Raw genomic sequence first — 91578 nt, forward strand, 5'->3', positions numbered from 1 at the left:
AGCCTCGATCCACCGATGGGGAGGCTTGCTGAGTTGGCGTCGTAACGCAGAAATGCCCCTCTGACCAGGAAGAATAGAGCTTGTCTAAGATCCTATTTCCCGAGTCTGAGAGGCATCTCGTAGGTGCAATTCAAGCATGCTCCCGCTGCGGTGTCAGCGAAGTTCGATGATCCGAATCTTGTGTCGGCCGCAGGGCTGGTCCCGATGCTCCGTCTTGCCCGTTCTGCGGGGCTCGATCAGCTCGCGCAGGTCCGGTTGACGGTCCCGTCGGATAAGGGTGCGAACGCGGGCGGCAAGGTGATGGCGCTGGTGGCGGGGATGCTCGCCGGGGCGGACTCGATCGACGACATGAATCTGCTGCGTCATGGCGGGATGGGCCGGTTGTTCGATCGGACGTATGCGCCGTCGACGCTGGGCTCGTTCCTGCGGGAGTTCCGGTTCGGGCACGTCCGCCAGCTCGACGCCGTCGCCTCACGGACCCTGGTGAACGTCGCGCAATCCGCGCCGCTGCTGCGGGCGTCGAACGACGAGCGGGTGATGGTGGATCTGGACGACACGATCATCGAGGTCCACGGATACCAGAAGCAGGGCGCGTCGTTCGGGTACTCCGGCGTCCGCGGCCTGAACGCCCTGTTCGCCACGGCGTCGACATCGCAGTCGGCGCCGGTGATCGTGGGGCAGCGGCTGCGGCAGGGGAAGACCGGTTCCCCGAAAGGCGCGGCCAGGATCGTCGCCGACACCCTCGCCACGCTTCGCCGCATGGACCTGGGCAGCAGTGTTCGGCCGTTGCTGCGGGCGGACTCCGCTTTCTACGGACACGCCACCATCGGCACGGCGATCAAGGCCGGCGCGGACGTGTCCGTCACCGTTCGGATGGACCCCGCGGTGAAGACGGCGATCGCGACGATCCCCGAGGACGGGTGGGAGACGATCGAGTACCCGAACGCGATCCGTGACGAGGTCACGGGCCGGTGGATCTCGAAGGCAGAGGTCGCCGAGGTGCCCTTCACAGCGTTCCGTTCCCGGAAGATCGCCGAACGGGTTGAAGGGCGACTGGTGGTGCGGCGGATCCCGGACCTGAACCCCAAGCAGGTCGAGCAGCCGACGCTGTTCGACATCTACCGGCACCACGCGTTCTTCACCACCACCGACAAGCAGACGATGGGAACCGTCGCGGCGGACAAGACCCACCGCGGGCACGCGATCATCGAGCAAGTTCACGCGGACCTGAAGGCGGGCCCGCTCGCTCACCTGCCCTCGGGAGTGTTCACCGCGAACAGCGCATGGCTCGTCCTCGCCGTGATCGCATTCAACCTCACCCGCACCGCTGGACTCATCGCCGACCGAGGCGGGCGGCTCGCCCGGGCAACGACCGCGACGATTCGCCGCACCCTCGTCTCAGTGCCGGCACGACTGGCGCGGACGGCGCGCCGCATCATCCTGCACCTGCCGGACGTCTGGCCCTGGCAGACCGCGTTCGACCGACTCTTCACCGCGACGCACGCACCACCACCGGCCGCGGCCAGCTGACCACCGCCGCCACCAGCGGCACGACCGACAACGAAGTGGACAACCGGGATGAGACGCCCGGAACTCACCCCTGCCCGCAGCCGATCACGCCGCGCCCATCACACCGACGCCACCCACCGAAGGCTCATCGGTGGATCGAGGCTAAGAGCGAATCGCTGAGCTATTCGCTGGGCGTTGACCCCGTCACCCGCATGAACGACTTCTTCGAGGCCTTCAACATCGGCAGCTCCGAGGCGGATTTCCCCGGCTTCACCGATGAGACGGGCGACTACGCCGCTAACACCTGGCCGGACACCCCCGGCTTCGAGGAGCGCGTCTCCACGTACTTCGCCGAGGCGCGGCGGGTGGCGTACACGCTGCAGGATGCCTTCGCGGACGCGCTCGGCGTTGACCGGGACGTGTTCGGCGCCGTGTCGGACCATCCGATCAACGTCCTCCGCATGAACAACTACGCGCTCCCCCCGGGCAGCATCGAGCTCGGCGCCGACCTGACCGGAATGGGCGAACACACCGACTACGGCATGGTCACGGTGCTGTGGGCCGACCGGGTCGAGGGACTGCAGGTGCTGGGCCGCGATGGCCGCTGGCACGACGTCATGCCCGCCGAAGGCGCATTGCTCGTGAACCTCGGCGACATCGCCGCGCGCGTCACGAACGACGAATGGATGTCGACCCTGCACCGCGTCAAGCCGCCGATCGTCGACGGCACGATCAAGCGTCGTCGTTCGGCAGCCTTCTTCCACGACTGGAATGCGGATGCCGTCATCCGGACTCTTCCGGCGATGCTCGAGCACTCGGAGCCGGTCTACGAGCCGGTGACTGTCGCCGAGCACGTTCAGGCGAAGCTGCGCGGATCGCGCGCGGGCGTGAAGAACACCGCCGCGGCCCGCGAGCAGGCACGGGTCGAGGCGGCGCAGGTCGAGGCAGCACAGGTCGAGGCAGCACTGTGACGCATCCCGCCTCCTCGCCGCTGGTCCCGAAGGCCGAGTTGCACATGCATCTCGAGGGCGCTCTGGAGTCCGAACTTCTCGTGACGCTCGCGCGCCGCAACGGCGTTCCGCTGCCGACGTACGATCCTGACGTGCTCGATGCCCGCTATCGCTTCGGGCAACTGCAGGACTTCCTCGACGTCTACTTCGACAACCTGGCCGTGATGCGCACCGCCGAAGACTTCCACGACCTCGCTGCGCTCTACCTGCGCCGTGCACGTGAGAACGGCGTGACCCGCGCCGAGTCGTTCTTCAACCCCATGACGCACGTCGGGGCGGGCGTTCCGCTCGCCGCGGTCATGGAGGGCTACGGAGCCGCGTTCGCCGATGCCCGACGCGAGGGCCTCTCGTGCGACATGATCCTCGATTTCACCCGCGACCTCGGAGCCGAGGCAGCCGATCAGATGCTGACCGACTTCGCGCCGTTCCGCGACATGATCATCGGGGTCGGGCTCGATTCGACCGAGGTCGGCTATCCGCCCGTGCTGTTTCGGGATGTCTTCGCGCGCGCCGCTGCGGATGGCCTCCACCGCACGTGTCACGCGGGCGAAGAGGGCGACCCCGAGTACGTTCGTCAGGCGCTCGACGATCTGCGGGTCGAGCGGATCGACCACGGACTGCGTGCGGTCGAAGACCCGGAGCTGCTGAAGCGGATCGCCGCCGAGCAGATCCCGGTGAACGTCTGCCCGCTATCGAACGTCGCGCTGCGCGCCGTGGACCGGATGGATCGGCACCCGCTGTTCGCGATGCTCGACGCGGGCGTTCCGGTCACCATCTCCAGCGACGACCCGGCCTACTTCGGCGGCCAGATCGGCGCGAACTTCGCCGCGCTCGAGGACATCGGAACGTCTCAGGAAGTCTTGATCGGATGCATCGAGACCTCGTTCGAGGCTGCGTTCATCGACGCGGGTGAGCGTGAGCGACACCTGGCTGCGCTGCGCTCGGCCGTGTGACCCATTCCCGGCCGAAACACCCTTTGTGCGTCGAAACACCTCCCGACGCGGGGTGTTTGGGCGCGGGCGGGGCGTCTGGGCGCAGGCGGGGTGTTTCGGCGACGCAATGCCCCGCGGCCACTGAGCCTGTCGAGGTGACCGGTCGCTGAGCCTGTCGAAGCATGCCGGTCACTGAGCCCGTCGAAGTGACCAGCGGTGCCATCCGCCCGCGTTTTGACGGGGCGACTCGAGATGTGAGAACTCTCATCTTTTGGCCGTCATTTCGGCATGATTTGGGCACTTTTCGGGCTCTGGATGTCGGTGGTCATCCGTAGAGTTTCGAACATGCATTCGATAACTCGTGGTGTTGATGCCAAACATCGGGACTTCGCGGACCGGTGCGCTGAGGCGGTGCGCGTAGCCGAACAAGGGCAAGCCGCGCTGGCCCGCATCTTTGCTGAGGCGGCCGCGGAAGGGATGCAGCGGGTCGCGGAACTCGCCTCCCCCTCCTCCCGCGAGGCGGAGTTGCCGTTCCGTTCTTTGGCGGCAGAAATGGCTGCTGCGGCCAATCTGTCCGACCGGACCGTGCAGCGTCGCATGAATGACGCCGCGGTGTTGGAGGAGTCGTTCCCGGCCACGTTCGCGGCGTGGGATGAGGGTCGGATCGGAGGCGGGCATGTTGCGGTGATCATGGAACACGGCACGCCCCTCACCGACCCGGAAGCGCGAGCGGCGTTCGAGGCCGAAGCACTGATTCGGGCCGAGGGGACCACGCCCGGGCGGCTCGGGGCCTCGTTGGCGCGGCTCGCGCAGTCGTTGCAGCCACGCCCACTCGCGGAACGCCACAAGGAGGCGCGCGCATCGCGGGGTGCGTGTGTGCGGGATATGGGCGATGGGATGGCGGAGTTCATCTCGACGCAACCCGCGGTGTTGGCTCATGCGATGCACGACCGCATCACCCAGCAGGCCCAGGCGATCAAGAAGGCCGACCCGACGGACACCCGCACCCTGGATCAGATCCGTGCCGACCTGGTCGCGGACATGCTCCTCACGACAACTCCCACCGTCGAAACCGGCGCTGGCATGTCGGACGGCTTTGGAGGTCTCGGGGCGATCAAGGCGATCGTGAACGTCACTGTGCCTGCGTTGGCGTTGGCTGGAGTGACGGACGAGCCCGCAGAGCTCGTGGGCCGCTGCCCGATCGATCCCGCGACCGCCCGCCAGCTCGCGGGACTCGCGACCGGGTGGGATCGGGTCTTGGCGGACCCGATCACCGGGTGTGTGCTTGCGGTGGATCGGTACACGCCGTCGGCGGATATGAAGCGGTTCCTGCGGGCGCGGGATCAGCACTGCCGGTTCCCCGGGTGTCGGCAACCGGCGCACCGGTGCGATCGCGACCACACCCTCGACTACGCCCTCGGCGGCGAAACCGCCGTCTGCAACCTCGCCTGCCTCTGCAAACGCCATCACGTCCTGAAAGGCGAGACGGCATGGACAGTCCGCCAACTCGGCGGCGGAATCCTCGAATGGACCTCACCCGGCGGCCACGTCTATATCGACAAACCACCCGCGGCCATTCACTTCACCCCGAACACGGATCCACCACCCTTCTAGGGGATTCGGTCACTGAGCTTGTCGAAGTGACCTGCAGCACCCTGCCCGCGGTCACTGAGCCTGTCGAGGTGACCGGCTCAGGGCGCGTCGACCTCCGCGGCCGCGCCGTGGGTGTGCATGCGGACGCCCGCCTCGTTGAAGATGCTGATGATCTGCGCGGGACGGTTACCCGCCGCGCCCATCGCATGCGGGATGCGGGTATCGAACTCCGCCGCCTCGCCCCGCGCCAGCACAAGATCCTGCTCACCAAGTCGCAGCCGCAACCGCCCCGCGATCACGTACAGCCATTCGTAGCCATCGTGCACGCGCAACTCAGAGCATCCGTTCGGATCCGGTGAGTACGTGATCTTGTAGGTATTCACGGCCGACCCCTCGGGCGCAAGCGGAGCGATGACCATGCCGTCCCGGCGAATGACCGACCGCTGCACGCGAGGGTCGACCGTCGGCGCGGCCACCAGATCGTCGATCCGCACCCCGAGCTGACGGGTCAGCGGCACCAACAACTCCAAGCTCGCCTGACGCTTGCCGGATTCGAGCCGAGACAGCGTGCTCACCGACATCTGCGCACGCGCGGCGAGTTCTTCGAGCGTCCACCCGTGCGCATGACGGGCCGCACGCAACCGCGCGCCGACCTGGTCCAATCCATCCGCCATATCGCCCACGTTCTTCCTGCTTGCCAATACTGCAAAACTGTTTGCCATTCTCACATGCGCAGCTGCACTCTGGGGTCATGCACACATCCGTCACCGACTCTTCGAGCGAACCCTGGGACACGACCATCATCGGCGGGGGCGTCGCTGGCCTCAGCGCCGCCCTCATGCTCGGCCGCGCACGCCGCCGCGTCCTCGTCATCGACGCGGGCCAACCCCGTAACCGCTTCGCCGCACACATGCACGCCGTTCTGGGCCACGAGGGCATCGACCCCGCCGAACTTCTGCGCACCGGCCGGTCCGATGCATCCGCATTCGGAGTCGAGTTCGCGGATGCCTCGGTGACACGGGTCGAGGACGTTTCGGGCCAACAGGGATCGGGCCAACTGAGCGTCACCACCGAGGACGGGACCTCGCACAGCACCCGCAGCCTGATTCTCACCACCGGCATCACCGATCGCCTGCCCGATATCTCCGGGCTGTCCGAACACTGGGGAACGAACGTCCTGCACTGCCCGTACTGCCATGGCTGGGAGGTGCGCGACCGACGCCTGGGCGTGCTCGCGACCTCACCGATGGCGCTCCACCAGGTGCAGCTGTTGCGCCAGTGGAGCGACGACGTGGTGTTCTTCGCCGGACTCTCCGGCCCCCTCGACGAGCAGACGCGGACGCGGCTCGGTGCGCGAGGCATCCGGATCGTCGATCAGGCGGTCATCGAGGTGCTCGGCAACGGCGACACGCTCCGCGGCGTGCGACTCGAAGATGGCTCGATCGTCGAAATCGACGCGATATTCACCGGAGGAGCTCCCGAACCGCATGACCGGATGCTCGAGCCCCTGAACCTCGACCGGGTCGACGGGCCCATGGGCAACGTGATCGCGGTCGACGCGGTGGGCCTCACGAGCAACCCGAGCGTGTGGGCCGCGGGAAACGTGGTCAGTCCGGCCGCGAACGTGCCGGTCGCGATGGGCGCGGGCTCGTTCGCCGGCGCCGCGGTCAACGCCGCACTCGTCACCCGGGACTTCGATACCGCTGTCGAACAGGCCGCTCGCGAGCTGTCGCCCACCCCGGATTCTGAGGTCCCGGCATGACGAACCCAGCGCCGATCGATTTCTGGGAGCAGCGCTACAGCGGCACCGACCGGGTGTGGTCGGGTCGTGTCAACGCGACGCTCGCCGCGATCGCCGGGGAGCTCGCGCCCGGTCGCGCGCTGGATCTCGGCTGCGGCGAGGGCGCAGACGCGATCTGGCTCGCCGAGAACGGATGGCACGCCACCGGCGTGGACCTCTCGCCCACCGCGATCGACCGGGCGCGAACGGCAGCCGCCGAGCGCGAGCTGCACGATCGCACGACGTTCGTGGCGGCCGACCTGTCGACGTACACCGACAGCGGCGACTACAACCTGGTCACCGCATCCTTTCTGCAATCCCCCGTGGAGTTGCCGCGCGAGCGGATCCTGCATGCCGCGACCGGATTCGTCGCGCCGGGCGGGCGGCTGCTCATCGTCGGGCACGCCGCTGCGCCGGAGTGGGCGCCGCCCGAGTTCGTGCAGCACGCGATCTTCCCGACGCCCGAGGGTGACCTCGCGGCGCTCCACCTCGACGCGACGCAGTGGCGCACCCTGCTGTGCGAGGTGCGGGAGCGCGAGACCACGGCACCGGATGGCTCAGATGCCGTGCTGCTCGACAGTGTTGTGCTCGTGCAGCGGGTCAGCGGCGCCACACGTGATGATCCCCCGCCCGAGCCGTAGCCTGGGGTCATGACTTGCCCCGCGAAGAGCGCAACCCAGAACGCCCACCGCACCCCACCCGCCGTCCGAGGCCTCCGCCGCGCGGCGATCGTTGTCGTCATCGTGTCTCTACTGCTCGCCGGAGTGCTGGGAATCGTCGCGCTGCTGTCCGGCGATTTCGGCGAGACGCAGGGCCGCATCCTCCTCACGACCCTCGTCGTGGCGGCGTTCGGGCTCACCGCGCTTTGTCATCTGGCGATCGCGTCTCACCGGTTCCGCCTCGTCGGGTACATCGGCATCGCCGCGAGCGTTGCGGCACTCATCCCCGCGCTGGTTCTCATCTGGTCGTGGTTCGACCTCAGCGAATCGACGAGCGACTGGTTCCGCGCGCTCGGCGTCCTGACGATCCTGGCCGTCACCCTGGCGCAGGCGAACCTCTTGCTCCGCTCCGCGTCGTCCACGCGCCGGATCGTTCACATCGGTCTTACGATCACGCTCGTCGCCGCCGCGATCGTCGCGATCATGCTGTGGCTGCCGATCCTGACGGAGGGCGATATCCCCGGCAGCAACACCGACTACTGGCGGTTCTTCGGGGTGATCGCGATCATCGACGTGATCGGTACCATCGCCGTGCCGATCATCGGGCTCGTCGTGCGCGGCCGTCCCGACGACGGGTCACGCCTGGCACTCGACGTTCCCGGGGACCTCCTCGCTCGGATCGACGCGGCCGCAGCGGTTTCGGGCATGGACCGCGAACGTGCAGCCGTGGCGGCATTGCGACGCGGACTCGACGATCAGCCCACCGCGAGGGAAGCTTCCATACCCGAACCCACGGCCTAGCTCGAGATCAGGGCGATCCCTTCAGATGCGCCGCCGTCGCACCGAGGACCGCCGGGTCGTCGAACAACGGATCCTCGTGCGTCGCCCCGCGGACGAGGAGCATCGACACCGGAGCATCCGCACTCAGCAGAGCGTCACGGAGAGCCTCGGAATGGGATGCAGGAATCAGCGCGTCCTCGTCACCGTGGATCAGCAAGACGGGGCCGACAGCCGACGCCGCGTGAGCGATCGGACTGGCATCACGCAGGAGCGACGCGGATGTGTCGTCGTTCGCATCTCCCAGCCCGAGCAGCATGCGCTCGAACGGTGGCACCGCCACGCCGGGTGGCAGGAACGCGGGCATCCGGGCGCCTGGTGACGCCGGGGCGTCCGTCATCAACGTCAGATCGGTCGGCGGAAACCACGCGACGGTTGCATCGGGGCACGCATCGGGGGTGGCATCGGGGCCTCCGGTGGACTGCTCGGCGGCGACCAGGGCGGCCATCAAGGCGAGGTGACCACCGGCGGAGCATCCCCACAACGTCACGCGACCCGAGAGTGCGACCCCTCGTTCGCGAAAGAGGGCGGGTACGGCGTCCAACGCAGCTCGAACGTCGTGCAGTTGTGCCGGCCACTGCGCTTCGTCCGACAGCCGGTACTCGATCGAGGCGATCGCGATGCCCGCAGCTGCGACCGCGACGAGCCGCTCCTCGGCCCGGTCTGCGCGTGACCCGCGGGCCCAGCCCCCACCGTGCAGATAAATCGCAATGGGCACAGGCAACACAGCACCCGATCCGGACACCGGCCAGTGCAGATCGCATCGGAGCGCGCGACCGGATGCCTCGCTGTAGACGACGTCGGTCTCCGCATGCACGGGGTTCATCCGGCGATTCCTCTCGAGCCCATGTGGTCGCGAATGCCCGGCATCAGACCGGCGAACGCTCGCAGATTTGCGAGGCTCTCTTCCAGTCCCATATCTCCCTGATACAACTGCGCCTCGATCATGTTTGCGTCCATCTGATCAAGCTGGGCGATGAGCTGGTCGCGCACACTACCGGCACTCCCCACGATGGCCGTGCCGCGCTCAAGCATGACGGTCCCGTCGAAAGCGCCGTCGAACCCCGTGATCCCGCGATCGTGCCACAACTTCAATACCCGGGTCGCGAAGAACTCCTGGGCGGCCAGAAAGCGGTCCTCGGCCTCGGCATCGTTCGAACCGATCAGCACGGACATCGTCGGGCCGACGCGAGGCATCCTGACGTGAGCGTTCAGACGTGTCGCGTCATCCTGAGAATCACGCCAGGCGGCCCAGTACGTCTCGACCGTTTCTACGAACTCGCCGGCGTTCCACCGTCCGAGGAAGTTGATGGCATTGCGGCCGGCCCACTCGGCCGTACGTGGATTGCTCGACGCGTACCAGAGGGGCGGGTACGGGCGCTGCACCGGCAACACCGACAGTGTGGCTGGTTCACGCTCGGGATCTTCCGGATGCTTCAGCACCCCGGTCGTCCACGCCTCGAGCAGCGCGACGAGGCTTCTGTCGTAGATGCCTCGAGCGTCGTCACCCGCAACGCCGAAGTATCCCAGCTCGATCGGGCTGATCCCGCTGCCGATACCCAGGTCGATTCGTCCGGCGCTCAGGTTATCGACGACCGCCACCTCTTCGGCGAGTCGAAGGGGTTCGTAAGCGGGGAGAACGTAGACCATCGCGCCGATCCGCATTCGGTCGGTCCGCTGGCTGAGGGCGGCCAGGAAGAGGTTCGGCGACGGGATGACCGAGAGGTCCGTGCCGTGATGTTCGGTCGCGTGGTAGTGGGCGAAACCGAGACGCTCGGCCTCGACCGCGAGTGTCAGGCGCGCGTCGATCACCTCGCCGGGTGTGCCGGTACCCAGGTCGAACGAGTCGAAGATGCCGAACGCGAATGTCATGGTGCTCCTTTGCTCCCCGGCGCCTGTGTTCCACGCCGTCGCGTCCTCCTGGGTCGCGGCCTTCTGCGACGATAGCCCGAGAAGGACGTGAGGAGACGCATGAATGGGAACGACGAGGATCTTCCCCTCGACCCCGACCTCGATGCGGCGGAGACACCGAGCGGGGCATCTCGCCCGATCCATCTGCGCCCCGGCGCGCTGCTGCTCGTTTTCGCCGGCGGAACGCTCGGCACCGCCGCCCGTGAAGCGCTCAGCCTGGCTTTTCCTCCCCTCGACGGCATCCCGTATGCCATTTTCGGCATCAACATCACCGGAGCTCTGCTTCTGGGTGTGCTGCTCGAGTCGCTCGTTCGTCGCGGCCCCGATCGCGGCGGACGCCAACGCCTGCGGTTGCTGCTCGGTACCGGCGTCATGGGCGGGTTCACGACGTACAGCGCCCTCGCACTCGATTCGGCACGCCTGCTCGGGTCCGGTTCGATCGGCGCTGGAGCTGCCTATGGCATCGGGACGGTTATCGTCGGAGCCGCCGCGACATGGGCCGGGATCGCTCTCGCCGCCGCCGCGCATCGCCGAACGCCACACATGCCGAACGGGGGCGCCCGATGACTCCGCTCGTATTCGTCGCCGTCGCCGTCGCCGGCGGACTGGGCGCGGCATCTCGACTACTGCTCGACGGGATCATCCGAACCCGCGTTTCGGGACGGATCCCGTTGGCCACGATCATCATCAATGTGACCGGATCGCTCGCACTGGGGTTCGTCGCCGGATTCGCCGCCGGCCATCTGGTTTCGGATGGTTGGTACGCCGTTGTCGGAGCCGGATTCCTCGGCGGCTATACGACCTTCTCGACGGCCAGCTTCGAAACCGTGCGCCTGCTGCAAGAGCGCAAGTGGCTCGCGGGCGCCCTCAATGGGCTCGGCGTGCTCGTCGTCACCACCCTGATGGCCGGGTTCGGCCTGTGGATCGGCGGCTCCGTCGTATGACCTCCTCGGTCACCTAGGCGCCGGACTGCTCCGGCACGACGTCTTCGGCGATGATCTCGACAGCACCCGTGACGGGGTTCTGGACGGTCTCTTCGCTCATCGGCGCGTTGAACTGGGCGTTGTAGAGGCGCCAATAGGCGCCCTTCGCGGCGAGCAGTTCCGCGTGGTTGCCCTGCTCGACGATCGAGCCGTGCTCCATGACGACGATCACGTCGGCGTCGCGAATCGTCGACAACCGGTGCGCGATCACGAAAGCTGTGCGGTTCTCGCGGAGCTTCGACATGGCGCGCTGAATCAGCACCTCGGTGCGTGTGTCGACCGACGACGTCGCCTCGTCGAGGATCAGCAGGCGCGGGTCGGCGAGAAAGGCGCGCGCGATCGTGACGAGCTGCCGCTCCCCCACGCTGAGGTTGGTGGCCTCGTCGTCGAGCTGGGTGTCGTAGCCATCCGGCAGCGCGTGCACGAAGCGGTCGACATAGGCGGCGGATGCTGCGGCCACCATCTCTTCTTCGGTAGCCTCCGGCCGGCCGTACAGGATGTTGTCGCGAATCGTCCCGGCGAACAGCCACGTGTCCTGCAGCACCATGCCCGTCCGTGAACGCAGGTCGTCGCGCGACATCCGTCGGGTGTCCACGGCGTCAGCCGGCGAGGTCCCCAGGGCGATCGAGCCCTCGTCCACGTCATAGAAGCGCATGATCAGGTTGACGAGCGTCGTCTTGCCTGCGCCCGTCGGCCCGACGATCGCGACCGTGCTGCCGGGGCGAGCCGTGAGGTTCAGCCCCTCGATCAGCGCGGTGTCGGGGACGTACCGGAACGAGACATCCTGGAACTCCAGCAGACCGGCGTCTTCGGGTACCGACTCGGCCGCCTCGGGATCGGGCTCCTCCTCGTCCTCGTCGAGGAGTTCGAAGACCCGCTCCGCGCTCGCCACTCCGGACTGCAGCAGGTTCGCCATCGACCCCAGCTGGCTGAGCGGCTGGCTGAACTGGCGCGAGTACTGGATGAATGCCTGCACATCACCGATCGAGATGATGCCCGCGGCTACCTGCAGTCCACCGACCACGGCGATCGCGACGTACACGAGGTTTCCGACGAAGGTCATCGCCGGCATGATGATGCCCGAGATGAACTGGGCACCGAAGCTCGCGCGGTAGACGCGCGTGTTCTCGTCCGCGAACGCGGCCTCGACCTCGCGCTGGTGACCGTAGACCTTCACGAGCGCGTGACCCGAGTACGTCTCTTCGACGCGCGCGTTCAGGATGCCTGTCTGTTTCCACTGCTCGACGAACAGTTTCTGCGAGCGCCGCGCGACGAGCACGGTGATGACGATCGTCAGCGGGATCGTGACGAGCGCGATCAGGGCCAGAACCGGCGAGATCAGGAACATCATGAGCAGGACGCCGATGACGGTGAGCAGTGACGTGATGACCTGCGACAGCGTCTGCTGCAGGGACTGACCGATGTTGTCGACGTCGTTCGTGACACGGCTCAGCAGGTCACCCCGCTGAACCCGGTCGAAGTAGCTGAGCGGCAACCGGTGGATCTTGTCCTCGACCTGCATCCGCAGACGGTGCATCGCGCGCTGGACGACGCCGTTCAGGATGCGCGCCTGGAACAGCGCGAAGACGCTGGCGAAGACATAGACCGCGAGGACGAGCAGGAGGACCTGGCTCAGCTGGACGAAGTCGACTCCCGCGCCCGGAACGAAGGTCATCGACCGCAGCATGTCGGCTTGTTCGGTCTGCCCCGCGGCGACGAGCTGGTCGATCACCTGTTGCTGCGTCGTGCCCGAGGGGAACTGCAGCGACGTGAATCCCGCGAAGACGATGTTCGTGGCCTCGCCGAGCAGCTTCGGACCCGTCACGCTCAGTCCGACGCTCAATACACCGAGCACGATCACGAAGACGAGCAGCGCCCGGTCCTGCCGGAGCGAGCCGAGGAGACGCTTTGCCGAGGCCCCGAAGTTCTGCGGCTTCGCGACCGGCATACCCATCCCGCCCATGGGCCCGCGGCCGCCCATCGGGCCGCGGGGCGCGGGCGGCGGGGTCGCGGCCGACGCGTTGCGATCGCTCATGCCGAGGCCTCCACGCTCTCCTGAGATTCGACGATCTCGCGATACGTCTCGCTCGTCTCGAGAAGTTCCGTGTGCGTGCCGAGCCCGACGATCTGGCCGTGGTCGATCACGACGATCTGGTCGGCGTCCCGCACCGTGCTGACCCGCTGGGCGACGACAAGGCGTGTCGCGTCTGGCACGTGTTTTGTGAGAGCGGCACGGAGCGTGGCATCCGTTGCGACATCCAGCGCCGAGAACGAGTCGTCGAAGATGTAGATGTCGGGCCGTTTGACGAGCGCCCGCGCGATCGCCAGGCGCTGGCGCTGCCCACCCGAGACGTTCGTCCCGCCCTGCGCGATCGGCTCCTCGAGCCCGAGTGGCATCTCGGCGACGAACTCCCGCCCCTGGGCGATCTCGAGGGCATGCCAGAGATCGTCGTCCGTAGCATCCGCGTTGCCGTATCGCAGGTTCGACGCGACCGTGCCCGAGAACAGGAATGCGCGCTGGGGCATCAACCCGATCCGCGCCCACAGTTCGTCCGGATCCCACTCGCGCACATCGACGCCGCCCACCCGAACCGTGCCCGCCGTGGCGTCGAAGAGCCTCGGTACGAGCCCGATCAGCGTGGACTTGCCCGCTCCGGTCGATCCGATGATCGCGGTCGTGGTGCCCGCGGCGACGCGGAAGGTGATGTTCTTCAGCACCGGCTCGTCGGCTCCCGGGTACGAGAACTCGACGCCGTCGAAGTCGATGTCTGCACGGAACGCGTGCGGCCGCACCGGCGAAGCGGCCGTGACGACCGACGAGTCCGTCGCCAGCACCTCGCCGATCCGGTTCGCACTCACCGCCGCGCGCGGGATCATCACGAACATGAATGTGGCCATCATGACGCCCATGAGAATCTGCATCAGGTATTGCAAGAAGGCGAAGAGGGTTCCGATCTCGGCATCCCCGGCCTGGATCTGGAAGGCCCCGAACCAGATGACCGCGACGCCCGAGACATTCATGACGAGCATGATCGCCGGAAACATCAGGGCCATCAGGTTGCCGGCACGCAGCCCGGTCTCGGCAACACCCTCGCTGCCGCTTCGGAAGCGGGCCCGCTCCTCGTCCTCACGCACGAACGCACGGATCACTCGGATGCCGGTCAGTTGTTCGCGCATGACCTGATTGATGCGATCGATCCGCGTCTGCATGAGCTGGAAGTAGGGCACCATCCGCACGATGATGAGGCTCACGACGATCAGCAGGACGGGGATGCTGACCGCCATCAACCACGACAGCCCGACATCCTGGCGCACCGCCAAGACGACCCCGCCGATCGCGAGGATGGGCGCCGCGACCATCAGGGTCGCCGTGACCTGCACGAGCATCTGCACCTGCTGGACGTCGTTCGTGTTGCGGGTGATCAACGACGGCGTGCCGAACTGTCCGACCTCGCGCTGCGAAAAGCTCACAACCCGCTCGAACAGGGCGGCGCGGATGTCGCGCCCCATTCCCATCGCGAGCTTCGATCCGAAGTACACGGCGATGATCGCGCACACGACCTGCACGACGGTGATGCCGAGCATCAGCGCCCCCACGGACCAGATGTACGGGATGTCGCCGGTCACGACGCCGTTGTCGATGATGTCGGCGCTCAGCGTGGGCAACAGCAGGGACGCGATCGACTGCCCCAACTGGAAGACGATCACACCGATCAGCAGCGGCCACGCCGGCTTGAGATAACGGACCAGCAGGCTCCAGAGCACGGTCAGGCCTTTCTGCGGGTCGCGCCCGCGCGCATCTTCGTCGTACTCAGAACTCGAGCGCCTCGTCGAACTCCTGCTCGAGCACCCCAGGACCCATTCTGCAACGCACGATCGGGCCGTGCGGTCACCGCGTCGCGCGAAGAGCCCACAGGATCACGATCACGTCGATGCCCTCTTGCAACCAGGCGCCCACGATCGCGGGGATCAGACCGAAGGCGGCGAGCAGCATCAGGATGACGCTGAGCGACAGGCCGATCCAGATGCTCTGCAGAGCGATGCCGACGGTTTCACGACCGATGGCGATCGTCGTGGCAACGCGACCGACGTCGTCCCGCAGGATCACCACGTCGGCGGCCTCACTCGCCGCGGTCGCACCCCGGGCACCCATCGCCATGCCGACGTCAGCCACAGCAAGAACCGGGGCGTCGTTGATCCCGTCACCGACCATGACGACCGGCCGCGGAATCGCTGCTGCCACGACGGAGACCTTCTCGGCCGGCAGGCAATTCGCGTGCACTTCGCTGATCCCGAGCGACGCCGCCACGTGTTCGGCGGTCTGACGGTCATCGCCTGTGAGCATCATCGTGTTGCGCACGCCGAGCGCACGCAGTGCGCGCAACATCGCCGCGGCCTCGGGTCGAACCTCGTCACGGAACACGAGTGCTCCCCCGTAGTGACCCCCGATCGCGACGTAGATCGCCATCTCTCCCGGGGCGAGATCCGTGCGCGAGACTTCCGCCGAGATGTGATCGGCGATGAATGTTCGCTTGCCGACGGCGACGACGTTGCCTTCGACGGTGGCCGTGACGCCGTGGGCCGTCACCTCGCGGGCGTCCTCGGATGCGGGTGCGCGGACTCCCGCTGCGTGCGCCCCCGCGAGCGTGGCCGCGGCGAGGGTATGCGTGGAGTTCGCCTCCACCGCCGCTGCCAGCCGCAGCAGATCCGTGGAATCCTCGCCGCTCGCCGGACGGGTGTCGACGAGGGTCGGTTCCCCGCGTGTGAGGGTTCCGGTTTTGTCGAACGCGACGTTTCGTGTGCGAAACAGCTTCTCGAGCGTCGCGCTCGTGCGGATGATGATGCCCTCGCGGGCCGCGCGACTCATCCCCGCCATGAATGCGACAGGGGCGGCGATGATGAGCGGGCAGGGGGTCGCGACGACGAGCACCTCGGCGAAGCGCACCGGATCCCCGGACAGCGCCCAGGCGAGTCCGGCGATCGAATACGCGACGAGTGCGAACGGCAGGGCGAATCGGTCGGCAAGTCGCACCATCGGTGCCTTGCTGCTCGCGGCACCCTCGACGAGTGCGATGATCTGCTGGTACTGGCTGTCCATCGCCACCCGCTCGACCTCGAGGACGACGGCCGAGGAGCCATTGACCGCCCCGCTCATCACGGTCTCGCCCACGGTCCTGTCAACGGGCAGACTCTCGCCGGTCAGCGAGGACTCATCGAACGATCCCGCGGCTTCGGCCAAGATCCCATCGACGGGCACGACCTCGCCGGTTCGCACGAGGATCCGCTCGCCCGCCGCGATGTCATCGACGGGAACATCCTCGATCTCTCCGTCGGCACGAACGCGATGGGCGATCTGTGGACGCCGCGACAGCAACGCCGTGAGATCTCGCTGCGCGCGGTTCGCGGCGTACGCTTCGAGTGCATCCCCGGTCGTCAGCATCAGCACGACGACGAGAGCGGCCCAGAATTCGCCGACCAGCACCGCCGCAACGATCGCGGTCACGGCGATGATGTCGACACCGAATGCACCGTGCCGGATCTTCACGAGCATGGACCACGCCGACCGGGCGGCCATGACCAGAACGAACGCCGCGATCAGGCCGGTCGCCGCTGCCGTCCAGGGCGTGAGCTGCAGAACGCCCGCGACCGCCGCGACGGCCAATGTCGCAACCACCCACGGGAACCCACGCGCGAGCGACAGCACGGTCCGTGACCGTCTCTCGTCGCCCGTCGAGCCGACGCTGGGTTCGACGGACTCGGCCTCGCCTGTTCCACGCGCAGACTTCACAACGGCCGTCCGCCGCCCTCATCAGCCTGGTGTTTGCGTTCTGCCTCGTACACAGCGGCCTGCGTGCGTCGCTCCATCCCGAGTTTCGCGAGCAGTCCGCTGACGTAGTTCTTGACGGTCTTCTCCGCGATCCCCAAGCGATCGCCGATCTCACGGTTGGTCATCCCCTCGGCGATGAGGCCGAGAATCTGACTCTCGCGCAGCGACAGAGCGGGATCGATCGATCCCCGCCTCGGATTCGTCTCGGGGTGCAAGGTGCGCGCCGCCCGCATCATCACTTCCGGGGCTTGGATCGTGTTGCCGGAGGCGGCCCGCCGGATCGCGTCGACGATCGAGCCACCGCGCACGTTCTTGATGACATACCCGCTCGCGCCCGCCAGCACCGCGGCCCGCAACGCTTCGTCGTCGTCGTAGGCGGTCAGGATCAGACAGTTCACGCTCGGGTGCGCCGACCGGATGTCGCGACACAGGTCGATCCCGCTGCCGTCGGGCAGCCGAACATCCAGGACCGCGACGTCGGGTTGCGTGGCCGCGATCCGCCGCGACGCCTCGTGCACGCTGGCCGCCTCGCCGACGACCTCGAGGTCGGGCTCCGCATCGATCAGCTGGGCAACCCCGCGGCGCACGATCTCGTGGTCGTCGACGACAAAAACGCGGGTCATCGGAGGGGTCCTGTCGAGGGTTCGATCGGCACCCGCCAGCGGACGGATGTTCCGGCTTCCGCGGATGAGACCACATCGCACGATCCCGCGCGGAGCCGCGCACGCTCGGCGATGTTGGCCAGACCGCTTCGCGTGACCCCGTGGGGTATCCCGACACCGTCATCGCTGACGGTCAGCTCCACCCGGTCGTCGGCCAGTTGGATGACGACGCCGACCCGTTCCGCTTCCGCATGCTTTGCCACGTTGGTCAACAGTTCGCGCAACACCGCCACGAGGTCATCGTCCAGTCCGTCCTCGATCACGTTGTCGAGCGGGCCCTCGAAGGCGACCCGCACGGGCGTCATCCAGGAGTCACTGACCTCGGCCACGACATCCAGAACCCGATCGCGGAGGCGCTTCGTCCCCCGTCTCTCACCGCTGCCGAGCGCAAAGATGGCGGTGCGAATGTCTTTGATCGCGGCATCGATCACGTCGATCTGGCTCTCGATCGCCTCTGAAGCCACGCGATCGACCGTTGCCGAGACGGCCTGCAGCGCCAGCCCGGTGCCGAACAGACGCTGGATCACGTGGTCGTGCAGGTCGCGAGCGATGCGGGCCCGATCTCGCGTGGTCTCGGCGCGCTTGCGATCCTCGCGCGCTCGCACGACCTCGAGCGCGATGCTCGCCTGTGTGGCGAAGGCGAACGCCATCTCGAGATCTGCTGCGGTGAACGCGCGCCCGTCCGGTCGCCGCGACACCATCAGAACGCCGAGCGCTTCGTCCGCGGCGTACAACGGAATCGCCACCGTGGGACCGAGTGCCGGCTGCCCGTCGAAAATCGTGTCCGCGGGCTCATTCTGGACGCTGAGGGCCTCGCGTGTGCGCAGGGCGCGCCCCGTCAGGGTGCCCCCCACCGGGTATGCGTGGCCCTGCAGCTCCGCCGCAGAGATGCCGTAGACCGTCGACAGGATGAGCTGATGCGCACCCAGGGGCAGTGCGACGGCGACAAGATCCGCATCGATCAGCGCGGCGACGCGGGCGGCGATGACGTCGAGCACGTTCGCACCGTCGACATCCAGCATCGCCGACATCACATCGGCGATCGTCGCGTTCCAGATCTCGCGGGTACGGGCCGAGTCGTACATGCGCGCGTTCTCGATCGCGATGCCGGCCGTAGCGGCCAGGGCGACGACGAGTTCTTGGTCGGCGGCGGTGAACGACCCGCGCTCGGCATTGGTGAGATAGAGGTTTCCGTAGATGTGACTGCCGACTCGCACCGGGACACCTAGGAAGGAGTCCATGACCGGGTGGTGCGCGGGGAATCCGACCGACCGCGGGTCGGATCCGAGGTGCGCGGCGCGGATCGGCTCGCGGTCGGTGATCACCGCACCGAGAACTCCGAGGCCGACAGGAAGGTGCCCGATGTGTTTGGCCGATTCCTCGTCGATCCCGACGTGGATGAACCGCTCGAGACCGCCGTCGGGGCTGATGACGCCCAGGGCACCGTACCGGGCGCCGACGAGTGTCATCCCGGCCTCGACGATCCTCCGCAGCACCACCTCGAGGTCGAGACGCTCGACGACGGACGTGCTGGCGATCAGCAGATCCGACAGGCGCTCGTCGGAGTGGGCGTCGACCGGAGTCGCCGCGGGGACTTCTTTCGGTTCCACCGTGCTGTCGGTCATGACGTCTCCCGTCTCCGCGAGCCTACCCACGACACGGGACTGGGTCGACGCCCGTGCGGGTGAGGCCGCTCACCCTTAAGCCTTCTCGGGGCGGGGAACGACGCATACCGGGATGCGCGACTGCGCAACGGTGTCCTGGCCGGTCGAACCGAGAAGAGCACCTTCGAGCGGTCCGCGATGATGCGTGCCGATAACCAGGAGGGCGGAGCGCCGGGCCTCTGTCAGCAGTGCCGCCGGCGGGTTGTCGTGCACGAGCATCCGCTCGACCGCGACATCCGGGTACTCAGCCAGCACGGCGTCGCCCGCGGCATCGAGGATGCGTCGATGAGCCGCCTTCTGCTCGATCGGGGACGCGAGCACCGCCACGGCGCCGTCCATCGTCGGAACGGGCATCTGCCAGGCGTGCACGAGTGTCAGCCCGACACCGGCGGCCCGCGCTTCCCGCGCGGCGAAGTGGATGGCGGCCGACGAGCTGTCGTCGTCGTCGACTCCGACCAGAACGCGGCCATCCGTGGCCGCCCAGTCATCGGGCACGACCACAACGGGCACACGAGAGCGCGCGATCGTGCGGAGCGGTCGCCATCCTGTGAGAGCGGCACGCAGCGGCCGACGCCGGTGCGCGCCGATCACCAGAAGGTCAGCCGTCTCGGCGGCGCGCAGCAGCGCACCCGGCATCCGTCCGCTGACGCGCCGCGACTGCACGTGAGCATCTTTCGCGACATCCCGGAACCTGCGTTCGGCGTCCTGAAGCACATCGGTGATGATCGTCTCGTCGAACAGGTCGGACGCGTTCACCGACACGATGTCCACGCTGCTCGAACGCTCGGCAGCCCGGGCTGCGGCCCAGTCCAGTGCGACCGACGATGGTTGCGATCCGTCGTAGCCCACCACGATGCTGTCCATGGCATTCCTTCCCGCCGGTGCCCACTTGGCTGGCCGCTGCGTAACTTCGACGCTACGTCCGCGGAAACGCCCCCATCGGGGCCGAAGGTCCCGTGAGGACAGTGGCCGAAGGTCCCGCGAGGAGGCGGGGCCGCGGTGTGTGGGGCGGGAGGCACGACTCACGGGACCTTCGACCCTATGAACGCATGAGGCAATGCGATCGAATGGGAACACGCAACAGCACTCGTTCGATCCGGGTCGCTTCGGGGGGCGTGCAGAACCGAAGCGATCCGAATCGACCGAGCTGAGCGGCGGTATCGATGTCGTGCCGCACGATGTTGATGTCGTGCCGCACGAGCACGACCGTCATCACTCCGTGAGAGCAACCAACTGGTCTCGCACCGTTCGGCGCAGAACCTTGCCGACCTGCGAGCGGGGCAGCTCGTCGACCTGCACGACCTTCTTGGGGATCTTGTACGCCGTCAGGTGCTGCCGGCAGAAGTCGCGCAGCGCGGTCGCGTCGAACGCGGCGCCCGCCTTCATGACGACAGCTGCCGCGACATCCTCGCCGCCCGACGGGCGACGGAGGCCGACGACGGCTGCGCTCTCGACGTCCGGATGCTGCGTCAACGTCTGTTCGACCTCGGTCGGGCTGACGTTGAAGCCACCCGTGATGATCAGTTCCTTGAGGCGATCGATGATCGTGACGAACCCGTCCTCCGACATGGTCACGATGTCGCCCGTGCGCAGCCAGCCACCGGGAAGAAGCGCCACCGCCGTGTCGTCCGGGGCGCCCCAGTAGCCGCCGAACACCTGCGGCCCGCGGATCAGCAGCTCGCCCGATTCTCCGACGGGGCGATCCTGCGTCGGATCGTCCGGATCAACGACCCGGACTTCGGTACTCGGGAACGGCACGCCGACCGTGCCAGGGCGGCGGGTATGGCCCGCGGGATTGCCGAGCGCGACAGGGGATGTCTCGGTCATCCCGTAACCCTCGACCAGCAGCCCGCCGGTCGCCTCTTCCCAGCGCGTGACGGTCGCGACCGGAAGGCTCATGGCCCCCGAGATCGCGAAGCGCACGCCGCTCAGATCGATCCGCTTCTGATTGCTCGCGCGCGCCAGGGCGTCGTAGATCGGCGGGACGGCGGGTAGGAACGTCGGCGGCGAGGTGCGGGTCGCGGCGATGACGAGGTCGAGGTCGTACTTCGGGAAGAGCACGAGCTTCGCCCCGATCGACATCGCGAAGGTCAGGCACAGCGTCAGGCCGTAGGCGTGGAAGAGCGGCAGAACCGCGTAGACGACCTCTTCACCGTCATGCAGTCCGGGAAGCCACGCCCGGCCCTGGGCGGCATTGGCCCGCAGATTGCGATGCGACAGGATCGCGGCCTTGGGCGTCCCCGTCGTGCCGCTGGTGAGCAGCAACAGGGCCGTGTCATCGAGCGACGGTCGCGGCACCCGCGCCGAGATGCGACGCGCGTCGGCCAGGCGCGACCACGCGATGACGCCCTTCGCCGTGGGCTTGGCCGTGATCGCATCGCGGGCCTTCCGGGCCTTCGGAATGGGCAGCCGGAGCGCCAGACGCTTACTGAGCGGCATGGCCTCCGGCAGGCTCACCGAGACCACGGCACCCGGCCGCGCATCCTCGGGAAGGGCTGCCACGACATCCGCGATCTTGTCCCACACGATCGCGACGACCGGCGCCGTCACCTCGAACTGGTGCCGGATTTCGCGCGGGGTGTAGAGCGGATTGTGCTCGACGACGATCGCGCCGAGCCGCATGACCGCGTAGAACGCGACCACGTGCTGCGGGCAGTTGGGCAGGGCGAGCGCGACCCGGTCGCCGGGCTCGACCCCCAGCTTGCGCAGAGCACCGGCAGCACGCCCGATCTGTTCGCCGAGCTCGGCGTAGGTCGTCGTCGCGCCGAAGAACTCGAGCGCCGTCTGCTTGCCGTGTTTCTTCACCGAGGCGTCGAGCATGTCGACGAGGGTCTCGGTGACGGGTGCGATGTCGGCCGGCACACCCTCCGCATAGGACGCGACCCAGGGGCGACCCTCGGCGGCTTCGCGAGCTTCGGCGTGCTGCATGGTGAGGTTCCTCTCGGGCGGAAAGCGCATGGGTTCGAGGCTCATGCTGTCTGGTCAATCTTCCAGCATTCCGATCGGGGCGGATGCTGGTTCCCTAGGACTCGTCGGGGAACACCACGCCCGGGCCCTCGATGCGAATCATCACGTCGCCGTCCCGTGCGGGGATGTCCCCAGCCGGGACACGCACCAGTAACGTCTGACCTTCCGCCGTGCGCGCCTCGACGATCGCATCGTGTCCGCCGTAGCGGATACGCGAGACGCGCGCCGGAACTCCGTCCGCGCCAAGTCGGAGCTGTTCGGGCCGGAGCATCAGCGAAACCGCACCGGAGGCATCAGCGGGCACCGTCACCTCGCCGAGGATCGTCGTCGCGCGCCCCCGCTCCGCCACGCCCGCGAGAAAGTTCGCCTCGCCCAAGAACGCGGCGACCCAGGCGGATGCCGGGGCCCGATAGACCTCGACGGCCGAACCTTGCTGCGCGACCGTACCGTCGCGCATGACGATGACCGAGTCGGCCATGAGCAGCGCTTCACCCTGGTCGTGCGTGACGAGAACGGCGGTCACCCCGAGGCGCCGGAGCATCGCCGCCAACTCGTCCCGCAGCTCCGCACGAAGCTGCGGATCGAGCGCCGCGAAGGGTTCGTCGAGCAGCAGCAGATCCGGTTGCGCGGCGAGCGCCCGCGCGAGAGATACCCGCTGCGCCTGCCCTCCGGAGAGCTCATCGGGGTAGCGCCCCGCGAGCTCGCTCAGCCCGGTGAGTTCGAGCAGTTCGGCCGGGACGGCGGCGCGCGCCGAGCGGCCGGTGGGCCCCAGGCCGAAGGCGATGTTCTGCACGACCGTCAGATGGGGAAAGAGAGAGGCAGACTGCGGTACCCATCCGACGCGGCGTCGCTCCGGCGCGACGAATGTGGAGGCATCGCTGAGTGTCGCACCATCGAGGTGAATGAGACCGGCGACCGGACGGGCGAGTCCCGCGACGGCACGCAGAAGCGTGGACTTGCCGCATCCACTCGGACCAACGATCACTGCCAGGGCACCCTCGTCGACGGTGATCGAGACGTCCCGAAGAACGCGCTGTCCCCCAAGATCGACCGCGAGGTCAGCGACCGTCAACCTGCTCATCGTTCCCTTCCCGTCGAGAGCCGCTCGCTCCGAGGAGAGAGCATCACCGCGGGCACAGCCGCCAGCAGCACGAGAGCGAGCGCGTACGGAACCGCGGCACCGTACGCCGCGACATCCGTCTTGCTCCAGAGTTCCATCGCGAGCGTGTTCGTGCCCGTTGGCCGCAGCATGAGTGTCGCCGGAAGCTCCTTCATCGCGGTCACGGTGATGAACAGCGTCGCAACGACGATACCGGGCCGCGCGAGGCGCGCCGTGACGTGCCACCACTGGCGGAACGCGGCATATCCGAGCGAGCTCGCGACCTCTTCCAACTCGCGCGGCACGCGCTCGATAGAGGACCGGATCGTGCCGATCGCCTTGGGAAGAAAGAGCACGCCGTAGGCGAATGCCAGCATCGCCGCGCTCTGGTAAAGCGCGGGAACGGCGAGCAGGGAGAAGAACACCAGGCCGAGTCCCACCACGATGCCCGGGATCGCGAGGGGAAGCGACCCCGCCGCTTCGAGGATGCGCGAGGTCCGACCCGCGAAGCGAGCCGCGATCGTGGCGATCGGCAACGCCAGAAGCACGGCGATCACGGCACCAACGGCCGACAACGCGATCGTGGTCGCCGACGCCTGCACAAGTCCGGCAAGGTCGAGTTCGCGTACGGTCTGCGCGTTGACCAGGCGGGCGATGAGACTCGCGAGAGGAACACCGACGGCGAGCACGGCCGGGGCGGCAACGATCGCCATCGCCAGCGGGGCGAGGCCCCCCCAATTCACCCGCGCCCTCGCCGCCGAGCGCGAGACCGGAATCTCTCGCGAGGGACGCGCACGACGATCGATGAGGAAGATGACCAAGGCGATTGTGACGAGCACGGCGGCGAGGACGGCGGCATAGTTGCGGTCGAACGAGGCTCCGTACGCCTGGTGGATGGCGGTCGTCAACACCGGGAATCGGAACAGCGCGACGCCGCCGAAATCGGCCAGCACGTACAGGCACACCAACAGCGCGCCGGCCACTGCCGAACTGCGGATACCGGGCCATCCGACCGCGAGGAACGTGCGAACAGGACCGTAGCCCAGCGTCCGCGCGACCTCCGAGAGCGTCGCTGAAGTCCCGCGCAACGCCGCCGCGACGGGCAAGAGAACATACGGCGTTGTCACGACGGTGAGCACGAGCCACGACGGCCAGAAGCCGCTCGCCCCGGGGATGGCAGCCAGCCACCCGAACGCCGCGAGGTACGACGGCACAGCCAAAGGCAGCACCGCCAGCACAGCGAGGGTGCGCGAGAAGGGCAGGCGCACCCGGCTGAGGACGAGGGCGCCCGCGATGCCCAAGAGGGTCGATGCGACAGTGACGGATGCCGCGAGCAGCAACGTGTTCGCGAGCAGCAGGCCGAGCCGGGGGCGCGCGAACACCGCGAGTACACCGTCTATCCCGGCATCCGCGATCCGCACTCCCAGATAGATGAGCGGGATCGCCGCCAGCAACGCCGAGAACCCCGCCACCGCGATCAGCGGCAGCGGGGCCCTCGTGCGAGAGGAGACGGGCATCAGATCAGGCCGTGCACCGCCAGCAGTTCCTGCGTCTCGGTGAGTGAGTCGAGGTCGCTCAGGTCGAGCTCCGGGTTGACGAGGCTCTCGAGCGACGGCAGTCCCTCGGGTGCATCAATGCCCGGGACGAGGGGGTACTCGTATGTCTCTTCGACGAAGTACTTCTGTCCGGCGTCCGAGATGAGGTACTCGACGAACGCGAGGGCGTCGGGGTCACCCTCGGCGCCCGCAAGGATCGCGGCACCGGTCACGTTGACGATCCCGCCCGGGTCTCCGGGCAGGAACTTCAGCTGCGCGCGCATGTTCTCGGCACCGACCTCGGACGCCGCCTCGAACCAGTAGTAGTGGTTGATCAGGCCGAGTTGGGCCGTGCCCGAGTTGACGAGCTCGAGCGAGTCGCCGTTGCTCTCGGTCAGAACAGGGCTGTTTGCGGCGATGCCCGCGACCCACTCATCGGCGGCCTCTTCGCCTTCGAGCACGCGGAGCCCGGTGACGAACGACTGGAAGCTCGCGTTGCCCGGGGCGAACGCGACCCGGCCGCTCCACTCCGGGGCGGTGAGGTCGTCCGTCGAGTCCGGCACATCCGCCTCGCCCAGCTGCTCTCCGTCGTATGCGATGACGCGAGCGCGGCCGGTGACGCCGACCCAGCTGTCGTCGGTGCTGGTGAATCCTGCGGGAACCACGTCGGCGATCTGGTCGGGAAGCGTGGACGACAGGCCCGCCTCGGTGATCGCCCCGAGCGCTCCGGCGTCCTGCGAGAGGAACACCTGGGCGGGTGACTGGTCGCCCTCTTCGAGCAGCAGTGCGCTCATCTCGCCCGTCGAGCCGTAGCGCACCTCGACCTCGATGCCGGTGTCAGCGGTGAACTGCTCGATGAGCGGTGCGATGAGGTCTTCGCCGCGACCCGAGTAGAGCACGAGCGAGCCATCGGACTCAACCATGGTCTCGGTCGATTCCGTCGCTTCAGGTTCAGAGGCCGCGCAGCCGGACGCGATGAGGCCGACAGCGGCGAGGGCGGAGACGGTGACAAGGAGTCTTCGGGTAGGCATGTGCAGGTGCTCCAACTTCGGGTGGTTAGGACAGCCTCACCTTATTACAGGCCCGAGGCGAGGGGCAAAACGGTCGCCCCGCCGCGGGGCGCTACGGTGGGCTCGTGATCGTCGATTTCGAGGGAACCGTCTACCGGTGGCAGGCACGGACTGATGCGTCCTGGTTCTTCGTCGATCTGCCCGGCGACGTGAGCGAGATGATTCGCGAGATGCAGGATCCCGCGCTCGCCCGCGGCTTCGGTTCCGTCCGGGTACGGGTGAGCATCGGCGGCAGCACCTGGACGACGTCGATCTTCCCGTCGAGCGGGACCGGCTCATATGTCCTCCCCCTCAAACGCGCGGTGCGCGATGCCGAGGGATTGGACGAAGGGGGCATCGCGCGCACCCGTGTCGAACTCGTCGACCTGTGACGCACAGACCTACCAGAGCGGGTGGATGTCGGCCCGCAACAGACGGTCGTAGACATCCCGCACCACGACATCGAAGGCCTCGACGTCGAAGTCCGCACCCGGCTCGAGCAGCGCGGCCGCCTCGGCGTTCGACACGGCCTGACGCGTGTTGCGTGCGCCGGGAATGACCGAGGTCACTCCCGCCCGCGACATGATCCACGCCAGGGACGCCTGCGGAAGCGAAACACCCTCGGGCAGCGCTGCCGCGAGCTCGTTCGCCGCCTGGATGCCGACCTCGAAGTCGACCCCCGAGAACGTCTCGCCCCGATCGAACGCCTCACCGTTGCGGTTGTACGAGCGGTGGTCGTTCTGCGCGAACGTCGTGTCGGTCGTGTACTTGCCCGAGAGCAGACCGGATGCGAGCGGCACGCGGGCGAGGATGCCCACGCCGGCAGCCGCGGCTGCGGGCAACACCTCGTCGAGGGGCTTCAGTCGCAGCGGGTTGAAGATGATCTGAATGCTCGCCACCCCGGGACGAGAGATGGCCGACAGAGCCTGGTCGACGGTCTCGACCGAGACGCCGTAGGCCGCGATCGAGCCATCCGAAACCAGATCGTCGAGGGCGTCGTACGTCGCATCCGCGTCGATGACCGCGCTCGGAGGGCAGTGCAACTGAACCAGGTCGAGCGTCTCCACGCCCAAGTTCCGGCGCGAGCGTTCGGTCCACGCGCGGAAGTTCTCGGGCGAGTAGTTCTCGAGCTCCTGGGGCTGGCGACGCCCCATCTTGGTCGCGACGAAGACGTCATCACGCCCGCGCAGGAACTGGCCGATCAGCGACTCGGAGCGTCCGTCGCCGTAGACATCAGCGGTGTCGAAGAGGGTCACACCCTGATCAGCGGCTGCGGCGAGAACACCGAGCGCGTCGTCCTCGCTGACGTCACCCCAGTCGGCGCCGAGCTGCCACGTTCCGAGCCCGACGATCGAAACCTCGCGGCCGGTACGGCCCAGAATTCGCTGCTGCATGGTGATCCCTTTCACTTCGTTCCAGGCTATCCCGGGCTGCTCGGCCTGTGCCGTTCACAATTCCGTCCATCCGCGCGAAGCCCGCACCGGGCAGCCCCGAATTCCGCGGCTCACACGTCGTCCGCTTCACGGACTGACTGAATTGCGAACGCGAAAGCGCGAGCACGGAGCGCCCGCCGGGTGCCGCTATCTGTCCGAGCCCAGAGCCGCCCGGTGCAGTTCACCGTAGGCACGACCGACGGCTTCGGCGAGCGCTTCGACGCGCGGCACCGCCGTGGGGTCGGTGCAGAACCCGATGCCGATCTCGTTGGCGTGCGAGATCGCCGCAATACGGAGGGCGTGGTGTGAGCCGGGTTCGGACGACGAGAAGAGTCGGTCTACTCGACGCCCGGCCACCGCGACCGGAATCCGTGGCCCCGGCACGTTGGAGATGGCGAGACTGAACTCGCGAGGACTGTCGGCGACGCGGTGCGCCACGGCATCCATGCCTGGGATCGCACCGAGGGCATGGAACAGGTCGTAGAGCAGCGACGCATCACCCGCCTGCTTCTCGGCACGCGTGCGAGCGCTGATGCGATCGAGCCGCAGCAGCGGATCGGATGTCCCGAGCTCAAGATCGACGTTGATGAACGAGTCATGATTGCCCGCCGCCGACGCATCCTCGTCCCGATGGTGCAGACTCACCGGCACCTGTGCCCTCAGATCGAGATGGGCGGCATGGGCACCGAGCCAGGCATCCAGTCCTCCCGCGACCGCGGCGAGCAGGACGTCGTTGATCGTGGCATGTTGCGGTCGGGATGCTCCGATCACCTTCAACCCGTCGAGGGGCGCAACGGCGAAGGCGACATCCCGCGCCGCCGTGATCGGGCGGTCGAAGGGTGACTTGGAGCCCGGCTGGCCCAGCTCACGCGCGATGACTTCGGGCAGCCGGATCCACTCGTTCGTACCCGACGTCGATGGGTACACAGGGGCGGGTGCTGCATCGCGCGGTGACGCATCGTGCCGTGACGCATCGTGCACATCGAGCAGGATCGCCTCGAGAAATCGCATCCCGGCGATGCCATCCACCATCGCGTGATGCATCCGTGCGGCGATCGCCTCGCTCCCGTCCGCGAGCGGACCGATTAGGTCGAGCGTCCACAGCGGCCGCGCGCGGTCGAGGTGCTCCGACATGAGTTCGCTCACCTCGCGGCGCAGGTCTTCGGGGGTCGCGCATTCCCCGCCCGCGCGACGGCGCACATGGTGGGCGATGTCGAAGCCTTCGGCCGCGACCCAGCGCGGCGCGCCTGCCCCGAGCTCCACACGCTGAGTTGCGCGCGGCTCCGCACCCAGCCGCTGGGCGACCGACGCACGCAGCGCCTCGAGATCGAGCGGCTCGCCGGGCGCGAGGATCATCAGCTTGAGCGTGTGCCCCGTGAGTACCGACGATTCGAGCGCCAAGATGCGGGCGTCGTCCGCAGACAGGAACTCACCGTCATCCGTCACGTCGGTCAGCCTATCGACGCCGCGCCGGGGGCCACGCGACGAAACATCGCCGACACACGGCACGCGAATACTGAGCGAGCGAACCGAAGGCAGGAAGAAACACCATGACAGAACGCCTTCACCTCGGTGGGCTCGATGCCACAGCGATGATCGAACTGATGAACCGCGGTGACGTGTCTGCGGCGGCCGTGATCGACGAGCATCTCGCGCTCGCGAGTGGCAGAGGCGCCGAGCTCTGCGCCATCGTCGCGCAGGATCCTGAGGCAGCACGCTCGGTGGCACGGGCAGTGGACGAGGCACGCCGAAAAGGCGAGCCGCACGGCACCCTCGCGGGCGTGCCGATGACCGTGAAGGACTCGTTCGACGTGCGCGGCCTGCGCACGACCCACGGACGTCTCTCCGATTCGCACGTCGCGACCGAGGATGCACCGGCGGTCGCCCGTGCTCGCGCCGCGGGCGCGGTGATCTACGGCAAGACGAACGTGCCCGTCCTGCTTGATGACTACCAGAGCAGCAACCCCGACTTCGGGCGCACGCTGAATCCTTGGGATCCGGAACGCACTCCGGGCGGCTCGTCGGGGGGCTCGGCCGCCGCGATCGCCGCGGGGCTCTCGGCTCTGGAACTCGGCAGCGACCTGTCGGGCTCCATCCGAATGCCGGCCGCGTGGTGCGGGATCTTCGGACACCGGCCGAGCAACGGCGTGCTATCGAAGATGGGACACCTGCCCTGGGCTGTCGACGGACTGATCGAGCCGCCCGTCTCCGTCGCGGGGCCGATGGCGCGGTCGGCGCGCGACCTGAGCCTGGCGTTCGAGGTGCTCGCCGGGCCTGCCCGCCTCGACGCGGTGGGCTGGCGTCTACAGCTCCCCCCGTCGCGCGTCGACAGGCTGCGCGGCACGCGCGTGGGGCTCTGGGTCTACGAGCCGGCGGCGCCTATCGATGACGAGATGCGGATGGCTCTGCTCGACCTTGCCGACACGCTCCGCGCCGCGGGCTGCACGGTGGACGAGCTGACCAAACCCCCGGGCGCGGGTGCCGCGGGCCTCGAGCTCTTCGATCGCCTGCAGGGTGCCGAGATCGCGCACAGCTTGACCGACGACGATTGGAACACGCTCGTCGCGGCGGCCGCGGATACAGACGCTCCCGACAATAAGGCCGCACGCGCACTCACCCAGTCCGCACGCACCGCCTGGCAGGACGCCGAGGCGCAGCGCGCGATCACCGCCGCATGGGGTTCGGTGTTCGACCGGTTCGACGTCGTGCTCGCGCCGGCGGTTCCGGGGGCCGCGCCCCGGCACGACGAGCGGCCCGGCGCCGAGCGGAGGTTGAATGTCGGCGGAACGGAGAATCCGGCTGCGGATGTCGTCAGCGCGTGGAGCCGCATGGTGAACCTCGCGATGCTTCCCTCGACCGTGATACCCCTGGGGCCCGGCGCCGATACCGGAATGCCCCTGGGCGCGCAGCTGATCGGCCCGTACCTGGAAGATCGCACACCGCTGCGGTTCGCCGCCCTGATGGAAGCCGAGGGCATCATCGGCTTCACCCCACCGAACGGATGGTGAACGTCGTGTCCCCCGCCTCCTCCGATATCCCCGAGCCCATGGCCGCCGAGCACCTGCCCCGCATCGCGGTGTTCAGCGGCGCGAACGCGACGGTGCAGAACAGCGAGCCACTCATCACGAGCGACGCAGCCCGTCGCAAATATGGGCTGCCCCCACGCCGCAACCCCGACGGCACACCGCCCCGGCACGACATCGTGCGCCCGCAGCGCCTCGCCGCGCCCGTCACCGTGTACATCGAGGCGTACTCGGCGCATCCGCTCGAGCGCGACGCATCCGACCTCTACGCGCCACCCGACGGTTATGTGACTCCCGCAGGCGACTTCGTGGCAGGGCGGATGTCTGAGGCCGACGTCCCGGTGTACGCGGTCACGATCGGTCCCGATGACGGGCTGTTCGCCCTGCCCTATATGGCACGCACGCGTGACGGCGGGGCCTGGGAGCAGGAGGGTATCGAGCCCCTCAGTCCCGCCGCGGAGAGCCGCCAGACCTTCTACCCCGACGCCTCCCGCATCTTCGAAGAGATCGACCGGTTCGGTCTCGACGAGAAGGGCGGCAACAACATGCTCGGCTCGAAGGGGCGCTACGACTTCGTGCGCGCGGCCCCGTCGGGCGGCTACGTGAACGGACTGGCCGCGTCGCAGCGCACCGACCGCGGCCTGACCGACGGCGACATCGCGCCGGAGGTGCGGGGCGAGGACTTCTTCGGGTATCGCCCGTACCACCTGGCGCACGCGCCGGCGATGGCGACGCTCGCCCGGCTGACCAACATCGTGCAGTCGACGCTCGATCGCGGTGCCTATGAGGGCGCGATGTGGCTCGAAGACAGCGCGAGTGTGGAAGACACCGCCTACTGGCTGAATCTGCTCATCGACACGACCATCCCGTTCAGCTGCAACGCCTCGCAGCGGCCGCACGGGGCGCTTGCCAACGACGGCGATCGCAACCTCGTCGACAGCGTCGCCTACATCCGTTCGCGCATCTGGGCGGACACGCAGGGCGCCGATGCGATCGGTGTCGTGCTCGTGCAGGACGAGCAGATCTTCGCCGCGCGCGATGCGCAGAAGGCGGATGCTCGACCCGGCGGGTTCGTCGCGACCGGCGGGCACGGCGGCATCATCGGCACGATCGGCGCTCCGGGCGATCCCATGCTCACCTACCGCCCGGCCAAGGCGCACACGTCGCGCTCCGCCGTCAACCTGCGCCGCATTCCCAACGTCGTCCTCGGCGTGACGGCCGGACAGACCGGGGTGAACACGGTCGAGGTCCCCCTCAAGGATCCCGCGGGAATGCTGCTCGAGAGCGCCATCCCGAAGGTCACGATCGCCAAGTATGCGCGCTACGGCATGGACGATTTCTCCGACTCCGCAGCCATGCAGGTCGAGATCCTGGCACGTATCGAGAAGAACCTCCAGAACTTCCCCCTCGCGGGTTTCGTGCTCGAGGGAATGGCTCCCTTCGGCATCGGCAACGAATCCGAGACGGCTGCGCTCGAACAGGCGGTGCTCCGCGGAATGCCCGTGGTGTGCGTCAACCGCGGCAACGCGGAGGGCATGGTCGGGGGCGGTCCGGGGCCCGCGTTCATCTCGGGCAGCAACCTCACCGCGACGAAGGCCCGGCTGCTGTTGATGGCCTGCCTCATGCGGTTCGGGGCACTGCCACCGGCTGCCGATCCGTCTGCTCCGACGGGTGAGGAGTGGCAGCGGATTCACGCGCGCGTGCGTGACTACCAGCAGGTTTTCGACACGCACTGAACCGGCCGCAAGCGAACGGGAGGGGACGCGCCGCCCCCGGTGTCGGACGACCGCGCGATGATGGGGGCATGCCCTTCGCAGACGAGCTCCTCGGCGCCGGGGTGGCACGCACGCTGACCCGGTCCATCCAGGACGCCATGCCCGGGCGGCAGCTCCGCGAGCTGCCCCACGCTTCGGAATCGCTCGATGGGCTGTCGCTCCGGGAACGCGCGGACCTGCTGCGCGACGCCCTGCTGGCGGATGTCCCGGGCGATTACGCGACGCTCGCCCGAATCATCCGCTCTGCCGCCGCCCGCGACGCCGCCTTCACGGGTTGGTTGATCTGGCCCATCACCGGCGCCGTCGCCGCCCGCGCCGTCGACGAGGGGACGGATGCTTCGTTCGACGACGCAATGGCACTGCTCTCCGAATTGACGGGTCGGCTGACCGCGGAGTTCGCGATTCGCACGCTGCTCCGTCACGACCTCGATCGTGCCCTCGAGATCATCGCGGACTGGACCGCCTCACCGGACGAGCATGTGCGGCGGCTCGCGAGCGAGGGCACGCGCGCCTATCTGCCGTGGGCCGTTCGGGTGCCGGGGCTGCTTGCCCGGCCGGGGGTCACCGTCAGTATCCTGGACGCCCTGTATCGCGACGACAGCGAGTACGTGCGCCGATCTGTTGCGAACCACCTCAACGATCTCAGCCGCGACTCCCCCGAACTCGTCGTCGTGACGGCGCGGCGCTGGCTCGACACGCCCGCACCCACGACACAGGCCCTGGTGCGCCATGCGCTCCGGACCCTGGTCAAGCGCGGCGATCCGCAGGCTCTCGCCCTGCTCGGGTTCGCGCCGGCCACCGTTCAGATCGACGGGCCGTTCGTCTCCGACACCCGATTGCCGTGGGGAGACGAGGTCCGCTTCACCGCCGTCATCCGGAACACGGGAGCGGATGACGCTCGCCTGGTGGTCGACTACGTCGTGCACCATCGGCGCGCCAACGGCACGCTCAGCACGAAGGTCTTCAAGCTCGCGACCGCCGCTCTCGCCCCTGGCGAAGAGCTGGCGATCGACCGCCGGCACTCCTTCCGCGCGATCACCACGCGCCGCTACTACGCCGGCGAGCACGCCGTCGCGTTGCAGGTGAACGGGGTCGCGACGCCGTCCGCGACGTTCGAGTTACTGGCCCTCGCGGGCGAGCCAGCCTGAGGGCGATAATGACGCGATGAGCGAGATCAAGACGCGGGCGACGGATGCCGATGTCACCGCCTTCCTCGAGGCCGCGTCACCTCAGCGTCGTCGCGATGACGGGATGGCTCTCGCGCAGATCTTCCGTGAGGTGACGGGCGTCGATCCGGTTATGTGGGGTCCGTCGATCGTCGGATACGGCCGCTATCGCTACGCATCGCCCGTCAACCCACGCACCCACGGCGAGATGCCGAAAACGGGGTTCTCACCCCGCAAGTCGCAGCTCTCGCTCTACGGGCTCAAGGATCTGCCCGAGAGTGCCGCCCTACTCCCACAGCTCGGCACGTACACCGAGGGCGCCGGATGCCTATACGTGAAGAAGCTCGACGACATCGATCTCGATGTGCTCCGGCGATTGATCGCCATTGCGTGGCAGCGCGGCGTCGACCCGACTCCCTGAGCCGGGCCGACGCCGCCGGAATGTCGCGCGGCCTAGGGTCGTCCGCCGCCGCCACCACCGCCGGCGCCGGCGCCGGCGCCACCCATCATCTGGCTCGACAGTTCCGTAACCTGCTCGCCGTTGACGATCAGGGTTCCACCCGAGAGCGTCCCCGTCCCGTCGAAGTCGGTTGCCGACTGCGCCGTGATGTCGATCGTGCCGCCCGTGATCGCGAGGTCACCGTTGCTGTCGATCGCGTCGGTGTCTCCCGAGCCCATCACGATCGTGATGTCTCCGCCGTTGATCGTGACGCTGAGGCCGCTCGTGACGATGGCCGAGGCTGCGGCGTTGATGCCGTCGTCGCTCGCGTTGACCGAGATCTCGCCGGCATCGATCACGATGACGGGCGCCTCGATACCTTCGACGGATTCGAGGATGTCGATGGTGCCGCCCGTGATCGTCAGCTGCTGCTCGGCCTTGACTGCGTCATCGCCCGTGGTGATCGTGATGCCACCACCAGAGACGACGAGTTGCCCCGCGCCAGCGTCGGTATCGTTGCTCGACTTCATCCCGTCGCCGGCTGCATCGATCGCTATGGTACCGCCGCTGATCGTCAGCGAGTCGGTGCCGCGGATGCCGTCGTCGACACTTTCGACGGTGATGGTTCCGGACTCGATCCACAGGTCGTCCTTGCCGACGATGCCGTCGGCGAAAGTCGCGGTGACATCGAGCGAACCGGTGCCGGTGATGATCAGGTCATCGGCGGAGTAGATGGCACCGTCGATCTCTTCGTCGGTGCGTGTGGATGCGTCGGACACGGTGTTGGTCGTACCATCCGCTAGTTCGATGACTGTCGTTTCAGCGCTGTCGACCTGGATGGCGGCACCCGCGCTACTCGCGATCGTGACGCCGTTCAGGATGATTCGCACGTTCCCGTCCGTGTTGACCACAACCTGTCCCGTGGTGGATCCGCTGAGGACGTAGGTGCCCGTCTCGGTGATGCTGAGGCCGTCGTCCGTGAGCGCCACCTCTGTGGTCGGCAGAGCGCTCCAGTCGATGTCGCCGCTGGCGTTGCTCGTGTCCACCGCGATGGTCGAGCTGGACTCGATGGTCGATGCGGAGCTGGACGAGGTGCCCGTACTCGATGGGGTGGCGGTCACAGCACATCCGGACACCAGGAGTGCGGAGGTCAAGAGGGCCGTTGCGGTCAGGGCGAGTCGTCTCATGGTCGATCCTTGGGTCGTGTTTCCTTCGTGGCGGATCACCACTCCACCGCGCGCCCCTATGCGGCTCCTTTGTGCCGTCTATGCCCCTGCGCTGGTTTGCAAAAGGGCCGGAGCGCTCCGCGGCTGCACCGCGGCTGCACCGCGACGACGCCGCGACGACGGGCTGGCTCTCGCCGAGATGTTCCGAGAGGTGACCGGCGTCGATCCCGTTCTGTGGGGTCCATCGGTCGTCGGCTACGGCCGCTACCATCACGCCTCGCCCGTCAACCCGCGCACCCACGGCGAGATGCCAAAGACGGGGATCTCGCCTCGCAAGGCTCAGCTGTCGCCGTACGGCCTGAAAGTTCTGCCCGAGGGCGCGGAGCTTCTCCCGCAGCTGGGCACATATACCGAGGGCGCCGGATGCATCTACGTCTAGAAGCTCGACGACATCGACCTCGGGGTGCTCAGACGCCTGATCGCCATAACGTGGCAGCGCAGCGACGACCCAGCACCGTAGCGTGGCGATCGTGACCACGCACGGTTCGCCCGATCTGGCCCGCCTACCCGAGTTCCTGACGCGCCTGATGGTCGGGGACAGCGACTCCCATGACGTCGCGCGCCTTCTTCTGGACGACGGGTGGGAGGTCGCGTCCTTCTGGGGTCCCGTACAGATGGACGTGTGGCTGCTCATCCTGCGGCGCGCGAAGCTCTGCGTTCGGTTCGGCATCGAACGGGGCTATTCCGACGGGGTCGGGGTGGGCAGCGTCGGGGTGGATGATGCCACCGCGGAGGGGCTTCCCGCATGGAATGATCTGCGGCCGTTCGGAGTCGTCGTGTTCGCGTGGGCGCGGGCGACGGGGCGGAATCTGTCGTTCACGGATCCGGAGGATCTGGCGCGCGGGCATGGCGCCTACGCCGCCGTCTGCCTCGCCTGGCTGAGCGAGGGGAACGACGAGACCGTAGACCGGGTCTACGAGGAGTGGCGCACTTTTCACCTGGCGCGCGGGATCCTTCGATCGAATTCGCGCGGCCGACCAGATGCGCAACACATCGAGGCACTCCACGCTGACGCGCTCATCGCGATGACAGCGGCGGCGCGTTCGCGCTGAGGGGCCGCCTGGGCGCTGTCGATCGGATCGTCCCAGGTTGGCGGGGCTGCACGCCCGCAAACACCCGTTTACGGGATGCGGAGCCACCGGACGGCCGCGAAAGATGGGTGGAGACAAGCTCACGGGCACCGTCCACTTGTGTCCGCCAGGCCACAGCCCTGCCCCGGGAGCGAAGGAGTGCGACCATGCTGACCAAGGCCCTTCTCGTGCGCCTCGAGGCACTGCCGGGCAAAGAGGAGCAACTCGCGGACTTCCTCATCGGTGCGCGGTCGGTGGTCATGGAGGAGCCGGGCACCATCGCGTGGTTCGCCATACGGTTCGGCCCCACGACGTTCGGTGTCTTCGACGTGTTCCCCGACGACGAAGCTCGAGACGCCCACCTCGCCGGCGAAGTCGGTCAGGCGCTCGGCGCCAACACCGGCGTCCTTTTCAGCCAGGCTCAGATCGAACGGATCGACGTCCTCGCCGACAAGCTCCCGGCATAGCCGTCCATCACGAAGCACCCGTTCACGGAATGCCCATCACCCGGAAAGCAGGAGGAACATATGACCACCTATAAGGTCGGCTATTTCGTCGGAAGCCTGTCATCAACGTCGATCAACCGCATCCTGTCCAAAGCTCTCATCCGGGTGGCCCCGACCGAGCTGGAGTTCAGCGAGATCCCGATCGGTGACCTGCCGCTCTACAGCGCGGACTTCGACACCGACTATCCGCCCGAAGCGCGAAAGCTGAAGGCTTCGATCGATGCCGTCGATGCGGTGCTATTCGTCTCCCCCGAGTACAACCGTTCCATCCCCGGTGCGTTGAAGAACGCGATCGACTGGGCGTCCCGACCCTGGGGTCAGAACTCCTTCGATCACATCCCGGCCGCGGTGATCGGAGCCTCGATCGGTCAGATCGGCACCGCGATCGGACAGCAGAGCCTGCGCGCCGTGCTCAGCTTCTGCAACGCACGCCAGATGACCTCTCCTGAGGCCTACATCCACTACACCCCCGAGGTCTTCCGGAACGACGGCGAGGTCACCAACGCCTCCACCGAAGAGTTCCTCCGCATCTATATGAGCGAGTTCCACTCCTACATCAGGATGGTCTTGACCGTCCTGCCCCGCCCATCCGCCACGTGATGCAGCGGCGGCGTCGCCTTGACGCACTACCCGAACGCGATATCGGCGCGGACCGGGGCGACCCGAGCGTCGAGTCATGACGCAACGGAACACGAATCGACGTTCCGCGTAAACCCTCGAGCACTAACGACGGGGCCCAGGCGAGAAACAATCTCACCTGGGCTTTTTGTCGGGATGACAGGATTTGAACCTGCGACCCCCTGACCCCCAGTCAGGTGCGCTACCAAGCTGCGCCACATCCCGTTGTTCACTTTTCAGCCCCCGCCTGAGCGCGGACAACTCCACCATCTTACCCGAGCGCCCCGGCGCCCGTGAACGCCATCGACCGTGTCGGCGCTGGCCACTAGCGTGACCGCCATGACGATCACGATCGCACCCGCCACCGCCGAACGCTTCGACGATGTCGAGCACACCTTCTCGGGCGGCGGGGACGGCCCGAGCTGCCAATGCCAGTGGTGGACGCTCACGAACGCGCAGTTCCAAGCATCCGATCGTGACGAACGCGAAGGGATGCTTCGCGAACAGGTCGCGGCAGAACCCTCCCCCGCCCTCATCGCCTACGTCGACGGCGAAGCCGCCGGATGGGTGCGGGTCGGCCCCCGCACGACCCAGCCGCGACTCGCCCGCACCCGAAACTTCGCGGCCACGACCGAGCCGTGGGACGACCCGAGCGTGTGGGCCGTGACGTGCTTCATCGTGCGCAAAGAGCATCGCGGCCAGGGCCTCAACCAGAGGCTGCTCGATGCGGCGATCGACCACGCCCGCACGAACGGGGCTCGCGTTCTCGAGGCGTATCCGACCGACACCAGCGCCGCCAAGCACTCCGCCAACGATCTCTACATCGGCATTCTGAGCGTCTTCGAGAACGCTGGCTTCCGTGAGGTCGCACGTCCGAAGCCCGAGCGGGTGATCGTTCAGCTCGACCTGAACGCCTGACCGGTTCGAGCCTCCGCGATCGAGCGCGCTGACCCTCCACCTCGAGCACCACCACAAGCGCGACCAGCATGCGACGATTATGAGGCCCGGCCGCCGCCCACGGCGGAGCCCATCCGCCCACTCGATGAGGAGCAGCATGACCGCAGAGTCTTCGCGCTCGCTCTCCGCACGGGTCGCCGGGCTGCCCGCCTGGATCGGGTTCGTGCCCTACGTCGTGGTCTCGATCGTGCACGTCGTCGCGCTGGGCGTCGGCGCCGACGCCGTCGCGGGCCCCACCAAGCTTGCACTCATGCCGCTCCTGGCCGTCGCGGCGCTGTGGGCCGGCCGCGGTTCGACCTGGGGCACACCCGCAACCCTGCTCTTTCTCGCGCTCGCGTTCTCGTGGCTCGGCGATGGCGCCGGCACCTTCTTTCCCTACGCACCCGAGCTGCCCGTCATGCTGCTCTGCTTCGGACTGGCCCACATCGCCTACATCGTGCTGTTCTGGCGCTTCGTCCGCATCAAGCGCTGGCCCGCGTGGGCGCTGGTGTATGCCGCGTGGTGGCTTCTGCTCGTCGTCGTGCTCTGGCCGCGACTCGGAGCACTGTCGTTCGCCGTCGCGATCTACGGCCTCGTTCTCGGCGGCACGGCGGCGACCGCGACCCGCTGCGCGCCGATCATCGCCGTGGGCGCGGCGTTCTTCCTCGCATCCGACACGATCCTCGCCTTCCGACTCTTCACACCCGAAGCGATGCCCGACTGGACGAGCCCCCTCGTCATGCTGACCTACACCCTCGGCCAGGGACTCATCGTCGCGGGCGTCGCGAGGGGCTTGCCACGCCTCGCCGCGCGCACAGGGACGGCGAACACGTGAGCGCCGAGACAACCCGTGTGCGGACGGATGCCTGGCTCTGGGCCGTCCGCGTCTACAAGACCCGCTCGGCGGCGACCACGGCCTGCCGGGCCGGACACGTGCGGGTCAACGGCGACAGGGCCAAGGCCGCGCAGCCGATCGGACCCGGCGACGAGGTCCGCATCCGCATCGCGGGCTTCGACCGCACGCTGATTGTCCGACAGACCCTCGTCAAGCGCGTCGGCGCTCCGGCTGCCGCGCTGGCTTACGAAGACCTCACGCCTCCCCCACCGCCGCGCGAGTCGATCGCGTTCGTGCCCGTCCGCGATCGCGGAGCGGGCCGGCCGACCAAGCGCGAGCGCCGCGACATCGACAAGCTGCGCGGCTTCAGCCCGGAGTGAACCGGCGGGTCAGCGCCCGCCGTCTCCGTTCAGTGCGGACGAGCGCGCCGCGGCATACTCCGGCTCGGAGATGGCGCCTGCCGCGCGCAGCCGGTCCAACTCTTCGAGCCGGTCGGTCAGGCCCTCGTTGGAGCCGCCGACACCGCTCTTGATGAACCGTGCGGCGACATCGGTCTGCGTGGTCATCGGGTTAAGTCCGTGCTTGCGAGCCCGACGCACATTCGCGACCAAGATGACCACGATCAACACGACGACAGCCCCGAAGAGCCAGGGAAAGATCGTCCACATCGTGTCGAAGAACGTACTGCCGGACATGGCACCTACCGTGTCGAAGCTGAACATCAGGCATCCTCCTTCGGCCGTGCGTCTCCTCCACGCTTTCACGGACAAGTGCCGGAGCGGAGCCATTCGCACGACTTACCCAGGGTCGCCGCGCGGTTTACGAGCGACGGCGGCCGCGATCGGTCTCGCCTCGCGCCGCTAGCAATTTGCACAGCGCTCGGCGAGCGAGATCCAAGGATCTTCCGATGTGAAAACTCTCATCTTTCGGCCGTGATTTCGGCAGTTTTTGGGTGTTTTTCGGGGTTCGGATGTCGGTGGTCATCCGTAGAGTTTCGAACATGCATTCGAACATTGTTGACGTCGAAACGACTGGCGTGGACGCGATCGCGCGCGAGCTCGCTGGGGAGGGCATCGAAGTCTGGCGTGCGAACGCGCGTGCCGAAGCTGCGCTCGCGCGGTTGTTCGCGAGGGCCGCGCGCGTCGGTGCGCGCCGCGTTGCCGAACTCGCCTCCCCTTCCTCCCGGGAAGCAGAGCTGCCGTTTCGTGCTTTGGCGGCGGAACTCGGTGCCGCGATGAACATGTCCGACCGGACCGTGCAACGCCGCATGAACGATGCCGCGGTTCTGGACGAGTCGTTCCCGGCCACGTTCGCGGCGTGGGAAGAGGGACGGATCGCTGGGGGCCATGTCGCGGTGATCATGGAGCACGGCACGCCCCTCGCCGACCCAGAAGCACGGGCGGCGTTCGAGCGCGAGGCATTGGCTCGGGCGGAAGGAACGACACCCGGAAGGCTGGCATCGTCGTTGGCGCGGCTTGCGGAGTCTCTGCAGCCCCGCAAGCTGGCGGAACGCCACCAACAGGCTCGGGCATCACGCGGCGCGTGTGTACGGGACATCGGCGACGGCATGGCCGAGTTCATCTCCACCCAACCCGCCGTTCTCGCGCATGCAATGCACGACCGCCTCACCCAGCAAGCCCACGCGATCAAGAACGCCGACCTGACCGACACGCGAACCCTGGATCAGATTCGGGCGGACCTCGTCGCGGACATGCTGCTCACCACGACGCCTTCCGCCGACACGGGAGCCGGGATGTCGGACGGGTTCGGTGGGCTCGGGGCGATTCGCGGGATCGTGAACGTCACCGTGCCCGCTCTCTCGCTGGCCGGCGTGACCGATGAACCAGCCGAGCTCGTGGGACGGTGCCCGATCGACCCCGCCACCGCCCGCCAGCTTGCGGGCCACGCGACGGGATGGGACCGAGTACTCGCCGACCCGATCACCGGGTGCGTGCTCGCCGTCGACCGATACACGCCATCGGCGGATATGAAAAGGTTCCTGCGGGCGAGGGATCAGCACTGCCGGTTCCCCGGGTGCCGGCAACCCGCGCACCGGTGCGATCGGGACCACACCCTCGACTACGCGTTGGGTGGCGAAACCAGCGTCTGCAACTTGGCTTGTCTCTGCAAACGACACCACACCCTCAAAGGCGAAACAGCCTGGACGGTCCGCCAACTCGGCGGCGGAATCCTCGAATGGACCTCACCCGGCGGCCACGTCTACATCGACAAACCACCCCCGGCGATCCACTTCACCCCGAACACGGATCCCCCGCCCTTCTAGGGACCTCGCCGCACCCGCCGCTCGGACGTTTCGTCTCGCTGCGCTCGCTCAACGACCGGGCTCACGGTCACTGAGCCCGCGGTCACTGAGCCTGTCGAAGTGACCCGCCGTGCCGCGGCCTCGCCCGAGCCCACCCCCACCGGGGTGGTGCCTACGCGCGGTCGTGAAGCGTGATCTGATAGCCGTCCGGGTCGGCGAAGGTGAAGGTGCGACCGAACGGGCCGTCGATCGGCGCCGAGACGATGGTCTGACCGTCGGCGACGAGCGCGTCGTGGATGTCCTGAACGTCGGTGGCGTGGAGCCAGATCGCAGCGCCGACGCCCGGTTGAGGCACGGATGCGAGGTCCGTGCCGGGAACGATGTCGCGAAGAGCGAACGCGACCGGCGTCGTTTCGAACACCACAGCGTGGGGCGGACCGGCGGGAGAGCGGACCAGCCCGAGGTAGCGCTCGTAGAACGCCTGCGAGGCCGCGAGGTCTGCCGCCTGAAGTGAAATGAAGTCGGGACCGGTAACAGGCATAACGTTGCTCCTCAGATTTATGTCAGTTTTCTGACATCTCCCAAGCTATGTCAGAATACTGACATGAGTCAAGCCGGTATCGATCTGCAGACCTCGCTGGGCTATCTGCTGAAAGAGGCGTCGAGCGCCCTCCGGTCCGCCATGGAGGAGGTCCTGCGGCCCCTCGGCATGACCGTGACGCACTACTCCTGTCTCGAGCTGCTCTCGCAGCGACCAGGCCTGTCGAATTCCGAGCTCGCCCGCGGCGCTTTCGTTACGCGGCAGTCCATGAACGTGCTGCTGCAGAACCTCGAACGCGACGGATTCGTGACCCGGGCGACCGAAGCCCGCGTCGGCAAGGTTCTTCCCACCGAGCTGACGCCGCGCGGCCGCGAGAGACTGCAGAAGGCGTCGGCCGCCGTGCGGTCCGTCGAGATCCGGATGCTGTCGGGCATGACCGAAGACGAGCAGGCTGGAGCACTGCGGATCTTGCGGAGCATGATCCGCTCGCTGCGAGACAGCAGCGCCTAACGCAAGACGCTTAGTGCAGAACGCCTAACCTAGAAGGTCGAGCAGCCAGCGCGCCCCGTGCACCGTGGCGCCAGCGCGCTCCGCGCGACGCGCGAGTCCCGCGTCGCTCGTGACGACCGTCACCGCGGCTCCGTCAAGGCTCTCCACCGCGTCAACGATCGCGTCGTCCCCGGATGCCTCGGCCCGCACGAGCTCGACAAGGCCCTCGCGATCTCCGGCACCGCGCGCGGCTCCCTCGACGACGGCGACGATGCGCGGGAACCAGCGGTCGCCGGGCAGCTCGAGAGCGGATGCCTCGAGCCCGACCGCGGCGAGATCCTCCAGCCGATCGAGCAGACGGTCCGTCGCGCCCGCGCGATCCTTCCACCAGCCATCCGGCACCGACCCGACGACGTTCGCGGCGTCCACGACGACCACGGGACGCAGGTGCAGGGCGGCGCGGAGGTGACCCCAAGCATCCTCGAACGACGGATGCAGCGGGTGATCGACGACCGCGTCGACCCGCACCCACTCGAGCGCGTGGCTCTCGGGGTCGCTGATGACCGGTGCGAAGGGCACGACCACATCGCCGATCACGGTCGTGTACGACCAGATGTCGAGGTCGAGCACGCTCGTGGCGCGCGGACGGATCGCCGAGCCGGGAACGCCGGCCTCTTCGAGCGCCTCACGCAAGGCGGCATCCATCGCCGACTCGCCCTCGTGGCGCGCACCGCCCGGCAGCGCCCACGTACCGCCGAAGTGACTCCACGAGACGCGATGCTGTAGCAGCACGCTGTCGAGCGCGGCGTCGTACGCGAGCAGTCCCGCGGCTCCGAACCGACCCCAGTAGCGTTCGCCGCTATCGGCCACGACCCAGGCATCACCCGAGTCGCGCGGCCCGAACGGCCGCCGCGGCTCACCGGGGACGGGGGGCTCGATGCTCACCCGTCCAGATTCTCACACCCGGACGGCAGTTCGGCGCCCCGAGGGCGACTCAGCGCGTGCGCTTCTCGCGCACCCGCATGTTGATCTGGATCGGGGTGCCCTCGAAGCCGAAGATCTCGCGCAGGCGACGCGCGATGAAGCGACGGTAGCCCGGGTCGAGGAATCCGGTCGTGAACAGCACGAATGTCGGCGGGCGGGACGCTGCCTGCGTCCCGAACAGGATGCGCGGCTGCTTGCCACCCCGAAGCGGGTGCGGGTGCTCGGCCACGAGTTCCGACAGGAAAGCGTTGAACTTTCCGGTCGGAATCCGCTGATCCCATGACTCGAGCGACGTCTCGAGCGCCGGCACGAGCTTGTCGAGGTGACGCCCGGTCTTCGCCGAGATGTTGACGCGGGGCGCCCACGCGACGTGCGCAAGGTCCTGTTCGATCTCGCGCTCGAGGTAGCGGCGACGATCGTCGTCGACGAGCTTGTCGGTCGACAGTAGGTCCCACTTGTTGAACGCGAGCACGAGCGAGCGGCCGGACTCCAGCACCATGTCGATGATGCGGACGTCCTGCTCGCTGAGCGACTCGCTCACATCGAGCACGACGACGGCGACCTCGGCCTTTTCCAGCGCGGTCGCGGTACGCAGCGACGCGTAGAAGTCGGCACCCTGCTGCAGATGGACACGACGACGGATGCCGGCGGTGTCGACCAGGCGCCACAGCTTGCCGCCGAGCTCGACGATCTCGTCGACCGGGTCGCGGGTCGTGCCGGCGAGTTCGTTCACGACGACGCGCTCTTCGCCCGCCGCCTTGTTGAGCAGGGAGGACTTGCCGACGTTCGGGCGACCGAGGATCGCGACGCGACGCGGCCCACCGATCTCGTGCGAGGCGACGGCCGAGATCTCGGGCAGCTTCTCCATGAGCTGGTCGAGCAGGTCGGCCACGCCGCGACCGTGGATGGCCGAGACGGGGTGCGGCTCGCCGAGACCCAGGCTCCAGAGTGCGGCGGCCTCGGGTTCGTGGCGGGCGTCGTCGATCTTGTTCGCGACGAGGAAGACGGGCTTGCCGCTCTTGCGAAGCAGCTTCACGACCTGCTCGTCGGTCGCGGTCGGGCCGACCATGGCGTCCACGACGAACAGAACGACATCCGACAGGTCGATCGCGACCTCGGCCTGGGCGGCAACGGATGCATCGATACCCCGAGCATCCGGTTCCCAGCCACCGGTGTCGACCAGCGAGAAGCGCCGATCCATCCACTCGGCCTTGTACGTGACCCGGTCGCGCGTGACACCGGGGGTGTCCTCGACAACCGCCTCACGGCGGCCCAAGATGCGGTTCACGAGCGCGGACTTGCCGACGTTCGGGCGTCCGACGATCGCGACGACGGGCAGCGCCGGCAGGTACTCGATGCCGTCGAGACCGCGCTCGACTCCGGCGAGCAGGTGCGCGTCGTCTTCGTCGAGATCGTAGTCGGCCAGGGATGCGCGAAGAGTCGCCGCTCTCTGTTCAACCAACTCGGGTTCGAGCTCCGACAATTTCTCGGCGATCTGGTCGGGGCGGCCTTCGTACTCGTCGTCAGCGCTCATGGGGTCAATCCTCGTGTTCTGTCGACGATGTCGAGGACGGCGTCGACGGTCTGTTCGAGATCGAGGTCGGTCGAATCGACCACCTCGACCCCCGGGGCGGCGGTCAGAAAGTCGACCACCCCACTGTCGGAGGCGTCGCGGCGGTGCAGGGCGTCGGCGACGACCGCTGCTTCCACGCCGGTCAGCTCGGCGCTGCGCCGGGCGGCGCGCACCTCGGGGGCTGCTGTGAGCAGCAGCCGTACGGCCGCGTCGGGCGCGACGATGGTCGTGATGTCCCGGCCTTCGACGACGATGCCCGCGGGGGCATCGGCGATGATCGAGCGGAAGAGGTTGGTGACGGCCTGACGAATCGCCGGCACGCGCGCGACGCCGCTGACGGCGTCCGATACGCGCGGTTCACGGATCGCAGCGGCGACATCCACCGAGCCGACGCGCACCCAGGTGTCGTCGGGGTTCGTCGAAATGGCGAAGTCGAAGTCGCCGGTGGCGTCGAGCACGGCGCTCGCGTCGCTCGTGTCGGCACCGCGTTCGAGCACATGCCAGGCGAGGGCACGGTATGCGGCGCCCGTGTCGAGGTATCCGTAGCCGAGGCGCGACGCGACGCGCTTCGCCACGCTCGACTTGCCGCTACCCGCGGGCCCGTCGATCGCGATCACGTTGTCGGCGGTTGCCAGCGGCACCACCGGGGTCGGTTCACTCATTGCCCGTGCCCGCCATCCGCCAGCCTCGCTCTTCCAACCCTGCCGTCGCCTGCGCGACGATCGCGGGCTCCACACTGATCTCGGCCAGGCCGAATGGGGCTCCGGGCGAGTGTTCGAGCCGCAGGTCTTCGACGTTCACGCCGAGTGCACCGAGATCGCTGAACAGGCGCGCCAACTGGCCCGGGGTGTCGTCGACCATGACGACGAGGTGCTCGAAGCGCCGGTTCTGCCCATGCTTGCCCGGCAGACGCTCGACACCCTCGTTGCCGCGCCGGATAGTGTCGGCGATCGTGCGTCGAGAGCCGGCGGCATCTGGATCCCGCAGCGCATCCGCGACGCGACCGAGGTCGGCGGCGAGCTGGTCGAGCACCTCGACGACCGGTTCGGAGTTTGCGCCGAGGATCTGGGTCCACAGCTCGGGAGCGGATGCGGCGATGCGCGTCGTGTCGCGAACGCCCTGGCCCGCGAGCCCGAGCGAATGCTCCGGCGCCTCGCGCAGCCGTGCAGCAAGAAGGCTCGAGACGAGCTGGGGCACGTGCGAGACGACTGCGACGGAGCGGTCATGCTCTTCGGGGGTCATCTCGATCGGCATCGCGCCGAGGTCGAGGGCGAGGCCTTCGACGATCGCCAAGTCGGCCGGCAGCGTCTCTTCGTCGCGGCAGACCACCCACGGGCGACCGATGAACAGGTCGGAGCGGGCCGAGATCGCTCCGCCGCGCTCGCGACCGGCGAGCGGGTGCGACCCGATATAACGCGTAAGGTCCACGCCGCGCTCGCGCAGCTCGTGCAGCGGGGCGAGCTTGACGCTCGCGACATCCGTCACGACAGCGTCCGGAAAGCGCGCCAATTCGGATGCGACGACATCGGCCGTCACATCCGGCGGCACGGCAACGACAACCAGGCGCGGCTCGTCGTCGGGGCGACTCAGGCGTCCGGCGCCGTAATCCACGGCCAGGCGCACCTGCGCGCGCGAGGTGTCATCAAGCACAACGTCGACGCCGAGTGCCGTCAGGGCGTGCCCCACGCTCGCGCCGAGCAGTCCCGCGCCGACCACGCGGACGGTGCCGCTGGTGCGCGCGGCAACACGTGGCGTGGTCGTGTCGGTCACTGAAATCTCCTACGGTGTGTCGCCCTGCGGCTCGTCGTCGCTCGCGAGGGCGGCATCGCGGCGCGCGAGGGTGAGCAGCGCGCCGCGTTCCACCTTAGTCAACTCCCGTGCCTGCCCCGCCGGGAGAGTTCCCAGGTGCAGCGGACCGAACTGTCGGCGGACGAGTTCACGGACCGGATGCCCCACCTCGGCCGTCATCCGGCGGACGATCCGATTGCGCCCCGAGTGCAGGGTCAGTTCGACCAGGCTCGTGCCGCCCGAGGCGTCCAAGAGCCGTGCCTTGTCGGCCGCGATGGGTCCGTCCTCGAGCTCGATGCCGCGGGTCAGCTGCGAGATCGTCTGGGCGCTGACCCGGCCCGACACCTTCGCGATGTAGACCTTCGTCACGCCGTAGGAGGGGTGCGCGAGCACATGGGCGAGCTGCCCGTCGTTGGTGAGGATGAGCAAGCCGCTCGTTTCGGCGTCGAGGCGACCGACGTTGTAGAGGCGCTCGGGCCATTCCTCGGTGTACTGGGTCAGGTCGGGGCGGCCGCGCTCATCCCGCATCGTGCTGAAAACGCCTGTCGGCTTGTTGAGCATGACGTAGCGCATGCCCGACTCGACCTGAACGGCGACGCCGTCGACATCGACCAGGTCCGACTCCGGATGAATCCGCGCACCCATCTCGGTCACCACGACGCCGTTCACCCGCACGCGCCCGTCGGCGATCAGCTCTTCGCTGACGCGGCGCGAGGCGACCCCCGCCTGGGCGAGGACCTTCTGCAGCCGCACACCGTCGGCCGAGGCATCCGTCGTCGGGAGATCTTTTTCGCTCATGCTGCTTACCGTCCCAGTGCTTCGTCGAGGCTGTCGTCGTCCGAGACATCGGGCAACAGCGGCGAGATCGGCGGTAGCTCGTCGAGCGAGTTGATGCCGAGGTTCACCAGTAGCGCGTCGGTCGTCCCGTAGTGGATCGCCCCGGTCTCGGGATCCGCGAATTCTTCCGTGATGAGGCCACGACCCAGCAGTGTTCGCACGACCGAGTCGACGTTGACGGCGCGAATCGCCGCGACCTGGCCGCGCGTGACCGGCTGCTTGTACGCGATCACGGCGAGGGTCTCGAGCGCCGCCTGCGACAACCGCGACGGCGCCTGCGTGTTGACGAACTCACTCACCAGGTCGTCGTGCTCTGCACGAACGTACAGGCGCCACCCCCCGCCGACCTCGCGCAGCTCGAACCCGCGACGCGGCCCGCCGGCCAGTCCGTCGTAGTCCGCGACCAGCGCCTCGATCGCCTGACGAACGGCGGCGACGGGTGCCGACACGGCTGTCGCGAGGGCGACGAGACTCTGCGGCTCTTCGACGACGAGCAGGATCGCCTCGAGACGGCGGGCGACGTCGGCGGTTGCTGAGCCTGTCGAAGCATCAGTGGTCATAATCGGCCCCCAGGCTCGCAAGTTGTTCGTCGGACCAGTTCTCGGCCGACCATCGGAGGGTGAGTTCGCCGAGCGGTTCGACCTGTTCGAACGACAGCGCCGCGTGGCGGTACAGCTCGAGGATCGACAGGAATCGCGCCACCACGATGCCGGGTTGCGTGACCCCGGCGACCAGCTCGCGGAAGCTCACCGACTCGGCCCGACGCAGCAACGACACGACAACCGCCGCCTGTTCGCGGATGCTGACAAGTGGCGCGTGCAGGTGCTCGAGTCCGACGTGCGGTATCTCGCGCGGGCTGAAGGCCAGCAGCGCGAGGGCGGCGAAGTCCTCGACCGATATCGTCCAGACCAGCTCCGGCACGGCCGCGCGGTGCTTCTCGTCGAGTCGCACGGCACGAGCGTGCCGCGTGTCTTCGCTCTGCAGTCGGGTGCCGAACCATCCGGACACCTCTCTGAATGCGCGGTACTGCAGCAGGCGCGCGAACAGCAGGTCTCTCGCCTCGAGCAGCGCAACGGATTCGGAATCGACGAGCTCACCCTGCGGCAGGAGCCCGGCGACCTTCATGTCGAGCAGGGTCGCTGCCACGACAAGGAACTCGCTCGCGCGCTCGAGTTCTTCGTCCGGGTCGAGCGCGCGCAGATACGAGATGAACTCGTCCGTCACCTTGCTGAGCGCGATCTCGGTGATGTCGAGTTCGTGCTTCGAGATCAGAGAGAGCAGTAGATCGAACGGGCCGTCGAAGCCCGTGACCGAGACGCGGAACCGGCCGTCGCCGTCCCCGTCTTCGACCGCCTGTGCGGCCTCAGGCGACGTCGCCACGCGCGACCAGTTCCCGCGCCAGGCGCAGGTAGGCCTGGGCGGCGGCGTGTTCGGGGGCGAATTCGATGATCGGCAGTCCCGAGACGGATGCATCCGGGAACTTCACCGTGCGGCCGATGACGGTCTCGAGCACATCGTCACCGAAGGCCTCGACAACGCGCTCGAGCACCTCACGGGCGTGGAGCGTGCGCGCGTCGTACATGGTCGCGAGAACCCCGTCGAGTTCGATCGCGGGGTTGAGGCGATCGCGCACCTTCTCGATCGTCTCGATCAGCAGGGCGACGCCGCGCATCGCGAAGAATTCGCACTCCATGGGGATCAGCACCCCGTGGCTGGCCGTCAGGGCGTTGACCGTGAGCAGCCCCAGCGAGGGCTGGCAGTCGATCAGGATGACGTCGTACTCGCGCGAGATGTGGCGCAGCACGCGCGCCAGGATCGTCTCGCGCGCGACCTCGTTGACCAGGTGCACCTCGGCGGCGGACAGGTCGATGTTGGCCGGCAGCACGTCGAGGCCCTCGGTGCGCGAGGGGACGATGATCTCGCGCGGATCGCGCTTCGTGTCGAGCAGCAGGTCGTAAACGGTCGGCACGTCGTGAGTCGCGATGCCGAGGCCGGCCGACAGCGCACCCTGCGGGTCGAAGTCGACGACGAGCACGCGGCGGCCGTAGTGCGCGAGCGATGCGGCCAGGTTGATGGTCGTGGTCGTCTTGCCGACCCCGCCCTTCTGGTTGCAGAGCGAGATGATGCGCGCCGGACCGTGCGAATCGAGCTTCGGAGGTGTGGGAAAGCCGTGGTACGGACGACCGGTGGGGCCGAGGGGTGCCTCGTCCGTCGAGGAGGCCTTCTTCGTGCCCCGCGCGCTGCCCGCCACCGATACTCCCTGCGTCACCTTGTCAACGGCACCTGAACGCCATCTCGTGGACCGATTCTAGTCACCCGCGCACCCTCGACCCCGGCGGCGCGCGCGGGCGCCGGCGTGTGTCCGACGCGTTAGCGTGCCCGCGGGTGCGATGTCGCGTACACATCGCGCAGGGCATCAACGGTCACGTGCGTGTAGATCTGCGTTGTCGCAACCGACGCATGCCCGAGAAGCTCCTGTACGACACGCACGTCGGCGCCGCCCTGCAGCAGGTGCGTAGCGAACGAGTGGCGGAGCGTATGCGGCGAGACATGGGCCGAGATCCCCGCTTTTTCGGCGGCGGCACGGATGACGAGCCAGGCGCTCTGCCGAGACAGCGGCGCCCCGCGGGCACCGAGGAACAGCCGAGGCGTCGGGCGACCCCGAAGCGACAGCTCGGGGCGCACCCGGGTCAGATAGGCATCGACCGCCTTACGGGCGAACGACCCGACCGGCACGATGCGTTCCTTGTCACCCTTGCCGCGCAGACGCACGATGTCGCCGGCGCCTTCTCCGCCCACACCGCCCCCGCCCACGAGGTCGTCCACGTCGAGCGTGACCACCTCCGACACGCGGGCGCCCGTGGCGTACATCAGCTCGAGCAGAGCCCGATCGCGGAGGCCAATGGGGTCCTCCCCCGACGGGGCCGCGAGCAACTGCTCGACCTGGTCGATCGTCAACGCCTGGGGCAGGCGCCGGGCGGCCTTCGGCGGGCGAAGCCGGGCCGACACATCCTCGTCCTCGATCCCCTCGCGGGCGAGATGCCGATGCAGCCCCCGCACCGAGGACTGCAGGCGCGCCAGGCTCGACGCGGCGGGAGGCGGGTATGCCGCGGCTCGATCGGCGACGTAGCGCCCCACGACATCCGGGGCGACGTCCGTCGTGTCGAGAAAGCCCTGGTCTGTCAGCCAGGCGACATAGTCGCCGAGGTCGCGTCGATACGCCGCGACCGTGTGCTCAGACAACCCGCGCTCGATCGAGACGTGGCGCAGGTACGCCGTCACGGCTCGATCAATGCGCACCGGGGTTCGGCTCCGTCCCGGACCCGGCTCAGCCCGCCGCGCGGCGGCGGTTCTCGGTCGCCGCTCGGCGGCGGTGTTCGGCGGCCGCGAGCACCGCGACGATCAGGATCGCGTTCTGCATCCGGCCCTCGAGCACGGCCGTCACGACATCGTCGAGCGGGACCCATTCGAGGCGGATGTCGGCCTCTTCGGCCTCGCGTGCGTACGTCTCGGGCGCGGGAGAGATGCCCTCGGCCAAAAAGATATGCACGACCTCGTCGCTGCCCCCGGGCGAGGTCTTGATGCTGACGAGTTCGCTCCACCGACTCGCCGTCAGGTCGGCCTCTTCGGCGAGCTCACGCCGTGCGGTGTCTGCGGGCGGCTCCCCCGCGATGTCGAGGAGCCCTGCCGGAATCTCCCAGTCGCGCGAGCGGATCGGATGGCGATATTGCTGCAGCAGCAGGATGCGTCCGTCGTCATCGATCGCGGCGATCGCGACAGCTCCCGTGTGGTCGACGTAGTCGCGCGACGTGGACTCGCCGTTGTAGTCGAAGGTGTCGCTGCGTACATCCCAGACGCGGCCGGGATAGACGACCTCGCTACGCGTGATGTGGATTTCGGCCGGCTCGTCGCGCAGCGCGCTGAAATCAGTCATTTTCCACCGGATCCACGTCGAAGAGTTCGCTCGCGCGGTGACGCTCGAGCGCGGCGCCGACGAGTCCGCGGAAGAGCGGATGCGGTGCGGTCGGGCGCGACCGCAGTTCGGGGTGCGCCTGCGTGGCGATGTAGAACGGGTGCACGTCGCGCGGAAGCTCTACGTACTCGACCAGTGCCCGGTCGGGTGACAGGCCCGAGAACACCAGGCCCGCCTCCGTCAGCCGATCACGGTAGGCGTTGTTGACCTCGTAACGGTGGCGATGACGCTCCGAAATCTGCTTCGCGCCATACAGCTCGGCGGCAAGCGAGCCGTCGCGCAGGTCCGCGGCGTATAGGCCGAGGCGCATCGTGCCACCGAGGTCTCCCCCGGCGATGATCTCGACCTGCTCCGCCATCGTCGCGATGACCGGGTATTCGGTGTCGGGGTCGAACTCGCTCGACGAGGCACCCTCGAGCCCGGCGAGGTTTCGCGCGTACTCGATGACCATGCACTGCAGCCCGAGGCACAGCCCGAGCGTGGGGATGCCCTGCTCGCGCGCGAACTTCAGCGCGCCGAGCTTTCCTTCGATGCCGCGGATGCCGAAGCCACCGGGCACGCAAATGCCATCGACATCCGCCAAAGCGCGAGCCGCGCCATCCCGCGTCTCGCACAGATCCGACGGGATCCAGCGGATGTTGACGTGCGTCTCTTGCGCAAAACCACCGGCCTTGAGTGCCTCCGTGACCGAGAGGTAGGCGTCGGGTAGGTCGATGTACTTGCCGACCAGGCCGATCGTGACCTCGTGCTTGGGGTTGTGTACGGCGGCGAGCACCCGCTCCCACCGCGACCAGTCGACATCCTTCGCGTCATCGAGCCCGAGTGCGTTGACGATGTAGGCATCGAGGCCCTGGTCGTGCAGCATCGTCGGGATGTCGTAGATGCTCGGCACGTCGACGGCATTGACCACGGCGTCCTCGTCGACGTCGCACATCAGCGCGATCTTGCGCTTGTTCGACTCGGTGACGGGACGATCGCTGCGCAGCACGAGCGCGTCAGGCTGGATACCGATCGAGCGGAGGGCCGCGACCGAGTGCTGCGTGGGCTTGGTCTTCTGCTCGCCCGAGGCACCCATGAAGGGCACGAGCGAGACGTGCACGAAGAACACGTTCCGGCGCCCGAGCTCGTGGCGAATCTGACGCGCCGACTCGATGAACGGCTGCGACTCGATGTCGCCGACCGTTCCACCGACCTCGGTGATGATGACGTCCGGCTGGGGATCCTGCGTGGCCTGCAGACGCATCCGGCGCTTGATCTCGTCGGTGATATGCGGGATGACCTGCACGGTGTCGCCGAGGTACTCGCCGCGACGCTCGCGCGCGATGACCTGCGAATAGATCTGGCCGGTCGTGACGTTGGCGGCCTGGCTCAGCTCAACGTCCAGGAAGCGCTCGTAGTGACCGATGTCGAGGTCGGTCTCGGCGCCATCATCGGTGACGAAAACCTCGCCGTGCTGGAACGGGTTCATCGTTCCCGGATCCACGTTCAGATAGGGATCCAGCTTCTGCATCACGACCCGCAGACCCCGCGCCGTCAGCAGATTGCCGAGGCTCGCGGCGGTGAGGCCCTTACCCAATGAAGAAACGACACCACCGGTCACGAAGATGTGCCTCGTGATGTGTTTGGTGATGTCGTTCGATGTTCCCGATGCAGTTTCCGCCACGGGCTTTAATCCTATCAGTCGCGGGAGCCCGCGAGCCCGAGCAGCTCGCGCGCGTGCTCGAGCGCCGCGGCCGAGTCGGGAAGCCCCGACAACAGCCGCGCCATCTCGGCGGCGCGCTCGGGCCCTTCGAGCCTGCGGACACTCGAGGCGGTCACCGATCCGTCGTTCTCTTTCACGACGGTCAGGTGGTTGGTGGCGAACGCGGCCACCTGCGCGAGGTGCGTGACGACGATGACCTGGGATGCCTCGGCCAGGCGTGCCAGGCGACGCCCGACCTCGATCGCGGCGGCTCCGCCGATGCCCGCGTCGATCTCGTCGAAGACGAAGGTCGGGACGGGATCGGTCTCGGAGATGACGACTTCGATCGCCAGCATGACGCGGCTCAGTTCGCCGCCCGAGGCGCCCTTGGCGACCGCGCGGGGTTCGGCTCCGGGATGCGGGGCGAGCAGCAGGGCAACCTCGTCGCGGCCGTCCGCACTCGGGGTTCCCGCCGACACCGTGACCTGCAGGCGCGCGTCGGGCATCGCGAGCGCGCTGAGTTCGGCGGTGACGGAATCGCCGAGGGTCACGGCGGCTTCGGTTCGACGCTCGGTGAGGGTCGCTGCGGCGTCATCGAGTTCTCGTGCCGCGGTGTCCTTCTCGGCGGCGAGTTCTTCGATGCGGGCGTCGTCGCCCTCGAGCTCTGCCAGACGTGCGGCACCGGTTTCGGCAAGCGCCAGAACCTCGTCCAGCGTCGTCCCGTGGTGGCGAACGAGGGCGCCGAGCGCCGCGCGTCGCGTCTCGACGGCGTCGAGTTCGAGGGGCCCGGATTCATCGAGGTCCGCGAGGTAACCCGAGAGGTCCGTCGCGATCTCGGCGGCACGGAATCCGAGCTCGGCGACCTGCTGCGAGAACGTCTCGAGCGCGGGATCCTGGGCGCTGGCGCGTTCGAGCAGGCGGCGCGCCTCGCCGAGCAGGGTCGAAACGTCCACGGCGTCCGCCTCGGAAGACAGCGCCTCGCGGGCGCCCGCCGCCGCCGCGCGCAGCTCTTCGACGTTGGCGAGGCGTTCCGCGCGCTGAGCGAGCTCGACATCCTCACCCGGCTGCGGTGCGACATCCTCGATCTCGGCGAGGGCCGCCCGCAGCGTCTCGGCCTCGGCCGTGCGCGCGTCGCGCTGGGTCGTCAGGGACGTGTGTTCGGCGTCGAGTTCTCGCCAGCGATTCCACGCCGTGCGGTAGGCGGCGAGCGCGTCACGAACGCCCGCTCCCCCGAATCGGTCAAGGGCATCGCGCTGCGCTGCCGCCGAACGCAGGCGCAGCTGGTCGGATTGCCCGTGGACGACAACGAGATCATCGGCGAGGTCGGCGAGTACCCCGGCCGGCGCCGCGCGTCCGCCGACGCTCGCGCGGCTACGCCCCTCGGCCGTGACCGTGCGGCTCACGTACAGTTCGGCGCGGTCGGCCCCGAGCGGCTCGAGGTCTCCCCCGGCTTCGCGCACGCGGTCGGCGACGGATCCCTCGGCCGGAACGTTCCAGATTCCGGCGACCTCGGCTTGGCCGCCCGAACGGACGACCCCCGAGTCGGCGCGCTGGCCGAGCAGCAGGCCGAGGCCCGTGACGACCATCGTCTTACCGGCACCCGTCTCACCGGTGATGGCCGTGAAGCCCGGGCCGAGCGGCAGGGTCGCTTCGGCGATCACCCCGAGTCCGGCCAGGCGTACTTCCTCGATCACGCGCCCGCCCCGGGGTGGGTCGCAGGGTCGGCGTCGGATTCGGTCGGTTCGTGCATCGCCCAGGTCTCGGGCTCGGCCGATATGGGCCCGCGCCATCCTTCGACCGGCAAACGGAACTTGCGGACGAGCCGGTCGGTGAACGCCGCGGGATGCAGGCGCGCGAGACGGACGGGCTCGGGCGAGCGGCGCACCATGACGCGGGCACCGGGCGGCAGGTCGTGCGAGCGGCGGCCGTCGCACCACAGGATGCCCGTGCCATTGGTGCGCTCGAGCACCTCGATCGCGATCGTGGCCTCGGGGCCCACGACGAGCGGCTTGGCGAACAGGGCATGTGCGGACAGCGGCACGACCGCCATCGCCTCGACGGTCGGCCAGATCACGGGTCCGCCGGCCGAGAAGTTATAGGCGGTGGAACCGGTGGGGGTCGAGACGACCATGCCGTCGCAACCGAAGCTCGAGAGCGGCCGACCGTCCACCTCGAGTACGACCTCGAGCATCCGTTCGCGGCTGGCCTTCTCGACCGTCGCCTCGTTGAGGGCCCACGTTTCGTAGATCAGCGAGTCATCGGAATCCTGCACGCGCACCGCGAGCGCCAGGCGCTCCTCGACCCGGTAGTCGCCGAGGATGGCGCGGTGCACAGCCTCGTCCAGTTCATCGCGCTCGATCTCGGCGAGAAACCCGACGTGCCCCATGTTGATGCCGAGCACCGGGGCCGTGCCGCCGCGCACGAGTTCTGCGGCGCGCAGGATCGTGCCGTCGCCACCGAGCACGATCGCGAGCTCGATCTCGTCGACGGGAACGTCGATGCCGAGCGTGCCGGTGTTGTCGAACTCTTCGATCGCGGCACCCAACTGGGCTCGATCATCCGCGGAGAATACGGCGCGAGCGCCCGCTGCGACCAGGGCGGCGGTCACGCGGCGCGCAGCGGCGACCGTATCGTCACGCAGCGCATGCGCGACGACCAGGATGTTTCGCGTGCTCGTCATGCCGCTCCCGCCGGTTGGTTCGCCTCACCCATTCTGTCGGATGGCTCCCGTTCGCCGGGCCGCCCGCGCGCTGGGGAGGAGATCTCGGCTTCGGAGGACGGATGTCGAGGCATGCATCCTCCGAAGCCGAGATCTCCTCCGGCTGCGAGACTGGAGAGATGAAGGCTGCGCTGGTGCTCGCGACGCAGGTGCTCGAAGACCACCCCGCCTACTCGGACCCCGAGATCGACCTCATTCTCTTCGTCGAGAACGCGCGGAGCTTCGAGCGTCGCCCGTACCACGCGCACAAGATCGTGCTGCTGCTGGCTTCCCTGCGCCATGCGGCCGCTCGCCTCGAAGAGCGCGGCATCGCCGTCGCGTACCGCCGGATGGACGCGGACGAAACGGGCGCGAACCAGCCCAGGGAGTCGTTCGGTGACGCGGTGGGGGCGCTCGTCCGCGAGCACAACATCACCCACCTCGCCTGGATGGCGCACACCGACCCGCGCGTTCAGGGCTCGATCGAGAAGATCGCTGCCGGACACAGGCCGCAGACGCGCACCTACCCCGACGAGCTCTTCCTCACCCCCGAGGCGCTGGTCGACGAGTGGTTCGCGACACACCCGACGGCCCGGATGGAGGACTTCTACCGCTGGCAACGTCGGCGCACGGGCATCCTGATGGAGGGCGGCGCACCCGAGGGACGCCGGTGGAACTTCGACGCCGAGAACAGGCATCCGCTCCCCCGCGACAAGAAAACGAAGGCCCACACCCTCGACATCCCGACGGTGCCGATACCCGAGCCCGATGAGATCACCCGCTCGGCCATCGCGGACACGCAGCGGTTCTTCGGCGATCATCCGGGCGACCCGCGGACCTTCTGGCTCCCCGTCACCCCCGCGGGGGCACGCGCATGGGTCGATGACTTCGTCACCCGTCGCCTGTCCGATTTCGGACGCTACGAAGACGCGATGGACGCCGACGAGCCGTTCCTTTTCCACTCCGTGCTCAGCCCCCTGATCAACATCGGGCTGCTCACGCCTCAGGAAGCCGTTGACCGGGTTGAGCGGTCCGATGCCCCCCTCGAATCGCGCGAGGGTTTCATCCGCCAGGTGATCGGATGGCGGGAGTACATGCGCGGCGCTTTCCGCGCGCAGCCCGCGCTCGAGAACGCCGATTACTTCCACTTCACGCGCACCCTCGAGGCATGGTGGTACACCGCGGAAGGGATCCCCGACGACATCCCCACGCCGGTCCGCACCGTCCTCGAACGCGTCCATCGCTACGGCTACGCGCACCACATCGAGCGCCTGATGGTGCTCGGCAACTGGTTCCTGCTGCAGGGCTACCACCCACGCGAGGCCTACGAGTGGTTCTCGGCGATGTTCGTGGACGCGTACGACTGGGTCATGGTGCCGAACGTGCAGGGCATGAGTCAGTTCGCAGACGGTGGCCGTGTGGCGACCAAGCCCTATATTGCGGGCGGGGCCTACCTGCAACGCATGGGGTCGTGGTGGCCGAGCGCGAAAGCCGCGCAGGCGGATGCCTTCACCGACGCCTACTGGCAGTTTCTCGACCGCAACGAGCCCCAGCTCTCGGACAACCACAGGCTCGCCATCCCCCTGGCGCAGATGCGCAAGCGCCGCGAGAACTAACCGTCAGCGCTGGGTGAGCTCGTTCACCAGGGCGAGCCACGCGGTCGGGTTCGCAGCATCCGCGTCCGCGCCCTCATCGGCAACGTCGCGCACCCGGAACCACGCCACGAACTCGTGGTTGCCGTGCGTCCCGGGCAGCGGCGAGGCAATCACGCCATGTGTACCGAGGCCCGCGTCCCACGCCGCCCACAGCACGCCCGCAACAGCATCCGCACGCGAAGCCGGATCTGTCACCAACCCACCGCGGACGGATGTGCGGCCCACCTCGAACTGCGGCTTGATCAGCAACACGGCATCGCCAGCGGCGTCCATCGTTGCGCGGACGGCCGGAAGGACCAGCCCCAGCGAGATGAAGGACAGGTCGCCGGTCACAAGCGAGGGCGCGAGCTCTGTACCGCTCGCGGCGGCGAGGGACTCGGGCGTCATGTCGCGAACGTTGAAGCCCTCGACCGAGATGACCCCCGCGTCATCCTTGATTCGGTCCGACATCTGGCCATGCCCGACATCAACGGCGATCACCGGGTCGGCGCCGCGCTCGCGCAGCACTTGCGTAAAGCCGCCGGTCGAAGCGCCCATGTCGAGCGCCACCCGCCCCGCGACCTCGACCGGGAACGCGTCGAGCGCCGCCACGAGCTTGTGCGCGGCGCGGCTGACGTAGTGGTCGAACGCGGCGACCTCGATCAGCGACGACTCCTCGACCTTCGCCGAGGACTTCACGACGGGGCGGCCATCGACCGTCACGAGGCCCTCGGCGATCAGCCCCGCTGCGTGCGTGCGGGAACGCGCGAGTCCGCGGGCGGCCAGGGCCGCGTCCAGACGCTCACTCATCGGTCGCCGGATGCCGAAGCGCGCGGATCGGCAAGACCGCCCACGCCCTCGAGCTCACGCGAGAGTTCGTCGTACAACGCGTCGAACGCGGCGGCACGGGTCGCGAGGGGCTGCTCCTCGACCACTCGCAGGCGCGACACGAGGCTGTCGTCGAAAGATGCCTCGGGCGTGTTGCTCATCGTCCCAGGATACGACGGGGCTGACGGATGCCTCGGCGCCCCGCCTCACACGAGCCGCGGATCAACGCCCAGCGCGAAACGGGTCGTCGTAGAGCCGCTCGGGCACGCGCAGTCCGTAGATCGCACGACCCGAGTCCCAGATCGCACGGGCAGCGGCGCGAAGCAGGTCGATCTGTCGCGACCCCTCGGCCACGATCTCGACGTCGTTGCCGGCGACACGCACGGTGGCGTCACCGATCGTGACCGCGCCATCCTTCGCGCGTGCTTTAGCCGCCGGATACGGCTGCGACAGCTCACGCAGGTCGCCGAGGATGAAGTCCGGACGCGAACCGGCGGGCGCGGCAAGAACGTGCTTCGGCCGGTCGATGCCCGTCAGCACCAGGGCCGACGCGATACCGGCACGCTGGGCACCGAGGATGTCGGTGTCGAGTCGGTCGCCGATGAAGAGCGGATGCTTCGACCCGAACCGCGCGATCGCCTCGACGAAGATCGGTGTCTCGGGTTTGCCCGCGACCGTCGCGAGACGCCCGACCGCGGTGTGCACGGCGGACACGAGCGTGCCGTTCCCCGGCGCGATGCCACGAGCCTGGGGGATCGTCCAGTCCGTGTTGGTGGCGATCCACGGGATACCGCCCTCGTCCTCGGGCAGAGCCAGCGCGTACGCCGCCTCGGCCAGATCCCGCCACGCCACATCGGGCGCGAAACCTTGAACGACGGCGGCGGGCGCGTCCTCGGCGCTGCGGGTGACGACGTATCCGGCCTTCTCGACCTCGACGGTCAGGCCCTCTCCGCCGACGACCAGCACACACGAACCCGCGGGAAGCATGTCCCGCAAGAGACGCATTGCGGCCTGTGGGCTCGTGATGACGTCTTCGGGTTGAACGGCCAGCCCGAGTTCTCGCAGCTGCCCCGCAACCGTGGCGTCCGTACGCGAGGCGTTGTTGGTGATGTAGCCCAGGCGGCGCGTCTGACCCGCAGCGTTCAGCGCCTCGACAGCGTGCGGAATCGCCTGATGCCCGGCGTATACAACGCCGTCGAGATCGGCCAGGACCGCGTCGACCCCGTCGAGCGGTGTCGGGCTCGTCCTTCCGAGGAAAGCCATCAGTCGGATGCCTCGGTCTTGTCGCTCTTCACGCCCTCATCGGGCTCGGGGGTCGATTCGCCGTTGTCTTCGACATCCGCAACGTCTTCGAGATCAGCGTCTTCATCGAGATCGGCGTTTTCATCGACATCAGCGTCATCATCGAGATCGATGTCGAGCTCTTCGACCTCGTCGATCTCGAGCACGTCGTCCGAACCGTCACCATCGAGCGCCGCCTCGGCGACTTCGGCAAGCTGGGCCCATCGAGCGGCCTCGTCCAGACGTCCGAGCTCTTCGAGCACCGTGGCGCGCGCAGCGAACAGGCCGGGACTCCAGGGGAAGGCCTTGTCGGGATCCAGCTCGGGAATATCGAGCTCGCGCAGGGCGCGCTCGGGGTCGCCAAGATCCAGACGGGCGCCAGACATAGCAACCGCTAGTTCAACCCGCGTCTCGATCGGAAGCGAATCACGCTCGACCGCTCGTCCGACCTCGAGCGCGCGGTCGGGTCGCCCGACGCCACGCTCGCTGTCGACCATCATCGCGATCTGGTCGTCGCTACCCGAAATACGCCGATACGTGCGCAATTCGCGAAGCGCCAGCGCAAAGTCGCCCACGGAGTACGCCGTGATCGCGAGCGATTCCCGGACGACCGCGACGCGGCCCGCCTTGCGGGAAGCCGCGAGGGCGTGCTCGTGCGCAAGTGCCGGGTCTTCGTCAATCAGACGGACGGCCATCGCCAGGTGGCGACCGACCGTATCGGCGTTCTCCTTGCTCAGGGTGCGCAGTTCGTTTCGCGCACTCGGGTGCAGATCACGGGCTGTGACATCGTCGGGCAGGAACGGATCAGGAATGCGCGGCTCGAAGTCACGATCGCGGTCCCGGGGCGGGGCGTCGCTGCGGTTATAAGTGGGACGACCAGAGTTGCCGTCGCGGCGTTCGTAGGGTGGGCGCGAACCTCCGCCATCACGGTTCTCGTACGGTCGACGAGGCCCGTCGCCGTCACGCTTGACGTAGGGCGGACGCGAGGAGTTCCCGTCACGCTTCTCGTATGGACGACGCGGCGCGTCGCCATCACGCTTCACGTACGGCGGACGTGAGCCACCGCTGTCACGGTTTTTGTATGGGCGCCGCGGAGCGTCACCATCACGCTTGACGTAGGGCGGACGCGAGGAGTTGCCATCACGCTTGACGTAGGGCGGACGCGAGGAGTTGCCATCACGCTTCTCGTACGGCGGACGCGAAGAGTTGCCATCACGCTTCTCGTACGGCGGACGCGATGAATTGCCATCACGCTTCTCGTACGGCGGACGCGATGAATTGCCATCACGCTTCTCGTAAGGCTTGCGCGGAGCATCACCGTCGCGCTTCACGTACGGCGGACGCGAACCACCGCTATCCCGGTTCTCATACGGGCGACGGGGCGCATCACCATCACGCTTCACGTAGGGCGGACGCGAGGAATTCCCGTCACGCCTCTCGTACGGCTTGCGCGAAGCGTCACCATCGCGCTTCACATATGGCTTGCGTTGAGCATCGCCCCCACGAGGCGTGCTCGGACGGCGATCAGCGCCACCACCGGTGCGGGGCGAACGTCCGGAGGCGCCGCGCGCTCGATCGGGCCCACCGCGACGCTCATCGTCCTTGCGGTCGTCGTCTGCCATGTTTCCGATCCTTTCGCGAACCGCCCGTCGGCGGAATCGCACTGTTGCAAAACAACTGTGTTAACGAAGAAAGGGCCACCCAGCATTGGGTGGCCCTTTCTTGAAAGAAGTCCGGCGGTGTCCTACTCTCCCACAGGGTCTCCCCTGCAGTACCATCGGCGCTGAGAGGCTTAGCTTCCGGGTTCGGAATGTAACCGGGCGTTTCCCTCTCGCTATGGCCGCCGAAACACTATTGATGTTTCAATCAGCATAACAAAGTCATTGTTATGCGGTTCTCGACCGTACATCGAGAACCACTCAGTGGACGCAAGCACCTAGCAAAAATAGGTGATTATCAAATCATCGGCTTATTAGTACCGGTCAGCTACACGTGTTGCCACGCTTACACACCCGGCCTATCAACCCAGTAGTCTGGCTGGGAGCCTCTCGCCCGAAGGCATGGAAATCTCATCTTGAGGCCGGCTTCCCGCTTAGATGCTTTCAGCGGTTATCCATCCCGAACGTAGCTAATCAGCGGTGCCCTTGGCAGGACAACTGACACACCAGAGGTTCGTCCAACCCGGTCCTCTCGTACTAGGGTCAGATCCTCTCAAATTTCCTACGCGCGCAGCGGATAGGGACCGAACTGTCTCACGACGTTCTAAACCCAGCTCGCGTACCGCTTTAATGGGCGAACAGCCCAACCCTTGGGACCTACTCCAGCCCCAGGATGCGACGAGCCGACATCGAGGTGCCAAACCATGCCGTCGATATGGACTCTTGGGCAAGATCAGCCTGTTATCCCCGAGGTACCTTTTATCCGTTGAGCGACAGCGCTTCCACAAGCCACTGCCGGATCACTAGTCCCGACTTTCGTCCCTGCTCGACTTGTCAGTCTCACAGTCAAGCTCCCTTGTGCACTTACACTCGACACCTGATTACCAACCAGGTTGAGGGAACCTTTGGGCGCCTCCGTTACTTTTTGGGAGGCAACCGCCCCAGTTAAACTACCCATCAGGCACTGTCCCTGAACCGGATTACGGTTCTAAGTTAGATATCCAGAGTGACCAGAGTGGTATTTCAACAATGACTCCACCTGAACTAGCGTCCAAGCTTCAAAGTCTCCCACCTATCCTACACAAGCCACACCGAACACCAATACCAAACTATAGTAAAGGTCACGGGGTCTTTCCGTCCTGCTGCGCGTAACGAGCATCTTTACTCGTAATGCAATTTCGCCGAGTTCGCGGTTGAGACAGTTGGGAAGTCGTTACGCCATTCGTGCAGGTCGGAACTTACCCGACAAGGAATTTCGCTACCTTAGGATGGTTATAGTTACCACCGCCGTTTACTGGGGCTTAAATTCTCAGCTTCGCCTTGCGGCTAACCGGTCCTCTTAACCTTCCAGCACCGGGCAGGCGTCAGTCCGTATACATCGTCTTGCGACTTGGCACGGACCTGTGTTTTTAATAAACAGTCGCTACCCACTAGTCTCTGCGGCCTCCAAACGCTTTCGGAGCAAGTCCTTATACGTCGAAGGCCCCCCTTCTCCCGAAGTTACGGGGGCATTTTGCCGAGTTCCTTAACCACGATTCTCTCGATCTCCTTGGTATTCTCTACCTGACCACCTGAGTCGGTTTGGGGTACGGGCCACTAGAACCTCGCGTCGATGCTTTTCTTGGCAGCATAGGATCACCGGATCTTGCCCTTGCGGGCTCCCCTTCGTGTCTCAGCCTTAATGAGAGACGGATTTGCCTATCTCTCGGCCTACACACTTGGCCTCGGACTACCATCGCCGAGGACCGGCTACCTTCCTGCGTCACACCTGTTAATACGCTAACCGCACCAGAATGGGGTCGTGCGCTAGGCCCAACGCTTCACCCCGAAGGGATCCGTCAGTGGGATTCAGACACTTAGCACTACTGGATTAGTTTGGGCGGTTCTTCGCGGGTACGGGAATATCAACCCGTTGTCCATCGACTACGCCTGTCGGCCTCGCCTTAGGTCCCGACTTACCCAGGGAAGATTAGCTTGACCCTGGAACCCTTGGTCTTTCGGAGGACATGTTTCTCACATGTCTTTCGCTACTCATGCCTGCATTCTCACTCGTGTAGCCTCCACGGCTGGTTCACACCGCCGCTTCGCTGGCCACACGACGCTCTCCTACCCATCAATACGGCTGGACCACGAAGGCCTACCAATAATATCAATGCCACAGCTTCGGTGGCGTGCTTGAGCCCCGTTACATTGTCGGCGCGGAATCACTTGACCAGTGAGCTATTACGCACTCTTTCAAGGGTGGCTGCTTCTAAGCCAACCTCCTGGTTGTCAAGGCAACTCCACATCCTTTCCCACTTAGCACGCGCTTTGGGACCTTAGATGGTGGTCTGGGTTGTTTCCCTCTCGACTATGAAGCTTATCCCCCACAGTCTCACTGCTGCGCTCTCACTTACCGGCATTCGGAGTTTGGCTGACGTCAGTAAGCTTTTGGGCCCCATCGGCCATCCAGTAGCTCTACCTCCGGTAAGAAACACGCAACGCTGCACCTAAATGCATTTCGGAGAGAACCAGCTATCACGAAGTTTGATTGGCCTTTCACCCCTATCCACAGCTCATCCCCTCAGTTTTCAACCTAAGTGGGTTCGGTCCTCCACGAAGTCTTACCTTCGCTTCAACCTGGCCATGGATAGATCACTTCGCTTCGGGTCTAGGACATGCGACTGAATCGCCCTATTCAGACTCGCTTTCGCTACGGCTACCCCACTCGGGTTAACCTCGCCACATATCGCTAACTCGCAGGCTCATTCTTCAAAAGGCACGCTGTCACCCCTACTAAGGAGGCTCCAACGGTTTGTAAGCAAACGGTTTCAGGTACTATTTCACTCCCCTCCCGGGGTACTTTTCACCTTTCCCTCACGGTACTTGTCCGCTATCGGTCATCTGGGAGTATTTAGGCTTACCAGGTGGTCCTGGCGGATTCACACGGGATTTCTCGGGCCCCGTGCTACTTGGGATACTTCTCGCGCTGAGGGCAACATTTCGACTACGGGGTTGGCACCCTCTATGACTGGTCTTTCAATACCATTCGTCTATATTGTCTCATCACGCTTGTTGCTCGGCAGAGCAACATGAAAAGTCCCACTACCCCGAATATGCAACTCCTGCCGGATATCACACATACTCGGTTTAGCCTCTTCCGGTTTCGCTCGCCACTACTAACGGAATCGCGGTTGCTTTCTCTTCCTGTGGGTACTGAGATGTTTCACTTCCCCACGTTCCCTCTACCCGCCCTATATATTCAGGCGGGAGTCACTGGGTCAGCACGCTGCCCAGCGGGGTTTCCCCATTCGGAAATCCTCGGATCAAGGTGTGCTTATCCACTCCCCGAGGCTTATCGCAGATTGCTACGTCCTTCTTCGGCTCCAGATGCCAAGGCATTCACCGTTTGCTCTTAAAGATTTGAAATCACATGAGTTTGAATCAGAATCGGTTCTGAGCTAAAAGCTCAACTCGAAATTGATTAATGATCTATAAGATCATCTTTGTGAGCCGATCAAAAGATCGACTCAAAGATGCTCGCGTCCACTGTGTAGTTCTCAAAGTACGGGCGGTACCTTCCCGCGATGCCATCCTGTGGCAACGAAGAAAGGTCCTGAGGTTCGTCTGCTCCGACCCGTAGGCCGAGCGCATCCGGTCCCTCAGGACCCAACAGCGTGCATGTGCCGCGAGAGCGACCTGAACCTTTCCAGCTGCAAGCAGCGTACTGAGTTCGGGACGTTCCGATACGGCACCTTGTCTAATGTTCCACCCATGAGCTACCAGTCGAGAACGTGTGTCTCGAATCTGGCTCTGGAAGGCCCGAAGGCCTCCAAGTGCTCCTTAGAAAGGAGGTGATCCAGCCGCACCTTCCGGTACGGCTACCTTGTTACGACTTAGTCCTAATTACCAATCCCACCTTCGACGGCTCCCTCCACAAGGGTTGGGCCACCGGCTTCAGGTGTTACCGACTTTCATGACTTGACGGGCGGTGTGTACAAGACCCGGGAACGTATTCACCGCAGCGTTGCTGATCTGCGATTACTAGCGACTCCGACTTCATGAGGTCGAGTTGCAGACCTCAATCCGAACTGGGACCGGCTTTTTGGGATTCGCTCCACCTTACGGTATTGCAGCCCTTTGTACCGGCCATTGTAGCATGCGTGAAGCCCAAGACATAAGGGGCATGATGATTTGACGTCATCCCCACCTTCCTCCGAGTTGACCCCGGCAGTATCCCATGAGTTCCCACCATTACGTGCTGGCAACATAGAACGAGGGTTGCGCTCGTTGCGGGACTTAACCCAACATCTCACGACACGAGCTGACGACAACCATGCACCACCTGTTTACGAGTGTCCAAAGAGTTGACTATTTCTAGCCCGTTCTCGTATATGTCAAGCCTTGGTAAGGTTCTTCGCGTTGCATCGAATTAATCCGCATGCTCCGCCGCTTGTGCGGGTCCCCGTCAATTCCTTTGAGTTTTAGCCTTGCGGCCGTACTCCCCAGGCGGGGAACTTAATGCGTTAGCTGCGTCACGGAATCCGTGGAATGGACCCCACAACTAGTTCCCAACGTTTACGGGGTGGACTACCAGGGTATCTAAGCCTGTTTGCTCCCCACCCTTTCGCTCCTCAGCGTCAGTTACGGCCCAGAGATCTGCCTTCGCCATCGGTGTTCCTCCTGATATCTGCGCATTCCACCGCTACACCAGGAATTCCAATCTCCCCTACCGCACTCTAGTCTGCCCGTACCCACTGCAGGCTGGAGGTTGAGCCTCCAGTTTTCACAGCAGACGCGACAAACCGCCTACGAGCTCTTTACGCCCAATAATTCCGGATAACGCTTGCGCCCTACGTATTACCGCGGCTGCTGGCACGTAGTTAGCCGGCGCTTTTTCTGCAGGTACCGTCACTTTCGCTTCTTCCCTGCTAAAAGAGGTTTACAACCCGAAGGCCGTCGTCCCTCACGCGGCGTTGCTGCATCAGGCTTGCGCCCATTGTGCAATATTCCCCACTGCTGCCTCCCGTAGGAGTCTGGGCCGTGTCTCAGTCCCAGTGTGGCCGGTCACCCTCTCAGGCCGGCTACCCGTCGACGCCTTGGTGAGCCATTACCTCACCAACTAGCTGATAGGCCGCGAGCTCATCCCTGACCGAAGTTCTTTCCAGCTTCTGAAGATGCCTTCGAAGCTCGTATCCGGTATTAGCAGCTGTTTCCAACTGTTATCCCAGAGTCAGGGGCAGATTGCTCACGTGTTACTCACCCGTTCGCCACTGATCCAGAGAGCAAGCTCTCCTTCACCGTTCGACTTGCATGTGTTAAGCACGCCGCCAGCGTTCATCCTGAGCCAGGATCAAACTCTCCGTGAAAGAATTTTGCTGCGACAAGACCGGAATGGGTCGAGCCGAGCGAGTTTGATCTGACGATCGGATGTCATTACTGACATATCCGTTTAATCTCAAAAGAATCTCATCGGTCAGACAAGCTGACCGCGAGGTTTTTTGGCATTTGACAAGTGCACGCTGTTGAGTTCTCAAGGATCGGATGCTCCTGCGCCGTGTCTCTCGACCGTCCCGCAGGGCAACTTCTCTATCTTACATCCTCTGTGCGAGATGTCAAAACGACATTCTCAGCTCTTCGCGACCCGAACTTCATGTTCGTAGGCGCTCCGATCAGAGGAGACCCCATCGTAAACCCGAAGGTTTCCGACACTCAAGAGTGTTGGTTTTGATGGGGGTGTTCTTCGCTTGAGGAGGGGAAGCTTTCGGGGCCTCACCGCGCTCCTTTGGGGCGAACAGGTATTACCTTACGTGGGATTTTGCGGGGCGGGCAAATTGCGGTGCGTCCCGGGCGTGTCGCGCATGTTTCCGGCGTTTTTCCGGCGCCGTCACAGGAGCCAGTGGCGGGGCTACGATCGCGACCATGATCGATCCCGCAGAAACCGACGTCGCCACCGACAGCCCGACGACGTCCGTCCCGCTGCGCTCATGCCTGGCCGTCGGCAAGCTCGCGTGGGACAGCGTTTCCGCAGCATCGCTCGCGGCCGCTCGACTGGCCTCCGCACAGACACAGGTTCCCGATCCCGTCCGAGTTGCCGTGGCGTACTCGAGCGAGCGCCACATCCGCTTCGACGGTGAACCACCCTGCCCCTGGGCGCCATTCTCGGGCTTCTTCCGCACATCCGACGGCTGGGTGCGGACCCACGGCAACTACCCGCACCATGCCCGTGCGCTCCGGGCGGCCTTGGGTCTGGGCGCACACGCAGACGCAGACGCAGACCGGGATGCCGTGGTTCGAGCCCTGGCGTCGATGCCGGCGGGCGTGGCAACGCAGGCGATCACCGCGCGGGGCGGCATCTGCGTCGGCGTGATGCACGAGAACCCGGGCATTGACGCCGTTCTCGCCGAGGAGCCTGTTGTACGGGTCGATCGACTCAGCCCCTCCCCCATTCGCCCGCGCACATGGGGGCCGACGTCGGCGCCGTTGCGAGGCATCCGGGTCCTGGATCTGACGCGCGTGATCGCGGGACCTGTTGCCACCCGCACTCTGGCGCTCCTCGGCGCCGACGTTCTGCGAATCGACCCTCCCCACAACCCGGAGCTGCCGATGCAGCACGCGGACACGGGTCACGGAAAGCGGTCTGCGCTTCTGGATCTTCACCAGCCGAGTCAGCTCGATGTATTCGACCGCCTTCTCGCTGATGCGGACGTGATCGTTCTCGGGTATCGACCCGCCGGTCTGGCGCACCTGGGGCTCGAACCCGCGGCGCTGGCCTCTCGCCATCCCGGAATCATCGTCGCGCGTCTGTCGGCATGGGGTTTTGAGACGTCGTCCGCCGACCGCCGTGGATTCGACAGCATCGTGCAGGCCGCGAGCGGCATCGCCTGGATCGAGTCACGCGAGGACGGCATCCCCGGAGCACTCCCCGCACAGGCGCTCGACCACAGCGCCGGGTACCTGCTCGCCGCCGAGATCATGAGCCTGCTCGAGCGGCAATCGGTCGAGGGTGGATCGTGGCTCGCCGAAACGTCCCTCCGCCGCGTCGCCGCGGAGCTGCTTCGCATGCCTCGGACGGCCGAGCCGAATGCCGCCGAGTCCTTCGAACCCGCCCCGCACCTGCAGACGTTCGATTTCGACGGCGGGATTCTCACGACCGCAGGCCCCGCGATCGCGTACGTGGGCGGGCCGGATGCGTTCGCCCCTCCGCGCACCTGGGGCGGCGACGCCCCGGCCTGGCTCTAGACGTCCGACAGGGGTCGGCGCATCAGCTGCAACACGATCGCCAACACCAGGGTGAGCCCACCCCAGAGGCCCACTGCGGGCGGAAGCACGAGATAAGCGAGGTGTTCGACGCCGAAACCCGAACGCAAAGGACCGAAGAGCATCAGCCCGCCGACCCACGCGATCACGAGAAATGCCGGCAGCGATATCCACCACGCGACGCGGACAAAGCCCGGGGCGCGATCCTGCGGGGGCACGGGACGACGTGGGCGAAGCCATACAACGGCCCAGATTCCGATCACGAGCAGTCCGAAAACCGAGGAGCCGTACTGCAGCCACTTGTATCCGAGGAGCGGACCCCATCGCTCGGCCAGCAGCGGGAACACCCGTAGCCCCCAGCGATCAAGGTGCGTGAAGAGGTCCCACGCGATGTGACTCGCGACCCCGATCGCGAGAGACACGACGAGAAGCAGGATGCTCGCCGGCGAGATCTTCCCGGCCGAGGCGCCGGGCCGATGCAGCGCGAAGGTCTCGCGCGCGGATGCGCGAGCCCCGGCGTCCCATCCGTCCGGGAGCCGTTCGGCCAGCACCATCGGCACCAGATCACGCGCGACCGGCCGCAACACGCAGCGCCACACCAACAGCAGCGCGAGCGCGACGACCACCGTGACCGGAAGCCACGACCAGGTGTGCGTGGCCGAGTAACGCAATCCGAAACCGCGCAGGAAGATCGGCAGGTCCGGCGTCATCGCTCCGATCGCGATCGCCGCCGGTACGAGTGGCGTGCGAATGAACGGCAGCGCGACGACCGCGTGACTCGGAGTGAAGGGCATACGCTCAGCTCTCGAATCGGGTCATCGGACGAAAACGCCCGCCAAGGTCTTCTTTCCGCGCCGGAGGACCGAGACCCCGCCGGGCAGCGCGCCCGAAACGATGACGGATTCGTCGGCCACCCGCTCGCCGTCGAGACTCACGCCGCCCTGCGCTATCGCACGGCGCGCCTCGGACAGGCTCGCCACGAGCCCCGTGTCGACGAGCGCTCGGACGATGTCGGTGCCCGCGGGCAACTCGGCGTGCGGCAGTTCACGCAGGGCCGACTCGAGCGTCGACGCGTCGAGTGCGGTCAGGTCACCGCCCTGGAAGAGGGCCTCTGATGCGGCGATCACAGCGGCCGCCGCATCCGTCCCGTGCACGAGCGCGGTGACCTCGAGCGCCAGCCGCTTCTGCGCCTCGCGGCGGAACGGCTCGGATTCGACGAGCTTCTCGTACCGCTCGATCTCGTCTCGACCGAGGAACGTGAAGATCTTCAGTCGCGCGATCACGTCCGCATCGAGCGTGTTGAGCCAGAACTGGTAGAACGCGTACGGGCTGCACATCTCGGCATCGAGCCAGATCGCGTTGCCCTCGCTCTTGCCGAACTTCGTACCGTCGCTGTTCGTGATGAGCGGCGTGCCGAGCGCGTGCACCGACGTGCCCTCCACGCGATGGATCAGATCCACACCGCTCGTGAGGTTTCCCCACTGGTCACTGCCGCCGGTCTGCAGAACGCAGCCGTACGACCGGTAGAGCTCGAGGTAGTCCAGCCCCTGCAGGATCTGGTAGCTGAATTCGGTGTAACTGATGCCGGCGTCGGAATTCAGCCGGGCACTCACGGCATCCTTCTTGATCATGGTCCCGACGCGGTAGTGCTTGCCGATCTCGCGCAAGAAGTCGATCGCAGTGAGCGGGGCCGTCCAGTCGAGGTTGTTGACCATCCGCGCGGCGTTCTCGCCCTCGAAGCTGAGGAAGCGTTCGACCTGAGCACGCAATCGGTTCACCCACTCGGCGACGGTCTCGGGCGTGTTGAGTGTTCGCTCGGCCGTGGGGCGCGGATCGCCGATCAGCCCCGTCGACCCACCGACCAGACCCAGCGGGCGGTGGCCCGCGAGCTGGAGTCGACGCATCGTGAGCAGCTGCACCAGGTTGCCGAGGTGCAGGCTCGGTGCCGTCGGGTCGAACCCGCAGTAGTAGACGATCGGGTCGCCGCCGAGCATCTCGCGAAGCGTCTCGGCATCGGTCGAGACATGCACGAGTCCGCGCCAGACGAGATCATCCCAGACGTTGTCGAAGGAGGGATCCCGCACGGGAGGGGTCACGGTGAGGGCATCGGATGGCACGCCCACGAGGTTATCAGCGGCCCACGCGGCGCCCGCACGGGACCGGGAATGTGCGAAAGATGCTCACGCTCCGACGGAGCCGAGAACCCACCATACGAGAAGGGCGGCGGCGAGCGCTGTCACCCAGCTGACCATGCTGCCGACGAGAAAGTACTCGGCTCGGTCGCCGTTCTCACCGTCGCGCGAGATCTCGGGGAATCGGACGATGCCCTTCGCCGCGATGACGGCCGCGAGCAGGGTGTAGGCACCCGTGAGCGTCAAAGCGAAGACGAGCAGGCGCTCGAGGGGCCCGATCAGCCTGCCGCCCTTGAGCACCGAAGCCCGGGCCGCGGGAGGAGGGGGCGGCATCGGCGGCGCGCCCGCGACATCCCGCCCGGCTCCCGCCTCAGGCGGCTGGACCACGCGTTCGAGTGCGAGAGCCGAACGCACGATCACGTTGCCCGACTCCAGCAAGAACACGACGGTGCCCGCGAGCAGGATCATGTCGGCGACGGACAGCGGCCCGAACGGCGAGGCGATCAGCGGAAACGTCGCGAGCGCTCCCCCGCCGCTACCCGGCAGACGGCCACCCACCAGGATGCCGGTGAAGCAGATGACGAGCAGTCCCAGCATCGGCCAGGCACCCGCCCGGCCACCGCCCGCGTGCGGCATGAGCGCAACCCAGACCCCGGCGGAGACGAGGGCGACCACGATCGCGACGGGCGCGGCCGCAACGATACCGACCGCGATGACCGCGAGCGCCACCACGGCAAACCCGATCGCGCGGCGCGCACGCACGCGCGTGAAGGCGCGCACCAGGTCGGCAGCCCCGATCGCCACCAAAACAAGACCGGTCAGGATCACGAGGCCGCCCGGCGGGTGAGGGACTGGAATCCTTCGACGAGCGCCGACGCTCCCGCTCCGGTGAGCGCCTGCGAAACGGCGGATTGCGTGATGCCCTCGTTGCGGGCGAGATCCTTCTGGGGCCGATCCAAGCAGCGCCCGTAGGTCAGGCGACGCGTTCGTTCGGACATCGCCGTGACGATCTGGTCACGCGCCAGCAGGTAGGCGTTCGCGAGCGGCACGGATGTCGACATGCCCTCAGTCTCGTCGGCATCACCGACAACCCAGGCACGTGCGCTCGGCGCGGCGCGGCGCTGCTTCGCGTGAACCGTGTTGATCGCCTCCCGCGCCGCCCACCAGGCCGGCCCCTCGGGAATCTCCCCCGCGGCCGTCGGGATGGGCGAGAGTGCGCCGATCCCCATCCCGAATCGGAACGCCACGGCATCCGGGAGCGTCAGTTGCAGGAGCAGCGTCGAGGCGAGCGCAGCCTCGAGCGTGTCGTAGACGGCCTGCTGCTCGTCGCCCGCGGTCGGACGGAACGGCTGGCGGGCCAGCGGAAAGTCCGCTTCCACCCGGGCGATCGCATCGTCGAGCGTATGTTGAGCGGACTCGCGGTCGTCGAGCCGGCGAGATCCGATGATGTCGGCGATCACAGCGATGGGCATGGAATAAGCATATAGCTTATTACTCAGAGATATAAGCCCTTTGCTTATTTACGAAAGATATTTCGTCGGGCCTTCGTCTAAGCGGTTGACCGAAGGTCAGACCCCGAGCGAGTGGCTCGTCGCCTGTGCCCGCGCGACGAGCTCAGCACGTTGCTCTGTCACCCGCACGGGCGCGGTACCACCGACCCCCGAACGACTCGCGACGGAACCCTCGATCGTAAGGACCTCACGCACCTCGGGGGTGAGCAACGGCGAAACCTGCGCGAAGAGGTCATCCGAAGCATCCTCGAGTCCGATCCCGCGCTCCTCGCAGGCGCGAACCAGTGCGCCCGAAATCTCGTGCGCGTCGCGGAACGGTACCCGCCGGCGCACGAGCCAGTCGGCCACGTCGGTCGCGAGAGAGAAACCCTCGGGGGCGAGCCGCGCCATCCGCTCGGTATCAAAACGCAGGGTCGCGATCATGCCCGTGACCGCGGGAAGAAGCACCTCGAGAGTCACGACGGCATCGAAGACGGGTTCTTTGTCTTCCTGCAGGTCGCGGTTGTACGCCAGCGGCAAGCCCTTGAGCGTCGCGAGCAGGCCGGTCAGGTCGCCGATCAGACGCCCCGCCTTGCCGCGCGTGAGCTCGGCGATATCGGGGTTCTTCTTCTGCGGCATGATGCTCGAGCCCGTCGAATACGCATCGTCGAGCGTCACGAATCCGAACTCGCGCGTGTTCCAGAGGATGATCTCTTCCGCGAAACGGGACAGGTCGATGCCGATCATCGCGGCGATGAACGAGAACTCGGCCACCACATCGCGTGCCGCGGTGCCATCGAGCGAGTTCTCGGAGGGGCGGTCGAGCCCCAGTTCACGGGCGACGAGCGCCGGGTCAAGACCCAGGCTCGACCCGGCCAACGCTCCCCCGCCATACGGCGAGACCGCGGCCCGCGCCCGCCAGTCGCGCAGGCGCTCGAGGTCCCGCACGAGCGGCCAGGCGTGGGCCTGCAGATGGTGCGCCAGAAGGATCGGCTGGGCGTGCTGCAGGTGGGTCCGACCTGGCATGATCGCGGAGCCCGCGGCATCCGCCTGCGAGACGAGAGCGTCGATGACGCGCAGAATGTCTCGGGCGATGACCGTCGCGTGGTCGAGCAGATACATCCGCACGAGCGTCGCGATCTGGTCGTTGCGACTGCGCCCGGCGCGCAGCCGACCGCCGAGTTCGGCGCCGGCCCGCTCGATCAGCCCGCGCTCGAGCGCGCCGTGGACGTCCTCATCCGAATCAGCCGCGACGAACGCGCCCGACGCGACGTCGGCGGCGAGTTCGTCAAGGGCCGCGTGCATGGCCGTGAGCTCTTCGGCTTCGAGGTATCCGGCCGCGGCGAGCGCGGTGGCGTGCGCCTTCGAGCCGGCGATGTCATAGGGCGCGAGCACCCAGTCGAAGTGCGTCGAACGGCTGAGAGCGGCCAGCTCGGGCGAGGGTCCACCCGCGAATCGCGCGCCCCAGAGGGCTCCTTCATTCGTGCCCTGCGCCTTGTCGTTGCTCACTGCTCCACCCTATCGACGGCCTGGCCGGCGCCCCGCCGACGGCGACCCGCGAGGCGTGAGACGCGATCGAGCGCCCACTCGAGCGGCCCGCGCCCCACCACCAGCGCCCAGAGTGTGCACGCGACGATCGTCCACACGACGAACGGGACGAAGGGATCGGTGTCACGGAATGCCTCGAGCGTCGATTCGCCGGGGTCAGGCGTCGGCTGCAGAACCCACCAGGCGACGATCTGGCCCACGTAAGCGGTGAGCGGCATCGACCCGACCGCCCGCAGGGGCAAGGTGAGCCATCCGATCGGACCGAGCCACGCACCCGCCCACCAGGGGCGGGTCAGGAGCAGGCAGAGTCCCAGCACCGCGAGCGCGAAGCCCCCGGACCCGAACACCTCCAGCAGCCCGTCGGAGTGCGCATCGGCGGTCCATACGAGCGCGAAATACGTGTCGGGGGCGGCGGGGAACGCGACGGCGAGCGTGTAGGCGAGCACCGCCAGCCCCGCTCCCACGAGAACGAGAGCGGCCTGGGTGCCGAGCGAGCGAAGGTCGAGGCGCCCGACGCCGAGTCCCGCCACGATGAACGCGATCCACACCGGGAACGGATAGTTCAGCCCCAGCAGCAGGCCGATCTCGGCCCCGATCTGGGTGTCCCAGAACGGCAGCTGCCCGATGAGCGCCTGCACCCACGGCATCACGAGGCCGAGCACGGCCGCGAGTGCGAACAGGAATGCCGGGCGCGCACGCAACAGCGGCAGGGCCAGCAAGAAGAGGATGGCGTACGCGGGAAGGATGACGTAGACCGGCACCTGCGTCAGGATCAGCAGCACCCCGATCACCCAGATGCACAGTGCGCGCAGGGCGAGCCGAGCGGACGCACGTTCCCGTGCCGCGCCACTCACGGGGGTACGTCCCCCCGTGATGAGCGCGATCGAGACACCCGCGATCGTCGCGAACAGGATGGAGGAGCGGCCGTTCGCGACATCCGTCCACGTCGACACATCCGTCGGGTCGAACGGATCGATCCACAACAGGTGTGCCGCGAACATCCCGATCACGGCCAGACCGCGCGCGAGGTCGAGCCCGGCGACGCGGCGAGGGCCGTTCAGCCTGCGCCAGTTGTCCGCGAGCCAGGGGCGTTTCGACTCGCTGCGCTCGCTCAACGACCGGGTCCGCTCAGGCCTGCTGCAACAGCCACACCAGCAGCGCCTTCTGCGCGTGGAGCCTGTTCTCGGCCTCGTCCCAGACGACCGATTGAGGGCCATCTATGACGTTCGCGTCGACCTCGTACCCGCGGTCGGCGGGCAGGCAGTGGATGAAGATCGCATCCGGCTTCGCGAGCGCCATGGTCTCTTCGGTCACCTTGTAGGCGCCGAGATCCCGCAGGCGTGCGATCTTCTCCTCTTCCTTACCCATCGACACCCAGGTGTCGGTCACGATGACGTCTGCCCCGGCCGCGGCCTCGACCGGATCGGTGTAGAGCGTGACCGAACCGCCGGTTGTCGCCGCGATGCGATCCGCATCGGCGACGACGTCCTCGCGGGGCGAGTAGTCCTCGGGCGATGCGACGCGCACGTGCATTCCGGCCGTCGCACAGGCCAGCACGTACGAGTGGGCCATGTTGCTCATGCCGTCGCCGAAGAACGTCAGCGTCAGCCCCTTCAGCGCACCCTTGTGTTCGCGGATCGTCAGCAGATCCGCGAGCAACTGGCAGGGGTGAAAGTCGTCGGACAGCGCGTTGACGACGGGCACCCGCGTGTCCTGGGCCATCTGTTCCAGCCCCGCCTGCGCATATGTGCGCCAGACGATCGCCGCGACCTGACGCTCGAGCACGCGCGCCGTGTCGGCGGGGGTCTCTTTGCCTCCGAGCTGACTGTTCGCGGTCGAGATGATGAGCGGCGTTCCCCCGAGGTCGGCAATGCCGACGGCGAACGAAACGCGCGTGCGGGTCGAGGACTTGTCGAAGATCACCGCGACGGTCTGGGGCCCGGCGAGCGGCTTCTGGGCCCAGCGATCCTTCTTCAGCTCGATCGCAAGATCGAGGATCTCGGCCTGCTCGGCCGCGGTGATGTCGTCGTCGCGCAGGAAGTGGCGGGTCATGCGGGAACCTCCGTAGGTTCGGGCGTGGATGTGGATTCGGATGTCTCGATCAGCAGTGCGTCCGCGACGGTCGAGAGGGATGCGGCGAAGAGTTCGAAGAACTCCGCCACCTCGGCATCGCCGATCGTCAGGGGCGGCGCGAGGCGGATCGTGTCATCGTTCGCGGCGTTGACGATCAGGCCGTGCTCTTGTGCCGCCGCGACAACGGCCTTCGCGACCGGATGCGTCAACGCCACGCCGATCAGCAGGCCCTGGCCGCGGGTCCCGGCGATCAGGGGTGAGCCGAACGCCTCGACGCCGGCGCGCAGTTCCGCGCCCCGGGCCGCCGCGTTCTCGACGAGTCCGGCGCGCTCGATCTCGCCGAGGACCGCGCCTGCGACCGCCGTACCGAGGGCGTTGCCGCCGAAGGTCGAGCCGTGCGTGCCCGGGTAGAAGAGGTCGCTGGCCGCGCCGAACGTGATGAGAGCCCCGATCGGGAATCCGCCGCCGATGCCCTTCGCGACCGTGATCGCATCGGGCGTGATGCCTTCGTGCTGAAATCCGAACCAGCGCCCGGTGCGACCGGCACCGGTCTGGATCTCGTCGATGATCAGCAGCGCACCGTGCTTCTCGGTCAGTTCGCGAGCCGCGCGCAGGTACCCCTCGGGCAGTTCGACGACGCCGGCCTCGCCCTGGATGGGCTCCACGACCAGGGCCGCAACATCACCCGCGGCGAAGGCATCCGTCAGCGCTTCGATCGTGGCAGGAAGGTGGTCGACACCCGGCACCATGGGTAGGAAGTCGGCCTGCATGGCGGGCTTGCCGGTCATGGCGAGCGTGCCCATCGTGCGCCCGTGGAACGCGTTCTCGAGCGTCAGGATGCGGGTCAGGCCCGTCTTCTTGCCGTGCAAGCGGGCGAGCTTGAACGCCGCCTCGTTGGCTTCGGCGCCCGAGTTGCCGAAGTACACGCGCCCGCTCTCGCCCGTCGCGGCGAGCCGCTTCAGACGCGCGGCGAGCGCAAGCTGCGGCGGTGTCGCGAAGTAGTTCGAGACGTGCGCGAGGGTCGACGCCTGCACCGTGATCGCGTCGACGAACACCGGATGCGCGTGCCCCAGCGAATTGACCGCGATGCCGGCCAGGAAGTCGAGGTAACGGCGACCGGAGTCATCCCACAGCGCACAGCCCTCGCCGCGGACGAACAGCGCGAGCCGATCGCCGAAGCTGCGAACCAGGTCCTTGCCCGCGTCATCCTGCCAACTCATCCCGCCACCACCTCTGTTCCGATTCCTTTGTGTGTGAAAACTTCGACCAGCACCGAATGCGGCACACGACCGTCGATGATCGCCGCCGTGTCGACGCCGCCCTCGACCGCGTCGAGGCACGCCTGCATCTTGGGGATCATGCCCGACTCGAGCGTCGGCATCATGTCTCGCAGGCGCGACGAGGTCAGGTGCGAGACGAGCGAGTCGCGGTTCGGCCAGTTCGCGTACAGCCCCGGTACGTCCGTCAGGACGATGAGCTTGGTCGCACCGAGAGCGACCGCGAGAGCGGATGCCGCGGCATCCGCGTTGACGTTGAGCGACTGGCCGGGGCGGTCAAGGTCCGGCGCGATGCTGGATACCACCGGGATGCGTCCCGCCTCGAGGTGATCGTGGATGGCCGTCGGATCGACCTCGACGACATCGCCGACGTTACCGAGATCGTGTTCGACGCCGTCGATCGTCACACCGCGGCGACGCCCGCCGAACAGGCCCGCGTCCTCGCCGCTCAGCCCGCTCGCGAACGGGCCGTGCGCGTTGATACGACCCACGAGCTGGGGGTTGATCTGGCCGGTCAGAACCATCCGCACGACCGAGATCGCGTCGGTGTTGGTCACGCGGTAGCCGCCCTTGAATTCGCTCGGGATCGCGAGCCGGTCGAGCATCGCCGAGATCTGCGGGCCCCCGCCGTGCACGACGACCGGTTTGACCCCGACGAAGCGCAGATACGCGATGTCTTCCGCGAAGCTCTCCTGCAGTTCTTCCGAGATCATGGCGTTGCCGCCGTATTTGATCACGATGATCTGGTCGCGGAAGCGCTTCAGCCACGGCAGCGACTCGATCAGCACGCCCGCCTTGGCGGCAGCCTCTTCGGGGCTGGTGTCTTGGATGTCGGTCGTGCTCGTCGTATCGCTCATGAGCTGTACGCGCTGTTCTCGTGGACGTAGTCGTGCGTCAGGTCGTTGGTCCAGATCGTGGCCTCGGCGGCCCCGGACTTGAGGTCGATCAGGACATGCGTCGCACGCGGGGTCAGATCGACCTCTTCCCGCGGGCGGTCGGGGCCGCCCTGGCTGCAGACGCGGACGCCGTTCATGCTCACATCGACGTCGTACGGATCGAACGCGGCGTCCGTCGTGCCGATCGCCGCGAGAACCCGGCCCCAGTTCGGGTCGTTGCCGAAGATCGCCGCCTTGAAGAGGTTGTTGCGTGCGACGGAGCGGCCGACCTCGACGGCGTCGTCTTCGGATGCGGCGCCGGTGACCTCGATCGTGATGTCGTGGCTCGCTCCCTCGGCGTCACCCTGCAACTGGGTCGCGAGGTTCGTGCACACCTCGCGCAGCGCCTGTGTGAAGGCATCCGGGTCGGGCGTGACACCCGAGGCGCCGCTCACCATGAGGGTGACCTGGTCGTTGGTCGACATGCAGCCGTCCGAGTCGAGCCGATCGAAGCTCACCCGGGTTACGGCACGCAGGTGCGCATCGGCCTGCGCCGAGGTGAGGACGGCATCGGTCGTGATCACGACGAGCATCGTCGCAAGTCCCGGCGCGAGCATCCCGGCACCCTTCGCCATCCCACCGATCGACCAACCGTCACCCTGAACGACGGTCCGCTTCGGGTGCGAATCCGTCGTCATGATGGCGAGGGATGCGTCTTCCCCGCCGTCCGCGGTGAGCGCGGCAATCGCCTTCTCGGTGCCGTCGAGAACCTTGGCGCGGAAGACCTCGTCGCCCGTGCCGATCAGTCCGGTCGAGCAGATCAGGATGTCGCCCGAGCTGACGTCGAGCAACTCACCGGCTTTCTCGGCCGTCTGGTGCGTCGTCTGGAAACCGAAGCTGCCCGTAAAGCAGTTCGCCCCGCCCGAGTTCAGGACGATCGCCTCGACGACGCCGTCCTTCACCGCCTGTTCGGACCAGAGGATCGGGTTGGCCTTGGCGCGGTTGCTCGTGAACACGGCCGCGCCGACCTTGAGGGGCCCGCGGTTGACGACGACCGCGACATCCTGCTTGCCCGTCGATTTCAGCCCCGCAGCAACGCCGGCCGCCTCGAACCCCTGGGGTGCGGTCACGCTCACGGTGCCACTCCGTTCATTTGTTCCTGCATGTCCCGACTTTTCACCGCATGGCACCCCGGAAGGGTGAAAAGGTGGGACATCGGGCGGATGGGTGCGCTCACGGTGCCACTCCGTTCACGCTCAGGCCCGTGGCCTCGGGAAGGCCGAGGGCGATGTTCATCGATTGGATCGCGGCGCCCGCGGTGCCCTTGACCAGATTGTCGAGCGCCGTGACGACGACGACCCGGTTCGCGGCCCGGTCGATCGCGATACCCATCAGAGCGGTGTTGGCGCCGAGCACGTCGGCCGTGCGGGGGAACTCACCCGCGGGGAGGAGCTGGACGAACGTCTCGTCGCCGTACGCCGCCTCCCAGGCGCCCCGAATGTCTGCGTCGGACGCGCCGGGCACGATCGGGGCCGAGCTCGTCGCGAGGATGCCCCGCGCCATCGGCACGATGACCGGGGTGAACGAGATGCGAATGCCCTCGTCCGCGTGCTCAGTCGCCAATGCCTCGGCCACTGAGCTTGTCGAAGTGACCGCCCCGGCCGCCACTGAGCTTGTCGAAGCGACCGCTCCCGCCGACCGCGCCGCGGCGAGCGCCTGCCGTATCTCGGGAATGTGCCGGTGCGTGCCGCCCACCGCATACGGGTTGGCGGAGCCCAGGATCTCACTCGCGAGCAGGTTGGTCTTGAGGCTCTTGCCTGCGCCGCTCGGCCCGACGGCGAGCATCGCGACGACGTCGGACGGATCGATCACTCCGGCCGCGACCCCCGGTGCGAGGCTGAGGCTCACGGTCGAGGCGTTGCATCCGGGCGCCGCGATCCGCGTCGCGCCGACGAGCCGGTCCCGCTGCGTGCCACCATCGACGGGCAGCTCGGGAACGCCGTAGGTCCAGGCTTCATGGAAGTCGCCGCCGTAGAAGTGGTCCCACGCGCTGACGGACTCGAGCCGATGGTCGGCCCCGCAGTCGATGACGAGCGGGGTGTCGGCGAGCGCCTCGGTGTACTGTCCCGACTGGCCGTGCGGCAGGGCAAGGAAGACGATGTCGTGACCGGCGAGCGTCTCGGGCGTCGTGTCCTGCAGCGTGAGGTGCGCGAGCGAGCGCAGGTGCGGCTGGTGCGCGACGAGGGGCTGGCCCGCGTTGGAGTGTGCGGTCACGGTGCGGATTTCGACATCCGGATGCGCCGCCAAGAGGCGCAGCAATTCGCCGCCGGCATAGCCGGAGGCGCCGGAGACGGCGACCTGATAGGGCATGGTTTCAACCTTAGAGTCTGGGACGGTGCGCCCCTGCCCGACGGGCAGGATGCGGTACAACGCGCTGTTTACAGACGGCGACACCGTTCGCTCGACCCACCGGGGCGGGGAGCGCGGGGTCGCCTAGAGTCGGCGTCCGTCCAGACGTCGGCGCACACCAGCGGAGCTCACGGGGAGCGTCTCGAGGTTGGTGGCGGCCGAAGGCATGGGCCGACAGTAGCCGCCGGGCCGCGGCATCCGCAAATCCGAGCGCGGCTTGAGTCATTGAGCGTCGGAGATCTGGCGACCGTCGGATGCACACCGGCGCGCGGCTCCGACCGCGGCCGGATCTCCGACCTCCGCCGGTCTTGGGTACCGCGCGTCAGCGCGCCAGCGCGGCGAGGAGCTCGAGTTCGTCGGGGCGGGAGAGACCGGCCTTCCGTTCGCGGTCGAGCCCGCGCATCCGCTCGTCCGCGAGAGCGCGCTCGAGGGTGTCACGGATGCCTCGCAGCCGACCGCCCGCGGCGCGGTACACGGCATTCGAGCGCGTCATGAAGCCGGGCATGCCGGGAGGTAGCCAGAGCGGCAGCGAACGCGGCCCCATCCAGGGCGCCACATCCCGTGCGGTCAACCGCTCCCCGTCAGCCTCGACGAGCGGGCCCGTGTGCCCGGCGACAGCACGGGCCAGCGAGAGCATCTCGCCGAGCGGCATCGAATCTCCCACCGCGTTTGCCGTGCCGCGCCAGCCGTCTGCCCCGCGTTCGACGATGAAGGCAGCTAGGTCGTCGACGTCTATCACCTGCGCCCGTGCGGACTCGAGAGGCGGAGCGAGCACCGGGTCGGCGCCGGCGAGAGCGAAGCGCCCGACCCAATACCCGAAGCGGTCGGTGGGATCGCCCGGGCCGACGATCAGTCCGGGACGCACGATCGCGGCGCGGTCGCCGATGTCCGAACGGACGGATGCCTCAGCCGCGGCCTTCGCACGGGAGTAGTCGTACTCGTCGTCGGGCGTGCCCGGTACAGCGGGTTGACTGAGTGGTGCGCCCTCGTCCGCGCCGATCTCGTCGTTGCCCGCGTAGGCCGACACCGACGAGACGTACGTCCAGTGCCGAACCTGGGGCGCCAGAGCCGCCAGGGCCGCCGCGACGTGGTCGGTATCCGAAGAAATGTCCACGACCTCGTCCCAGTCACGCCCGACCACGTCGTCATAGGCACCCGGCTCTGACCGATCCGCTGCGATCAGCTCTGTGCCGTCCGGTGCGGGTCGCGTTCCACGGGCCAGGCAGGTCACGGCGGCCCCGGCATCCGTCCACCGTCGCGCGATCGCTCCGCTCAGCCATCCGGTGCCGCCGAGAATCAGAAACGTCGGTCATCCCGCCATCCCAGCAGACCACGCAGCCGCCGCGCACCCCGTTCCGCCACGGGCGGACGCCCCTGCCGGCCCGGTCCCGTGTCGGGGTCGGGGACAGGAGGGCGGTGGTGGCGACGTCGGATGCCGCGGGCAGACTGGAACGCGTGATCCAGACCGTGGCTGTCGCCGGATACCGATCGCTCGTCGACCTGGTCCTGCCCCTCGGGCGCTTGACCGTCGTGACCGGAGCGAACGGGACGGGCAAGTCGAGCCTGTACCGGGCGCTGCGGCTGCTCGCCGCGGGCGCCTCGGGGGACGCCATCGGCGCGATCGCCGAGGAGGGCGGGCTCGACTCCGCACTGTGGGCGGGTCCCGAGACCCCCGGCGGCGCGGGAGCGCAGGGGACGGTGCGGCGCGGACCCATCTCGCTCCGCCTGGGGGTGGCGACCGACGACCTGGGCTATCTCGTCGACTACGGACTCCCCCAGACCGACAAGCTGAGCGTCTTCGCCCGCGATGCCGAGATCAAGCGCGAGCAGATCTTCGCCGGCGCCGTCGCGCGACCAGCCACGACTCTCGTCGACCGCACCCGCGCCGCTGTGCGCGTGCGCCGCGACGGATGGGTCGACGCCGAGCAGCGGCTGGCACCCTTCGAGAGCATCCTCACCGACCTCGGCGACGGCGACGCCGCGCCCGAGACGCTATCGGTGCGAAGAATGCTGCGAGCCTGGCGCTTCTACGACCACTTCCGGACGGACCGGGATTCCCCCGCGCGGCATCCGCGGGTCGGCACACGCACGCAGACCCTCGCCCACGGAGGCGAGAACCTCGCAGCCGTCTGGGCGACGATTCAGGATGCCGGATACGGCGATGCCCTCGCACGCGAGGTGGCTCGGGCGTTTCCCGGCGGACACGTCGAGGTGGCGGCATCCGGCGGCCTCTTTCGCCTGCTGATGCACCAGCCGGGCTTATTACGACCGCTCGAGACGACCGAACTGTCGGACGGCACGCTCCGCTACCTGCTGCTGTGCGCGGCCCTGCTGCCGGCCCGACCCGCCCCCCTCCTGGTGCTGAACGAGCCGGAGTCGAGCCTGCATCCTGACCTGCTCGATCCGCTCGGGGCGCTGATCAACGCGGCATCGGACGAGAGCCAGATCATCGTCGTGACGCACGCCGACCGGCTCGCCACGGCGCTCGCGAACTCCGGCGCCGACATCGTGCGGCTCGAGTCGACGGGCTACGGCACACGAATCGAGGGCCAGGGCATGCTCGATGTCCCGGCCTGGCACTGGCCCTCGCGCTGACCAGACCTGGCCGCCCCGCAGGGGGTCCCGCCGGGTGTCAGTCCCGGATCGTGGCGCTGAAGCGCTCGGCCGCGACTGCGACTCCCGCGAGCTTGGCATCCGTCGCCTCGGCCGCCGTGAGCGTCCGATCCGGGGCGCGGAAGCGCAGCGCAAACGTCAGGCTCTTGGACCCTTCGGGCACACCCGTGCCGCGATAGTCATCGACCAGTCGAGCGGATTCGAGCAGCTCGCCCGCACCGAACTCGAGCGCGGCGCGCACCTCGGCGGCGGGAACGTCCGCATCCACGACGAGCGAGACATCCTGCGTCGCGGCGGGAAAACCCGACAGCGACGCCGCGACGACACGCGACGACACGAGCGAGAGCAGCAGGTCGAGGTTCAGCTCGGCGACGATCACGCGACCCGGAAGATCGGATGCCTCGGCCACCGCCGGCAGCAGTTCGCCGACGTAGCCGACCTCGACACGCGTCTGATCAGGTCCGCCTACCGAGAGCACACCGGTTCGGCCCGGGTGCAGCGCCGCCCGAGCGCCCTGTGCGACGTCGACCGATACTCCCGCGGAGGCCGCGATGACGCGCACGGCGTCGAGCGCCGCACCGAGGTCGGCGGGCTCGGCCGCGCGGCCCGGCTGCTTGGGGGCCAGGTTTCCCGTGAGCAGCACGGCGACGTGTCGCGGCTGCGGCGGGATCGACGCGTTCAGCTCGGCCAGGACCTCGTCGCTCGGCCGTTCGGCCAGCGGCGGAACGAACGACGTGCCGTACTCGACCCCGGGCTCCGGCAAGAACACGCTGCCGGTCTCGAAGATCGCCAGATCCGTGAGCCCGCGCGAGAGGTTGCGGTGCGCCGCCTGCAACAGTGCCGGAATCAGCGAACGGCGCAGGAACGGCGCCTGGCCGTCGAGCGGGTTCGCGAGCTTGATGCTCGGCAGGTGCTCACCCGAGACCGAACCGTGCAGGTCATTCAGGGCCTCGGTCGTGAAGGGGAACGACGGCGTCTCGACGAAGCCCGCCGCGGCGAGCGCGTTGGCAACACGACGTCGGCCCTGCTGCGCCTCGGTCAGCCCGCGACCCGACGGCGGGGTCGGCAGCACCGAGGGGATCTGGTCGTAGCCCTCGATGCGGGCGACCTCTTCCGCCAGGGTCCACTTGTCGGTCAGGTCGGGGCGCCACGACGGCGGCGTCACATCCCAGCCCGCGGAGCTGTCGTCGACGACGCATCCGATCATCTCGAGCGCACCGCGCACCCGCGCGGGCTCGTAGTCGACGCCGATGACGCCCGACACGAACATGGACGGCAGTGCGATCGCCGGCCGCTGGTAGGTCGTGAACAGGGCGCCGCCGAGCGAGTCGGCCGCGCCTCCCGCGAGCTCGACCATCAGGTCGACGACGCGCTGCGCCGCGACGAACGGGATCAGCGGATCGACACCGCGCTCGAAGCGACGGGATGCCTCGGAGGGCAGCTTGTGCCGACGTGCCGTGCGTGCGATCGAGACGGTGTCGAAGATCGCGGCCTCCACCAGCACATTGCGGGTCGCGTCGCTCATCTCGGTCGGGCCGCCGCCCATGACGCCCGCGAGACCGATGGGTCCCGAGTCATCCGTGATCAGCAGGTCTTCCGCGTCGAGCGTGCGGTCCTTGCCATCGAGCGTCGTCAGGTGCTCGCCTGCGCGCGCCCGGCGCACGGTGATGCCACCCGAGAGGGCATCGAGGTCGTACCCGTGAATCGGGTTGCCGAGCTCGAGCATGACGTAGTTGGTGATGTCGATCAGGATGCCCAGGGACCGGATGCCCGCAAGCGTCAGGCGCGCGATCATCCACGGCGGGGTGGGGGCCGTGGCATCGACCCCGCGCACGACGCGCACCACGAACTCCGACGCGCCCACGCGCCCACGGATCGGGGCGTCGTCGGCAACGGCCACCGCGAAGCCGGAGCCCGGCTGGACCTCGCCCCACGGCCGCAGGCCCGGGTCGCGGAACGCCGCGCCGGTGGAGTGCGAGTACTCGCGCGCAACACCGCGCATCGACAGGGCGTACCCGCGGTCGGGCGTGACGTTGATCTCGACCGCGACGTCGTCGAGTCCGAGAAGCGCGATCGCATCCGTGCCGACGGGCGCGTCGATTCCGAGTTCGGACAGGCGCAGGATCCCCGCGTGCTCGTCGCCGAGGCCCAGCTCCTTCGCCGAGGCGATCATTCCGTCAGACACATGGCCGTACGTCTTGCGCGCGGCGATCGGGAACGGCCCGGGCAGCACGGCACCGGGCAGGGTCACGACGACCTTGTCGCCGACGAAGAAGTTGCCGGCGCCGCAGACGATCCCGTGCACGGCCGGCCCGCCATCCGCGGCGGTCTCGCCCTCGGGGGCGACCTGAACCTGGCACCAGCGGATCGTCTTGCCGTTGGACTGCGGCTCGGCCTCGAACGAGAGCACCTCGCCGACGACGACGGGACCCGTCACCTCGAACCGGTGCACGTCCTCTTCTTCGAACCCGACGCGCACGAGCGCCTCGAGCACGTCTTCGGGCGAAGCATCCGTCGGCACATCGACGTATTCACGCAACCATGACAGCGGAACGCGCATCAGACCACCATCCCGAACTGTTCGCTGAAGCGGACATCACCCTCGGCCATGTCGCGCATGTCCTGCACGTCGCTGCGGAACATCAGCGTCCGCTCGATTCCCATCCCGAACGCGAAGCCCGAGTACACCTCGGGGTCGATGCCCGCGGCGCGCAGCACGTTGGGGTTGACCATTCCGCAGCCACCCCACTCGATCCAACGCGCGCCGCCCTTGAAGGTCGGGTGCCAGAGGTCCAGTTCGGCCGAGGGCTCGGTGAACGGGAAGTAGTTGGCACGGAAGCGCGTCTTGGCCTCGGGCCCGAACAGCACGCGCGCGGCGTGGTCGAGCGTGCCCTTGAGGTGCGCCATCGTGATGCCCTTGTCGATCACGAGCCCCTCGAACTGCGTGAAGACCGGCAGATGCGTCGAGTCGAACTCGTCGGTGCGGTAGACCCGACCCGGGCAGAGCACGTAGATCGGGATGTCGCGCTCGAGCATCGAGCGCACCTGCACGGGGCTCGTGTGCGTGCGCATCACGAGGTGGCGGTCGATGGGATCGACGAAGAACGTGTCCTGCATCTGACGGGCCGGGTGGTCAACGTCGAAGTTGAGAGCGTCGAAGTTGAACCACTCGTGCTCGAGCTCGGGGCCCTCGGCGATCTCCCACCCCATGCCGACGAAGATGTCGCTGACCTGGTCCTGCAAGAGCGTGAGCGGATGCCTCGCGCCCACGCGCGTGCGGGACGCCACCGCGGTGATGTCGATCCGCTCCGCCTCGAGACGGGCGGCCGTCTCGGCCTCAACCAGCTCTTCCTCGCGAGCGGCGAACGCCTGCGCGACGCGCCCACGGGCCTGACCCATGAGCTTGCCGAACTCGGCCTTCTGCTCCTTCGGCACGTCGCGCATGCGGGAGTTCAGCTGCGCGAGGGGCGATCCCTCCCCCGCGTGCGCGGCGCGCGCGGCCTTGAGCTCTGCGGTGTTCGTCGCGGCGGCAACGGCTGCGAGGGCCGCCGATGCCGCGGATTCGACCGCCTCGGGCGTGATCTCAGGAGTGTCAGACACGAGAGGCGAGTCTACCGGGGCCGGATGCCTGGGCTCCGCCGCTTGATTAGCGCGCCGGGCCGCGGGGCTCCCCGCCCTGCGCCACGATCAACTCGGTGTCGGTGCCCTGCTGTAAGGGCGGGTTCGCGGCAGCGACGGCCCCGCCACCGGGCGAGCGTCGCAGGCGCTTCTCCACCGTTGTCGCGATGAACGACAGCAGCAGGCAGAGCCCGATATAGATGACCGCGACCACGATCGTGGACGGGATGATGGGCGAGTCCAGCGACGGCTGCGACCCGAGGTACTTGGCATAGAAGAGCAGCTCGGGGTACGTGATGATGAAGCCGAGCGCGGTGTCCTTCAGGGTCACAACCAGCTGGGCGATGATGACGGGCATCATGGCGCGGACCGCCTGCGGGAGCAGAACGAGACGCATGACGCCCGCTTTGCGCAGCCCCAGGGCATACCCGGCTTCGCTCTGCCCCCGAGGCAGGGACTCGACACCGGCGCGGATCACCTCGGAAAGCACGGAGCCGTTGTACGCGACGAGCGCGATGACGACCGCCCAGTAGGGCGAGACACGAACGTCGATGACCGGTAGCCCGTAGTACAGCAAGAACATGAAGATCAGAACCGGCACGGCACGGAGGAACTCAACCACGGCGGTGAAAGGAACGCGGATCCAGGCGTGATCGGACATCCGTCCGATCGCCAGGACGAATCCGAGAACGATCGCACCGACCGCGGCCGCGCCGAAGGTGCTCAGGGTCGCGAGCGTCGCGGCCCCGATGTTCAACCACACATTGGCGTACGTGAACGCCGACCACTTCTCGGCCGTGAACTGCCCCGTGTCGATGAGACGCCAGACGAAATATCCGACGATCACCGCAATCACGATGACGGTCAATACCCCGAGCACACGGTTGCGCGCCATCGCGCGGGGGCCGGGGACGTCGTACAGGACACTGCTCATCGCGCGACCCTCCATCGGTTCTCCAGCGATCGCTGTGCCCACGAGAGCAGCAGCACGAGGGCCACGAAAATCACCATGACCCACACGATGACGATGAGCTGGTTCTCGCCGCGCTCGCTCAGGTAATTGCGGAGCGAGCCGAGATTGACCACGCCGAACCCGGCGGCGACCGTGGTGTTCTTCAGAAGCGCGATGAAGACACTCATCATCGGCGGAATGACCGAGCGGAATGCCTGGGGCAGAACCACGAGCGACATGACCTGGCCGAAGGTGAGGCCGAGGGCACGCGCGGCCTCGGCCTGCCCGATCGGCACGGTGTTGATGCCGGACCGGATCGTCTCGGCGACATACGTGGCCGTGTAGACGCCGAGGGCGCAGATGCCGAGTGTCAAGGACACCGCCGAGGTCAGGCGAAGTCCGAGCAGCGGAGGCAGGGCGAATACGAACGCAAAAAAGACGAGCGTCAAAGGCGTGTTGCGGATCGTGTTGACGTAGAGGGTCCCCACCCCGCGGGCGATCGGGATCGGTGAGACGCGCATGGCGCCGACGATGATCCCGAGCACGAGCGCAAGGAGACCGCCCGCGAGGAAGAGTACGAGCGTTCCGAGCAATGTCTCGACCCACAGGTCGGAATTGTCGATGATGACTCCCACGAGTCCTCCTCTCGGGTCGGGCGAAACGGAACTCGGGGGCGGCGCGAACGCCGCCCCCGAGGGATCACTCGTCTACAGCGGGCTGGTCGCCACTGATCCCGGCGGGCGCCAGGTGCTGATCGAACAGAGCGGTCCAGACATCCCCACCGTCGGTGAACAGCGTGTTGATCCAGTCCTTCAGAGCCGTGTCGCCCTTGGGCAGGCCGACGCCGTAGCGCTCTTCACTGAAGGGCTCGCCCGCGATCTTGAGGTCGTCCGGGCGCTCGGCGACGTAGCCGGCCAGGATCGCCTCGTCGGTGGTGATGGCATCGACCGAACCGGCGACAAGCTGCTCCACGCACTGCGAGTACGTGTCGTACTCGACGGTGTCGCCCGGGTTGTACTCGTCGCGAATGCGCTGGAGCGGCGTAGAACCGGTGACGGAACAGACGATCTTGCCCGCCAGGTCCTCCGGGCCGTTGATCTCTTCGTCATCGGCCGCGACCAGCAGGCCCTGGCCGGTGATGAAGTACGGGCCGGCGAAGTCGATCTGCTCCATGCGGCTGTCGGTGATCGAGTAGGTACCGACGTAGTAGTCGATGTCGCCGTTCACGATTGCCTGCTCGCGGTTGGCCGACGGGATCGTGACGTACTCGATCTGGTCCTCGTCGAATCCCAGCGACGCCGCGATCCAGCGCGCGATGTCGACGTCGAAGCCGGAACGCTCACCCGAAACGGGGTCTTCGATCCCGAGACCGGGCTGGTCGTTCTTGACGCCGATGATGACGCCATCGCGCTCGACCATCGCGTCATAGGTGGGGCTGTCGGCGAGGTCGACGTCGGTCGCGACCTCCCAGAGAGCTTCGGTGGCGTCGCCACTCTCGTCCGGTGATGCCCCCGGGGTTCCGCTGTTACAAGCGGAGAGGGTGAGCAGGGCGGCCGCTGTGAGGCCGATTCCTGCGAGAATCCGTGTCTTTCGCATGTGATTCCTCCTGGTTTCGTATCGGTCGTACGTTCCGTATTCGACGTTCGGGTCGTGCGAATCACTGGTTAGTGGGTCAAGAGCTTGGAAAGGAAGTCCTTCGCTCGATCGCTGCGGGGGTTCGTGAAGAATTCCTCGGGGGTGGCCTCTTCGACGATGAGCCCCTCGGCCATGAAGACGACGCGGTTCGCTGCCTTACGAGCGAAACCCATCTCGTGCGTCACGACGATCATCGTCATGCCATCGCTCGCGAGCCCGACCATCACGTCGAGGACCTCGTTGATCATCTCGGGGTCGAGTGCGCTCGTCGGCTCGTCGAACAGCATCACCTTGGGGTTCATGGCGAGCGCGCGGGCGATAGCAACGCGCTGTTGCTGACCGCCACTGAGCTGGGCCGGGAGCTTGGATGCCTGGACCCCGACGCCGACGCGGTCGAGCAGCACCTTCGCCTCACGCTCGGCATCGGCCTTCTTCATCCCGCGGACCTTGATCGGTCCGAGGGTGACGTTGTCGAGGATCGAAAGGTGCGCGAAGAGGTTGAAGGACTGGAAAACCATGCCGACGTCGGCACGGAGCTCGGCCAGCCCCTTGCCCTCTTTCGGCAATTCCTTGCCGTCGATCGTGATCGTGCCGCTCGTGATGGTCTCGAGCCGATTGATCGTTCGACACAGCGTCGACTTTCCCGAGCCAGAGGGGCCGATGACAACGACGACCTCGCCCTTGTCGACCGAAAGGTTGATGTCGGTGAGCGCTTGGAATTCGCCGTAGTGCTTCTGAACATCGCTCAGAACGACGAGGGGAGTTCCCGCTTTGGCGGTTGTCGTACCGGAGTCAGCCATCGGCTCACCATATGAGCAGAACCGCCTGATCGTTAGTACCTTGACACGACCTTCACCCGTTCGTAATCGAACCGGAACGTTGGGCGAACGCGCTCTCGTAGAGGCATACGCTCGCCGCGGTCGCGAGATTCAGCGACTCCGCGCGGCCATAGATGGGCAGCCTCAGGGCCAGATCGGCGAGTGTGAGCGCCGAATCCTCGAGACCGCGCGCTTCATTCCCGAAGAGCCATGGGTCAAGTCCTGGGACGTGGTGTATCGGTGATCGTGTGATCCCTCGTGTCGAGGTCAGGCTGTGAGGGCCCGAAGGTCGGGTTCGATCACCTCCTCTGTGGTGGGTTCGCCGACGCGGCGTGCGGCGGCGAGGGCGTCGAGGCCGAGGTAGCGGCGTTGCTCGGCCCACTCGTCGTGTTGCTCGGCGAGGACGGCGCCGACGAGCCGGATGATCGCGTCGCGGTTCGGGAAGATGCCCACGACGTCGGTGCGGCGGCGGATCTCCCGGTTGAGGCGTTCGTTCGGATTGTTGGACCAGATCTGCCGCCAGATGCTCTTCGGGAACGCGGTGAACGCGAGGATCTCCTCACGTGCGGCCTCGAGGTGCTCGAACGACCTGGGGAGCTTGTGCTCGAGCGCGTCCAGGACGCGGTCGAACTGGGCGTGCACGGACTCCGCGTCGGGCTGGTCGAAAACCGTGCCCAGCAGGGTCTTCACCCATGGCCACGAGGACTTTGGGGTCACGCTCATCAGGTTCGCCGCGTAGTGGGTTCTGCACCTCTGCCAGGACCCGCCGACGGTCGCGCCGATCGCTGCGACCAGACCTGCGTGTGCGTCGGACGTGACGAGCTTCACGCCGGTCAGGCCTCTCGCGACGAGGTCGCGCCAGAACGTCAGCCAGCCGGCGCCGTCTTCGGTCGAGTTGACTTGCAGACCGAGGATCTCGCGGTAGCCGTCGGCGTTCACGCCGGTCGCGACCAGCACCGCGACCTTCACGACCCGGCCGCCCTCGCGGACCTTCATGGTGAGCGCGTCGGCGGCGACGAACGAGTACGGGCCGGCGTCCAACGGCCGGGTGCGGAACGCGGTCACCTGCTCGTCAAGGTCGCGCGCCATCTCCGACACCTGCGACTTCGACAGCCCGGTGATCCCGAGGGTCTTCACCAGGTCATCCATCCGACGGGTGGACACGCCGAGGAGGTAGCTGGTCGCGACCACGGTGGTCAGTGCGGCCTCCGCGCGGCGGCGGCGTTCCAGCAGCCACTCCGGGAAGTAGGTGCCCTGCCGGAGCTTGGGGATCTTCACGTCGATGGTCCCGGCGCGGGTGTCGAAGTCGCGGTGGCGGTAACCGTTGCGACGGTTCACCCTGTCGTCGCTGATCGTGCCGTAAGCGGCGCCGCAGATCTGGTCCGCGTCCGCGGATAGCAGCTGGTTGATGAACGTGCCGAGCATCTCCCGCAGCAGATCGGGAGACGCCTGCGCGAGGTGGTCTTCGAGGAAGCGGGCAGGGTCGATATCGTGGGGTGAGACGGTCATCGTCGGGGTCCTTTCGAGATGGATGTGAAGAGTTCTCTCGAAGGATCACGCGGTGACCGTCGCTACGTCCGCAGCGACACGGTCACCCGATCCGTACACCACCTTGCCGGACGCCACC

The 91578-nt window shown here is 67.2% G+C and carries 80 protein-coding genes, 1 tRNA gene, 3 rRNA genes and 1 pseudogene; 26 read left to right on the plus strand and 59 right to left on the minus strand.

What is annotated here, in order from left to right; all coding sequences use genetic code 11:
- Positions 1-123: 123 nt before the first annotated feature.
- From CGU34_RS12740 to CGU34_RS12755, 4 genes are all read left to right on the plus strand, one after another.
- Complete coding sequence (locus CGU34_RS12740; RefSeq protein ID WP_100810554.1) at positions 124-1530, plus strand: IS1380 family transposase; 1407 nt, start codon at positions 124-126, stop codon at positions 1528-1530.
- Positions 1531-1721: 191 nt separating this feature from the next.
- The gene (locus CGU34_RS12745) at positions 1722-2480 is read left to right on the plus strand and encodes an isopenicillin N synthase family dioxygenase (protein WP_100814355.1); all 759 of its coding nucleotides are present in this window, start codon (positions 1722-1724) and stop codon (positions 2478-2480) included.
- Positions 2477-3472, plus strand: a complete 996-nt coding sequence (add, locus tag CGU34_RS12750; RefSeq protein ID WP_232711670.1) for an adenosine deaminase — start codon at positions 2477-2479, stop codon at positions 3470-3472. Before CGU34_RS12745 ends, add begins: the two co-directional genes overlap by 4 nt.
- A 324-nt stretch (positions 3473-3796) precedes the next feature.
- Positions 3797-5065 carry an HNH endonuclease signature motif containing protein gene (locus CGU34_RS12755; RefSeq protein ID WP_157811310.1) on the plus strand — a complete coding sequence of 423 codons (1269 nt, stop codon included), beginning with the start codon at positions 3797-3799 and terminating at the stop codon, positions 5063-5065.
- 77 nt (positions 5066-5142) lie between these two features.
- Here the strand turns inward: CGU34_RS12755 and CGU34_RS12760 are convergent, their stop codons facing one another.
- Positions 5143-5718 carry a helix-turn-helix domain-containing protein gene (locus CGU34_RS12760; RefSeq protein WP_100814308.1) on the minus strand — a complete coding sequence of 192 codons (576 nt, stop codon included), beginning with the start codon at positions 5716-5718 and terminating at the stop codon, positions 5143-5145.
- A 77-nt stretch (positions 5719-5795) separates the two neighbouring features.
- On the opposite strand from CGU34_RS12760, the gene CGU34_RS17410 reads away from it, so the two are divergent.
- From CGU34_RS17410 to CGU34_RS12775, 3 genes are read left to right on the plus strand one after another with little or no spacing between them, the layout of a single operon-like run.
- Positions 5796-6806: an NAD(P)/FAD-dependent oxidoreductase gene (locus tag CGU34_RS17410; RefSeq protein WP_100814309.1), complete on the plus strand. Its 1011-nt coding sequence runs from the start codon at positions 5796-5798 to the stop codon at positions 6804-6806.
- Entirely contained in the window at positions 6803-7465 is a 663-nt protein-coding gene (locus CGU34_RS17415) for a class I SAM-dependent methyltransferase (protein ID WP_100814310.1), read from the plus strand. The genes CGU34_RS17410 and CGU34_RS17415 overlap by 4 nt, the downstream gene beginning before the upstream one ends.
- 9 nt (positions 7466-7474) lie before the next feature.
- Positions 7475-8284: a hypothetical protein gene (locus tag CGU34_RS12775; RefSeq protein WP_100814311.1), complete on the plus strand. Its 810-nt coding sequence runs from the start codon at positions 7475-7477 to the stop codon at positions 8282-8284.
- A 7-nt stretch (positions 8285-8291) separates the two neighbouring features.
- Here the strand turns inward: CGU34_RS12775 and CGU34_RS12780 are convergent, their stop codons facing one another.
- Both CGU34_RS12780 and CGU34_RS17015 read right to left on the minus strand, forming a co-directional pair.
- Positions 8292-9146 (minus strand): alpha/beta hydrolase, encoded by an 855-nt coding sequence (locus tag CGU34_RS12780; protein WP_100814312.1) that lies wholly within the window; start codon positions 9144-9146, stop codon positions 8292-8294.
- Positions 9143-10192: an LLM class flavin-dependent oxidoreductase gene (locus tag CGU34_RS17015; RefSeq protein WP_157811311.1), complete on the minus strand. Its 1050-nt coding sequence runs from the start codon at positions 10190-10192 to the stop codon at positions 9143-9145. Before CGU34_RS17015 ends, CGU34_RS12780 begins: the two co-directional genes overlap by 4 nt.
- A 99-nt stretch (positions 10193-10291) precedes the next feature.
- Here CGU34_RS17015 and CGU34_RS17020 point away from each other — a divergent pair, with 99 nt between their 5' ends.
- Entirely contained in the window at positions 10292-10798 is a 507-nt protein-coding gene (locus tag CGU34_RS17020; RefSeq protein WP_198517795.1) for a fluoride efflux transporter FluC, read from the plus strand.
- Positions 10795-11175 (plus strand): fluoride efflux transporter FluC, encoded by a 381-nt coding sequence (locus CGU34_RS12790; RefSeq protein ID WP_100814314.1) that lies wholly within the window; start codon positions 10795-10797, stop codon positions 11173-11175. The genes CGU34_RS17020 and CGU34_RS12790 overlap by 4 nt, the downstream gene beginning before the upstream one ends.
- A gap of 13 nt (positions 11176-11188) precedes the next feature.
- Here CGU34_RS12790 and CGU34_RS12795 read toward each other — a convergent pair whose 3' ends face one another.
- From CGU34_RS12795 to CGU34_RS12840, 10 genes are all read right to left on the minus strand, one after another.
- The gene (locus CGU34_RS12795) at positions 11189-13249 is read right to left on the minus strand and encodes an ABC transporter ATP-binding protein (RefSeq protein WP_100814315.1); all 2061 of its coding nucleotides are present in this window, start codon (positions 13247-13249) and stop codon (positions 11189-11191) included.
- Positions 13246-14979 carry an ABC transporter ATP-binding protein gene (locus CGU34_RS12800; protein ID WP_100814316.1) on the minus strand — a complete coding sequence of 578 codons (1734 nt, stop codon included), beginning with the start codon at positions 14977-14979 and terminating at the stop codon, positions 13246-13248. Before CGU34_RS12800 ends, CGU34_RS12795 begins: the two co-directional genes overlap by 4 nt.
- Before the next feature lie 124 nt (positions 14980-15103).
- On the minus strand, positions 15104-17002 hold the full coding sequence (locus tag CGU34_RS12805; RefSeq protein WP_100814317.1) for a heavy metal translocating P-type ATPase: 1899 nt from the start codon (positions 17000-17002) through the stop codon (positions 15104-15106).
- Positions 16999-17664, minus strand: a complete 666-nt coding sequence (locus tag CGU34_RS12810) for a response regulator (protein WP_100814318.1) — start codon at positions 17662-17664, stop codon at positions 16999-17001. Before CGU34_RS12810 ends, CGU34_RS12805 begins: the two co-directional genes overlap by 4 nt.
- Positions 17661-19328, minus strand: coding sequence for a GAF domain-containing sensor histidine kinase (locus CGU34_RS12815; RefSeq protein ID WP_100814319.1), 1668 nt, complete (start codon positions 19326-19328; stop codon positions 17661-17663). The genes CGU34_RS12810 and CGU34_RS12815 overlap by 4 nt, the downstream gene beginning before the upstream one ends.
- 75 nt (positions 19329-19403) lie before the next feature.
- On the minus strand, positions 19404-20231 hold the full coding sequence (locus CGU34_RS12820; protein ID WP_100814320.1) for a universal stress protein: 828 nt from the start codon (positions 20229-20231) through the stop codon (positions 19404-19406).
- A 348-nt stretch (positions 20232-20579) separates the two neighbouring features.
- A complete protein-coding gene (locus CGU34_RS12825; protein WP_100814356.1) occupies positions 20580-22295 on the minus strand; it encodes a long-chain-fatty-acid--CoA ligase in 1716 nt (571 codons plus the stop codon).
- 94 nt (positions 22296-22389) lie between these two features.
- Complete coding sequence (locus CGU34_RS12830; RefSeq protein ID WP_100814321.1) at positions 22390-23415, minus strand: ABC transporter ATP-binding protein; 1026 nt, start codon at positions 23413-23415, stop codon at positions 22390-22392.
- Complete coding sequence (locus CGU34_RS12835; RefSeq protein ID WP_100814322.1) at positions 23412-24950, minus strand: ABC transporter permease; 1539 nt, start codon at positions 24948-24950, stop codon at positions 23412-23414. Before CGU34_RS12835 ends, CGU34_RS12830 begins: the two co-directional genes overlap by 4 nt.
- The gene (locus CGU34_RS12840) at positions 24950-25999 is read right to left on the minus strand and encodes an iron ABC transporter substrate-binding protein (RefSeq protein ID WP_100814323.1); all 1050 of its coding nucleotides are present in this window, start codon (positions 25997-25999) and stop codon (positions 24950-24952) included. Before CGU34_RS12840 ends, CGU34_RS12835 begins: the two co-directional genes overlap by 1 nt.
- A 104-nt stretch (positions 26000-26103) precedes the next feature.
- Here CGU34_RS12840 and CGU34_RS12845 point away from each other — a divergent pair, with 104 nt between their 5' ends.
- Positions 26104-26409 carry a DUF1905 domain-containing protein gene (locus CGU34_RS12845; RefSeq protein ID WP_100814324.1) on the plus strand — a complete coding sequence of 102 codons (306 nt, stop codon included), beginning with the start codon at positions 26104-26106 and terminating at the stop codon, positions 26407-26409.
- Between the two features lie 9 nt (positions 26410-26418).
- Here CGU34_RS12845 and CGU34_RS12850 read toward each other — a convergent pair whose 3' ends face one another.
- Positions 26419-27411, minus strand: a complete 993-nt coding sequence (locus CGU34_RS12850; protein WP_100814325.1) for an aldo/keto reductase — start codon at positions 27409-27411, stop codon at positions 26419-26421.
- A gap of 186 nt (positions 27412-27597) precedes the next feature.
- Positions 27598-28896: a wax ester/triacylglycerol synthase domain-containing protein gene (locus CGU34_RS12855; protein WP_198517797.1), complete on the minus strand. Its 1299-nt coding sequence runs from the start codon at positions 28894-28896 to the stop codon at positions 27598-27600.
- A gap of 104 nt (positions 28897-29000) precedes the next feature.
- On the opposite strand from CGU34_RS12855, the gene CGU34_RS12860 reads away from it, so the two are divergent.
- The 4 genes from CGU34_RS12860 to CGU34_RS12875 all read left to right on the plus strand — a co-directional run bounded on the left by CGU34_RS12860 (position 29001) and on the right by CGU34_RS12875 (position 33835).
- Positions 29001-30458: an amidase family protein gene (locus tag CGU34_RS12860; RefSeq protein ID WP_100814327.1), complete on the plus strand. Its 1458-nt coding sequence runs from the start codon at positions 29001-29003 to the stop codon at positions 30456-30458.
- Between the two features lie 5 nt (positions 30459-30463).
- The gene (locus CGU34_RS12865; protein WP_198517799.1) at positions 30464-32209 is read left to right on the plus strand and encodes an asparaginase domain-containing protein; all 1746 of its coding nucleotides are present in this window, start codon (positions 30464-30466) and stop codon (positions 32207-32209) included.
- Positions 32210-32277: 68 nt separating this feature from the next.
- A complete protein-coding gene (locus CGU34_RS12870; protein WP_100814328.1) occupies positions 32278-33396 on the plus strand; it encodes a DNA alkylation repair protein in 1119 nt (372 codons plus the stop codon).
- Positions 33397-33412: 16 nt separating this feature from the next.
- Positions 33413-33835 (plus strand): DUF1801 domain-containing protein, encoded by a 423-nt coding sequence (locus tag CGU34_RS12875; protein ID WP_100814329.1) that lies wholly within the window; start codon positions 33413-33415, stop codon positions 33833-33835.
- Between the two features lie 32 nt (positions 33836-33867).
- Here the strand turns inward: CGU34_RS12875 and CGU34_RS12880 are convergent, their stop codons facing one another.
- Positions 33868-35040 carry a carbohydrate-binding domain-containing protein gene (locus tag CGU34_RS12880; RefSeq protein WP_100814330.1) on the minus strand — a complete coding sequence of 391 codons (1173 nt, stop codon included), beginning with the start codon at positions 35038-35040 and terminating at the stop codon, positions 33868-33870.
- Positions 35041-35230: 190 nt separating this feature from the next.
- Between CGU34_RS12880 and CGU34_RS17420 the strand changes: the two genes are divergently transcribed.
- From CGU34_RS17420 to CGU34_RS12900, 4 genes are all read left to right on the plus strand, one after another.
- Positions 35231-35458, plus strand: coding sequence for a hypothetical protein (locus CGU34_RS17420; RefSeq protein WP_232711671.1), 228 nt, complete (start codon positions 35231-35233; stop codon positions 35456-35458).
- 91 nt (positions 35459-35549) lie between these two features.
- A complete protein-coding gene (locus CGU34_RS12890) occupies positions 35550-36131 on the plus strand; it encodes a hypothetical protein (protein WP_157811312.1) in 582 nt (193 codons plus the stop codon).
- A gap of 185 nt (positions 36132-36316) precedes the next feature.
- A complete protein-coding gene (locus CGU34_RS12895; RefSeq protein ID WP_100814332.1) occupies positions 36317-36616 on the plus strand; it encodes a putative quinol monooxygenase in 300 nt (99 codons plus the stop codon).
- 60 nt (positions 36617-36676) lie between these two features.
- Positions 36677-37255 carry an NADPH-dependent FMN reductase gene (locus tag CGU34_RS12900; RefSeq protein ID WP_198517801.1) on the plus strand — a complete coding sequence of 193 codons (579 nt, stop codon included), beginning with the start codon at positions 36677-36679 and terminating at the stop codon, positions 37253-37255.
- A 169-nt stretch (positions 37256-37424) separates the two neighbouring features.
- Here the strand turns inward: CGU34_RS12900 and CGU34_RS12905 are convergent.
- Positions 37425-37498: transfer RNA gene (locus CGU34_RS12905), tRNA-Pro, on the minus strand.
- Positions 37499-37612: 114 nt separating this feature from the next.
- On the opposite strand from CGU34_RS12905, the gene CGU34_RS12910 reads away from it, so the two are divergent.
- The 3 genes from CGU34_RS12910 to CGU34_RS12920 all read left to right on the plus strand — a co-directional run bounded on the left by CGU34_RS12910 (position 37613) and on the right by CGU34_RS12920 (position 39424).
- The gene (locus CGU34_RS12910) at positions 37613-38191 is read left to right on the plus strand and encodes a GNAT family N-acetyltransferase (RefSeq protein WP_100814334.1); all 579 of its coding nucleotides are present in this window, start codon (positions 37613-37615) and stop codon (positions 38189-38191) included.
- A 136-nt stretch (positions 38192-38327) separates the two neighbouring features.
- The gene (locus tag CGU34_RS12915; protein ID WP_100814335.1) at positions 38328-39044 is read left to right on the plus strand and encodes a lysoplasmalogenase; all 717 of its coding nucleotides are present in this window, start codon (positions 38328-38330) and stop codon (positions 39042-39044) included.
- Positions 39041-39424 carry an RNA-binding S4 domain-containing protein gene (locus tag CGU34_RS12920; protein WP_100814336.1) on the plus strand — a complete coding sequence of 128 codons (384 nt, stop codon included), beginning with the start codon at positions 39041-39043 and terminating at the stop codon, positions 39422-39424. The genes CGU34_RS12915 and CGU34_RS12920 overlap by 4 nt, the downstream gene beginning before the upstream one ends.
- A gap of 9 nt (positions 39425-39433) precedes the next feature.
- Here CGU34_RS12920 and CGU34_RS12925 read toward each other — a convergent pair whose 3' ends face one another.
- Positions 39434-39766, minus strand: coding sequence for an SHOCT domain-containing protein (locus CGU34_RS12925; RefSeq protein WP_100814337.1), 333 nt, complete (start codon positions 39764-39766; stop codon positions 39434-39436).
- Positions 39767-40044: 278 nt separating this feature from the next.
- Here CGU34_RS12925 and CGU34_RS12930 point away from each other — a divergent pair, with 278 nt between their 5' ends.
- On the plus strand, positions 40045-41328 hold the full coding sequence (locus tag CGU34_RS12930) for an HNH endonuclease signature motif containing protein (RefSeq protein ID WP_157811313.1): 1284 nt from the start codon (positions 40045-40047) through the stop codon (positions 41326-41328).
- A 151-nt stretch (positions 41329-41479) separates the two neighbouring features.
- Here the strand turns inward: CGU34_RS12930 and CGU34_RS12935 are convergent, their stop codons facing one another.
- Positions 41480-41848, minus strand: coding sequence for a VOC family protein (locus CGU34_RS12935; protein WP_100814339.1), 369 nt, complete (start codon positions 41846-41848; stop codon positions 41480-41482).
- Between the two features lie 63 nt (positions 41849-41911).
- Between CGU34_RS12935 and CGU34_RS12940 the strand changes: the two genes are divergently transcribed.
- On the plus strand, positions 41912-42358 hold the full coding sequence (locus tag CGU34_RS12940) for a MarR family winged helix-turn-helix transcriptional regulator (RefSeq protein WP_036301943.1): 447 nt from the start codon (positions 41912-41914) through the stop codon (positions 42356-42358).
- A 24-nt stretch (positions 42359-42382) separates the two neighbouring features.
- Here CGU34_RS12940 and CGU34_RS12945 read toward each other — a convergent pair whose 3' ends face one another.
- From CGU34_RS12945 to CGU34_RS13005, 13 genes are all read right to left on the minus strand, one after another.
- Complete coding sequence (locus tag CGU34_RS12945) at positions 42383-43282, minus strand: NUDIX domain-containing protein (RefSeq protein WP_100814340.1); 900 nt, start codon at positions 43280-43282, stop codon at positions 42383-42385.
- Positions 43283-43331: 49 nt separating this feature from the next.
- On the minus strand, positions 43332-44855 hold the full coding sequence (gene der, locus CGU34_RS12950) for a ribosome biogenesis GTPase Der (protein WP_100814341.1): 1524 nt from the start codon (positions 44853-44855) through the stop codon (positions 43332-43334).
- The gene (gene cmk, locus CGU34_RS12955; protein ID WP_051514253.1) at positions 44852-45556 is read right to left on the minus strand and encodes a (d)CMP kinase; all 705 of its coding nucleotides are present in this window, start codon (positions 45554-45556) and stop codon (positions 44852-44854) included. The genes der and cmk overlap by 4 nt, the downstream gene beginning before the upstream one ends.
- Positions 45549-46664: a prephenate dehydrogenase gene (locus CGU34_RS12960; protein ID WP_100814342.1), complete on the minus strand. Its 1116-nt coding sequence runs from the start codon at positions 46662-46664 to the stop codon at positions 45549-45551. The genes cmk and CGU34_RS12960 overlap by 8 nt, the downstream gene beginning before the upstream one ends.
- A gap of 9 nt (positions 46665-46673) precedes the next feature.
- Positions 46674-47480 (minus strand): pseudouridine synthase, encoded by an 807-nt coding sequence (locus CGU34_RS12965; protein ID WP_100814343.1) that lies wholly within the window; start codon positions 47478-47480, stop codon positions 46674-46676.
- Between the two features lie 5 nt (positions 47481-47485).
- Positions 47486-48079, minus strand: coding sequence for an SMC-Scp complex subunit ScpB (gene scpB / locus CGU34_RS12970; protein ID WP_036301935.1), 594 nt, complete (start codon positions 48077-48079; stop codon positions 47486-47488).
- The gene (locus CGU34_RS12975; protein ID WP_232711672.1) at positions 48069-48899 is read right to left on the minus strand and encodes a segregation and condensation protein A; all 831 of its coding nucleotides are present in this window, start codon (positions 48897-48899) and stop codon (positions 48069-48071) included. The genes scpB and CGU34_RS12975 overlap by 11 nt, the downstream gene beginning before the upstream one ends.
- Positions 48883-49770: a ParA family protein gene (locus CGU34_RS12980; protein WP_036301961.1), complete on the minus strand. Its 888-nt coding sequence runs from the start codon at positions 49768-49770 to the stop codon at positions 48883-48885. Before CGU34_RS12980 ends, CGU34_RS12975 begins: the two co-directional genes overlap by 17 nt.
- A 119-nt stretch (positions 49771-49889) precedes the next feature.
- Positions 49890-50819, minus strand: coding sequence for a site-specific tyrosine recombinase XerD (xerD, locus tag CGU34_RS12985; RefSeq protein WP_100814345.1), 930 nt, complete (start codon positions 50817-50819; stop codon positions 49890-49892).
- Between the two features lie 28 nt (positions 50820-50847).
- Entirely contained in the window at positions 50848-51453 is a 606-nt protein-coding gene (locus tag CGU34_RS12990) for an NUDIX domain-containing protein (RefSeq protein ID WP_036301930.1), read from the minus strand.
- Positions 51446-53155 carry a CTP synthase gene (locus tag CGU34_RS12995; protein ID WP_036301928.1) on the minus strand — a complete coding sequence of 570 codons (1710 nt, stop codon included), beginning with the start codon at positions 53153-53155 and terminating at the stop codon, positions 51446-51448. The genes CGU34_RS12990 and CGU34_RS12995 overlap by 8 nt, the downstream gene beginning before the upstream one ends.
- 14 nt (positions 53156-53169) lie before the next feature.
- On the minus strand, positions 53170-54867 hold the full coding sequence (gene recN, locus CGU34_RS13000) for a DNA repair protein RecN (protein ID WP_036301927.1): 1698 nt from the start codon (positions 54865-54867) through the stop codon (positions 53170-53172).
- Positions 54864-55853: an NAD kinase gene (locus CGU34_RS13005; protein ID WP_081766487.1), complete on the minus strand. Its 990-nt coding sequence runs from the start codon at positions 55851-55853 to the stop codon at positions 54864-54866. Before CGU34_RS13005 ends, recN begins: the two co-directional genes overlap by 4 nt.
- A 158-nt stretch (positions 55854-56011) precedes the next feature.
- Between CGU34_RS13005 and CGU34_RS13010 the strand changes: the two genes are divergently transcribed.
- Positions 56012-57487 carry a cryptochrome/photolyase family protein gene (locus CGU34_RS13010; protein ID WP_051514247.1) on the plus strand — a complete coding sequence of 492 codons (1476 nt, stop codon included), beginning with the start codon at positions 56012-56014 and terminating at the stop codon, positions 57485-57487.
- 3 nt (positions 57488-57490) lie between these two features.
- Here the strand turns inward: CGU34_RS13010 and CGU34_RS13015 are convergent, their stop codons facing one another.
- From CGU34_RS13015 to CGU34_RS13045, 7 genes are all read right to left on the minus strand, one after another.
- Positions 57491-58315, minus strand: coding sequence for a TlyA family RNA methyltransferase (locus tag CGU34_RS13015; protein ID WP_036301926.1), 825 nt, complete (start codon positions 58313-58315; stop codon positions 57491-57493).
- A complete protein-coding gene (locus CGU34_RS13020) occupies positions 58312-58494 on the minus strand; it encodes a hypothetical protein (protein ID WP_036301924.1) in 183 nt (60 codons plus the stop codon). The genes CGU34_RS13015 and CGU34_RS13020 overlap by 4 nt, the downstream gene beginning before the upstream one ends.
- A gap of 61 nt (positions 58495-58555) precedes the next feature.
- Positions 58556-59596, minus strand: coding sequence for an HAD-IIA family hydrolase (locus tag CGU34_RS13025; RefSeq protein ID WP_036301922.1), 1041 nt, complete (start codon positions 59594-59596; stop codon positions 58556-58558).
- Complete coding sequence (locus tag CGU34_RS17425) at positions 59596-61236, minus strand: primosomal protein (protein WP_232711673.1); 1641 nt, start codon at positions 61234-61236, stop codon at positions 59596-59598. The genes CGU34_RS13025 and CGU34_RS17425 overlap by 1 nt, the downstream gene beginning before the upstream one ends.
- A gap of 109 nt (positions 61237-61345) precedes the next feature.
- Positions 61346-61462, minus strand: a 5S ribosomal RNA gene (gene rrf / locus CGU34_RS13035).
- Positions 61463-61566: 104 nt separating this feature from the next.
- A 23S ribosomal RNA gene (locus CGU34_RS13040) occupies positions 61567-64680 on the minus strand.
- A 418-nt stretch (positions 64681-65098) separates the two neighbouring features.
- A 16S ribosomal RNA gene (locus tag CGU34_RS13045) occupies positions 65099-66620 on the minus strand.
- Together the 16S, 23S and 5S rRNA genes form the textbook arrangement of a ribosomal RNA operon.
- A 553-nt stretch (positions 66621-67173) precedes the next feature.
- On the opposite strand from CGU34_RS13045, the gene CGU34_RS13050 reads away from it, so the two are divergent.
- Positions 67174-68493: a CoA transferase gene (locus CGU34_RS13050; protein ID WP_051514244.1), complete on the plus strand. Its 1320-nt coding sequence runs from the start codon at positions 67174-67176 to the stop codon at positions 68491-68493.
- Here CGU34_RS13050 and CGU34_RS13055 read toward each other — a convergent pair.
- From CGU34_RS13055 to CGU34_RS13110, 12 genes are all read right to left on the minus strand, one after another.
- On the minus strand, positions 68490-69305 hold the full coding sequence (locus tag CGU34_RS13055; RefSeq protein WP_036301918.1) for a DUF4184 family protein: 816 nt from the start codon (positions 69303-69305) through the stop codon (positions 68490-68492). The two genes, CGU34_RS13050 and CGU34_RS13055, sit on opposite strands and share 4 nt — an antisense overlap.
- A 21-nt stretch (positions 69306-69326) precedes the next feature.
- On the minus strand, positions 69327-70628 hold the full coding sequence (tyrS, locus tag CGU34_RS13060; RefSeq protein ID WP_081766489.1) for a tyrosine--tRNA ligase: 1302 nt from the start codon (positions 70626-70628) through the stop codon (positions 69327-69329).
- 63 nt (positions 70629-70691) lie between these two features.
- Complete coding sequence (locus CGU34_RS13065; protein WP_036301917.1) at positions 70692-71471, minus strand: hypothetical protein; 780 nt, start codon at positions 71469-71471, stop codon at positions 70692-70694.
- The gene (locus CGU34_RS13070) at positions 71468-72115 is read right to left on the minus strand and encodes a SatD family protein (RefSeq protein WP_036301915.1); all 648 of its coding nucleotides are present in this window, start codon (positions 72113-72115) and stop codon (positions 71468-71470) included. Before CGU34_RS13070 ends, CGU34_RS13065 begins: the two co-directional genes overlap by 4 nt.
- A gap of 96 nt (positions 72116-72211) precedes the next feature.
- Complete coding sequence (gene argH / locus CGU34_RS13075; RefSeq protein WP_036301913.1) at positions 72212-73642, minus strand: argininosuccinate lyase; 1431 nt, start codon at positions 73640-73642, stop codon at positions 72212-72214.
- Positions 73639-74796 carry a heparan-alpha-glucosaminide N-acetyltransferase domain-containing protein gene (locus CGU34_RS13080; RefSeq protein WP_232711674.1) on the minus strand — a complete coding sequence of 386 codons (1158 nt, stop codon included), beginning with the start codon at positions 74794-74796 and terminating at the stop codon, positions 73639-73641. The genes argH and CGU34_RS13080 overlap by 4 nt, the downstream gene beginning before the upstream one ends.
- A gap of 13 nt (positions 74797-74809) precedes the next feature.
- Entirely contained in the window at positions 74810-75733 is a 924-nt protein-coding gene (gene argF, locus CGU34_RS13085) for an ornithine carbamoyltransferase (protein WP_036301911.1), read from the minus strand.
- The gene (locus tag CGU34_RS13090; protein WP_036301909.1) at positions 75730-76974 is read right to left on the minus strand and encodes an acetylornithine transaminase; all 1245 of its coding nucleotides are present in this window, start codon (positions 76972-76974) and stop codon (positions 75730-75732) included. The genes argF and CGU34_RS13090 overlap by 4 nt, the downstream gene beginning before the upstream one ends.
- Positions 76971-77888 carry an acetylglutamate kinase gene (gene argB / locus CGU34_RS13095; RefSeq protein WP_036301908.1) on the minus strand — a complete coding sequence of 306 codons (918 nt, stop codon included), beginning with the start codon at positions 77886-77888 and terminating at the stop codon, positions 76971-76973. Before argB ends, CGU34_RS13090 begins: the two co-directional genes overlap by 4 nt.
- Entirely contained in the window at positions 77885-79042 is a 1158-nt protein-coding gene (gene argJ, locus CGU34_RS13100) for a bifunctional glutamate N-acetyltransferase/amino-acid acetyltransferase ArgJ (protein ID WP_100814348.1), read from the minus strand. Before argJ ends, argB begins: the two co-directional genes overlap by 4 nt.
- Positions 79043-79139: 97 nt before the next feature.
- The gene (locus tag CGU34_RS13105; RefSeq protein WP_036301905.1) at positions 79140-80276 is read right to left on the minus strand and encodes an N-acetyl-gamma-glutamyl-phosphate reductase; all 1137 of its coding nucleotides are present in this window, start codon (positions 80274-80276) and stop codon (positions 79140-79142) included.
- A 361-nt stretch (positions 80277-80637) separates the two neighbouring features.
- Positions 80638-81615, minus strand: a complete 978-nt coding sequence (locus CGU34_RS13110) for an NAD-dependent epimerase/dehydratase family protein (RefSeq protein WP_100814349.1) — start codon at positions 81613-81615, stop codon at positions 80638-80640.
- A 155-nt stretch (positions 81616-81770) separates the two neighbouring features.
- Here CGU34_RS13110 and CGU34_RS13115 point away from each other — a divergent pair, with 155 nt between their 5' ends.
- Entirely contained in the window at positions 81771-82910 is a 1140-nt protein-coding gene (locus CGU34_RS13115; protein ID WP_036301947.1) for an AAA family ATPase, read from the plus strand.
- 37 nt (positions 82911-82947) lie between these two features.
- Here CGU34_RS13115 and pheT read toward each other — a convergent pair whose 3' ends face one another.
- The 8 genes and pseudogenes from pheT to CGU34_RS13155 form a co-directional block, all read right to left on the minus strand.
- Entirely contained in the window at positions 82948-85488 is a 2541-nt protein-coding gene (gene pheT, locus CGU34_RS13120) for a phenylalanine--tRNA ligase subunit beta (protein ID WP_100814350.1), read from the minus strand.
- Positions 85488-86528, minus strand: a complete 1041-nt coding sequence (pheS, locus tag CGU34_RS13125; RefSeq protein WP_100814351.1) for a phenylalanine--tRNA ligase subunit alpha — start codon at positions 86526-86528, stop codon at positions 85488-85490. Before pheS ends, pheT begins: the two co-directional genes overlap by 1 nt.
- A gap of 46 nt (positions 86529-86574) precedes the next feature.
- Positions 86575-87480: an amino acid ABC transporter permease gene (locus CGU34_RS13130; protein WP_100814359.1), complete on the minus strand. Its 906-nt coding sequence runs from the start codon at positions 87478-87480 to the stop codon at positions 86575-86577.
- On the minus strand, positions 87477-88133 hold the full coding sequence (locus CGU34_RS13135) for an amino acid ABC transporter permease (protein WP_100814352.1): 657 nt from the start codon (positions 88131-88133) through the stop codon (positions 87477-87479). Before CGU34_RS13135 ends, CGU34_RS13130 begins: the two co-directional genes overlap by 4 nt.
- A gap of 64 nt (positions 88134-88197) precedes the next feature.
- Positions 88198-89094, minus strand: a complete 897-nt coding sequence (locus CGU34_RS13140; protein ID WP_100814353.1) for a glutamate ABC transporter substrate-binding protein — start codon at positions 89092-89094, stop codon at positions 88198-88200.
- A 68-nt stretch (positions 89095-89162) separates the two neighbouring features.
- On the minus strand, positions 89163-89933 hold the full coding sequence (locus CGU34_RS13145) for an amino acid ABC transporter ATP-binding protein (RefSeq protein ID WP_100814354.1): 771 nt from the start codon (positions 89931-89933) through the stop codon (positions 89163-89165).
- 52 nt (positions 89934-89985) lie between these two features.
- A pseudogene (locus tag CGU34_RS13150) lies at positions 89986-90162 on the minus strand (TrmH family RNA methyltransferase); the annotation flags it as partial.
- Between the two features lie 56 nt (positions 90163-90218).
- The gene (locus CGU34_RS13155; protein ID WP_100809640.1) at positions 90219-91460 is read right to left on the minus strand and encodes an IS256 family transposase; all 1242 of its coding nucleotides are present in this window, start codon (positions 91458-91460) and stop codon (positions 90219-90221) included.
- Positions 91461-91578: the final 118 nt, after the last annotated feature.

The sequence above is a fragment of the Microbacterium lacus genome (genome assembly GCF_002812805.1).
GTDB lineage: Bacteria > Actinomycetota > Actinomycetes > Actinomycetales > Microbacteriaceae > Microbacterium > Microbacterium lacus_A.

Coding starts and splice junctions, on each gene's coding strand:
- CGU34_RS12745 (WP_100814355.1), top strand. CDS start 1,722: ATGAACGACTTCTTCGAGGCCTTCAACATCGGCAGCTCCGAGGCGGAT.
- CGU34_RS12755 (WP_157811310.1), top strand. CDS start 3,797: ATGCATTCGATAACTCGTGGTGTTGATGCCAAACATCGGGACTTCGCG.
- CGU34_RS12760 (WP_100814308.1), bottom strand. CDS start 5,718: ATGGCGGATGGATTGGACCAGGTCGGCGCGCGGTTGCGTGCGGCCCGT.
- CGU34_RS17410 (WP_100814309.1), top strand. CDS start 5,796: ATGCACACATCCGTCACCGACTCTTCGAGCGAACCCTGGGACACGACC.
- CGU34_RS17415 (WP_100814310.1), top strand. CDS start 6,803: ATGACGAACCCAGCGCCGATCGATTTCTGGGAGCAGCGCTACAGCGGC.
- CGU34_RS12775 (WP_100814311.1), top strand. CDS start 7,475: ATGACTTGCCCCGCGAAGAGCGCAACCCAGAACGCCCACCGCACCCCA.
- CGU34_RS12780 (WP_100814312.1), bottom strand. CDS start 9,146: ATGAACCCCGTGCATGCGGAGACCGACGTCGTCTACAGCGAGGCATCC.
- CGU34_RS17015 (WP_157811311.1), bottom strand. CDS start 10,192: ATGACATTCGCGTTCGGCATCTTCGACTCGTTCGACCTGGGTACCGGC.
- CGU34_RS17020 (WP_198517795.1), top strand. CDS start 10,292: ATGAATGGGAACGACGAGGATCTTCCCCTCGACCCCGACCTCGATGCG.
- CGU34_RS12790 (WP_100814314.1), top strand. CDS start 10,795: ATGACTCCGCTCGTATTCGTCGCCGTCGCCGTCGCCGGCGGACTGGGC.
- CGU34_RS12795 (WP_100814315.1), bottom strand. CDS start 13,249: ATGAGCGATCGCAACGCGTCGGCCGCGACCCCGCCGCCCGCGCCCCGC.
- CGU34_RS12810 (WP_100814318.1), bottom strand. CDS start 17,664: ATGACCCGCGTTTTTGTCGTCGACGACCACGAGATCGTGCGCCGCGGG.
- CGU34_RS12815 (WP_100814319.1), bottom strand. CDS start 19,328: ATGACCGACAGCACGGTGGAACCGAAAGAAGTCCCCGCGGCGACTCCG.
- CGU34_RS12820 (WP_100814320.1), bottom strand. CDS start 20,231: ATGGACAGCATCGTGGTGGGCTACGACGGATCGCAACCATCGTCGGTC.
- CGU34_RS12825 (WP_100814356.1), bottom strand. CDS start 22,295: ATGCAGCACGCCGAAGCTCGCGAAGCCGCCGAGGGTCGCCCCTGGGTC.
- CGU34_RS12830 (WP_100814321.1), bottom strand. CDS start 23,415: ATGAGCAGGTTGACGGTCGCTGACCTCGCGGTCGATCTTGGGGGACAG.
- CGU34_RS12835 (WP_100814322.1), bottom strand. CDS start 24,950: ATGCCCGTCTCCTCTCGCACGAGGGCCCCGCTGCCGCTGATCGCGGTG.
- CGU34_RS12840 (WP_100814323.1), bottom strand. CDS start 25,999: ATGCCTACCCGAAGACTCCTTGTCACCGTCTCCGCCCTCGCCGCTGTC.
- CGU34_RS12850 (WP_100814325.1), bottom strand. CDS start 27,411: ATGCAGCAGCGAATTCTGGGCCGTACCGGCCGCGAGGTTTCGATCGTC.
- CGU34_RS12860 (WP_100814327.1), top strand. CDS start 29,001: ATGACAGAACGCCTTCACCTCGGTGGGCTCGATGCCACAGCGATGATC.
- CGU34_RS12870 (WP_100814328.1), top strand. CDS start 32,278: ATGCCCTTCGCAGACGAGCTCCTCGGCGCCGGGGTGGCACGCACGCTG.
- CGU34_RS12875 (WP_100814329.1), top strand. CDS start 33,413: ATGAGCGAGATCAAGACGCGGGCGACGGATGCCGATGTCACCGCCTTC.
- CGU34_RS12880 (WP_100814330.1), bottom strand. CDS start 35,040: ATGAGACGACTCGCCCTGACCGCAACGGCCCTCTTGACCTCCGCACTC.
- CGU34_RS12895 (WP_100814332.1), top strand. CDS start 36,317: ATGCTGACCAAGGCCCTTCTCGTGCGCCTCGAGGCACTGCCGGGCAAA.
- CGU34_RS12900 (WP_198517801.1), top strand. CDS start 36,677: ATGACCACCTATAAGGTCGGCTATTTCGTCGGAAGCCTGTCATCAACG.
- CGU34_RS12910 (WP_100814334.1), top strand. CDS start 37,613: ATGACGATCACGATCGCACCCGCCACCGCCGAACGCTTCGACGATGTC.
- CGU34_RS12915 (WP_100814335.1), top strand. CDS start 38,328: ATGACCGCAGAGTCTTCGCGCTCGCTCTCCGCACGGGTCGCCGGGCTG.
- CGU34_RS12925 (WP_100814337.1), bottom strand. CDS start 39,766: ATGTTCAGCTTCGACACGGTAGGTGCCATGTCCGGCAGTACGTTCTTC.
- CGU34_RS12930 (WP_157811313.1), top strand. CDS start 40,045: ATGCATTCGAACATTGTTGACGTCGAAACGACTGGCGTGGACGCGATC.
- CGU34_RS12935 (WP_100814339.1), bottom strand. CDS start 41,848: ATGCCTGTTACCGGTCCCGACTTCATTTCACTTCAGGCGGCAGACCTC.
- CGU34_RS12940 (WP_036301943.1), top strand. CDS start 41,912: ATGAGTCAAGCCGGTATCGATCTGCAGACCTCGCTGGGCTATCTGCTG.
- der (WP_100814341.1), bottom strand. CDS start 44,855: ATGAGCGCTGACGACGAGTACGAAGGCCGCCCCGACCAGATCGCCGAG.
- cmk (WP_051514253.1), bottom strand. CDS start 45,556: ATGAGTGAACCGACCCCGGTGGTGCCGCTGGCAACCGCCGACAACGTG.
- CGU34_RS12965 (WP_100814343.1), bottom strand. CDS start 47,480: ATGAGCGAAAAAGATCTCCCGACGACGGATGCCTCGGCCGACGGTGTG.
- scpB (WP_036301935.1), bottom strand. CDS start 48,079: ATGACCACTGATGCTTCGACAGGCTCAGCAACCGCCGACGTCGCCCGC.
- CGU34_RS12990 (WP_036301930.1), bottom strand. CDS start 51,453: ATGACTGATTTCAGCGCGCTGCGCGACGAGCCGGCCGAAATCCACATC.
- CGU34_RS13005 (WP_081766487.1), bottom strand. CDS start 55,853: ATGACGAGCACGCGAAACATCCTGGTCGTCGCGCATGCGCTGCGTGAC.
- CGU34_RS13010 (WP_051514247.1), top strand. CDS start 56,012: ATGAAGGCTGCGCTGGTGCTCGCGACGCAGGTGCTCGAAGACCACCCC.
- CGU34_RS13015 (WP_036301926.1), bottom strand. CDS start 58,315: ATGAGTGAGCGTCTGGACGCGGCCCTGGCCGCCCGCGGACTCGCGCGT.
- CGU34_RS13020 (WP_036301924.1), bottom strand. CDS start 58,494: ATGAGCAACACGCCCGAGGCATCTTTCGACGACAGCCTCGTGTCGCGC.
- CGU34_RS13025 (WP_036301922.1), bottom strand. CDS start 59,596: ATGGCTTTCCTCGGAAGGACGAGCCCGACACCGCTCGACGGGGTCGAC.
- CGU34_RS17425 (WP_232711673.1), bottom strand. CDS start 61,236: ATGGCAGACGACGACCGCAAGGACGATGAGCGTCGCGGTGGGCCCGAT.
- CGU34_RS13050 (WP_051514244.1), top strand. CDS start 67,174: ATGATCGATCCCGCAGAAACCGACGTCGCCACCGACAGCCCGACGACG.
- CGU34_RS13055 (WP_036301918.1), bottom strand. CDS start 69,305: ATGCCCTTCACTCCGAGTCACGCGGTCGTCGCGCTGCCGTTCATTCGC.
- CGU34_RS13070 (WP_036301915.1), bottom strand. CDS start 72,115: ATGCCCATCGCTGTGATCGCCGACATCATCGGATCTCGCCGGCTCGAC.
- argF (WP_036301911.1), bottom strand. CDS start 75,733: ATGACCCGCCACTTCCTGCGCGACGACGACATCACCGCGGCCGAGCAG.
- CGU34_RS13090 (WP_036301909.1), bottom strand. CDS start 76,974: ATGAGTTGGCAGGATGACGCGGGCAAGGACCTGGTTCGCAGCTTCGGC.
- argB (WP_036301908.1), bottom strand. CDS start 77,888: ATGAGCGATACGACGAGCACGACCGACATCCAAGACACCAGCCCCGAA.
- CGU34_RS13105 (WP_036301905.1), bottom strand. CDS start 80,276: ATGCCCTATCAGGTCGCCGTCTCCGGCGCCTCCGGCTATGCCGGCGGC.
- pheT (WP_100814350.1), bottom strand. CDS start 85,488: ATGCGCGTTCCGCTGTCATGGTTGCGTGAATACGTCGATGTGCCGACG.
- CGU34_RS13130 (WP_100814359.1), bottom strand. CDS start 87,480: ATGAGCAGTGTCCTGTACGACGTCCCCGGCCCCCGCGCGATGGCGCGC.
- CGU34_RS13140 (WP_100814353.1), bottom strand. CDS start 89,094: ATGCGAAAGACACGGATTCTCGCAGGAATCGGCCTCACAGCGGCCGCC.
- CGU34_RS13145 (WP_100814354.1), bottom strand. CDS start 89,933: ATGGCTGACTCCGGTACGACAACCGCCAAAGCGGGAACTCCCCTCGTC.
- CGU34_RS13155 (WP_100809640.1), bottom strand. CDS start 91,460: ATGACCGTCTCACCCCACGATATCGACCCTGCCCGCTTCCTCGAAGAC.